The 115,343-nt window shown below is 46.8% G+C and carries 96 protein-coding genes and 5 tRNA genes (2 of these 101 cut by a window edge); 72 read left to right on the plus strand and 29 right to left on the minus strand.

Features of this window, described 5'->3' with window-relative positions; genetic code table 11:
* The 16 genes from SDE_RS04450 to SDE_RS04525 all read left to right on the plus strand — a co-directional run.
* Positions 1-656: the 3' end of a UDP-N-acetylmuramoyl-L-alanyl-D-glutamate--2,6-diaminopimelate ligase gene (locus SDE_RS04450; protein WP_011467326.1), read on the plus strand. 901 nt of this gene lie to the left of the window's left edge; the window shows 656 of its 1,557 coding nt (coding positions 902-1,557); its start codon lies beyond the left edge, outside the window; it ends in the stop codon at positions 654-656.
* Positions 656-2,032, plus strand: a complete 1,377-nt coding sequence (locus SDE_RS04455; protein ID WP_011467327.1) for a UDP-N-acetylmuramoyl-tripeptide--D-alanyl-D-alanine ligase — start codon at positions 656-658, stop codon at positions 2,030-2,032. Before SDE_RS04450 ends, SDE_RS04455 begins: the two co-directional genes overlap by 1 nt.
* Positions 2,032-3,114, plus strand: a complete 1,083-nt coding sequence (gene mraY, locus SDE_RS04460; RefSeq protein WP_011467328.1) for a phospho-N-acetylmuramoyl-pentapeptide-transferase — start codon at positions 2,032-2,034, stop codon at positions 3,112-3,114. Before SDE_RS04455 ends, mraY begins: the two co-directional genes overlap by 1 nt.
* Positions 3,115-3,155: 41 nt before the next feature.
* Positions 3,156-4,526 (plus strand): UDP-N-acetylmuramoyl-L-alanine--D-glutamate ligase, encoded by a 1,371-nt coding sequence (gene murD, locus SDE_RS04465; protein WP_011467329.1) that lies wholly within the window; start codon positions 3,156-3,158, stop codon positions 4,524-4,526.
* A complete protein-coding gene (gene ftsW, locus SDE_RS04470; RefSeq protein ID WP_011467330.1) occupies positions 4,523-5,686 on the plus strand; it encodes a putative lipid II flippase FtsW in 1,164 nt (387 codons plus the stop codon). The genes murD and ftsW overlap by 4 nt, the downstream gene beginning before the upstream one ends.
* 31 nt (positions 5,687-5,717) lie before the next feature.
* Positions 5,718-6,887 carry an undecaprenyldiphospho-muramoylpentapeptide beta-N-acetylglucosaminyltransferase gene (murG, locus tag SDE_RS04475; RefSeq protein WP_011467331.1) on the plus strand — a complete coding sequence of 390 codons (1,170 nt, stop codon included), beginning with the start codon at positions 5,718-5,720 and terminating at the stop codon, positions 6,885-6,887.
* On the plus strand, positions 6,880-8,304 hold the full coding sequence (gene murC, locus SDE_RS04480; protein WP_011467332.1) for a UDP-N-acetylmuramate--L-alanine ligase: 1,425 nt from the start codon (positions 6,880-6,882) through the stop codon (positions 8,302-8,304). Before murG ends, murC begins: the two co-directional genes overlap by 8 nt.
* Before the next feature lie 19 nt (positions 8,305-8,323).
* Complete coding sequence (locus tag SDE_RS04485; RefSeq protein ID WP_011467333.1) at positions 8,324-9,268, plus strand: D-alanine--D-alanine ligase; 945 nt, start codon at positions 8,324-8,326, stop codon at positions 9,266-9,268.
* 8 nt (positions 9,269-9,276) lie between these two features.
* On the plus strand, positions 9,277-10,134 hold the full coding sequence (locus SDE_RS04490) for a cell division protein FtsQ/DivIB (RefSeq protein WP_011467334.1): 858 nt from the start codon (positions 9,277-9,279) through the stop codon (positions 10,132-10,134).
* Positions 10,135-10,165: 31 nt separating this feature from the next.
* On the plus strand, positions 10,166-11,395 hold the full coding sequence (ftsA, locus tag SDE_RS04495; RefSeq protein WP_011467335.1) for a cell division protein FtsA: 1,230 nt from the start codon (positions 10,166-10,168) through the stop codon (positions 11,393-11,395).
* Positions 11,396-11,485: 90 nt separating this feature from the next.
* Positions 11,486-12,658 (plus strand): cell division protein FtsZ, encoded by a 1,173-nt coding sequence (ftsZ, locus tag SDE_RS04500; RefSeq protein WP_011467336.1) that lies wholly within the window; start codon positions 11,486-11,488, stop codon positions 12,656-12,658.
* A gap of 365 nt (positions 12,659-13,023) precedes the next feature.
* Positions 13,024-13,935: a UDP-3-O-acyl-N-acetylglucosamine deacetylase gene (gene lpxC, locus SDE_RS04505; RefSeq protein WP_011467337.1), complete on the plus strand. Its 912-nt coding sequence runs from the start codon at positions 13,024-13,026 to the stop codon at positions 13,933-13,935.
* Positions 13,936-14,292: 357 nt separating this feature from the next.
* Positions 14,293-15,225: a M23 family metallopeptidase gene (locus SDE_RS04510; RefSeq protein WP_011467338.1), complete on the plus strand. Its 933-nt coding sequence runs from the start codon at positions 14,293-14,295 to the stop codon at positions 15,223-15,225.
* A gap of 112 nt (positions 15,226-15,337) precedes the next feature.
* Positions 15,338-18,091, plus strand: coding sequence for a preprotein translocase subunit SecA (gene secA / locus SDE_RS04515; RefSeq protein ID WP_011467339.1), 2,754 nt, complete (start codon positions 15,338-15,340; stop codon positions 18,089-18,091).
* Positions 18,092-18,118: 27 nt separating this feature from the next.
* Entirely contained in the window at positions 18,119-19,339 is a 1,221-nt protein-coding gene (gene argJ / locus SDE_RS04520; protein ID WP_011467340.1) for a bifunctional glutamate N-acetyltransferase/amino-acid acetyltransferase ArgJ, read from the plus strand.
* On the plus strand, positions 19,320-20,309 hold the full coding sequence (locus SDE_RS04525) for a Nudix family hydrolase (RefSeq protein WP_041324216.1): 990 nt from the start codon (positions 19,320-19,322) through the stop codon (positions 20,307-20,309). The genes argJ and SDE_RS04525 overlap by 20 nt, the downstream gene beginning before the upstream one ends.
* Here the strand turns inward: SDE_RS04525 and SDE_RS04530 are convergent.
* From SDE_RS04530 to pilB, 5 genes are read right to left on the minus strand one after another with little or no spacing between them, the layout of a single operon-like run.
* Positions 20,306-20,518, minus strand: coding sequence for a DNA gyrase inhibitor YacG (locus SDE_RS04530; RefSeq protein WP_011467342.1), 213 nt, complete (start codon positions 20,516-20,518; stop codon positions 20,306-20,308). The two genes, SDE_RS04525 and SDE_RS04530, sit on opposite strands and share 4 nt — an antisense overlap.
* Before the next feature lie 4 nt (positions 20,519-20,522).
* Entirely contained in the window at positions 20,523-21,134 is a 612-nt protein-coding gene (gene coaE, locus SDE_RS04535) for a dephospho-CoA kinase (protein ID WP_011467343.1), read from the minus strand.
* Positions 21,134-22,030, minus strand: a complete 897-nt coding sequence (locus SDE_RS04540; protein ID WP_011467344.1) for a prepilin peptidase — start codon at positions 22,028-22,030, stop codon at positions 21,134-21,136. Before SDE_RS04540 ends, coaE begins: the two co-directional genes overlap by 1 nt.
* Positions 22,031-22,032: 2 nt before the next feature.
* Positions 22,033-23,250 carry a type II secretion system F family protein gene (locus tag SDE_RS04545; RefSeq protein ID WP_011467345.1) on the minus strand — a complete coding sequence of 406 codons (1,218 nt, stop codon included), beginning with the start codon at positions 23,248-23,250 and terminating at the stop codon, positions 22,033-22,035.
* Between the two features lie 3 nt (positions 23,251-23,253).
* Complete coding sequence (gene pilB / locus SDE_RS04550; protein ID WP_011467346.1) at positions 23,254-24,975, minus strand: type IV-A pilus assembly ATPase PilB; 1,722 nt, start codon at positions 24,973-24,975, stop codon at positions 23,254-23,256.
* A 358-nt stretch (positions 24,976-25,333) separates the two neighbouring features.
* Between pilB and SDE_RS04555 the strand changes: the two genes are divergently transcribed.
* Both SDE_RS04555 and SDE_RS04560 read left to right on the plus strand, forming a co-directional pair.
* Complete coding sequence (locus SDE_RS04555; protein ID WP_011467347.1) at positions 25,334-25,753, plus strand: pilin; 420 nt, start codon at positions 25,334-25,336, stop codon at positions 25,751-25,753.
* 70 nt (positions 25,754-25,823) lie between these two features.
* Positions 25,824-27,749 carry a hypothetical protein gene (locus SDE_RS04560; RefSeq protein ID WP_041324223.1) on the plus strand — a complete coding sequence of 642 codons (1,926 nt, stop codon included), beginning with the start codon at positions 25,824-25,826 and terminating at the stop codon, positions 27,747-27,749.
* Here the strand turns inward: SDE_RS04560 and SDE_RS04565 are convergent.
* The 9 genes from SDE_RS04565 to nadC all read right to left on the minus strand — a co-directional run bounded on the left by SDE_RS04565 (position 27,726) and on the right by nadC (position 36,340).
* Complete coding sequence (locus SDE_RS04565) at positions 27,726-28,670, minus strand: lysylphosphatidylglycerol synthase domain-containing protein (protein ID WP_158303854.1); 945 nt, start codon at positions 28,668-28,670, stop codon at positions 27,726-27,728. The two genes, SDE_RS04560 and SDE_RS04565, sit on opposite strands and share 24 nt — an antisense overlap.
* A complete protein-coding gene (locus SDE_RS04570; protein WP_011467350.1) occupies positions 28,576-29,115 on the minus strand; it encodes an acyltransferase in 540 nt (179 codons plus the stop codon). The genes SDE_RS04565 and SDE_RS04570 overlap by 95 nt, the downstream gene beginning before the upstream one ends.
* Positions 29,116-29,153: 38 nt before the next feature.
* Positions 29,154-30,110 carry a glycosyltransferase family 2 protein gene (locus SDE_RS04575; RefSeq protein ID WP_011467351.1) on the minus strand — a complete coding sequence of 319 codons (957 nt, stop codon included), beginning with the start codon at positions 30,108-30,110 and terminating at the stop codon, positions 29,154-29,156.
* A 16-nt stretch (positions 30,111-30,126) separates the two neighbouring features.
* Positions 30,127-31,248 carry a DegT/DnrJ/EryC1/StrS family aminotransferase gene (locus tag SDE_RS04580; RefSeq protein ID WP_011467352.1) on the minus strand — a complete coding sequence of 374 codons (1,122 nt, stop codon included), beginning with the start codon at positions 31,246-31,248 and terminating at the stop codon, positions 30,127-30,129.
* Positions 31,249-31,260: 12 nt separating this feature from the next.
* Positions 31,261-31,959 carry a hypothetical protein gene (locus tag SDE_RS04585; RefSeq protein ID WP_011467353.1) on the minus strand — a complete coding sequence of 233 codons (699 nt, stop codon included), beginning with the start codon at positions 31,957-31,959 and terminating at the stop codon, positions 31,261-31,263.
* A 95-nt stretch (positions 31,960-32,054) separates the two neighbouring features.
* Positions 32,055-32,624: an acyltransferase gene (locus SDE_RS04590; RefSeq protein WP_011467354.1), complete on the minus strand. Its 570-nt coding sequence runs from the start codon at positions 32,622-32,624 to the stop codon at positions 32,055-32,057.
* Positions 32,621-33,577 carry a Gfo/Idh/MocA family oxidoreductase gene (locus SDE_RS04595; RefSeq protein WP_011467355.1) on the minus strand — a complete coding sequence of 319 codons (957 nt, stop codon included), beginning with the start codon at positions 33,575-33,577 and terminating at the stop codon, positions 32,621-32,623. Before SDE_RS04595 ends, SDE_RS04590 begins: the two co-directional genes overlap by 4 nt.
* A 120-nt stretch (positions 33,578-33,697) precedes the next feature.
* Positions 33,698-35,440, minus strand: coding sequence for a hypothetical protein (locus tag SDE_RS04600; protein WP_011467356.1), 1,743 nt, complete (start codon positions 35,438-35,440; stop codon positions 33,698-33,700).
* A gap of 54 nt (positions 35,441-35,494) precedes the next feature.
* Positions 35,495-36,340, minus strand: a complete 846-nt coding sequence (nadC, locus tag SDE_RS04605) for a carboxylating nicotinate-nucleotide diphosphorylase (protein WP_041325263.1) — start codon at positions 36,338-36,340, stop codon at positions 35,495-35,497.
* Positions 36,341-36,668: 328 nt separating this feature from the next.
* Here nadC and SDE_RS04610 point away from each other — a divergent pair, with 328 nt between their 5' ends.
* The 4 genes from SDE_RS04610 (at position 36,669) to SDE_RS04625 (ending at position 41,980) form a co-directional block, all read left to right on the plus strand.
* The gene (locus SDE_RS04610) at positions 36,669-39,056 is read left to right on the plus strand and encodes a DUF1631 domain-containing protein (protein ID WP_143710847.1); all 2,388 of its coding nucleotides are present in this window, start codon (positions 36,669-36,671) and stop codon (positions 39,054-39,056) included.
* Positions 39,057-39,411: 355 nt separating this feature from the next.
* Positions 39,412-40,011 (plus strand): 1,6-anhydro-N-acetylmuramyl-L-alanine amidase AmpD, encoded by a 600-nt coding sequence (gene ampD, locus SDE_RS04615; protein ID WP_011467359.1) that lies wholly within the window; start codon positions 39,412-39,414, stop codon positions 40,009-40,011.
* A gap of 2 nt (positions 40,012-40,013) precedes the next feature.
* On the plus strand, positions 40,014-40,859 hold the full coding sequence (locus SDE_RS04620; protein WP_011467360.1) for a histidine kinase: 846 nt from the start codon (positions 40,014-40,016) through the stop codon (positions 40,857-40,859).
* Between the two features lie 371 nt (positions 40,860-41,230).
* Entirely contained in the window at positions 41,231-41,980 is a 750-nt protein-coding gene (locus SDE_RS04625; RefSeq protein ID WP_011467361.1) for a ParA family protein, read from the plus strand.
* Between the two features lie 28 nt (positions 41,981-42,008).
* On the opposite strand, the gene SDE_RS04630 is transcribed toward SDE_RS04625, so the two are convergent.
* Together SDE_RS04630 and SDE_RS04635 are read right to left on the minus strand one after the other, a co-directional pair.
* Positions 42,009-43,595 carry an AmpG family muropeptide MFS transporter gene (locus SDE_RS04630; RefSeq protein ID WP_011467362.1) on the minus strand — a complete coding sequence of 529 codons (1,587 nt, stop codon included), beginning with the start codon at positions 43,593-43,595 and terminating at the stop codon, positions 42,009-42,011.
* Positions 43,596-43,625: 30 nt separating this feature from the next.
* Positions 43,626-43,919 (minus strand): MGMT family protein, encoded by a 294-nt coding sequence (locus tag SDE_RS04635; protein WP_011467363.1) that lies wholly within the window; start codon positions 43,917-43,919, stop codon positions 43,626-43,628.
* A gap of 184 nt (positions 43,920-44,103) precedes the next feature.
* On the opposite strand from SDE_RS04635, the gene SDE_RS04640 reads away from it, so the two are divergent.
* From SDE_RS04640 to SDE_RS21160, 12 genes are all read left to right on the plus strand, one after another.
* On the plus strand, positions 44,104-45,078 hold the full coding sequence (locus SDE_RS04640) for a DUF481 domain-containing protein (protein WP_158303855.1): 975 nt from the start codon (positions 44,104-44,106) through the stop codon (positions 45,076-45,078).
* A 111-nt stretch (positions 45,079-45,189) separates the two neighbouring features.
* Entirely contained in the window at positions 45,190-45,666 is a 477-nt protein-coding gene (locus tag SDE_RS04645) for an FxsA family protein (protein WP_011467365.1), read from the plus strand.
* Between the two features lie 174 nt (positions 45,667-45,840).
* On the plus strand, positions 45,841-46,131 hold the full coding sequence (locus SDE_RS04650) for a co-chaperone GroES (protein WP_011467366.1): 291 nt from the start codon (positions 45,841-45,843) through the stop codon (positions 46,129-46,131).
* A gap of 53 nt (positions 46,132-46,184) precedes the next feature.
* Positions 46,185-47,831, plus strand: coding sequence for a chaperonin GroEL (gene groL / locus SDE_RS04655; RefSeq protein WP_041324233.1), 1,647 nt, complete (start codon positions 46,185-46,187; stop codon positions 47,829-47,831).
* Between the two features lie 201 nt (positions 47,832-48,032).
* A complete protein-coding gene (sodB, locus tag SDE_RS04660; protein ID WP_011467368.1) occupies positions 48,033-48,614 on the plus strand; it encodes a superoxide dismutase [Fe] in 582 nt (193 codons plus the stop codon).
* Positions 48,615-48,796: 182 nt separating this feature from the next.
* A complete protein-coding gene (locus SDE_RS04665; RefSeq protein WP_041324236.1) occupies positions 48,797-49,444 on the plus strand; it encodes a urate hydroxylase PuuD in 648 nt (215 codons plus the stop codon).
* A 14-nt stretch (positions 49,445-49,458) separates the two neighbouring features.
* Entirely contained in the window at positions 49,459-50,205 is a 747-nt protein-coding gene (locus SDE_RS04670; RefSeq protein WP_011467370.1) for a hypothetical protein, read from the plus strand.
* A gap of 152 nt (positions 50,206-50,357) precedes the next feature.
* Positions 50,358-51,878, plus strand: a complete 1,521-nt coding sequence (locus tag SDE_RS04675; protein ID WP_011467371.1) for a fumarate hydratase — start codon at positions 50,358-50,360, stop codon at positions 51,876-51,878.
* 380 nt (positions 51,879-52,258) lie between these two features.
* A complete protein-coding gene (locus tag SDE_RS04680; protein WP_011467372.1) occupies positions 52,259-55,237 on the plus strand; it encodes a TonB-dependent receptor in 2,979 nt (992 codons plus the stop codon).
* Between the two features lie 76 nt (positions 55,238-55,313).
* Positions 55,314-57,488: a hypothetical protein gene (locus SDE_RS04685; RefSeq protein ID WP_011467373.1), complete on the plus strand. Its 2,175-nt coding sequence runs from the start codon at positions 55,314-55,316 to the stop codon at positions 57,486-57,488.
* 187 nt (positions 57,489-57,675) lie between these two features.
* Positions 57,676-58,017: a 4a-hydroxytetrahydrobiopterin dehydratase gene (locus tag SDE_RS04690; protein ID WP_011467374.1), complete on the plus strand. Its 342-nt coding sequence runs from the start codon at positions 57,676-57,678 to the stop codon at positions 58,015-58,017.
* A 210-nt stretch (positions 58,018-58,227) separates the two neighbouring features.
* Positions 58,228-60,309: a putative bifunctional diguanylate cyclase/phosphodiesterase gene (locus SDE_RS21160; RefSeq protein WP_011467375.1), complete on the plus strand. Its 2,082-nt coding sequence runs from the start codon at positions 58,228-58,230 to the stop codon at positions 60,307-60,309.
* Positions 60,310-60,365: 56 nt separating this feature from the next.
* Here SDE_RS21160 and purN read toward each other — a convergent pair whose 3' ends face one another.
* Both purN and purM read right to left on the minus strand, forming a co-directional pair.
* Positions 60,366-61,025, minus strand: coding sequence for a phosphoribosylglycinamide formyltransferase (purN, locus tag SDE_RS04700; protein WP_011467376.1), 660 nt, complete (start codon positions 61,023-61,025; stop codon positions 60,366-60,368).
* A gap of 36 nt (positions 61,026-61,061) precedes the next feature.
* The gene (purM, locus tag SDE_RS04705; protein ID WP_041324241.1) at positions 61,062-62,120 is read right to left on the minus strand and encodes a phosphoribosylformylglycinamidine cyclo-ligase; all 1,059 of its coding nucleotides are present in this window, start codon (positions 62,118-62,120) and stop codon (positions 61,062-61,064) included.
* 266 nt (positions 62,121-62,386) lie between these two features.
* Here purM and SDE_RS04710 point away from each other — a divergent pair, with 266 nt between their 5' ends.
* Entirely contained in the window at positions 62,387-63,508 is a 1,122-nt protein-coding gene (locus SDE_RS04710; RefSeq protein WP_158303856.1) for a DUF2066 domain-containing protein, read from the plus strand.
* 28 nt (positions 63,509-63,536) lie between these two features.
* A complete protein-coding gene (hda, locus tag SDE_RS04715; RefSeq protein ID WP_011467379.1) occupies positions 63,537-64,256 on the plus strand; it encodes a DnaA regulatory inactivator Hda in 720 nt (239 codons plus the stop codon).
* Between the two features lie 62 nt (positions 64,257-64,318).
* Here hda and sppA read toward each other — a convergent pair whose 3' ends face one another.
* From sppA to arsC, 4 genes are read right to left on the minus strand one after another with little or no spacing between them, the layout of a single operon-like run.
* Positions 64,319-66,151 carry a signal peptide peptidase SppA gene (gene sppA, locus SDE_RS04720; RefSeq protein ID WP_011467380.1) on the minus strand — a complete coding sequence of 611 codons (1,833 nt, stop codon included), beginning with the start codon at positions 66,149-66,151 and terminating at the stop codon, positions 64,319-64,321.
* Positions 66,152-66,200: 49 nt separating this feature from the next.
* Positions 66,201-66,575, minus strand: a complete 375-nt coding sequence (locus SDE_RS04725) for a DUF2069 domain-containing protein (RefSeq protein WP_011467381.1) — start codon at positions 66,573-66,575, stop codon at positions 66,201-66,203.
* Positions 66,568-67,167 carry an NAD(P)H:quinone oxidoreductase gene (gene wrbA, locus SDE_RS04730; RefSeq protein ID WP_011467382.1) on the minus strand — a complete coding sequence of 200 codons (600 nt, stop codon included), beginning with the start codon at positions 67,165-67,167 and terminating at the stop codon, positions 66,568-66,570. Before wrbA ends, SDE_RS04725 begins: the two co-directional genes overlap by 8 nt.
* Before the next feature lie 16 nt (positions 67,168-67,183).
* Entirely contained in the window at positions 67,184-67,537 is a 354-nt protein-coding gene (arsC, locus tag SDE_RS04735) for an arsenate reductase (glutaredoxin) (RefSeq protein ID WP_011467383.1), read from the minus strand.
* A gap of 187 nt (positions 67,538-67,724) precedes the next feature.
* Between arsC and SDE_RS04740 the strand changes: the two genes are divergently transcribed.
* The 3 genes from SDE_RS04740 to SDE_RS04750 all read left to right on the plus strand — a co-directional run bounded on the left by SDE_RS04740 (position 67,725) and on the right by SDE_RS04750 (position 71,017).
* On the plus strand, positions 67,725-69,026 hold the full coding sequence (locus SDE_RS04740; RefSeq protein WP_011467384.1) for a YihY family inner membrane protein: 1,302 nt from the start codon (positions 67,725-67,727) through the stop codon (positions 69,024-69,026).
* 273 nt (positions 69,027-69,299) lie between these two features.
* On the plus strand, positions 69,300-69,665 hold the full coding sequence (locus SDE_RS04745) for a response regulator (protein WP_011467385.1): 366 nt from the start codon (positions 69,300-69,302) through the stop codon (positions 69,663-69,665).
* 86 nt (positions 69,666-69,751) lie between these two features.
* Positions 69,752-71,017, plus strand: coding sequence for a valine--pyruvate transaminase (locus SDE_RS04750; protein WP_011467386.1), 1,266 nt, complete (start codon positions 69,752-69,754; stop codon positions 71,015-71,017).
* Between the two features lie 54 nt (positions 71,018-71,071).
* Here the strand turns inward: SDE_RS04750 and SDE_RS04755 are convergent, their stop codons facing one another.
* Complete coding sequence (locus tag SDE_RS04755; protein ID WP_011467387.1) at positions 71,072-71,626, minus strand: gluconokinase; 555 nt, start codon at positions 71,624-71,626, stop codon at positions 71,072-71,074.
* Between the two features lie 146 nt (positions 71,627-71,772).
* Between SDE_RS04755 and SDE_RS04760 the strand changes: the two genes are divergently transcribed.
* A complete protein-coding gene (locus SDE_RS04760) occupies positions 71,773-72,807 on the plus strand; it encodes a LacI family DNA-binding transcriptional regulator (RefSeq protein ID WP_041324249.1) in 1,035 nt (344 codons plus the stop codon).
* Positions 72,808-72,915: 108 nt separating this feature from the next.
* Here SDE_RS04760 and SDE_RS04765 read toward each other — a convergent pair whose 3' ends face one another.
* The 4 genes from SDE_RS04765 to SDE_RS04780 all read right to left on the minus strand — a co-directional run bounded on the left by SDE_RS04765 (position 72,916) and on the right by SDE_RS04780 (position 79,724).
* Entirely contained in the window at positions 72,916-75,282 is a 2,367-nt protein-coding gene (locus SDE_RS04765; protein ID WP_011467389.1) for a GH36-type glycosyl hydrolase domain-containing protein, read from the minus strand.
* 110 nt (positions 75,283-75,392) lie between these two features.
* Positions 75,393-77,009, minus strand: a complete 1,617-nt coding sequence (locus tag SDE_RS04770; protein ID WP_011467390.1) for an MFS transporter — start codon at positions 77,007-77,009, stop codon at positions 75,393-75,395.
* A gap of 407 nt (positions 77,010-77,416) precedes the next feature.
* Complete coding sequence (locus SDE_RS04775; protein ID WP_011467391.1) at positions 77,417-77,944, minus strand: lytic transglycosylase domain-containing protein; 528 nt, start codon at positions 77,942-77,944, stop codon at positions 77,417-77,419.
* 52 nt (positions 77,945-77,996) lie between these two features.
* Entirely contained in the window at positions 77,997-79,724 is a 1,728-nt protein-coding gene (locus SDE_RS04780) for a proline--tRNA ligase (RefSeq protein WP_011467392.1), read from the minus strand.
* Between the two features lie 147 nt (positions 79,725-79,871).
* Here SDE_RS04780 and SDE_RS04785 point away from each other — a divergent pair, with 147 nt between their 5' ends.
* Entirely contained in the window at positions 79,872-80,339 is a 468-nt protein-coding gene (locus SDE_RS04785; RefSeq protein ID WP_011467393.1) for an HIT domain-containing protein, read from the plus strand.
* A 71-nt stretch (positions 80,340-80,410) separates the two neighbouring features.
* Here SDE_RS04785 and SDE_RS04790 read toward each other — a convergent pair whose 3' ends face one another.
* On the minus strand, positions 80,411-80,818 hold the full coding sequence (locus tag SDE_RS04790) for an HU family DNA-binding protein (RefSeq protein WP_011467394.1): 408 nt from the start codon (positions 80,816-80,818) through the stop codon (positions 80,411-80,413).
* A gap of 524 nt (positions 80,819-81,342) precedes the next feature.
* Between SDE_RS04790 and SDE_RS04795 the strand changes: the two genes are divergently transcribed.
* The 23 genes from SDE_RS04795 (at position 81,343) to tuf (SDE_RS04905) (ending at position 105,057) form a co-directional block, all read left to right on the plus strand.
* Positions 81,343-81,579: an FmdB family zinc ribbon protein gene (locus SDE_RS04795; protein WP_011467395.1), complete on the plus strand. Its 237-nt coding sequence runs from the start codon at positions 81,343-81,345 to the stop codon at positions 81,577-81,579.
* Between the two features lie 74 nt (positions 81,580-81,653).
* Positions 81,654-83,438: an aspartate--tRNA ligase gene (aspS, locus tag SDE_RS04800; protein WP_011467396.1), complete on the plus strand. Its 1,785-nt coding sequence runs from the start codon at positions 81,654-81,656 to the stop codon at positions 83,436-83,438.
* 148 nt (positions 83,439-83,586) lie between these two features.
* Complete coding sequence (gene alr, locus SDE_RS04805) at positions 83,587-84,816, plus strand: alanine racemase (protein ID WP_011467397.1); 1,230 nt, start codon at positions 83,587-83,589, stop codon at positions 84,814-84,816.
* On the plus strand, positions 84,809-85,807 hold the full coding sequence (birA, locus tag SDE_RS04810; protein WP_011467398.1) for a bifunctional biotin--[acetyl-CoA-carboxylase] ligase/biotin operon repressor BirA: 999 nt from the start codon (positions 84,809-84,811) through the stop codon (positions 85,805-85,807). The genes alr and birA overlap by 8 nt, the downstream gene beginning before the upstream one ends.
* Positions 85,804-86,586 carry a type III pantothenate kinase gene (locus tag SDE_RS04815; protein ID WP_011467399.1) on the plus strand — a complete coding sequence of 261 codons (783 nt, stop codon included), beginning with the start codon at positions 85,804-85,806 and terminating at the stop codon, positions 86,584-86,586. The genes birA and SDE_RS04815 overlap by 4 nt, the downstream gene beginning before the upstream one ends.
* Before the next feature lie 91 nt (positions 86,587-86,677).
* Complete coding sequence (locus SDE_RS04820; RefSeq protein WP_041324254.1) at positions 86,678-87,406, plus strand: SPOR domain-containing protein; 729 nt, start codon at positions 86,678-86,680, stop codon at positions 87,404-87,406.
* A gap of 82 nt (positions 87,407-87,488) precedes the next feature.
* Positions 87,489-87,564 (plus strand) — tRNA-Thr (locus SDE_RS04825).
* A 39-nt stretch (positions 87,565-87,603) separates the two neighbouring features.
* Positions 87,604-87,687 (plus strand) — tRNA-Tyr (locus SDE_RS04830).
* A gap of 168 nt (positions 87,688-87,855) precedes the next feature.
* A tRNA-Gly gene (locus SDE_RS04835) sits at positions 87,856-87,929 on the plus strand.
* 27 nt (positions 87,930-87,956) lie between these two features.
* Positions 87,957-88,032 (plus strand) — tRNA-Thr (locus tag SDE_RS04840).
* Between the two features lie 86 nt (positions 88,033-88,118).
* Positions 88,119-88,194, plus strand: a tRNA-Trp gene (locus SDE_RS04845).
* A gap of 53 nt (positions 88,195-88,247) precedes the next feature.
* On the plus strand, positions 88,248-88,613 hold the full coding sequence (secE, locus tag SDE_RS04850; RefSeq protein ID WP_011467401.1) for a preprotein translocase subunit SecE: 366 nt from the start codon (positions 88,248-88,250) through the stop codon (positions 88,611-88,613).
* Between the two features lie 10 nt (positions 88,614-88,623).
* On the plus strand, positions 88,624-89,157 hold the full coding sequence (nusG, locus tag SDE_RS04855) for a transcription termination/antitermination protein NusG (protein WP_011467402.1): 534 nt from the start codon (positions 88,624-88,626) through the stop codon (positions 89,155-89,157).
* A gap of 161 nt (positions 89,158-89,318) precedes the next feature.
* A complete protein-coding gene (gene rplK, locus SDE_RS04860; RefSeq protein WP_011467403.1) occupies positions 89,319-89,750 on the plus strand; it encodes a 50S ribosomal protein L11 in 432 nt (143 codons plus the stop codon).
* Between the two features lies 1 nt (position 89,751).
* Complete coding sequence (gene rplA, locus SDE_RS04865; protein WP_011467404.1) at positions 89,752-90,447, plus strand: 50S ribosomal protein L1; 696 nt, start codon at positions 89,752-89,754, stop codon at positions 90,445-90,447.
* Between the two features lie 283 nt (positions 90,448-90,730).
* A complete protein-coding gene (gene rplJ, locus SDE_RS04870; protein ID WP_011467405.1) occupies positions 90,731-91,261 on the plus strand; it encodes a 50S ribosomal protein L10 in 531 nt (176 codons plus the stop codon).
* 60 nt (positions 91,262-91,321) lie between these two features.
* A complete protein-coding gene (gene rplL / locus SDE_RS04875; protein WP_011467406.1) occupies positions 91,322-91,702 on the plus strand; it encodes a 50S ribosomal protein L7/L12 in 381 nt (126 codons plus the stop codon).
* A gap of 222 nt (positions 91,703-91,924) precedes the next feature.
* Positions 91,925-96,010: a DNA-directed RNA polymerase subunit beta gene (gene rpoB / locus SDE_RS04880; RefSeq protein ID WP_011467407.1), complete on the plus strand. Its 4,086-nt coding sequence runs from the start codon at positions 91,925-91,927 to the stop codon at positions 96,008-96,010.
* 93 nt (positions 96,011-96,103) lie between these two features.
* A complete protein-coding gene (rpoC, locus tag SDE_RS04885) occupies positions 96,104-100,336 on the plus strand; it encodes a DNA-directed RNA polymerase subunit beta' (protein WP_011467408.1) in 4,233 nt (1,410 codons plus the stop codon).
* A gap of 191 nt (positions 100,337-100,527) precedes the next feature.
* Positions 100,528-100,899: a 30S ribosomal protein S12 gene (gene rpsL / locus SDE_RS04890; protein ID WP_011467409.1), complete on the plus strand. Its 372-nt coding sequence runs from the start codon at positions 100,528-100,530 to the stop codon at positions 100,897-100,899.
* 112 nt (positions 100,900-101,011) lie between these two features.
* Positions 101,012-101,482 carry a 30S ribosomal protein S7 gene (rpsG, locus tag SDE_RS04895; RefSeq protein WP_011467410.1) on the plus strand — a complete coding sequence of 157 codons (471 nt, stop codon included), beginning with the start codon at positions 101,012-101,014 and terminating at the stop codon, positions 101,480-101,482.
* 161 nt (positions 101,483-101,643) lie between these two features.
* Positions 101,644-103,749, plus strand: coding sequence for an elongation factor G (gene fusA, locus SDE_RS04900; protein WP_011467411.1), 2,106 nt, complete (start codon positions 101,644-101,646; stop codon positions 103,747-103,749).
* 84 nt (positions 103,750-103,833) lie between these two features.
* On the plus strand, positions 103,834-105,057 hold the full coding sequence (gene tuf, locus SDE_RS04905; protein ID WP_011467412.1) for an elongation factor Tu: 1,224 nt from the start codon (positions 103,834-103,836) through the stop codon (positions 105,055-105,057).
* Positions 105,058-105,235: 178 nt separating this feature from the next.
* Here tuf (SDE_RS04905) and fusA (SDE_RS04910) read toward each other — a convergent pair whose 3' ends face one another.
* A complete protein-coding gene (fusA, locus tag SDE_RS04910; RefSeq protein ID WP_011467413.1) occupies positions 105,236-107,329 on the minus strand; it encodes an elongation factor G in 2,094 nt (697 codons plus the stop codon).
* 389 nt (positions 107,330-107,718) lie between these two features.
* Between fusA (SDE_RS04910) and tuf (SDE_RS04920) the strand changes: the two genes are divergently transcribed.
* The 8 genes from tuf (SDE_RS04920) to SDE_RS04950 form a co-directional block, all read left to right on the plus strand.
* Positions 107,719-108,942: an elongation factor Tu gene (tuf, locus tag SDE_RS04920; RefSeq protein ID WP_011467412.1), complete on the plus strand. Its 1,224-nt coding sequence runs from the start codon at positions 107,719-107,721 to the stop codon at positions 108,940-108,942.
* A gap of 58 nt (positions 108,943-109,000) precedes the next feature.
* Positions 109,001-109,153, plus strand: coding sequence for a hypothetical protein (locus tag SDE_RS22835; RefSeq protein WP_158303857.1), 153 nt, complete (start codon positions 109,001-109,003; stop codon positions 109,151-109,153).
* Between the two features lie 224 nt (positions 109,154-109,377).
* A complete protein-coding gene (locus SDE_RS04925; protein WP_011467414.1) occupies positions 109,378-110,373 on the plus strand; it encodes a TRAP transporter substrate-binding protein in 996 nt (331 codons plus the stop codon).
* A 9-nt stretch (positions 110,374-110,382) separates the two neighbouring features.
* Positions 110,383-110,877: a TRAP transporter small permease gene (locus SDE_RS04930; RefSeq protein WP_011467415.1), complete on the plus strand. Its 495-nt coding sequence runs from the start codon at positions 110,383-110,385 to the stop codon at positions 110,875-110,877.
* 48 nt (positions 110,878-110,925) lie between these two features.
* Positions 110,926-112,233, plus strand: a complete 1,308-nt coding sequence (locus SDE_RS04935) for a TRAP transporter large permease (RefSeq protein WP_011467416.1) — start codon at positions 110,926-110,928, stop codon at positions 112,231-112,233.
* Positions 112,234-112,333: 100 nt separating this feature from the next.
* Positions 112,334-113,623, plus strand: a complete 1,290-nt coding sequence (locus SDE_RS04940; protein WP_011467417.1) for a 6-phosphofructokinase — start codon at positions 112,334-112,336, stop codon at positions 113,621-113,623.
* A gap of 89 nt (positions 113,624-113,712) precedes the next feature.
* Positions 113,713-114,096, plus strand: a complete 384-nt coding sequence (locus SDE_RS04945) for a VOC family protein (protein ID WP_011467418.1) — start codon at positions 113,713-113,715, stop codon at positions 114,094-114,096.
* Between the two features lie 60 nt (positions 114,097-114,156).
* Positions 114,157-115,343: the 5' portion of a 50S ribosomal protein L24 gene (locus SDE_RS04950; RefSeq protein ID WP_011467419.1), read on the plus strand. It continues 97 nt past the right edge of the window; only the first 1,187 of its 1,284 coding nucleotides appear in the window; it begins with the start codon at positions 114,157-114,159; its stop codon lies off the right edge, out of view.

Genomic DNA, 115,343 nt, shown 5'->3' on the forward strand with positions numbered 1-115,343 from the left:
TCGCGCAGTTGCATACACCTTGGGGTGCAGCTGAATTAGCAACAGGGCTAGTTGGCCGATATAACTTAAGCAACGTGTTGGCTGTACTTACAACAGCTTGTGCATTGGGTTATCCATTGGTGGACGTGGTCGCACAGGTGAAGACTCTGCAAGCCGCGCCGGGTCGACTGCAGCGTGTAAATAGCAGTGAGCAGCCATTGGCGGTATTTGTAGATTACGCGCACACGCCCGACGCACTTGAAAAAGTACTTAGCGAAGTGGCCGCATATACGCAAGGTAAGTTGTGGGTAGTGATAGGTTGTGGTGGTAATCGCGATGTAGGTAAACGTCCATTAATGGCAGAAGTGGCAGAGCGTTTAGCTAATTGCGTGGTATTAACATCTGATAACCCGCGCGATGAGAACCCAGAGCTTATTTTAAAAGATATGCTTGCTGGCCTTAAAAACAAAGATGCGGCGATGGTTATTGCTGATCGAAAAAACGCAATCGAATACGCCGTCGCAAATGCAGCCGAAAACGATGCGATTGTTATTGCGGGTAAAGGCCACGAAAATTACCAGCTTGTCAAAGGAGAAAAACTACCGTTTGACGATGCATTAATAGCTAAAGAATTTTTAGCAGCCAAATGCTTTTCGCATGCGCGAGGTCAAGCGTAATGGAATTATCTTTACAGGCATTGGCAGAAAGATTTGGCGGCGAAATTGTATACCCTGGAGAGGCATACAATATTACATTCTCGTCCATCAATACTGACACCCGAGCGATAAATCACGGCGACGTGTTTATTGCGTTGAAGGGACCGAATTTTGATGGGCACAATTATTTGGATGTAGCCACCCGAAAGGGGGCCGCAGCAGCCATAGTAGAAACGCCGAACACCAATTTAGATTTACCGCAATGGTGTGTGGGTGATAGCTACAAAGCGCTTGGCGAACTAGGCCTAGCGAGTAGAGAAAAATTTAATGGCAAGGTGATTGGTGTAACCGGCAGCTGCGGTAAAACCACTGTGAAGGGCATGCTGGCAGCGATTTGTTCCTTGGCTGGTTCAACCGTGGCCACCAGAGGAAATTTGAACAACCACATTGGCGTGCCGCTATCGTTGATGCGCCTGGCCAATGAGCACCAGTTCGCAGTCATTGAGGCGGGCACAAGCGGGCCAAATGAAATTAAGTATTTGGCCGAACTTATTCAGCCTCATGTGGCCATTGTAAATAACATCATGCCTGTGCATGTAGAGGGCTTTGGCTCGGTTGAAGCAATAGCTATAGATAAAGCACACCTCTATCGCGGCCTAGTTGAAGGTGGTGTAGGTGTGCTTAACGTTGCTAGTGCTCAGCAGCCTACTTTATTAGATGCTTTGCAGGGCAAAAAAATAACTCGATTTAATCCCGAGTTAACAGATGAAGCCGCCGAAGTGCGTGTCCAGAACATTGAGCAAGACACTTTTGGCCGCGCAGAGTTTAGCGCGATTATTGAAGGTGAAGAGGTTGAGTTAAAGCTTGGCGTGCTCGGTGCCCACAACGTAGCTAACGCTTTGGCTGCAGCAAGTGCGGCGCGCGCGGTTGGCATAAGCGTTGAGCTAATTAAGCGTGGGCTAGAAAAATACACCGGCGATAAGGGTCGTATGCAGCTTGCGCGTGTAAATGAAAAGCTAACGGTAATAGACGATACCTATAACGCCAGCCCGGGCTCAGTAAAAGCGGCCATAGACTACGCTGCGCAATTTGAGCGCAGTGCCATCGTCTTAGGCGATATGGGAGAGCTGGGTGAAATGCGCAATTCGGCGCATGAAGAAATTGGGCGTTACGCCCAACAAAAACAAATTAAACAATTGTGGTGTACCGGCGAAGCGAGTCGGTTTACAGCACAAGGTTACGGTCCGCACGCTAAATGGTTTGAAGATAAAGAGCAGCTAAAGCAAGCGCTGCCAATGCTCTGTTCGTCCGAAGTGGTGGTTTTAGTAAAAGGTTCGCGCAGTACGCGAATGGAACAGATAGTTAATGCTCTATTAGCGAGCGGAGAACAAAAATAATGTTGCTATGGCTTGCAGAATATTTACAGCAATACATAAGCGCTTTTGCGGTTGTGAAGTACTTAACCTTTCGCGCTATTTTGGGGGTAATGACTGCCCTAGGTTTATCGTTACTACTTGGCCCTTGGGTTATTAACAAGCTCAACAAGTTACAAATAGGTCAGTCAATTCGCGACGACGGGCCAGAGAGTCACTTGGTGAAAAGCGGTACCCCTACAATGGGCGGCACGCTTATTTTATTTGCCATAGTGTTCGCCACGCTTTTGTGGTCTGACTTAACTAACCGCTATGTGCTTGCGGTGTTGTTTGTCACTTTGTCGTTTGGGCTTGTAGGTTGGGTAGATGATTACCGTAAGGTAGTACAAAAAAATTCAAAGGGCTTGCCTGCTAAATGGAAGTACTTTTGGCAATCGCTAGCGGGTTTTACCGTCGCATATGGCTTATATGTCACGGCGCAAATACCGGAAGAAACAACGTTATACATTCCGTTTTTTAAAGGTGTAGCGTTAGAGCTGGGTGTGTTTTACATCATTCTTACTTATTTTATGGTGGTTGGTTTTAGCAACGCAGTAAATTTAACCGATGGCCTCGATGGGTTGGCCATTATGCCAACTGTAATGGTTGGCTCTGCATTGGGCATAATCGCGTACCTTGTAGGTAACGCAAATTTCTCTGCCTATTTGCAAATACCTTATGTGCCAGGTGCCGGCGAACTAGTTGTTTATTGTGCGGCGTTGGCTGGGGCAGGGTTAGGCTTTTTGTGGTTTAACACTTACCCCGCACAAGTATTTATGGGCGACGTGGGTGCATTAGCACTGGGTGCTGCACTTGGCATTATTGCTGTAATTGTTCGCCATGAAATTGTATTCATTATTATGTCGGGCATTTTCGTTATGGAAACTGTGTCGGTCATATTGCAGGTTGCCTCGTTTAAATTAACGGGCCGCCGAATTTTTAGAATGGCGCCTTTACACCATCATTTTGAGTTAAAAGGGTGGCCCGAGCCGCGTGTAATAGTGCGTTTTTGGATTATTACCGTCATGTTGGTTCTATTTGGCTTGGCAACACTCAAGCTGCGATAGCCAAACACTAGTTAACTGTTAATAAAAGGTAAAGCGTTTTAATGGCAAATTTAATAGCAACAGACAACCCGATAGTAGTGGTAGGCATGGGCCTTACCGGGCTATCGGTTGCGCGCTATTTGGCCAACAAAGGCGCTAACTTCTTTTTATTAGACACGCGCAAAGATCTACCCAAGTCAACTTGGCAGCAAGTTGCAGAGCTACAAGCCAAATGCCCTTCAATGAAGGTAGATAACGGTAGCTTAGATGTGGAGTTGTTAACCAGCGCCAAGCAAATTGTGTTATCGCCAGGTGTGCCTTTGGCAACCCCAGAGATACAGCAGGCCAAAGCGGCAGGCGTAGAAATTATTGGTGATATCGATCTGTTTTTGGCTGAGCGCAAAGCGCCGGTTGTTGGTATTACTGGCTCCAACGGTAAAAGCACCGTAACCACATTGGTTGGCTTGGCTGCAGAAAATGCAGGTATGAATGTAGCCGTAGGTGGCAACATCGGCGTACCGGTTTTAGATTTGTTAGCTGATGCCGACGTTGAGCTGTATGTGCTTGAGCTTTCTAGCTTTCAGTTAGAGTCGGTTAAGCGCGCGCAGTTAGATGTGGCATGTGTGCTAAATGTATCGCCCGATCATATGGATCGCTACCCGTCGCTTGCGCACTACTGCCAAGCGAAGCAGCGTATTTATTTTGGTGCGAAGAAAATTGTATATAACTTGGAAGATACATTAACAATTCCGCCAGTAATGGCTGGTGTTGAGCGTTACGGCTTCTCTAGTAAGAAAGCCGTTGAAGAAAACGAAAAGCATGTACTGCTCAATAACGACACCAACGCATTGAGCCTAAATGGGCAGGATGTTTTTTCTGTTGCTGATATTAAAATAGCTGGCGCGCACAATTTAAAAAATGCACTTGCTGCTTTGGCCATTTGCGACGCAGCAAACATCCCGTTCGCCGGCTTGAAGCAAGCACTACAGGAATTTGAGGGGTTGCCTCACCGCTGTCAGTGGGTGGCCAACAAAAATGGCGTTACTTATATAAACGATTCCAAGGCGACCAACATCGGTTCTGCCCAAGCGGCTATAGAAGGGCTGGCGGGTCAGTTTAAAAATATCGTACTTATCGCCGGTGGCGATGGCAAGGGCGCAGATTTTTCTAGCCTAGGTAAAGTAATAAACCAATATGTTTCGGCGGTTGTGTTAATTGGTGTAGATGCCCCCAAAATACAAGCAGTGGTAGACCCGCAAGTTATGTGTGTAAAAGCACAAACTTTAAATGCAGCGGTTAAACAGGCGGCACTATTGGCTAAATCTGGTGACTTAGTGTTGTTGTCGCCAGCGTGTGCAAGCTTAGATATGTTTGCTAACTACGAAGCGCGCGGCCATGAGTTTGCGTTAACAGTTGCGGAGGTGAGTGCGTGATAGTCAATATTGCTTCGCCACTCTACGGCTCTGTGCAAGGTTTTCGCCGTTTGGATTTTAGTTTGTATGCAACCGTGGCAATACTTATTAGCGTTGGCATTGTTATGGTGGCGAGCAGCTCGTTAGATTTTGCTGCCGAGCGCTACCACGACACTTGGTTTTTTGTGCGTAAGCAAATTACGTTTCTTGCCATGGGGTTGGTTGGTGGTCTTGTTATTCTTGCCGTACCCATGTCGGTTTGGAATAAGTACTCTGGGTTGCTGTTAATTCTGGCCTTCTTTTTGTTAATGGCCGTTTTAATACCCGGCATTGGTAAGGTTGTAAATGGTAGTCGCCGCTGGTTATCGTTGGGGCCTTTCTCAATGCAGGCATCGGAAATCGCCAAATTTTGTTTAATTGTGTACTTCGCCAGCTACTTGGCTAGAAGAAACGAAGAGCTGCGCACTCAGTGGTCTGGGTTTTTGAAGTTAACGGCAGTGCTGTTAATTATTGTGCTGTTGCTATTGCTAGAGCCGGATTTCGGCAGTTCTGTAGTTATTAGCGCAACCTTAGGCTGCATGATGTTCGTTGCTGGCGTGCCATTAGCTCGCTTTCTATTGTTGGCAGTAAGCGGCGTGGCCGGTTTGGCGCTAATGGCTGTGGCATCGCCATATCGCTGGGAGCGATTGGTTGCATTTATGGACCCGTGGGCAACACAGTTTGATAGTGGCTATCAACTTGTGCAGTCGTTAATTGCGTTTGGCCGCGGTGGTTGGTTTGGTGTGGGTTTAGGCAACAGTTTGCAAAAATTGTTCTTTCTACCCGAAGCGCACACAGATTTTATTTTTGCCATATTCACCGAAGAGTTCGGGTTTATTGGGGCAATAGCATTAATAGGTGTGTTTGGCTTTTTCTTGTACCGGCTGGTTATTTTATTTAGACGAGCAAGTGAACAAGAGCAGTTTTTTAGCAGCTATGTGGTGTTTGGTATTGGAGTGATGTTAGCCATGCAAGCCTTTATTAATATGGGGGTTGCTTCTGGCTTTTTACCGACTAAAGGTTTAACGCTGCCATTTATTAGCTATGGCGGTAGTAGCTTGCTTATTACCTGCGGGCTAATGGCTTTAGTGTTTCGCGTTAACTTGGAATTAAATAGAGAAAACCAAGAGGGTAAACCTTGAGGATTTCGCCGTGAATGAGACTGCGTTAAACATGAGTCGCTCACAAGCAGACAGTACTAGCGCGAGCGAAAAACGCACGGTGCGAAAAGTTGTAGCGCGAAAGTTTATCGAGCGCCCCAAAACAGTGGTGATTATGGCCGGTGGTACAGGCGGGCATGTATACCCAGGCCTTGCGGTTGCCGAAGCAATGCACCAACGGGGGTTTAACATTGCGTGGTTGGGCTCGCGCGGTGGAATGGAAAAAGAGCTAGTCGCTAAAGCCAGCGAGCAAATGGGTTTTGATATAGCTTTTTCCGAAATTGAAATTTCGGGAGTTCGCGGCAAAGGCCGCATGGCTTTATTGGCCGCGCCGTTTCGCGTTTTAAAGGCTATAGAGCAAGCCAAGCAAATATTGCAAAAGCTTAGGCCTGCTTTAGTGATTGGTATGGGTGGTTTTGTTGCTGGACCCGGTGGCATGGCCGCCAGAAAACTGAAAATACCACTGGTGATTCACGAACAGAATGCCGCAGCAGGAACCACCAATAAAATTTTGCGCAGGTTCGCAAATCTTACGCTGGTGGCGTTTCCGGGTAGTTTAAAAAATGGGGTGTTTGTTGGAAACCCCGTTAGAAAAGATATAGAAACGGTGGCGCCTCCGCAGCAGCGTTTTGCGCAGAAAGAAGGGCCCATAAAAGTATTGGTTTTAGGTGGAAGCCGTGGAGCGTTAGCCATTAACGAAATGGTGCCCGCGGCGTTTGGTAAGGTGAATAAGGCCTTACCTTTTCAGATAGTGCACCAAACAGGTAAAGATAAGTTAGAAGCAACAAAAGAAAGTTATGCGCTGGCAGGTGTAAAAGCCAATGTAGTGCCATACATAGAATTGATGTCTGAAGCGTTAGAGTGGGCCGATTTTGCAATCTGTCGTTCGGGCGCTTTAACAGTATCGGAATTGGCGGCAGTTGGACTGGGGGCAGTGTTTATACCTTTCCCTTATGCAATAGACGATCACCAAACTAAAAATGCCGATTTTTTAGTGCAGTGTGGCGCCGCAGTAGTGAAGCAACAAAAGGAACTTAGCCCAGAAATTTTGGCAGTTCTATTAAACGAGTTATTAGCCGGCCGAGAGCGTTTGCAGCAAATGGCGGTTAAAGCAAAGCAGCAATCTAAGCCGCATGCGGCAGAAAAATTCGCAGACTTCTGCGAGGAATTGATACATGACTGAAGTTACCATCCATCAAGTGCCAGAAATGCGCCGTATTCGTCGAATCCATTTTGTCGGAATTGGCGGTGCAGGTATGAGCGGCATAGCAGAAGTGTTGCTTAACCAAGGCTATGAAATTTCTGGTTCCGATCTTCGCGAGTCAGACGTAACCCGTCGCTTAGCGGGAATGGGTGTGCATGTTTTTATCGGTCACCACGCAACCAATGTAGATGGTGCCAGCGTTGTTGTTAATTCCAGTGCGGTTGAATCGGGTAACCCCGAGTTAATGGAAGCGCGCGAAAAACGTATTCCTATTGTGCGCCGTGCAGAAATGCTGGGCGAGCTAATGCGTTATCGCCACGGTATTGCTGTAGCGGGTACGCATGGTAAAACAACCACAACCAGTTTAATTTCGTCAATTTTGGCTGCTGGTAAAAAAGATCCAACCTTTATTATTGGTGGTCTTTTAAATAGTGCCGGTAGTAATGCTGGCTTAGGCGAAAGCCGTTATTTGGTGGCGGAAGCCGACGAGAGTGACGCGTCGTTCTTGCATCTGCAGCCGATGGTATCCGTAGTTACCAATATTGATGCCGATCATATGGATACTTACGAAGGTGACTTTTCAAAACTAAAGCAAACCTTTATCGACTTTTTACACAACTTGCCATTTTATGGTTTGGCTGTTGTGTGTGGCGACGACCCCATAGTGACAGAGCTAATACCTGCTATCTCTCGCTCGGTGGTTACCTATGGTTTTAACGAAGATAGCGATTATCGCGCGTTTGATGTGCGCCAAGATGGCTCCAAATTACGCTTCAAAGTTGCGCGCCCAGAAGGCCTTGCAACCTTAGAGCTATTTTTGAATATGCCTGGTAAGCACAACGTTTTAAATGCGACCGCAGCTGTGGCGGTTGCCAGTGAAGAAAAAGTAGACGACGACGCGATTCAAAACGGGTTAGCCAATTTTATGGGTGTGGGTCGTCGTTTTGAAATTTACGGCGAATTTGAAGTGGGTGCAGGGCCAACGGCCATGCTTGTGGATGATTACGGTCATCACCCGCGAGAAGTCGCTGCAACGATTGCAGCAGTGCGCGATGGCTGGCCCGATCGCCGGTTAGTCATGGTGTATCAACCGCACAGATATTCGCGCACACGCGATTTGTACGAAGATTTTGTCGAAGTGTTGTCTACCGTCGATCAACTTGTTTTGCTCGAGGTTTACTCGGCAGGTGAAGACCCAATTCCAGGCGCAGACAGCCGGCATTTAAGCCGCACAATTCGTACGCGCGGAGTGGTAGACCCAATATTTGTAGAAGGCGTTGAAGGTGTGCCGGCGGTGATAAAAGATATTGTGCAACCCGGCGACATTATCATCACGCAAGGCGCAGGTAACGTTGGCACCTTGGCGAAAGAATTAGCTAAACGAAATTTAGGTTAACAGCGAAATTACAGTAACGATGACAACGACTTATGTAAAAAAGTTTGATGGCAATACGGCTGCATTGGGTCGTACTTTGGTGCTGTTTGGTGGCACGTCATCTGAACGAGAGGTATCTCTGCGCAGCGGTGCTGCGGTGCTACAAGCGCTGCAAGCGGGCGGCGTGGACGCGCACGGTTTAGATGTGCAAGCCGATGCGATAGCGAAAATTGAAGCGTTTGCTCCTGACCGTGTATTTATTGCTTTGCATGGGCCCGGTGGTGAAGACGGAAAAATGCAAGCAGTCTTAGACTGGTTGGCTATTCCTTACACCGGTAGCGATCACGCCGCTTCCGCTTTGGCGATGGACAAATTAAAAACCAAACAGGTTTGGCAAAGTGTCGGTTTGGTAACGCCTGAATACGCGTCGCTTGTAGAAAATAGTGATTGGCAAGCGGTATTAGATTCTCTGGGAGGGCAAGGTTTTGTAAAGCCTGCACACGAGGGGTCGAGCATTGGCATGAGTGTGGTGAGCACAGCGCAGGAGCTAAAAGCCGCCTACGAAAAAGCTGCTCACTACGACGCAAAGGTATTAGTTGAGCGTCGAATTGTTGGGCGAGAGTTTACCGTTGCGGTATTAAACGGTGTTGCATTGCCGGCAATAGGATTAAAAACTGATCACGTTTTTTACGATTACGACGCAAAGTATGTGTCCAATACCACTCAGTATCTTTGCCCTTGTGGTCTTACACAAGAGAAAGAAGCGGAGCTTCAATCTATCGCTCAGCAAGCTTTCGCTGCCGTGGGATGTAAAGGTTGGGGGCGCGTTGATTTTATGCAGGATGAAGCAGGTAATTTTTATTTGTTGGAAGTAAATACCGTACCCGGTATGACCGATCACAGTTTGGTTCCAATGGCAGCTCGGCAGTCGGGTATAGAATTTAATGAATTGGTTTTAGAAATTCTTGCGCAGACATTGGTATAAACGTGGCAATGACCGGTAGTCGCATAACAAAAAAACTGCCACCTAAACCGTCGAAAAAAACGCGTGGGGCAGTTTCTACAACCAAACGCAAGCCCGTAGCTGGCGAGCCCGGCAGGGTGAGGCGGTGGCTTGCAAATACAGCCAAGTGGTTAGTGTTGCCTTGCGCATGTATATGGTTGGTTGCGCAAGTTGATTGGTTGGCGTTGCGCGCCGAAGTGCAAGGTGTAGCAAACAAACCTTTAGCAAATATTAGTATTAAAGGTGAGTTTGAGTTTTTGGCAAAAGAGCGTATTCAGAGCATTGTTTCTGAATCGTTAAATGGCAACTTTGTTGATTTGAACCTGGTTGAAATCAAACAAAAAGTTGAAGCCGACCCATGGGTGTACGACGTGCGGCTGCAACGGGTGTGGCCAGATGGTTTAGTTATAACTGTTATAGAGCAAAAACCTATTGCGAGATGGGGTAACAGTGGTTTTATTAATCAATACGGTGCGTTAATCCATGTTGATAATAACGAGTCGTTAGAAAATTTGCCGTTATTGTTTGGCGATGAACATTTAAGTAACGAAATTGCGAAAACTTATTTGGAAATGGCAAGGCTTCTTGCTAGTCGTGGCCTAAACTTAAAAGGGGTGCAAGTAGATAGTAAACGCTCGTGGGAGTTGGTGTTAGATAACAGTATGTTGTTAGTGCTGGGCCAGGATGAAGTAACAGTAAAATTACAAAACTTTTTGCTTGTGTACGAAAAACATTTGGCAGGAGTGAAGCACAAAATTAAACGAGTGGATTTGCGTTACGAAAGTGGGCTGGCTGTTGAGTGGTACGAAGATACCGAGTCAACCAAAATAGTGAGCGCAACACATTAAAGATTTAAGTAAACGGGTAGGGTTTTAAAAAATGGCAAATGCAAACGGGGGCAAAATGATTGTCGGCCTAGATATCGGAACGTCTAAGGTTGTTGCGATTGTCGGGGAGATATCAGCCGAAGGCGAACTATCGATAGTTGGTATTGGCTCGCATAAATCGGTAGGCCTGAAAAAAGGCGTGGTGGTGAATATTGAATCCACGGTGCAAAGCATTCAGCGCGCTATTGAAGAGGCTGAATTGATGGCTGGCTGCTCTATCCACTCGGTATACGCCGGTATTGCTGGTAATCATATTCGCAGCTTGAATTCGCACGGTATTGTTGCAATTAAAGATCGCGAAGTATTCGCGCAGGATTTAGATCGCGTTATTGACGCTGCACAGGCCGTGGCTATTCCTGCCGATCAGCGCATATTACATATTCTGCCGCAAGAATATTTAATTGATGAACAAGAAGGCGTTAAAGAGCCGCTAGGCATGTCTGGTGTACGTTTAGAAGCCAAAGTGCATTTGGTAACTTGCGCCGTAAATGCATCGCAAAACATTGAGAAGTGTATTCGTCGCTGCGGCCTTGAAGTAGAAGATATTATTTTGGAGCAGCTGGCTTCAAGTTATGCAGTGCTTACCGACGACGAAAAAGAGCTCGGTGTATGTATGGTCGATATAGGTGGCGGTACAACCGATATCGCTATCTTTACCGAGGGTGCGATTCGCCATACGGGCGTTATCCCCATTGCAGGGGACCAAGTGACGAACGATATTGCAATGGCGTTGCGCACGCCTACGCAATATGCCGAGGAAATAAAAATTAAATACGCGTGTGCGCTGGCAAAATTAACCGGCGCCGAAGAAACAATAAAAGTGCCGAGTGTTGGCGATAGACCCGCGAGGGACTTATCTCGCCAAGCTTTGGCTGAAGTTGTGGAGCCGCGTTATGACGAATTGTTTACGCTTGTACAAGCAGAGCTTCGTCGCAGTGGGTTTGAAGATATGGTTGCAGCCGGCATTGTGTTAACTGGCGGCACCTCCAAAATGGAGGGCGTGGTTGATTTGGCTGAAGAGATTTTCCATATGCCTGTGCGCTTGGGCGCGCCTCAAGGTGTGAAAGGCTTAAAAGATATTGTAACTAACCCAATATATTCAACCGGCGTTGGCTTGTTGCTATACGGGGCGGAACAACAAAAAGGTGAAAGAGCTCACTCTACTCCGTCAGGAGAAAGTGCAGTTAGTCGTTTGAAATCTTGGTTTCAGCGCAATTTTTAAAACAAATTTAATAGATATCATGCGGCAGGGTAGACCCACCCTGCTGTTGATTTAACACTCGCAAGAGTAAGGAAAAAGGGGAACACAATTATGTTTGAACTAGTAGATAACATTCCACAAAACGCTGTTATTAAGGTGGTTGGCGTTGGCGGCGGCGGCGGTAACGCTGTTAAGCACATGATCGACAACTCTGTGGAAGGTGTAGAATTTATTTGCGCAAATACTGACGCCCAAGCGTTGAAAGATGTAGATGCGCGCACTGTATTACAGTTGGGTAATGCCATTACTAAAGGTTTGGGCGCTGGCGCAAATCCAGAAATTGGTCGCCAAGCTGCAATGGAAGATCGCGAGCGCATCGCCGAAGTATTAAGCGGTGCAGATATGGTATTCATTACCGCAGGTATGGGCGGTGGTACTGGTACAGGTGGTGCACCAGTTGTTGCAGAAGTCGCGCGCGAGTTAGGTATTTTAACCGTTGCTATCGTCACTAAGCCTTTCCCATTTGAAGGTAAAAAACGATTGGCTATCGCAGAAGAAGGTATTAAGCAATTACAGGATCGCGTGGATTCTTTAATCACTATTCCTAACGAAAAGCTACTTTCTGTGTTAGGTAAAGCAACCAGTTTGTTAGATGCATTTAAAGCTGCAAACAATGTATTGCTTGGCGCGGTGCAAGGTATTGCAGATTTAATTATTCGCCCTGGTATGATCAACGTCGATTTTGCAGATGTACGTACAGTTATGTCTGAAATGGGAATGGCGATGATGGGTAGCGGCTACGCAAAAGGTGAAAACCGCGCGCGTGAAGCAGCAGAAGCGGCTATTCGCAGCCCGTTACTTGAAGACGTTAACTTGCACGGTGCCAAAGGTATTTTGGTTAACATTACCGCCGGTATGGACTTGTCTTTGGGTGAATTCACCGAAGTGGGTGATACCATTGAAGAGTTCGCATCTGGTGATGCAACTGTAGTAGTGGGTACTGTTATCGACCCTGAAATGTCTGAAGAAATTCGCGTTACCGTTGTAGCAACGGGTTTAGGTGCTGTGGGTGCTAAGTTAGAAACCAAGCCTGCAGAAACTAAAGTAGTTATCGACAACACTCGCGGTGCCGACGGCAAACCAAACTATGCAGCCTTGGATAAGCCAACTGTTATGCGTTCTAACCCAACGCGCCAGGCAACTGCGGCGGCAGCATTGGACGCCCAAGACAAAGACATGGAATACCTAGATATTCCAGCATTTTTGCGTAAGCAAGCAGACTAATAAGGCGGCTAACACTTAGCGTATAAATGGTTTAGTCGTTGCTGTTTGGTGTTATAAAAAGCTTAGGTTCGGAGTTCCCCACTCCCTAAGCTTGGTTGCGCCTATATAAAACCATTTTGTGAATTGCTCTTGATAATTGGCAATTCGACGGAATTAATTAAGTATTGCCCGAACTCATACTGGCACCTTGGGTCTAAGGTTTGCAGGCGTAGTAAGGGCAGTTTTAATAAACGGAATGGTGGCAGCGGTAAGCAAAGATAGGGATATTTGCTGCTGATTAAAACTTAACCAAAGCGCTGGAGGTGCATCATTCTTTCTGGTATGATGCGCGCCGCTTTTCCAGCTCCACACATAGAGTCATATAGATGATCAAGCAAAGAACCTTAAAAAACGAAATTCGCGCTACTGGAGTTGGGTTACACACAGGTCAAAAAGTGTATTTGACCCTGTTACCAGCACCTGTTGATGCCGGAATAGTTTTTCGCCGGGTAGATTTGAATCCTGTGGTGGAAATTCCTGCGAAAGCGGCCAATGTTGGCGATACCACTCTGTCTACAACCCTTATTCAAGATGGTGTGCGGGTGTCTACCGTAGAGCATCTGCTATCTGCAATGGCGGGGTTGGGCATCGATAATGCCATTATTGAAGTAAGTGCCGACGAAGTGCCAATTATGGACGGCAGTGCCGGCCCATTTGTGTTTCTAATTCAGTCTGCTGGCATCGTTGAGCAAAATGCGGCCAAAAAGTTTATTCGTATTAAAAAGCCTATCACCGTTCAAGATGGCGATAAAAGCGCAAGTTTTCTGCCTTTTGAAGGTTTTAAGGTTTCTTTTACCATTGATTTCGACCACCCCGTATTTCGCGGGCGCAAATTAGATGCCACGGTCGATTTTTCAAGCACTTCGTTTGTAAAAGAGGTGTCTCGTGCGCGCACTTTCGGGTTTATGCACGAAATTGAATATTTGCGCTCCAAAGGCTTGGCCAAAGGCGGCAGCGTAGATAACGCCATTGTGGTTGATAAGTTTCGAATTTTGAACGAAGACGGTCTGCGCTACGAAGATGAGTTTGTAAAACACAAAATTCTAGATGCAATTGGCGATTTGTACTTATTGGGTACAAGCCTTATTGGTGAATATAAGGCGTACAAGTCTGGTCACGGCTTGAACAATAAATCGCTTTTGGAGTTAATCAAGCAGGAAGATGCTTGGGAAATGGTAACTTTCGAAGATGACGAAGTTGCGCCAATCTCTTACATTAAGCCGTTACTAGCTGTGTAGCTGTAATTAGGCTTGTTGAAAAAGGCGCCATTTGGCGCTTTTTTACGTTTTATAAGCTCAAAATTTGGTCTGGCCTGGAGTTGAAAAACGTAAAGCTGGCACACATTTACGGCCATAACCTCAACGAAAGTTGAAATGCTGTGGTTAAATGTGCCATAGTCTTGACCCGTGTGATTTAAGTCTCATATAAATCTTGCAGCTAGTGCGAGATTGAACAATTATTATACTAACGGTTTGTTGTGAGCGGCCCTGTTTTATTCGGTTTTGTAACTATTTTCATGGTTTGAGCAAGAATAATAATGCGCTGAGCGTCAATAGGCTCCCTTTTACTCACTAAGTGCACATGCGATTCGATCAATGAAAATTATCGTCGTAAGTAAACGTCACGGAAACACTCGCAGCTTTACGCTGGGAGCGTGGAAGCGTGCGCTTATCTCAGCCTGTATATTGGGGCTGCCGGTGGGTATAACGCTAGGCGCCTTGAAGTACTTTGACACCGAGTCCGACTCCGAATTTCTCAACCCAGGATCTCGTCAAGCATGGGTAGCCGCGCTAAACGAGCAAGCTCAGCAAGTAGAGCAAGCGCGACTGCAAACAGAGCAAAAACTCGCGGCATTAACCATGCGAGTGGCCGAACTGCAGGCTAGGCTGGTTAGGATTGATGCACTGGGTGAGCGACTAACCGGTATGGCTCACCTCGATAACGGTGAGTTCGATTTTAGTCAGATGCCAGCTCTAGGTGGCCCCGAGCAGGCAATAGAAGAAGAACACGTTACCGCCCCCGATTTTCAAGCTACCCTCGATCAGCTTGCCTCTCAAATAGAAGACCGCCAACAGCAGCTTAATACCCTCGAAGCACTGCTTGCCAACCGCAAGTTACAAGATGAAGTGTTTTTGGCTGGGCGCCCTATTAATAAAGGGTGGATGTCCTCCCGTTTTGGCCGCCGCACAGACCCGTTTACAGGGCGTGTAGCATGGCATGAAGGTGTCGATTTTGCGGGTAAAGAAGGCAGCGATATTGTCGCGGTGGCTTCTGGGGTAGTTACTTGGTCTAGCGAGCGCAGCGGTTACGGTAACTTGGTAGAAATTAACCATGGTAACGGCTATAAAACCCGTTACGGCCACTGCAAAGAAAATCTTGTTAAAGTGGGCGATGTTGTTAAGAAAGGCCAAGTTATAGCTTTAATGGGTTCAAGTGGCCGTTCAACAGGCCCCCATGTACATTTCGAAGTCTACAAGCACGGTCGCGCAGTCGACCCATCTACTTATATTCATCGGGCAAGTCGTTAACTACGCCGCCATTTCACACCTTTTTCACACTTTCCTCATCAAATTGCTATAAAATCTCGCGTTTTTGGGAGTGCTTTCTGGCGCGGGGCCCTCATTTTGGATTGGTATAACTATGTTTGGCAAAATATTACGCAGCATCTTTGGCTCTAAAAACGATCGTGAATTAAAGCGAATGGGCAAGCAGGTAAAACTCATTAATGAGTTAGAGTCTACTTTCGTGAAGCTAACGGATGAAGAGCTAAAAGCTAAAACGGCTGAGTTTAAAAAACGACATCAAGATGGCGAAAGCTTAAATGCGCTGCTGCCCGAAGCTTTTGCCGCTGCTAGAGAAGCGAGTAAGCGCGTTATGGGTATGCGCCATTTTGATGTACAGCTTATTGGTGGTATGACGCTGCACGAGGGCTGCATAGCTGAGATGCGCACTGGTGAGGGTAAAACCCTTATGGCGACACTCGCAGCCTACTTAAACGCAATTTCGGGCAAGGGTGTGCATATTGTTACTGTGAACGACTACCTTGCTCGCCGCGACGCTAATTGGATGACACCACTATACGCCGCGCTAGGGCTGACTACTGGGTCTGTGTATTCAATGCAGCCACAGCAGGAGAAGCGTGAAGCATACGCAGCCGACATTACTTACGGCACTAACAACGAGTTCGGTTTTGATTATTTGCGCGACAATATGGCGTTGCGTAAAGAAGATCGCATGCAGCGCCCATTAAACTTTGCCATTGTGGATGAGGTGGATTCGATCCTTATCGATGAGGCTCGTACTCCATTGATTATTTCTGGGGCAGCAGAAGATAGCTCTGAGCTGTACCGCGCCATAAATAAGTTTATCCCTTCGCTGAAGCGCCAAGAAATTGTTGAAAAAGGCGAAGAGCCCAGTGAATTAGGCCATTACACCCTAGACGAGAAAACGCGTCAGGTAGAGCTTACCGAAATGGGCCATGAGGTTATCGAGGATACACTTACTAAAGCGGGCCTGCTGAAAGAAGATGATAGCTTGTACGCCGCTGGCAATTTAGGTTTATTGCATCACGTGTACGCCGCACTAAAAGCGCATGTGCTTTTCCATCGCAATGTTGAATATATTATTCAAAACGATCAGGTCGTGCTTATCGATGAGCATACGGGTCGTACTATGGCGGGGCGGAGGTTGTCTGAAGGTTTGCACCAAGCTTTGGAAGCCAAAGAAGGCCTGCAAATTCAGGCAGAGAGCCAAACGCTTGCTTCTACAACTTTCCAGAACTATTTTCGTATTTATCCCAAGCTCTCTGGTATGACCGGTACAGCGGATACTGAAGCGTTTGAGTTCCGTCATATTTACGGTTTAAATGTTGTGGTAATCCCAACCAATAAACCTATTCAGCGTACAGACTTGAACGACCTTGTATTCTTGTCGGTGGAAGAAAAGTACGAAGCGATTGTGCGCGATGTTAATGAGTACCGCGCTAAAGGTGTACCGGTATTGGTGGGTACGGCGTCGGTTGAAACATCCGAGGCGATGTCTGAGCGTTTAAAAAAGGCGGATATCCCCCACGAAGTACTTAACGCAAAACAGCATGAGCGCGAAGCTGAAATTATTGCCAATGCGGGCCGTCCAGGTAATGTGACCATCGCAACCAACATGGCTGGCCGTGGCACCGATATTGTATTGGGTGGTAACCTTGAGGCTGAACTGGCTAAATTGGAAAACCCAACAGAAGAGCAAATTGCCAAGGTGAAGAGCGAGTGGCAAACCCGTCACGACCAAGTCGTTGCCGCGGGTGGTTTGCATATTATTGGAACCGAACGCCACGAATCTCGCCGCATTGATAACCAGTTACGCGGTCGTGCAGGGCGTCAGGGCGACCCTGGTTTGTCTCGCTTCTACCTATCTTTAGAAGACAACTTGATGCGTATATTCGCGTCGGATCGCATGCGCAGCTTTATGCAATCTATCGGTATGGAGAAAGGCGAAGCGATTGAGCACCGCATGGTGACTAACGCCATCGAAAAAGCTCAGCGCAAAGTGGAAGGGCGGAACTTCGACTACCGTAAGCAAATATTGGAATACGATGATGTTGCTAACGATCAGCGCCGTGTAATTTACTCGCAGCGTAATGAATTGTTAGATGCCGACGAAATCCACGACGCTATTGATGGTATTCGTCAAGATGTTATAGCTGATGTGATTGCAGGCTTCATTCCACCACAAAGTGTAGAAGAGCAATGGGATGTGGCGGGGCTGGAGCAAAGCTTAGCCAACGAATACGGAGTGCAACTGCCTATTCAAAAATGGTTGGATGATGACGATAAGCTAAATGAAGAGAGCTTGCGCGATAAGATTACCCAAGCAATGGATGATGCTTACAATGTTAAGCGCGAGCAGTTGGGCAACTCCGTTGTCATGCTAGAAAAACAATTGATGCTGCATGTATTGGATCAGTTGTGGAAAGAGCACCTACAAAACATGGATCACTTGCGTCAAGGTATTGGGTTACGTGCGTACGCACAGAAAAACCCCAAGCAAGAATACAAGCGCGAATCGTTTGAAATGTTCCAGACCTTGCTAGAGAGCTTAAAGCACGACGTTATTCGCCTGTTGTTCCGCGTGCAGCCCATGACCGAAGAACAAATGAATGAAATGGAAAAGCGCAGGCAAGAAGAGGCCGAGCGTCAGCGTCAAAGAATGCAGCTTCGTCACGCAGAAGCGCCTTCGCAGTTAGCGGCGCCAGCCACCCCAGCCACACCAGAAGAGCTAAGCGAACTCAAGCCAGAGCGCCCCTATGTGCGCGGCGGCTCTAAAGTTGGCCGTAACGACCCGTGCCCATGTGGTTCGGGCCAAAAATATAAATCTTGCCACGGCAAGTTGACGGGCTAAGCGCCCACTTTGTAGCGGAGTAGTTAAATGGCTGTTGGTCCAGATATTTGGCCGGAAATGCACATTATTGATGGTGTGCGTATTGGCGTTGCCCAAGGCGGTATTAAGCGTGCTGGTCGCGATGATGTTACTTTGTTTGAAATTTGCGAAGGCGCGCGCGTAGCTGGGGTTTTTACGCAAAATGCGTTTTGTGCCGAGCCGGTAAAAATTGCCAAGCAGCATTTGGCAAAACAAAATGTACGCTACTTATTAATTAATTCCGGTAATGCCAATGCCTGTACGGGCAAACTAGGTAATGCTGCTGCAATGAAAACTTGCAACGCCCTAGCGGGGCTTACCCAGGTAGATGCCAGTTCTGTTATTCCTTTTTCTACAGGTGTAATTGGCGAGCTATTGCCAGCAGATAAAATTATTAACGTGTTGCCGCAAGCCATAGAGTCTTTAGATGCCGACAACTGGACGCGTGCCGGTCGCTCTATAATGACAACCGATACTCGCCCTAAAGGCGCTTCGTGTGAAGTTAACCTTGGCGATAAGGTCGTTAAAATTACCGGTATTTCCAAGGGTGCCGGTATGATCAACCCCAATATGGCGACCATGCTGGCTTATATTGCAACAGATGCTGATGTAGATCAGGCATTGTTAAACAAGCTTGCAAAGCGCGCGGCTAATTTATCTTTTAATCGCATAACCATTGATGGCGACACCTCCACTAACGACGCATGTATGGTGATAGCAACGGGCAAAGCAGGTAATGCAACGCTTGTGGATGAGGCTTCACCAGAGGCAGAAACGTTTGCTTTTGCTCTTATCGATGTATATCAGCAGTTAGCCCAGCAAATTGTTCGCGATGGCGAGGGGGCGACTAAGTTTATTTCTGTGCATGTGCGCGGCGGTGCTACACATCAAGAGTGTGTAGATGTTGCTTATGCAATTGCTCATTCACCACTCATTAAAACGGCTATGTTTGCTTCCGACCCAAACTGGGGGCGCATTATTTGTGCAATAGGTTACGCCGGTGTGCCTAACCTCGACGTAGATGGTGTAAAAGTTTGGTTAGACGAAACGCTTATTGTGGAAGATGGTGGTCGTGCGGCTTCTTATACTGAAGAGCAAGGCCAAGCCGTAGTCAGCAAGGCTGAGTTTGCTATTAATGTGGATTTAGGGCGTGGCGATTTTGAAGACGTTATTTGGACATCTGACTTATCTCATGAATATATCCGAATAAATGCCGAATACCGAAGCTAACCTCGTTCATGTTGCCGTGGGTGTCATAAAAGATGCTAGCGACAACATTTTGATTGCCAAGCGCCCCGAGCATGTTCATATGGGCGGACGTTGGGAATTCCCTGGCGGCAAAGTAGAGCGTAATGAATCTGTAGCTGCCGCGCTTGCTCGCGAGCTACATGAAGAGCTGGGTATTGATATAACCGGCGACTCGCGTATTACCCCTCTTATCACTATTCGTCACCAATATGCTGATAAAACCGTATTACTCGATGTACGCATAGTAGAGCAATTTGGTGGTGAGCCAACAGGTAAAGAGGGGCAGCCATTGCGCTGGGTTCCTGTTGCTAGCTTGCAAGACTATACCTTCCCTGATGCTAATTACCCCATTATTAGCGCGCTCCAGTTGCCTCGTATACTCCCCATTTCGCCAGCCTTTTTAAGCCTTGCCGATTGCGACGCTCTGAGTGAGTTTTATGTGCAACAGCGATATACGCTCTGGCATATGCGTTCGCCCAATTGTGAGCGTGAAGTTTTTATCAAAGCGATAAATCGCGCAGTTGAAAGTGTCGGCGTTGAAGTAGGTATTACGGTTAATGCCTCTGTGGCAGAGTACGAGCGAGTTAACGCCTTGCATTTACATTTAAACTCGGCGCAGCTTTTGTCATTAAAGGCGAGGCCGCAGCTTCGTTCGGGTGGCTTACTTAGCGCTTCGTGCCATAACCTTGAAGAATTGAACGCCGCTCACAAGCTTGGAGTGGAATACGTGCTCTTTTCGCCCGTGAATGCTACAGCTTCGCATCCTAGTGCAAATGCTGCAGGGTGGAGTGCTCTGCAAGCGTTTTGCGCTGCTGCGCGCGTACCGGTTTATGCGTTGGGTGGAGTGGGGGAGTGTGATGTAGGTAAGGCGATCGCTTGTGGCGCTCAGGGCGTCGCGGGTATATCCGCTTTTAGCCCTTTAGCAAATATTGGTATTGGGCAGGGAGTCTAATCTCGCTCAAACTCCGACGACCAACAATCGTCGATATCTTCGTCTTCTGTAAGCTCTTGCCCTTTAATGGCGTGCCTTTCTTCTGCCCAATCACCAAAATCTATCATTTGGCAGCGCTTGCTGCAGAACGGTCGGTTGGGAAAGTCGGTGGTCATAAGCACCTGTTTTTTACAGGTTGGGCAGGCTACTGCTAGTGTTTTTACATTCATTTTTCTACTTCTGCTCGATTGCTGTGGCCAACATTGTAAATGTTTGATGAAGGGCCTGCACCTGTGAGTGGGTGTGTTCCAAAGTATGGCTGTTATCAATTACATAATCGGCCTTGGCGAGCCGAGCTTGGCGAGTAATTTGTTTTTGCATAATGGCTTGAATTTGCTCTACGCTTTGCCCGTCTCGTGCGCTCGCACGTTCAACTTGCTGCGCTTCGTCAACGTCCACTGCAACTATCTTGTCGGTGAGTGTGTACTGGTCGGTTTCGAGCAGTAACGGCGACGAGAGTATGACGTAAGGGGATTTGGCCGCACGTAAGCGCTGCACGGTAAGTTGCCTAATGGCTGGGTGGGTAACGGATTCAAGCCAGAGCCTTTCGCTATTGTCGGCAAAAACAATATCGCGCAGCTTCTTGCGGTTAAGGTTGCCGTCGGCAAGCAATATTTGAGGGCCGTAGCGTTGAGTTATGGCCTCAAGACAAGGTTGCTGTGGTTGCACCACTTCGCGGGCAATAAGGTCGGTGTCTACCACCTCAATACCAAGTGGCTCGAACATATTAGTGACAGTGGTTTTGCCGGACCCAATGCCACCGGTAACGCCAATAACTAACGCCATTATTGGCCGGTGGCGTAGGAAAGGTAAGCGCCGGTAATGGCGTCGCCCCAGAAGAAGGCTATCCAACCCGCTATGGCTAAATATGGGCCGAAAGGAATAGGCTTGTTTTTATCTTTGCCGAAAATAAGTATGCCGCCAATACCAATAATAGCGCCCACCGCAGACGACAAAATAATGATTACCGGCAGAGCTTGCCAGCCCATCCAAGCGCCAAGTGCCGCCAGTAACTTGAAATCCCCAAAGCCCATGCCCTCTTTGCCGGTTACAAGCTTAAACAACCAGAACACGCTCCAAAGCACTAGGTAGCCTGCAACAGCACCAATGACTGCACTTTGCAGGTCGGTAAAATGCCCTTGAGTATTCGCAAGTAGCCCCAGCCACAAAAGCGGTAGGGTAATGTTGTCTGGCAGTAGTTGGTGGTCTACATCAATTAACGTTAAAACCAGCAGGCTCCATGTTAATAGCAGTACCAAGCCTGCTTCTACCGTTAGCCCCAAGCTGTAAACAACCCAAATACTTAATACCGAAGTAACGAATTCAACTATAGGGTAGCGCAGCGATATTTTTACATTACACGCAGCGCACTTACCTTTTAGCAGTAAGTAACTAATAATGGGAATGTTTTGCCAGGCCTTAACAGGAGCCTTGCAGTTAGGGCAGTGTGACGCAGGAAAGGCAATATTGAAGGGTTCTGACTCTTGCTCGTTTTGTGCTGGAGTCTCGGCTTCGCCTTTAGAAGCCAGAAACTCTTTGCACTCCTGCTCCCAGCCTTTCATTAACGAGAGCGGGAGCCGGTAGATAACAACGTTTAAAAAGCTACCAATTGTGGCGCCGATAATGGCGACGACGAAATAGATGTAGGCAATTTGTAAGTTTGAAAAATGAGTGAAATCCACGCTTAAATTGCCTGCCCCATCATGAAGATAGGCAGGTACATCGCGATCATCATGCCGCCAACAAGTATTCCTAATACAGACATAATTAAAGGCTCTAATAACGCTGTAAGGTTATCGACAGAGTTGTCTACCGCTTCTTCATAGTAGCTGGCGACCTTGTCTAGCATTGTATCGAGCGCGCCCGACTCTTCGCCGATAGCCGTCATTTGTATGAGTAGTGCCGGAAACTTACCTGTGTTTGTTAGGGCAACATTTAGTGGTGTACCAGTGGATACTTCGTCCCTCACTTTTTCTACAGCGACAGTGTAGACCGAATTCCCTGTTGCGCCTGCTACAGATTGAAGTGCATCGATTAGGGGGACGCCGGCGGCAAATGTGGTTGAGAGTGTTCGGCCAAACCTAGCCATAACGGATTGGTTGATAATGATGCCTACTATGGGGGCTTTAAGCATCACTCTGTCGACTCCATCAGAGAAGGCTTTGCTTTTCTCTCGGGCTTTTTTAAAGCAAACTACGGCTGCGACCACGATGACAATTATTTGTAGCCAGTATTCCTGGGCAGCGTCAGACATGCCAAGAACCATCATTGTAAAGGCTGGTAATTCCGCACCGAATGAGCTGAAGCTCGCAGCGAACTGCGGCACCACTTTGATCAAAAGAATCATGGAGACAATGCCGGCAACCACAAGTACTGCGATAGGATAAGTAAGAGCCTTTTTAATTTTGGCTTTTAGCTGCTCTGTTTTTTCTTTGTAGGTGGCAATCCTGTCTAGCATGGTTTCTAGAGCGCCGGATTGCTCGCCAGATTCTACTAAATTACAAAAAAGCTCGTCGAAATATTTTGGGTGTTTTCTAAGCGATGGGGCGAAGCCAGAGCCCGATGCGACGTCGTCTTTAATTTGACGAATAAGCTCGGCTAGCGATTTATTCTCCGAGCCATTTGATACTATTTCAAAGCTCTGTACTAATGGCACACCAGCTTTCATCATTGTAGCCATTTGCCGAGTAAATAGGGCAATATCCATTGGTTTAATGGGTTTGTTGCCACCACCAAACATAGGTTTAGGCTTTTTACGGATGCTCTTTGCTCTCACTCCTTGTTTTATAAGCTGGGCTTTAGCCATTGCTGAGCTAATGCTGGTTACAGACCCTTCTACCTTTTGGCCTTTTTTGTCGACACCCTTGTAAACAAAAACTTCGGTTGTTGTTGCCTTTGCCATGAATTAGTCCTTGGTTACTCGGTTTGCTTCTTCTAAGCTGGTTAGGCCTGTTGCCGCTTTGCGCAGTGCCGCAACCCGTAAGTTAAAAAAGCCGGCTTCTTTTGCTGCGTCGGCTATGTCGATTGCGCTGCCACCGCTCATTATAATGCGAGATATCTGTGGGGTAATGCGAACAACTTCATAAATACCTACGCGGCCTTTATAGCCGTTATTACATTTGTCGCACCCTTTGGGGTGAAAAAGTTGAAAATCTTTTCTATCTATACCTATATCGTCGAAGCCTTCTTCTGTTAATACCTCGTTAGTTATATCGTCGGCGGGTATCTTACATTCAGAGCATAATCGCCGAGCAAGACGCTGGGCAATAATCAGGCTTACGGTTGTTGCCACGTTAAACGTAGGAACCCCCATGTTCATTAGGCGCGTTAAAGTTTCAGCGGCACTGTTGGTGTGAAGCGTGGATAGCACTAAGTGACCTGTTTGCGCTGCTTTAATGCCAATTTCCGCTGTTTCTAGGTCGCGTATCTCGCCCACCATCACAATATCAGGGTCTTGACGAAGAAAGGAGCGTAAAGCTTCGGCAAATGTTAGCCCAACTTTATTACTAACGTTTACTTGGTTAATACCCTCAAGGTTGATTTCTACTGGGTCTTCCGCGGTAGAAATGTTTCGTTCCGGGGTGTTTAGTATATTCAGTCCCGTATAAAGAGATACTGTTTTACCTGAACCGGTTGGGCCAGTAACAAGAATCATGCCCTGTGGTTGATGGAGGGCATCCATAAATAGCTTTTTCTGAAAATCTTCGTAGCCTAAAGCGTCAATACCGAGCTTTGCACTGGATGGGTCTAAGATCCGCAACACCACTTTCTCGCCAAAAAGCGTTGGGAGAGTGTTTACACGAAAATCGATGGCGCGCGTTTTAGAGAGCTTCATTTTAATGCGGCCATCTTGGGGTACCCGCCGTTCAGATATGTCCATTTGCGACATAACTTTAAGTCGTGCAGATATTCTTGGTGCTAGGTTTGTTGGGGGTCTGGCTACTTCTTTGAGAATGCCGTCTGTTCTATATCGAACCCGATAGGTTTTCTCGTAAGGCTCAAAGTGAATATCTGAAGCACCTATTTTAATGGCATCTAGTAGCACTTTGTTTACAAACCGAACAATAGGGGTTTCATCTATTTCAGAGGTGTCTTCGCCTGGTGTTCTTCCTTCCTCGTCGACGGCCTCAATGTCCAAGCCGTCACCGTCTAAGCCTCCTAATGAATCGCTAAGGCTTTCTTCCTCTGCATTTAAATATGCTTCAATATAGGTGTTTAAGATATCTGCTTCGGCAAGTACTGCTTCTGTAGTTAATCCTGTATTGAATTTAATCTCATCGATAGCATGTAGATTGGTTGGATCTGTTAGGGCTACAAATAGCCGGTTCCCACGTTTAAAAAGGGGAAGGGCGTGATGTTTACTTATTAGCTTTTTGTCGACGAGGCCAACCGGTATGGAGTCTTTCCTAACTGCTCGTAAATCGCATAGGGGGGTGCCGAACTCTTCCGAGGCTGCTGTGGCTATAGTGAGGGCGCTAATGCCACTTTTTTGAGAAAGGTAAATAGGGAGTGGTAACTTGGCTTTTGTTGCTTCTTCAAGGGCTAGCCTCGCTTCTTCTTCGTTTAAAACGCTGTCTCTTACCAATCGCCTTGCTAGACCGCTAAGTACTATTGCTTGGCTACCCATGCTTGTTCACCCTAAGTTTACCTTTTTCTGTAATAAGCTTAGCTGACTATAGCTATATCTCAGTATTTTCAATCTATAAACTTTACCATTATTTTGAAGAAACGCTACTAACATACTGTATTTTTTACATTTTTTGGGGGGTAAGCGTGTTTATTGTAGTTCGTTGTCAAAAAAGGTTAGCTCAGTGACAAGAAATGTCACTTCCATTATGGGTTTATGTGGGGAGAGTTTCCCTTTGAGAGAACTATCTAGGCGTTGAGGTCTGTGTTTTCTGGATTGGGAGGTGGCTTGTTGGAACTGGCACACTTTATGTATGTTGATATCGTGCAAGTTACAACACCCCTATGAGGAATTCAAAATGAAGAAAGTTCAACAAGGTTTTACTCTAATCGAATTAATGATCGTGGTAGCGATTATCGGTATTTTGGCTGCAATCGCGTTACCTGCGTATAACGATTACACCACTCGTGCAAAAGTTTCTGAAGGTATTGGTTTGGCTGCTGCAGCTAAGTCTGCGGTGAGTGAGTATCGTATTTCTTTGGCTGCATACCCCACAAACAACACTCTTGCTGGTCTTCCTACTCAGATTGCTAGTAAATATGTATCGAGTGTGAATGTTGGAGCTGGAGGTATAATTACTGTGGGTTATAAGGCTGCTGCAGGTGTTACAGCTGCTTCAACTATTATATTTCGACCTACTTTTGCTACTGGAACTGTAGATTGGACATGTACTGGTGGTACTGTTCAGGATAGCTATCGCCCTTCCAACTGCCGTTAGTCTTTCTTTGGTGTCATAAGGGGGTATATGGCTTAAGCTATATACCCCCTTTCTATTTGTGGTCCATTCAATGCAAATTAACACCCAGCAATTTATAGCTACTGCGCTGTTTGCGCTTTCCTTATGTGCTAGTTATGTCGTTTTATCCCCTGGTTTGTCTGGTCCCTTTTTGCTAGATGATTTTGTGCACTTACCGAACATGGCGGTAAATGGGGGGGTGGATACCTGGTTGGATCTTAAGCGTTTTGTCTTTTCTATAGATACTTCAACGGGTAGGCCGTTGAGTTTGCTTACGTTTTTGATTAATGATTACACTTGGCCCTCCGATCCATACTCGTTTAAATACACTAACTTATTGATTCATTTGTTGAACGGTGTTTTGGTGTTTGTTTTTTGTAGGCAGCTTTTGTTTGCCCTTAATAGTGGCAACTCTGGAGTTAATCGGTTGCCTCTATTTCTGCCACTGCTTGTAATGTTTTTGTGGTTGATACACCCACTGCAAATTTCTTCTGTTTTTATGGTGATTCAGAGGATGACCCTGCTGATGGGCACTGTATCGTTGCTGTGTCTGATAGTGTTTATGAGCTGCAGGTCTCGAGTTTTTAATGTTAAAGATGCTTGGATCTGGGGGTTAACTTTATTGTTTGGTTTTTTATTGGCTTTAGGAATGCTGATAAAAGAAACCGTTTTAATGGTCTTGGTGTATGTGTTTGTTATTGAGTACACCCTTTTTTCTAATGGGAGGCAAGGGTGGCCTAAGTGGGCCCATAAACTAATTTGTTTCGTGGGAGTGTTGGGTTTGGCCTTACCTGTGTTCTATTATTTTGCCAGACTAGACTATATGAATGAGCTCTGGAGTCGTCGAGATTTCAGTGCTACTGAGCGAATGCTCAGTGAGTCGAGAGTTTTATTGGAGTATTTAAAAGGTACTTTGATTCCTTCGATGACTGCTAGCCCTTATCATGATGATTTTGAACCGTCCAGCGGGCTGTTTCAGCCATTTTCTACCTTTTTATGTGTAGTTGTAATTTCTTTTCTTTTAGGTGCGGCATTATATTTTAGGAGAGTGTTTTTAGTTTCATTCCCTATTTTTTGGTTTTTTGGGGGGCATTATTTGGAGTCAACCTTTTTACCAATTGAGCTTTATTTTGAACACAGGAATTATTTGCCAATACTAGGGGTTTTTATTGCGTTGGCGTTTGGTGTGGCTCGCTGTGAGGGGCGGCTTAAGCTGTTGCTTAGAGCTGCTGTAGGCGTTTACGTGGCCCTTTGTCTTGGTTTGGCTTTACTAGCATCCGCCCTTTGGGGGGACTCCGTTGCGCAAGCAAAGGTCTGGGCTGCAGAGCATCCTAATTCTAAGCGGGCGCAAGATCAGTTATTAAATCATTACATTAATATTGGTGACGCAGACGGTATAGATGGTGTTGTAAAGAATGTTATCTCAGTTCATGGTGATGAGTTACCTTCATTGCTTGTGGCATATTGGGTCCAGCAGTGTGTAAGGAAGGGTGAGATCACCTATGTGACTCGGGATAGAATTTTTTCCTTGGCTGAAAAGCAAATAATTAATGTTGGGGCGGCGCAGATGTTAAAAACATTTGATGCTGAGATAGGTCGAGAGCAATGTGTAGGGGTTGGCCCTAGCTTTTTGGTGGAGCTGGTCGGTACTATGCGAGAGGCTGGGAAGCTTGAGGGGGAGGTGATCCCTATAATTATTGCAATGCAAACTTTAGCTCGTGCTCATATACGGTTGCAGGAGGTAGAGGTTGGGGTAAAAATTCTTGGTGATGCTTATGAGGTAATGCCAAGGTATGACCTGCGTTTGCTGCAAGCTTATTATTCTGCGCAAATAGGAGATTTTGAGTTAGCTAAGCATTATGTAGAAGAGGCTAGATTGGCCCCAAAACATAATAGATATTCTCATCTATACAAAGAGGAGGATATCAAGGTAACGGAGGAGAGAATTAGACGCTTAGCCGAGGGGCGGACGTTTTAAGTATTGTATTGTGAGTGCAGAGATAAACAGGCTAAGCTCTGAAGTGAAAAACCAAATTCTGGCCAATATCGCGATCGCGATCGCGTCTTGATTCGAATAGCCTAGTATCAGAAGCAGGCTAACCATCGCGCCTTCTCGTGCTCCTAACCCGCCGGGAGCAATGAGAGTTAATATGCCTATTATAGCGCTTGCTCCAAACACTGCCGCTAGAATGGCGGGAGGGGGAGAACTCGTCGTCGCCCCCACTAAGCAGAAATATCCTGCGCCCCATAAAATCCAAGTTGCTGATCCGGCGCATAGTAGAGACGAGGATCTAGTTAGGCGGTAGGCTAGGGTGGTGCATAAAATTATTACTATGAGGCAGCCTATTGTAAGAATGAGGTTAGGTGGTGAGTGAGAGGATTTGTTAAATAAAAATATGGCGAAGAGAAAAAGGCTGACGGTTGCGCCTGCTAAAAGTGTAGCTACCTGATATTTAACTAGTGACTTTCCAATGGTGTTAATGTCTAAATTGTACTCTTTATGAATTATTGCCCCCCTTCCAATTAGCATCCAGATCTTTCCCGGAATATATTTGCCTAAAATACTTAGGTTTGCTGAAGTGTAGGCGTCAACATATTTAATGTTATTGGATGGGATTGAAGATTTCCATGCTTGGGCATCAGCTAGGTGTCCGGCCATCAATAGAGTGAAGCTGACACCTAGTAAGGTGTAAGATTTAATTTCGGGAATTGCTGTGAGATTAATTTGGTGTAAAAAATAGAGAACCCCAACTAGACTGGCTAAATAGAATAGTTTTAAGGTCCAGCTCAGCTTGGGCGAGAGGTTAATATTGTTTTCCTTTGTAGGGGGCTTTATCTTTAATTTTGACGCAGGGGGCGCCAACTGCAATTGAATTGGAGGGGATGTTTTTGCTAACAACAGAGTTGGCTCCTATTGCAACATTGTCTCCAATTTTGACTCCCGGCAGCACAACGCTATTCATGCCTATCCAAACGTTGTTGCCTATTTCTATTGGGTTGGCGCCAACCCATTTACTGTAGTCATTAATATCGTGATTTGAGCTAATCAGGCCTACGCCAGGACCAATCAAAACGTTGTTTCCTAGTTTTATACCAGATCTTCCTTGGATGTAGCAGTTGGGGCTAAGCCCTGGCGCTGAGTTAAGCCCAATTGTGATGTTTTTGGGGTAGAGGCACCTAGATGTGAAGTGAACTGGCCAAGGTGTTAGGAAGTTTATCCCGAGTAATTTTTGGAATATAAAATAATAGGCCAGAACATAGGTGGGGTATATTTCTGCTTTGGGGTAGACCCACCTCAGCCAGAAAAGCAGCGGTTCAGATATTCTTGCAGCCAATTTAAGCATGTGGTTTTTGCCTAGCCTATGATAGTCATTCCATGGTTTTACTTTAAGTTTTTATTGCTTTCCATGTCAAACCACATGGCAAATAGTAAAAATTGCACACCCATAATACTAAGAAACGCAGCGAACAGTGCACTAGTATCTGCAACTGCATAGCCAAGCATTCGGGTTATAACTAAATCTAGGCCTAATAGTGCGCCGGGTATAAATAAGATGAAACCAAATAGGTAGAAAAATAGTAGGGGGTGAAAATCTCGAATTATGTATTTCTCTTTCATTCGGTATACGAATAATCTCAATAACAAAAAGGCTAAGCGAGGAATCATTCGAATGGGTTTTACTCCAGACTGTTCGCCAACATTATAAACAGGAGCTACTGGTACATCTTTAACTTTAAAGTTGTAAATATTTAGTTTGACAAGTAGGTCATTCGGTTGGCCGTAGCGCTTGTACATCTCATCCCATTGAATGGTCTTGAGGGCCTTTTTGTTTATTGCTGTGTACCCCGATTGAGAGTCTGCTATGTGCCAATAGCCTGAGGCGATCTTCGTAAGAAGTGATAGTATGGAGTTTCCAATATAGCGAACCCGCGGAATCATATTCCAAGCGTCACCAGTAAAGAGACGGTTGCCTTTGGAGTAGTCGTAACCTTCATCTACTACTGGGGCAAGTATGTCGGGAAGATCTTCAGGTGCCATTTGCGCATCGCCGGCCATAACTACGGCTACGTCAACCTCCTCTGCAGCGGCTTGTTTATAACCGCTTGCTATCGCTGCGCCAACGCCAGAATTGATTTCGTGCTCTATAAGTAAATATTTTTCAGGGGTGGCACTGGTGGAGATCCAGTTTTGAGTTACCTCTACAGTTTTGTCGAGGCTTTTGTCGTCAATAATATAAACTCTATCAACATATTCTGGCAGTGTGCTTAACACTTTAACTATTTGGCTTTCTTCATTGTAGCAGGGCACAACGATTGCTAGAGTTTGATTCTTATACATTGCTTTTCCACTTTTGCTATATGCGTTGAATTGACTTAAGCGCTTTGGCTAACGTTTCTACTTCGTAATCACTTAAGTAGGGGTGTACGGGGATACTAAATATGTTCTCGCATAGATTATAGGTGATTGGGGTGGTTTTGTGTTCTTGAGTGTTCCATATATCAAAAGACGAAAGTGGCGAGGGGTAATAAATTTGTGTTGGAATGCCTTGCTTGTTGAGGTGAGTTATGATTTCGCTTCTTTGGTTTGCTGGGGCTTTGATTGAGAATTGGGCGTAGGCGCTAGTAGCGAAACTTGGCACACTTTGCGGGGTTAGGCTAGTGCTTGAACATGCTGCAAGCAAATGATCCGCTATTTGGTTGCGGCGTTCTATTTCTCGGTCTAAATTTTGTAATTTTACAGATAAGATTGCTGCTTGCAGGCTGTCTAGACGGCTGTTGAGGCCCACGCGTACATGATTGTATTTGTGGCTTCCTTTTCCGTGTGCAGCAATAGAGCGCATTGTTGCAGCAAGCGGGGCGTCTGAGCAAAAAATGGCTCCCCCATCTCCGTAACAGCCTAAAGGTTTGGCAGGGAAAAAACTCGTAGTTGTAATTTCACACACTCCACCTATTTTTCTATTTTTATATTCTGCCCCAAGGCTTTGTGCAGCGTCAGATATAAGGGTGAGGCCGTAGCGATGCGCTACCTCTTGCAGTGGCTCATAATCTGCTGGGCTGCCAAAAATATCAACAGCTATTATGGCTCTTATATTTAAAGCGGTGGTTTCGCGGATATTAATTATTGTTTGCTCTAAATCTGCAATAGAAATATTAAATGTTTTGGGGTCTATGTCGCAAAAAACAGGCGTGGCGCCTAGTAATGCTATTGGTTCGGCTGTACCAATAAATGAAAAGTTCGTTGTGAGCACGGCGTCTCCTGCACCAATGCCAAGTGCCATTAGAGCAATTTGGATGGCGTCGGTACCATTGGCGCAGGTTATGGTGTGTTTGGCTCCACTGTACTCGCATAATTCTTCTTCAAGTTTATGCACTTGTTCACCTTGAATGAATGTTGCTGATTCAAGTGTCTGTCTAATAGCATTGTCAATACTAGTTTTTAAAAATATATATTGTGCTTGGAGGTCGACAAACTGCATTGTTTGGTTGCCTTATAGAGCTGTTTTTAATTTGCGGATTGGCATGCCGTTACTTTTATTTACTAATACGTAATCTTGATAGTATCTTCCTTCAAAGGGTAGTACCCAAAAATCACTTAATATTTTCTCAGGTAGGCCAAAGGATTTTATTTTGGCCTCTGGGAGCATAGCGTTTTTAATGTGATGCCAGTTATCTTGATAGGGTAGATATCGGTCCACCTTTAGATAAATGGGACCTTCTGTAAGTTGGTTGAAAGTTTCTTTTGCTGCCTCATCTTCGTCTTGTAGTGGTGGAATAATATAGTACGTAGGCCGAAAATAATGAGTGTCTAGTACAGTATAGTCGAGTCCATGTAAATCAAAAGATGCCTTGGACATGGTGTGATATTTTCCGTCAGAGAAAATAACTGCGATTGGACGTGCGTTGTATACGAGATGCATGCCTATAATTAAAAGAGCAGTCTGGAGGAAGCAAATGACGAAAAGGTCTTGCTTCAGCTTATCTTTTTTAGGGTTAAATATAATAAGGGTGAGCAGGGGGCCGATTACTAGGTCTACGCCAGCTATTATTTTTATCCCCTGTGATCCTCCGTCAGTAGTGAACAAAACTCCTGGGTACAAATAGAAATAAATAATGCCCGATAGTATTACAAATATCCCAGCGCTAATTGCAAGGTGAATGAAAAAGGCCGATAGTCTGGACGCTGTCATTCTTGTCTCCAACAAATAGATACTTATGTTTCGTGTTGAGTTGGTTTTCTGTTCCGCTCTTTGTGGGGGAGCGTTGAAGAGTTGTATTTTATAGACTAATAAGCTGGTGTTAGAATTCCTTCGTTTAGTATATAGCGTTCCCCTGTTTCTGGGCATAGTGCTCTATTGTTTTTAATTGCTAGTTTCAGGCCAGCTTTGCTTACCCATCCCTGCTGTCTCGCAGGGGTTCCTTGCACAAGGGCGTGGGCTGGAATGCATTTGGTTACAACCGCTCCAGCGCCGATTAAGCTGTATGCTCCAATTGTATTGCCACAGATTATTGTGGCATTGGCGCCGATGGAAGCTCCTTCTTCTATAGTGGTTGTTTTAAATTCATGTTTTCTTTCTATATTAGCTCGTGGGTTAATAACGTTTGTAAATACTGCGCTAGGGCCAATGAAGACGTTGTCGTGTATGTTTATACCTGAGTATATCGACACGTTGTTCTGTATCTTCACATGATTACCAATATGAACATTGGGCGCGATATATACATTTTGACCTAAAGTGCAGAATTCCCCTATCGAGGCTCCAGAGGATATGTGTGTCCAGTGCCAAATCTTGGTTCCTTGACCAATTTTAACGTTGTTATCTACGATTGCCGAGGGGTGTATGCTAATACTCATTGGGAGCCTTTTAGATAGGGGTGGTAGTCTCCGGAAAGTGCGGATATTTTGGCTTCTCTAATACCGTAGACTATCTCGATACACTGTCTTGCGTCTTCAAGCCCGAAGCCGTTGCCAGCCAAAATCTCTTTATAGCTGGTGGTATGTAAGTCTGTAAATCCGCCTGAGAACTCTAGTTCTTGATTATCTATTTTAATACTTCTGAAAGTTCGTTGTTCTTTATCTAGAGCTACTTTGGGGAGATCATTTGAGTCAATACTTAAGAACCACCTCACAGTTCCTTTGGCAAATTGGGTTGTTCCTGAAACTTTTGTTGGTGTTTTTAAGTATACGGCTGTTGATATGTGCTTCCCGAGGATCCAGCCTAGCATGTCAAAAAAGTGTACCCCTATGTTAGTTGCTATTCCCCCAGACTTGGAGTCGTCGCCTTTCCAAGAATGAAGATACCAATTGCCGCGAGAGGTAATATATGTAAGGTCAATGTTTAAATGTTTCTCGCTGTTGGCGTGCTTTTGGTGCAACTCCATTATTGTTGGGTGATGCCGAAGCTGCAATATATTGTATGCTTTGCGTCCAGTAGCTTGCTCAATGTCTTGTAGTCCATCTAGGTTCCATGGGTTTAAAACGAGCGGCTTTTCACAGATGGCTGCCGCTCCAGAGCGGAACGCAAAGCGAATATGGGCGTCATGAAGGTAGTTGGGGGAGCATATGCTAACGTAATCGATACTATTGCTTTTATCTTTACGTCGCATTTTTTCTATGTGTCTATCGAAGCGTTCAAATTCAGTGAAAAAGTGCGCGTCAGGGAAATAGCTATCGATAATGCCTACCGAATCGCTCGGGTCGAGGGCCGCGATAAGCTTGTTTCCTGTAGCTCTGATAGCCTCCATGTGTCTAGGGGCAATGTAGCCGGCCGCGCCCAGGAGCGCAAAGTTTAAAGGTGGAGTTTTCATAGTGGTTACTTTTGTTGGACGCTTTCGTTTAGTTTAGCAAATTTCAGTCGGGTTCTCGTTATTACCTTTGTGGTTAACGGGCTAAAACTGTATGGGAGTTACGCTTCGTTTATATGCGAGTTATTGGTTCTGTTGTTGATCACTTGCAAGCTCTTCTGCATATAAAAGTGCTTTATCGTTCCCCGAAAGACCTAGTTGATAAAGATAATCTATTGCTTTTCTAGTGGATTGGAGAGAGTAGATCTTTGCAATATAGTAGTCAATATACCAGCTTGATGAAGCCGGCAAGCGAGTCCTCTCGGAGTGCTTTAGCAGACTGTCGCTTAGTTTGTTTAGGTCGATGCTTGTACAGTTTGTTTTTTCTATTGCATGAATCACGTTATTGATAGCGTGTGAAGCTTCAATTTTAGAGTAAACGGATACAGCGTTAGTAAGCTGATTGTAGATTTGCTCTTGTGGAGGGATACCCGTTAAGCAGCTTATATACATGCTTTGTAGTAGTGCAGAAAACCTGCGTTCAGGAACAGATTCGATCAGATAGTTGAGCGTTTTCCGTGCTCGCGATACGTCTCCTTTGTTTAAGTGTAGTTGCACGAGATTGCTCAAAGCTCGACCAGATGGAGGCTCTCTGTAAGCAGAAAGTTCCAGTGCTCGTTGCGGTGAGTTCCAGTTGCTGACTCTAAGTATATCTATTGTTATAAATGCTGCGATATACACTGATAGGATGAGCGCTGGAATCTTTATACCGTATTTAAGGCCGCAGCCTAGTGTTAATAGACTTAAAGTTAAGTACACCCCAATGCTAGGGGCATAGTTTCTATGCTCAAAATACAGCTCTATTGGTAGAATTGTGCTTTCTAGTAAGTGACCTGCAAAAAAGAACAGCACCCCAAATACGGGTAGAGATGTGGACTTGAAGCGAGAAAAAAATAAGCAGGCTGTAGTTATTAATGCTATGGCGATGGTGCAAAGCAGGGTGCTTATTGGATCTGTGAGTGATTTAGATATTGTGTGATTGTCTTGGTAGATACCAATCTCTATTGAGGTGGGAAGTATTAGGTTTTGCACGTACTCAGATACAATTACAGTTTGGGTGAGTAGGCGTTCTGCTAAAGTAAATGGCTTTTCAGAGTAGTCCGGTAGTTGAGCGAATTGTAGCAAAGCTCCTGCAGCGATAATGCAAGCTGCCAAGCCTAGGAAAATGAATTTTGAACTAGGTCTAACTCTGAAAATGAGCAGTTCAATGAGAATTAGATACGTTATAGTTAATACCCCTATTTCTTTACTTTGGATTGCTAATAGGAATGCCGCAATTGATAGTAAAGCGCACATGATTCCTTTATGTGATGCTGCTTTCGATTGGAAGTACTTTCTGCTTTGAAGGTATAAGATTAGCGAGGCAAGCGAGAACAATGTGGCGAGTTGGGTCATCCTTTGAACGGCATATAAAACACTGCTTATATTCATGGGGGCTAGCAGCCACAGGCTTGATGTAATTGCCGCTATTGTGTACTTGTGCGGAGAGTAATTAGTTGCTCCTGAGATGTTCAACGAAAAGAGGAATATTAGCACCCCGCAAGCCAAGTGAATGGCTAAATTGGTTCTCTTTATATTAGCGGAATCTAATTTGGAGCTTGCGTGGATGTTTAGGTAAAAGCTTGCTTGTGAGACATATCTTCCTAGGTTATTCCCAAATTTGATATCCTGCAGTGAAATGTCTAGGCCGCTTTTGTTGTATATGCGTTCTAATTGGTACAGCTTTAGGGAGTCAAGTTGCAGTGGGCTGGATGTCCCTGGTATGTAAATTATAGCTGTTACTAAAATCGTAACAATCAAGGTTGTGATGGAGGCAATCTTTTGCATGCTTAGGATTCCGTTGTAGACCCCAGTTTACTTGCACCGCAGTTGCTCTGTTGCTTAACTATGAACCCGCAAAGATAAATCCACCGCGCTAACATGTTTGGTTAGCGCGCCAAATGAGCAAAAGTCGATATTAAGACTGGCAATTGTTTTTAAATTCTCTAAGTCCAAATTACCGGAAAGCTCGTACTGAGTGTTATGTTTGTCTAGGTTCATTGCATATTGCAGTGAATCGGCATCAAAGTTATCCAACATAACCACATCCGCCCTCGCCGCAATGGCTTCTAGCAGCTCTTCCCTTGTTTCTACCTCCACTTCCACGCGTTTGTCTGGCGCAATCTCCCGTGCCTTCTCTACTGCCGCAGTAATGCCGCCGCAAGCGGCTATATGGTTCTCTTTAATTAGGAACATATCGTAAAGGCCTATGCGGTGGTTGTGGCAGCCGCCGCAGGTTATGGCGTATTTTTGTGCGGTGCGCAGGCCGGGAATGGTTTTGCGGGTGTCTAGTATTTTAATGTTGCTGTTCGGTAGTAATTGCGCGAACTGGTGCGCTTTGGTGGCGGTGCCAGAAAGCAGCTGAATAAAGTTTAAGGCAGTGCGCTCACCGGTAAGCAGGCGGCGGGCATTGCCCCTTAGGGTGACAAGCTTGCTGCCAGCGGTTACTTGGTCGCCATCCTGTGCGTGCCACTCAATGCTGTCTAAGCCGCCAAGTTGGGCAAAAGTTTCTTCAAGCCATGCTTGGCCACATAAAGTGCAATCTTCGCGGGTGATAATCTCGGCGGTGTTGATTTGATCGCCGGGGATTAGCATGGCTGTAATGTCGCCGTCGCCTATATCTTCGGCTAGGGCTTCGCGAACGGCGCGGGTGATGTCTGCACGTATAGAGTCTAATTGTATGTTCATGGGCTTGCTTATAACTAAGATGAATTTGGCTGAAGGCCGCATAGTATAACGCACTGCCGCCTGCGGGGTACTAATTAAGGGGCAAGCGTTTTTGGCGTGAAAATCAAAATAATGCGATTTAATCACGCTTTAGTACTAGGTCTGTGATGCAATTCTCGCTGTCAGCAATATCCACTAGGAGAAAAGTATGGTTGGATTATACTCCAAGGTACAGGGTGCCAATGCGCCCACCAACTTTCGCTATTCTATGAGGAGGCGGTTCGTGCCCGAGAATACCAAGCACAAGATCTCCCCTAAAGTGGTACATTTGGAGTCTGAGAGTCACAGAATGACCAGAGCCCGCTTGGCACGCTTGCCAGCGCCAGTGCACGCTGTACACGAAAAAAGTCAGTTGCTGTTAGCTCAAAAGCTAAAGGTCTTTTTTGATCGCGCTGACGATTCTTTATTCGAAATGGCCGATAAGGCTCACTCAAACCAAGAGCAAAACCTCTTTTTTGACTCTATGCGCGAAGTGCGCGTGCAGCGTCGCGGTATTGAAAAACGTTTTACCGAAGCCTTAGAAGACGCATTTGCTGCGCTTATTGTCAGCCCTAGCGAATCCGCAGCGAGTGCCTCCGCTGATGATTTTACGGTAGACGGTTTGTCGCTAGTTGAAAACGACGACTTAGAAGAAATGGTCGCGTTAGATAACTCAATTAACCGAGCAAATGCAGAGTTTGGCGAGGCTGTACAACAAATTAGCCTTCGTTTAGATAGTTTGGTTCCGGTTAAGGTATATCAAAAGAACAACCCTGTAGGGCCAGATTTACTGTGTCAAACAATTATGACGCAGGTGAAGAAGCTGGACGTTGGCATTAAAGCCAAATTAATCCTCTTTAAGCTATTCGACAAAGTTGTTATTGCTGGGTTGGGCGAAGTATATGGTGCCATCAACCAGTTGTTGGTCGATCACAATGTTTTACCCTCTCTAAGTTCAGCTACTCGTTCAGGCCAGCGCCACGGTCGCAGGGCTTCCGATCGCGCCGGCGACGCAGGTCAGGTTCCTCAAAACGCCGCTGCCCCTTCATCAGATCAGCAAGCGCCTGCACAAGAACAGCGTCAGGCGGGAACGCCAGATCGTCGCGCTAATCCGTCTGGTCAGTTGCAGTCTCAGGTAGCCGAGTCTGCAACTCAGTCTCACCTCAGCCCAGAGGTGATTGCCGCGCTGCAAGGTTTGTTCGGCAACAATACTCAGTCCAATAGTAGCGCGGGTTTGCTCAATGTATTGTCGCTGGCGCAGCGTTTGCCTATGCCTGCTACTACGTCTGCTTCTGGTATTAATGTACGCGCGTTAATTTCTGATATACAGCAGCGTCAAGGTGGCACAGATACCCAAATAGCACGGATGGATGAGGAAGTAATCAACCTCGTTAACATGCTGTTTGAATTTATTTTAGACGATCGCAATCTCGCCAAGCCCATGAAGGCGTTAATTAGCCGTATGCAAATACCGGTTATAAAAGTTGCGCTGCTTGATAAATCCTTCTTTACCAAAGGCGGGCACGCTGCTCGTCGCCTACTCAGCGAGATGTCTAAAGCGGCATTGGGCTGGCAGGGAGATAGCGAAACCGGTAAGCGCGACCCGCTTTACCGTAAAATGGATGAAATCGTTCGCAAGTTATTAAACGAGTTTGACACTGATGTGTCACTCTTTTCAGATTTGCTTGCTGACTTCAGTTCATTTATCGAAAAAGAGAAACGACGTTCGGCTGTGTTAGAGCGCCGCACCCTTGATGCGGAAGATGGCAAAGCTAAAGCTGAAGTGGCACGCGCCACGGTAGCGCTAGAAATTGAACTGCGTACAGTTAATGAAGCCTTGCCAGAAGTTGTTTACCAGCTTATCGATAGTGTGTGGAGCAATGTACTTTTTGTTACTTCGCTAAAGCACGGTTATAAATCTGAAGCTTGGTTGGGAAGCTTAAAAACCTTGGAAGACTTGGTTTGGAGTGTGAAGATTCCAGCTACCGATGAAGAGCGTAAGCAGTTGATTCGCTTGGTGCCAGATTTATTGAAACGCTTGCGTGCAGGGTTCGATAGCATCTCGTTTAACCCGTATGAAATGTCCACTTTATTTAAATCTTTAGAGGATGTGCATTTAGCATGTATTCGTGGCGTAGAAGTTAAGCGCCGCGCACCTGCGGGTAAAGTGCAAAAAACTACTGCGGCCAAGCCTCAGGTTGCTGCACCTCAGCCAGCGCAAAACGAAGAGCCTCCAGCTAAGCCAGCACCTGTGGCCAAAACTGCTGCACCTGCACCGGTTGCTCCAAAAGTTGAAGCTCCTCAGCCGGCTGCCAAGCAAGCTGCTGCGCCAACTCAGCCCGCGGCCCCTGTAAGTGTTGCAAGCCCAGCGCCAGCGGCACCTATCGCGCCGGTAGCGCCAAATGATTTGCCTGATACCGATACCGATATGCGCCAGGTTGCCGGCTTTGTGCAAGGTGCTTGGTTCGAAATGGTGGATGACAAAAATAGTGTGGTGCGTTGTCGATTAGCAGCATTTATTAAGCCAACAGGTAAATATATATTTGTTAACCGCAATGGCATGAAAGTGGCCGAAAAAACGCAACAAGAGTTGGCGTTGGCGCTTAAGAAAAACCGCTTGCGAGCGTTGGATAACAGCGTGCTATTCGATAGAGCGCTAGAAACGGTTGTAAGTGGTATGCGTAAACCTCGTAATTAAAGCTACTAGCTTTAGTGCTATTCCGCTAATTGTCTTAGTTAAGGGGCCTTTAAATAGGCCCCTCAGTTTATTGATAAACCCCTCTATTATTTTTGCGAAGAGTTTAATCCTTCTAAATCCGCAAATTCTTAGGGTGAAAGCTCAAAAAACGTATGAATATGTCCCTATAACTTGCTCAATTCGTCCATGAATTGAGCATTTTTGATCTTTCACCCTAAGAATTTACTCGCTGAGTTACCTGAGTCTGGTTTGTCATCAGCCTGAGGGGCCTTTAAATAGGCCCCTTTAATTTCAGATTGTTCTCCCTCCAAGGTTGCCGTTATTATGGTCTGCTATTCAAAATAGAGGGCAGGTCGTGACATCCAGCATAGAGTCCCAACGCTTTAGTGTGAATGCCATTGAAGAAGGCTGGTGGCAAAAAGCACTTAAACTCCCTTCCCCAAACTTTAATGCCCGCCCGCCCGGTAGCGAAGTAAGCTTGTTGGTTATTCACAATATTAGCCTTCCGCCCGGCGGGTTTGGTGGTGGCTACGTAGAAGCGTTCTTTCTTAACAAGCTTAACCCCAGTGACCACCCTTATTTTGAAACCATTGCTGAAGTAGAAGTTTCTGCCCACTGCTTTATTGACCGCCATGGTCATGTCACTCAGTTTGTATCTTTTGACGACAGGGCTTGGCATGCAGGACGATCGGCATTTAATGGCGAGCAGGAATGTAACGACTTTGGAATAGGCATAGAGCTGGAGGGGACTGATAGCCTCGAGTACACTGTAGAGCAATACACAAGCTTGGTGGAGTTGAGTGCTGTTTTGCTCGATAAATACCCAAAACTTACTCTGGATAGAATCGTGGGTCATTGCGACATAGCGCCAGAGCGCAAAACCGACCCAGGTGAAGCATTTGACTGGCAAAACTATAAAAGCGAATTAGCTAAACGCCTGCAGGAAAGAGATTAATCATGGATTTACTCACACTTATCATAGCGATTGCCTTTGTACAGGTATGGGGTGCAGAAAACCCCTTGCATAAAGATGGCTGGTTTGTGCAATGGTGCGATGGCTTGCAGGCCCGCTTAAAAGCCAGTGCAATTCGGGAATACACTTGGTTGGTGGCAGTACTTGTGCCGGTTTTATGTGTCTGGCTACTCGCCGAAGCGGTGGGCGCCGTGTCTGCTTGGTTGTTGCTACCAATAAGTGTGGTGGTAATGCTTTACAGCTTGGGGCGGGGTGAATTTACCAATATTGTGTCTGAATACACCAAGGCCTGTTACGTTGAAGATTGGCCTTCGGCGATGGAAAGGGCGCAAAGGTTAGGGGTGCATACCGACGGAGTAGACGAAGGCGATTGGTCCGCATTGCACGAACAGGTGTTAACCGAGGCCGGTTACCGCGGTTTTGAACGCAGCTTTGTAATAATTTTTTGGTTTTTAATTACCGGCCCTGTGGTGGCTTTGCTCTACCGCTTATTATTTATTTATTGCCAGCAGCGCCCTAGCGAAGACCTACCCGCAAAGTGTTTGTGGGCAATGGAATGGCCAGTTACCCGCTTATTGGGGTTAAGTTTTGCATTTACGGGCAACTTTGTAGGGTGTTACAACCGATTAAAAGAGTGTTTGATTTGCTTCAAGCGGTCATCGCAGGAGGTTTTAACCCAGTCAATTCTTGGGGCTTTGTCAGTAGATGAAAACCTTACACAATCCTGCGAGGTTACCCGAAAAGAATTGGATTTACTGTCTAAGTTGTATAAACGTACACTGTGGTTCTGGTTGGCGAGTGCAGCATTAATCATTATTGTGGTGCACTAGCTTGTGAGTGCTTGCTTACACTGTAAGGGCTGCAGCTACACGTTATAGGTATTTTTAATTATTGGGGCGTAGGTTTTTCTTGACCCCCCTAATCAAGCGGCCTATGATGGAATTACTTATCGGCCGGCTGTATAAATATACAGCTCTCCTTGTTGTGCATGGATGCAGAACTTAGCACCTAACCCCCGAGCTGAATTCCCCTTAAGGCCGGCCGGTAAGCCCAATTTTTATTCCTTCTGCTTATAAACTTTCTACCTTGCCACCCTCTTGCTATTATCAAGTGTATAAACATTGCACAGTCATTGGTGCGTAATGGCTACTTGCTAGCTTTTGTTTGGCGCGCCTTAGCTTGGTTTTAGCTTGGTAGGCATATGATTTCTATAGCGATTTATAACTTGAAGGGTGGGGTAGGCAAAACAACGTCTGCTGTAAACCTCGCGTATTTAGCTGCAGAGGCCGGTAAAAACACCGTACTTTGGGATTGGGACCCACAGGGTGCTGCAAGTTGGTACCTTGGTGGGGATCAGTCTCGCAAAAAGGCTATCCGCATGGTGAGCAAGGGCGAAACCGTGGGGTCTATGGAGGTGATTACTCCCTATCCGAACCTATCCTTAGTGCCCGCCGATTTAAGTTTACGCAAGGCCGATACCGAGCTAGCCGGTCAAGCAGGCGCCAAGCGCTTGCTGAAAAAAATGGTAGAGCCTGTTACCAAAGAGGCTTCGGTGCTTATATTCGATTGCCCGCCAAGCTTGTCGCCAAGTGTCGAATATTTGCTAAGTGGTGTGGATTTAGTCTTGGTGCCCATGATTCCCAGCCCCCTGTCTATACGCGCTATGGAGCAGTTAATGGCGTTTTACCAAGGGGTGAAGGGTGGGCCAGCCGATATTCGCGGCTTCTTTACCATGGTGGATATGCGCAGGCGCATCCATATTCAAACACTCGGGCAGGCAAAAAAACTGCCTATTCCAATGTTAAAAAACTGGATACCGGTGGATAGCGGTGCAGAGCAAATGGGTGAGCGCCGCGCGCCCCTAACAAGTTATGATCGCAGTGGCAGGGCGGCAGTGGCCTATCAAAAAATGTGGAAGGAAATTGCTAGGCTGTGCAAAGGGCAAATCTAGCGGTCTCCGTCATTATATTGCCTTAAAGTTATGTCCCTTTGTTGCTTGCGCGGCTGCCATGCTGGCCAACATCTGGCAGGTTGCGACTTAACCAGCGCAGAATAAGCAAGCTTGGAATTACCATTAGCGTAGTTAGCACAAAAAATAGCGGCCAGTTGCCGTTTAACCAATCTACAGCTTGCCCACTAAAAGATGACAGTGTGGTGCGTCCTAAATTACCTATCGATACCAAAAGTGCATACTGAGTTGCTGAGAAGTTGTGGTTACACAGCAGGGCTATAAAACTGGCAAAGGCGACGGTAGACCAGGCCTGTGCAAACCCATCTAAGATAATCGTGGCTACATACAGCGGAATCTCCGGGCCTGCGAGTGCTATCCAAGCAAACATAAGGTTGGTAAGCGCCATTGCGCAGCCGCTTACCACCAGCCCCCGAATAAGCCCGAAGTGAGCATTCACTATACCGCCAGCTAGTGAGCATACTATTGTGACAATCCACGTTAGCATCTTCGAGTAGTTGGCTATATCGGTGTTACTAAAGCCGACCTCTTTATAAAACACAATCGACATGCGCCCTAGAAACGCCTCACCAACCTTAAACAGCAGAATAAAACTAAAAATAGCGCAGGCTACTTGCAGCCCGTTGCGCATCACGAAGTCTCGCAGAGGTGCAGCTAAAGAGAGCAATAGCCAGGCTAAGGGCTTGTCTAGCGCACTAGGTTGAAGTTGCTGGGTTGCCCCCTTATCCAGCGCCGCCACTTTAATGCCTGCAGTAGTAATTAGGGTGACAATTACGCATACGGATAGCCAAATGTAACGGGGGGAGTCCGTAATAGAGGCTGGCAGGCCTGGGCTACCAGCCACTGTCCAAGCTATGGCAAGGAAGGGCAGTAGTAAATAGGCGGTTAGTTGCAGCTTATTGCTCTGGTTACAGTGGCTCACTTTTTTTAAGTAGCCGCTATAGAGTTCCTGCTGATTGGCGTTGCCAGAGTATTGGGGCTTGGGGCCGAACATGGCAATTGCGCATACCGCCGCACACATTGCCGCCAGCAGTAAAAATAGCTCAGGCCAGCTCCAGTTTAAATCCGACAGCATAAGCGGGATATAGCCCAACCCCGCGTAGCCTGTCCACCAGCCTGCGGTGGCGGCGCCGGCTGCAGCAGATATGTATTCACGTTCTTGTGGCGCAAAGCTATCTACGCGGTAGGCGTCTATGGCTATATCTTGTGTCGCGGAAGCCATAGCGACCATCAAACCAAACAATACCAGTTGTTTGGCATTGCTGGCGGGGTCGCATAGGCTCATTAAAACACAGCTGCCAACAAGCACTAACTGGCAGGCGAGTAACCAGCTTTTGCGCTGCCCAAGCTTTTGTAGCGCGGGTATTTTTAATTGATCAACAAGCGGTGACCATAAAAAGTTTGCCGCATAGGCGGTAAAAATAAGCCCTGCAAAGCCTATTTCAGACCGGCTGATGCCCGCTTCTTTTAGCCACAGGGTGAGTGACGAGCCAATGATTACCCAGGGTAATCCACTGGCTATACCTAGTACAAAAATACTGGCCACACGCCGGTTTGCGTAAAGTAGTAGGGTGTCTGAGAAGGTGCGATTATGCATAAGTGGCGAGGGCTCGTGAGTGGCTGCGCACTAATTAATAAAGTTAGATTTGTCGATGCGACCGTTAATAAATACTATGCCTTCGGCTTCAAGACGCCGCCTTTGCCGCACATGGCATTCAGACCCTTCTGGGAACGAAAGCTCACGCTTGCTGTTGACCACTCTATGCCAAGGTAATTGCGTATTAGGGGGCAGCTGCTTTAAAGTGGTGCCCACATAACGGCCCGCGTTCGCTAGTCCTGCGCGGCGGCCAAGTTCGCCATAGCTTACTACTTTACCCTGTGGGATTTGAGCGAGTGCAATGTAAATTGCGTCTTTTGACATTCGTATTTCTGGGTAAGGTTTATACTGTTTTAGCTAAGTAGCTACATATTGGCTACTATATTTGTATTCAATCAAGGTACTGTTTTTAATGGGTTTCACCATACCACGTTACACTTCTAATTATAAAACTGCTTCCCCTTTGAAAAAATTATTTATTCGAATAGGTGTTTTAGGCACATTGCTTATGGCAGCCAATACTTGGGCTGGCCAGTTAACCCTAGTGAATGGCGACACCATTAAAGGCGAAATCTCGTCGATCAACGAAACACAGGTTATTTGGCAGTCTGACTTGCTGGGTGAGCTTCGCATAGCCAAAACCAACGTGAAGAATATGAAAAGCTCTATGGCGTTAAAGTTACGCGGCGAGCGAGAGCCGTGCTATTGGGCTGACTTAGAGGATGACCTCGCGCAATTTGCCTGCGATGACGGCTCGTTAACCGACATTCCATTTTTGGCCATCGAAGAAATTGTGCGCTTCGAAGGCTACCGCGATACCTTACACCAATATGCGGGTAAGTTGACGATCGTGGGCTCGCAGGCCACTGGTAACAAGCAGCAGCAAGATTGGGTGATCGACACAGATGTAACCATGCGGCACGCTGACTTTCGCCATGAAGTGGGTTTGAAGTACGAGCAAGAGTCGGTGAGCCTTGGGCCGCTACTGCACGAAGCTGAAGCGCAATACTCGCTAGATTGGTTTTTCAAGCCACAATGGTTCTGGTTTGCAGATTTAAGCGCGCTAATGGACGAGACCAAAAATATCGAGCAAAAAGCCACGTTAGGCTCTGGGGTGGGTTACCAGTTTTGGGAGCGCCAGCGCAGCGCGCTATCTATCGAGCTGGGTGCTCAGTATGCCGACGAAAAGTTTGATGCCAGTATTGTTGAGCAAGACACTCGGCAAACGGGTTCTTGGCGAATTTCAACCAATTACCGCTATCAGTTCCCTCTCTCCATTGCGCTTTACCATAAGAATAAATTCCTGCAATCGTTGGATAATGGCCAGCAGTGGGAAATAGATTCAGAAACGGGCTTGCGCATGCCCATTGGTAAAAGTGTTTCTGCCGACATTAAATACGAATACGACTACGATAACCTGCCGCCAGAGGGCACAGTAAAGGAAGATTCCATGCTGCGTTTTGGTTTGGGCTACGCCTGGTAGCGCGCAGCAGTTGCAGGGGCATTGCAAACAGCAATATCGCCCCCATCTAACACCTACAGTTAATTAATTCATACCATTTGGCCTAGGGGTTGCCTAGGCTAGGAAGACATTTTGCGTATTTTGTTTTTGCTTTTTATCGTGGTGCCCATTATCGAAATAATGGTGCTTATTCAGGCCAGTAAAATCATTGGTGGCTGGGGTACCGTTGGGCTTATTTTACTCACCGCGATGGTAGGTATGGCGTTGCTGCGCCGCCAAGGTGTTGCCACATTGATGCGAGCTCGTCAGCGGATGAATGAGGGCGCAATACCCGCCACAGAGATGGTTGAGGGGATATTTTTAGCTGTGGGGGGCGCCTTGTTGCTCACCCCTGGCTTTGTGACCGACGCGATTGGCTTTTGTTGTCTTATTCCTGGTGTTCGCAAAGCGTTGATCGGTGGCGTGTTGGCGCGGGCGGTGAATATTCAAACGTTTAGTCGCGCTCAGCACACAAGTAAGCAATCAGATACGTTCAACGGTCCGCAGGGTAACCCTCGTGGCTCGCAATCTGACGTGATTGACGGTGAGTTTCGTCGAGAAGACGATTAAATTCCTATAAAAATTATTCATCTAGGTGTTGAAATCCAAATTTCCATACCCATCTTGGTGAGCACAAGCTTTTAATGTGGTTGCCCCGCTTGTCGGGTTGGCCGCAAACATAAACCAGTTTCCCGGTATTCGGGATCATTCAGTGTGATAAACGCTAATTGGAGAAGAAAGTCGATGAAAATTCGTCCTTTACATGATCGTGTTGTGGTTCGCCGCAAAGAAGAAGAGGCTACTACTGCATCTGGTATTGTTTTACCTGGTTCTGCTAAAGAAAAGCCAAACCAAGGTGAAGTAATTGCCATCGGTTCTGGCCGAGTGTTGGATAGTGGTGATGTGCGTCCATTGGACGTAAAAGTGGGTGACGTTGTGGTATTCGGCAAGTACGCCGGTAGCGACACTATCGAAGTAGATGGTGAAGAGCTGGTAATTCTTAGCGAATCCGACATTAAAGCGATTGTGGAATAAGCCGCATTTCCGCCCCTAAACATCATTTGTTAAACGTCTTTTAAGGAGCCTTAATCATGGCGAAAATTGTAAAGTTTGGTGACGAAGCCCGTCAAAAAATGTTGGCTGGTGTAAATGTCTTGGCCGACGCTGTAAAAACTACCTTAGGCCCTAAAGGTCGCAACGTAGTATTAGATAAGTCTTTTGGTGCACCGACTGTAACTAAAGATGGTGTATCTGTTGCGAAAGAAATCGAATTAGAAGATAAATTCGAAAATATGGGCGCACAAATGGTTAAAGAAGTAGCCTCTAAAGCGTCTGACGATGCTGGTGACGGTACTACTACTGCAACCGTATTGGCTCAAGCCATTGTTAACGAAGGCCTAAAGTCCGTTGCTGCTGGCATGAACCCAATGGATTTAAAGCGCGGTATCGACAAAGCTGTTAACGCTGCTGTTGCTCACATCAAATCTATCGCGCAACCATGTGAAGATGGCAAGTCAATCGCTCAGGTTGGTACTATCTCTGCAAACAGCGATTCTCACGTTGGCGACATCATTGCAGAAGCAATGGCCAAAGTGGGTAAAGAAGGCGTTATTACTGTAGAAGAAGGTAGCGGCTTAGAGAACGAATTGGACGTAGTAGAAGGTATGCAGTTTGACCGCGGTTACCTTTCTCCTTACTTCATCAACAACCAAGAAAGCATGAGCGTTGAAATTGAACAGCCATACATTCTGCTTGTTGATAAAAAAATCTCTAACATTCGCGAATTGTTACCAGTATTAGAAGCTGTTGCTAAGTCTGGCAAGCCATTGGTTATTGTTGCTGAAGACGTAGAAGGCGAAGCATTAGCTACTTTGGTTGTAAACAACATGCGCGGTATTGTTAAAGTGACTGCGTGTAAAGCACCTGGTTTTGGCGACCGTCGCAAAGCGATGTTGCAAGATATTGCAATCTTAACTGGTGGTACCGTAATTTCTGAAGAAGTGGGCTTAGATCTAGAAAGCGCTACTTTGGAGCACTTAGGTTCTGCTAAGCGTGTAACCATGACCAAAGAAAACAGCACTATCGTTGATGGCGCAGGCGTTGCTGCAGATATCGAATCTCGTGTTGCTCAAATTCGCGCGCAAATCGAAGAAACTTCTTCTGATTACGATCGTGAAAAACTTCAAGAGCGTGTTGCTAAGCTTGCTGGCGGTGTTGCCGTTATTAAAGTTGGCGCCATGACCGAAGTTGAAATGAAAGAGAAAAAAGCACGCGTAGAAGATGCGTTACACGCAACACGCGCTGCGGTTGAAGAGGGTGTTGTACCTGGAGGCGGTACTGCGCTTATCCGTGCAGCAGCGGCAATTGCCGACCTTAAAGGCGACAACGAAGACCAGAACGCTGGTATTGGTATTGCTATCCGTGCTCTTGAAGCGCCATTGCGTCAAATCGTTTCTAACGCTGGCGGCGAAGCGTCTGTTGTTGCAGATAAAGTTAAAAACGGCGAAGGCAACTTCGGCTTTAACGCGGCATCTGGCGAATACGGCGATATGCTTGAGTTTGGTATTCTTGACCCAGCTAAAGTTTCGCGCACTGCCATTCAAGCTGCAGGCTCAATTGCCGGCTTGATGATCACCACCGAAGCAATGATTGCTGACAAGCCTTCTGAAGGCGGCGCTGCTGCACCAGACATGGGTGGCATGGGTGGAATGGGCGGCATGGGCGGCATGATGTAAGCCAGCCTTTCCGCTGTTTGTGCTAACGTTTAGTTAGTTAAAAAGAGCGGCTATTAGCCGCTCTTTTTTTTGTGTTTTAATCGAATGCGCGCATTTAATTTGTTATTTTTAAAATCAGCATTCGAATAATAGGTCTATACCGGTGTATTATTTACGGCTTGTACACCTCTTTGTCACTCATTAATGTAAAAGGAAACCGACATGGCTTTTGAACTTCCTGCATTGCCTTATGCAAAAGACGCTCTAGCTCCACACATTTCCGAAGAAACTTTAGAGTTTCACTACGGCAAACATCATCAAACCTACGTAGATAAGCTAAACGGTTTGGTGCCAGGCTCAGAATTTGAAGGCAAAACCTTAGAAGAAATTATCAAAACTTCTTCTGGTGGTGTATTTAATAACGCTGCACAAATTTGGAACCACACCTTTTACTGGAACTGCTTAAGCCCTAACGGCGGCGGCGAAGCGACTGGCGCAGTTGGTGAAGCAATTGTTGCTGCTTTTGGTTCTTTCGAAAAGTTTAAAGAAGAGTTCACTAACTCTGCAATTAACAACTTTGGTTCTGCATGGACGTGGTTGGTGAAAAAAGCAGATGGCACTGTTGCTATTGTAAACACCTCTAACGCCGCTACGCCATTAACTGATAGCAGTGTTACGCCACTGTTGACTGTTGATGTTTGGGAGCACGCTTACTACATCGATTACCGCAACAGCCGTCCTAACTACTTAGGTGCGTTCTGGAAATTGGTTAACTGGGACTTTGCTAACCAAAACTTCGCATAAGTCGATATCGCTATTAAAGCAATCAACGGCACAAAAACCCGCCTTTGCCCTGTGCATGGCGGGTTTTTTTATGGCTATTGCTTTAAAAGCGCGGGCTGTGCTGGTATAAACGTTGGGCAATAACTGGCGCCAAAAGACACTGAGTCCAATTTGTGCGTACATAAAAATATAAGGGGTGAAAAATGGAAACTATGGCGATTGTCGATTTCCTATTTAGATGGGCACACGTACTTTTCGGTGTAACTTGGATAGGTATGCTGTACTACTTTAACTTTGTGCAGGCTGAGTATTTTAAACAAGCGGAACCTGCAGCGCTGGCTGATGCCAAAGCAAAACTGGCCCCGCGCGCATTGTGGTGGTTTCGCTGGGGGGCAATGTTCACTTTTATTACGGGTGTATTGCTGTATGGCGGTGTACATCACAATAGCGCTCTGAATGATTACATCATTTTGGGTGCAACTATGGGCACCCTTATGTTTCTGAATGTATGGCTTATTATCTGGCCTGCTCAGAAGGTTGTTTTAGGTTTAGCCGAAGGTGATGCAAGTGTGGCTGCGCCAAAAGCAGCGTTAGCTTCTCGCACCAACACGCTCTTTTCTGCCCCCATGTTGTTTTGTATGTTGGGCTCGCCACACCTTGGTTACAGTGCAGATCATCTTGTAGCCGTAAATGGCGGTGGGTTAGGTTTGTGGTTGGCTATTGGTTTGATTGGCTTACTGCAGCTTAACGGTATGTTTGGTAAAGCTGGGCCTATCGCTACCATTCGTGGTGTTATTCACATGAGTTTAGCGCTAGCTGCAGTATGCTTCTGTCTTATTCTATTTCTTTAACAGCGTAGGTAAGTATGACTAACGATAGAAAAGAACCCACTATGTCTGCCATTCGACCAGAGCAGGATGAAATTTCTGCGCGGCAGCGCCAGCAGCCAACCGCAGGCAGAAAGCCAGCCGTTGGTACGCCTGTCTCGTCGCGTCCGGTAGTGGTTAAATCTAAACTGGCACCGTTTGCTTTACTGCTAGCAATAACCGCATTGGGGCTAGCTGGGTTTGTCTATTGGCAGTTTATGCTTACCCAGCAAAGCCTAAAATTGGCCGAAGAGCGCATAGTCGACTTAGAAGGCCAGTTGGCTCTCACTGGTGATGAATCCAATGCGTCCATGGCCGCTATGCAAGCTAAGCTTAAGTGGGCGGATTCAGAAATTAGAAAGCTTTGGGGCGTATCTTACGATACTAACCGCAAAAAAATTGAAGCCAGCGAAAGCGCTATTGAAGCCCTAGAAAAGAAAACCGGCGGCATACAGGGTAAAGTGGATAAGGCTTTAAAGGCATCCTCAACAGAGCTAAAAGTATTAAGCGATGTAGTGGATGCTCAGCAGGCCGCGTTTGCCAGCGTAGATAAGCAACAAGGTAACCTGCAAACGCAAATGCAGGCACTTATTGATCGGTTGAATTTGATGGAATCTGAGCAAAAGCAAACTGCCAAGCGCACCAAGTCGAACGAGCAAGCTATAGAAGCGATTGACGCCTTTCGTGTAAGTGTTAACCGCGATTTGCTGCAATTAAAAAGTGGTGGCACATCAACAACGCCGTAACCGCCCGTTAGTTCTACCCCGCCCTATAATAGGGCGGGTATCCTTCGAACACCCCTTTCCCACAAAGTTTTACCTATAAAACCTCGCAAAGCCTGCAGAAAGTGATTTGTGCGTGTAAAATATTGGCACGCCGAAATTAATTGGATGAGAAAATGACTACAGTAATTCGCCAAGAAGACATCATCGCCAGTGTCGAAGATGCGCTTCAATTTATATCCTACTATCACCCCAAAGATTTTATTGATGCGGTTTACGAAGCGTATCAAAAAGAAGAAAGCCCAGCCGCAAAAGATGCGATGGCTCAAATTCTTATCAACTCCCGCATGTGTGCCGAAGGCCACCGCCCAATTTGCCAAGATACCGGTATCGTAACTGCATTTGTTAACGTGGGTATGGATGTACGCGTAGAAGGCGATATGAGCTTTGACGATATTATTAATGAAGGTGTGCGCCGCGGTTACGGTTTAGCATCAAACGTTTTACGTGCGTCTATTTTGGATGATCCAGACGGTGCGCGTAAAAACACCGGCGACAACACGCCTGCGGTAATCCACTACAAAATGGTGCCAGGCAACACTATTGATATTCACGTCGCTGCTAAAGGTGGTGGCTCTGAGGCTAAGTCTAAATTTGCCATGCTCAACCCATCCGACTCCGTTGTAGATTGGGTGTTAAAAATGGTGCCTACAATGGGCGCTGGCTGGTGCCCGCCGGGTATGTTGGGTATAGGTATTGGCGGTACTGCCGAAAAAGCCATGCTGTTGGCGAAAGAGTCTTTGCTAGACCCCATCGATATTCAAGATTTACGCGAGCGTGGCGCATCTAACCGTGCTGAAGAGTTGCGTTTAGAGCTTGTGGACAAAGTTAACGCGTTGGGCATTGGCGCTCAAGGCTTGGGTGGTTTAACAACGGTATTAGATATTAAAGTTAAAGACTACCCGTCACACGCGGCAAACAAAGCTGTAGCCATCATTCCAAACTGCGCAGCAACGCGCCATGCGCACTTTGTGCTAGATGGTTCTGGCCCTGCTTTGCAAACGCCCCCAAGCTTAGACGATTGGCCGGAAGTAACATGGGAGGTGGGCGACAGCGTGCGCCGTGTAAACCTCGACGAAGTTAAAAAAGACGACCTACTCGATTGGAAGCCCGGCGAAACAGTCTTACTTTCCGGTAAGTTGCTTACAGGCCGCGATGCCGCCCATAAGCGCTTGGTGGATATGATCAACAAAGGCGAACCCATGCCGGTTGATTTTACTAACCGCTTTATCTACTACGTTGGCCCTGTAGACCCTGTTGGCGATGAGGTTGTTGGCCCTGCTGGCCCAACAACAGCTACACGCATGGATAAGTTTACGGCAACCGTGTTGGAAAAAACCGGTCTTATCGGCATGGTGGGTAAAGCCGAGCGCGGCCCAGCAGGTATAGAGGCTATTCGCAATAACAAAGCGGTATACCTTATGGCCGTAGGTGGCGCTGCTTACCTTGTATCTAAGGCGATTGTAGCTTCTAAGGTATTGGCGTTCGAAGATTTGGGAATGGAAGCCATTTACGAGTTCGAAGTAAAAGATATGCCTGTAACTGTGGCCGTCGATACCAATGGTGAAGCTGTGCACGAGACTGGCCCTAAAATTTGGAAGGCTAAAATTGAAGAGCAAGCTTTAAGTATCAAATAGTTTTCTAATTCCACGAATGCGGCTTGATTGGTCAGGCCGCTTTTCCCTCTCTGGCTGTAAGCAGCTCTATCTCCTGTTATATCCCTTTAAATACCCCCATTTTAAAACACTCGTTTAGGGGTAGTGGCTTGTCGCTTAGACTAGTTTTTTGACCGAAAACCCCTTAAAGCCCCACTTTTGAGCAATTATTTAGCGCACTCTCGTCTGTTTTGGCGTCTTCCTACTATAACTTTTCAATAATAAACCAGTGTTTTAATCACAAATTGTCATATCGCTAATTGGTATTCCATAATGTGTTGATTGGTCTGCCACTATGTGAGAGTATTGGTCAGAACAATTACAAAGCTTTGCACTAATAATATCCAAGTGGGGTAATAATAATGAATAACCTAAAGGTTAAGCCGCTGGCTCTTGCCATTGCTCTGGGCTTGTCTCCTTCGGCACTAGTTTATGCGCAGTCCGATAGCTCGGCAGACGCGCAGCTAGAAGAAGTGATTGTGACCGGTGTTAAAGCCGCGGATCTAAACGCCCGAGAAGCAGAGCGCAGTAAAGACGCGTTCAGCTCGATTATCTCTCAAGATGACGCCGGCAACTTCGCCGACCAAAACGTTGCAGAATCGCTACAGCGTTTGCCCGGTATTACCTTGCAAAAAAGTGAAGGTGAAGGGCGCTACGTAAACGTACGTGGTTTGGGGGCAGATTTCGTATCGGTCACCATGAACGGTTCTGAATTGGCATCAGGTGGTGGCGACGGTCGCGCCTTTGCTCTGGATGCAATTCCAGCTGATATGCTTGGCTCTATAGAGGTGTATAAGTCTCTCACTCCAGATCAAGATTTGAACTCTATTGGCGGTACGGTAAACGTTAAAACAGTTTCAGCCTTCGATAAAAAACGTGACACTCTTAAATTAAAAGCTCAAGTTAATAACCAGGTGTACAAAGATCAGTTATCGCCTAAGATTTCTTTGTCTGGTACTAATTTATTGTTTGATGATCGCATAGGTATTGGCTATTCCGTGTCTACCGAGCAGCGGAACTCTGTGAACTATGAAGTTCGTCATCATTCGACTACAGATGCACGTTATATCACAAATGGTAATACCACAGCTTTGGTTCCTTATCAGTTTGAGGCGAAGCAAGAGGAAGGGGAGCGTACTCGTAATGCGGCCTCTTTAGATATTGGTTTCCGCCCCACAAATAACAGCGAATACTATTTACGTTTAAGCCACACCTCATATCAAGATTTGGACGTGGCACTACGAGAGTACAGCCGTTTTGATACATCCAGTGCAAGTGAATTTGTATTGCTGGATGTAGAAAATAAGATCATGGGTGCTGCTGGCACCGAACTACAGCATCAGTTCTTTATACAGGATGGCGTAGCTACTACAGACTCCGTAGCTATTGGTGGTAAAAACAATTTTGATAATGGCTGGGAAATAGAATACGACCTGTCTGTATCCAAAGGAGAGTGGGATAAGCCCGGTGCTTCTCGTGTTCAATTTCGAGCGCGTGATATGCCTATGATTGGTGGCTGGGGGCCAAATTATCTTTGGAGTATGCCAATTGAACGTGACCACTTAGAGTATCTTGCTGGGGTGGATCAGGTGCTGAGTAACGCACCTTATAACTATGGTTCTCGTCAGCAACCTGACATGGGTTTTGATAACCTTTTTATCGAAGATAGTTTCCGTACTGATGATGTTAGTCAGCTTAAAATTGACATCAAAAAAGAATTTGAAACCGGCAAGATTAATTACATTAAATTTGGTGGCACGGTTAAAAATCGAGAGCGCGATCGAAACAAAGATCGCTGGAGTGTAATTCCTTCGGATAAGGCTTCTATCGGTTGTCCCGCGGCTGAAGATCCAGAGTTGTGTTTTGATTTGGCGTCGTCTGAATTAGGTGATTTCGAAACATTTGAGCCGGCCCATGCGGACATCCGTCATAACTTCATAACTTACGATGATGCTCGGTACCTTATCGACGCTACTAAAACGGCGGCAACAGAGTTCGATAAGAACAATAACGATCAAGATAGCGTTAAAGACGATTATGTTCTTACTGAAGACGTACAAAATATTTATTTAATGGCGGAATTTGCCACTTCAGATAACTCTACGTTAATCGTTGGTGGTAAATACGAAACAACTACGTTCGACTCTACCGGAAACTTTTCTATACGTTGGGATAGAAACGAAGATAGTTCGTCGGCGACTTCCGACGATATTGTTGTGCCGTTGACAAATACCCAGACGACATACAGTGACTTTCTGCCAAGTATTCACTGGAAGTATGAGCCTCGCGACGACTTGCTCGTGCGTGCTGCCCTTTGGACTAGTTTCACCCGTCCAAATTTCTCAGATTCACGTGCGTCAGTTGAATTTAGTGGTCGGGTAATACTGTGCGATGCTAATGCTGTCGAAGAAACTTCTTTGACTTGTGATGATCGCCCTACTGACTTAAATAGTGCTTGGAGCTCGGATGAGGCCGTTAAGGCAAACACTGTTATAGGTAAGGCGAATACCTTAAAAATAGGTAACCCGTCTTTGAAGGCTCAATACGCCACAAACTTGGATACCTCTTTAACTTGGTATGCGAGTGATGACCTGTACTTCCAGGCTGCATTATTTGCCAAGCAAATTGATGGTTTTATTGCAGAGGTTCGCGGGCAGGAAATGAGCTTGGAAGATCTGCCGTTTTATGTTCCGGTTGAGACGATTAATGAAAGCTCTCCTGCGTTGAACTTAATACCAGGAAAGGTTTATGACGATGTAAACATGAGCATTAACGGCGAAGTGGCCCACGTTTATGGTCTTGAATTGACCTACTCTCAATACTTCAATAGCGGTTTGTTTATACAGAGTAACGCTACTTTTATCGGTAGTAGTGCTGATGTAGGTAGTACCGTTCGCGAAGATAAAATTGCCTTGCCATTCCAAGCGGATGAGACCCTTAACCTAACGGTAGGTTGGGAGAACGACGACGTTTCTGTACGTTTGATTGGCAACTATCGCAGTGCCGTACTTGAGCAAATAGGTAGTTGTACCGCTGCCAATAAAGCTCAAGATATCGCTGATGCTGCTGCACGAGCTGAGGCTGGTGGTAATGGTGCAATCATTCCTGAAAGTTGTAAAAAGTGGGCCGACGTTTACGAAGACAACACCTTTGGTTTGGACTTTAAGGCAACGTGGAAAGTCACCGATATGATTGGCGTCTATTTTGATGCGCTAAACCTAACTGGTGATCGTTCAGTTCGCTACTACACGGGAAATGAATACAGCAATGGGAAAATGATGTACAGCGGTGAAGATTTTGGTACCTCATTCCAGTTGGGCGTTAACGTGAAAATTATGTAATTAAAACCAGTTGGGGTTACGGTTAACACTGGCCCCAACCAAAAGAATGCACATTAAAATAATGAAGGTGAATATTATGAAAAAGACAACATGGCTTGGCTGTATTGTTGCTAGCACGGCGTTAGTCGGCTGCGGTGGGGAAAGCACTTCCAGTGCACCCGATATTACAATTAACATCATTGAAGAAAATGTTACAGTAGTCGACGGCGGTGATGGTGGCGGCGACGGTGGTGATTCTTCAGTCATCGTAAATACCGCGCTTCCAATCGTAGAAAATTTTGATGCGGCTGGCGAAACCATTAACTTTTTCAGTGCAGCCTATAAGGCGTTGGCTACTGAAAATGCTGATGATGCCAATGACAACTTTTACTTTTCAGCTGCTGGTGTATACAACCCTGACGGCACTTTGTCTGATCCAATGAATACGTGGATTACACTAGATTCTGATCCAAAAATTCGTTTTGGTAATTCACGTTGGACTATTGGTCAAACTGTAAGTGATTTGGCCGAGTTTGTTGAAGGTGATGGTAACGAGCGCAATAAGTCCACACCTGGTGGCGGTGTAGATAACAGCGAATCTTGGGGTGAGCTAGATTTATCTTCGCCTTATAGCATTTCGTTTTGTGTTGTAGATGCTAGTACTGGTGGCCAGTTCCAAATATATGTAGATAACAATAGTTCATCATCTGGTTCATCTATTCATGCAAGTCAAAGTCGTATTCATAATGTCGCGGTTTCTACTCTGCCTGTCGGTGAGCGTGTAACCGTTGACTCTGAAATCGGTACTGCTAATTCCTTTATCCAATTCCGTGTAGATAGCGGAGGTTGGGTCGTTATAGATGATTTGGTTATTGAAAATGCTGCTAACCCTGCTGGCGATCAGCCTTCGTGTACAGGCAAGACTACAGCATTCGGTGAAAGCCAATCTAGTGGTGGCGAAGAAGAGCCCGAAGCAGTTGCGGGCACGGCGTTTACCGGTGTTCCATTAACAGGTTCTTTCTCATTAAGCTTTGATAACTTGTTCGGCACGGACGATACCGCTACTTTCACATCAATGTCTGACGATACTGCTGTGCCATTCAATACTGTGACAGGTGGTGGTTCTAGAATTACTGTTGCCGATGGCAAGTTAAGTATGAATGATGCTCGCTTCACAATGGGCGATAAAGGTGGCGCGGCGACAGCGGACGCGGTTGCTCCTGTTGGCGATATCGATCTATCTAAACCATACACAATTGAGATTGTAATTTCTGATTTCACTATGGAAGCTGCTGAAGCGGGTAGTTTTATTGTTTACGTTGATAACAATACCTCTTCATCTGGTAATTCACTGCATGGTGAAGCTAGCAAATTAGCAACGTTAAAAACAGATGATGCGGAAGTGTCCACATTGCCTTACACCTTTACTATCGATTCTGATGTGGGAACAGCAAACTCGTTCATTCAGCTTCGCGCAGATAGTAAAGTAGGCAACATCACTATCGACAGTGTTAGCATTAAATATCAGCCAGTAGATAATTCCGATACGGTTGTTACTTGGAACTCCTACTCTGGCGATAAAAAGCCAGTAGAGGCAGATAGCTTAACCTTAGCGGATGATTCATTAGCGACCATGGTTGATGGTGGTACAGATCTAACCGACGCATACTGGTCTGTTGCTGGTGGTATCGCATCGTTTAATACTACTGCTGGTGGTGTTAAGCCCTACGCTACATTCGGCCCCATAATGCCAGAGCCTGTAGCTTACCCGCAGACTTATACCATGATTGCTCGTCTTGCTAACCCAAATACGATAGATAAATCGTTTGAAATCGAGTCTTCTTTTGGCGGTACTGATGGCGATGCTACATCCCCTAAAGCGGGTCGCATTAAATTGATGCTGCGTGATGATCGCGTTCAAATTGAAAACTTCGACGGTGATGCTGATCCGGAATGGCAATGGGATGCTTCGTCTTTTGACGTAACAGAGTTCCATACTTACCAATTAACTGTAACGTTAACCAGCGCTCGTTCTGCAACTGCAACAGTTTATGTTGATGGTGTAGAGAGAATTGCCGCTGTTCAAACGGATACGCTGCGAGATACAAGCGTAGATACCAACCGTATTTCTATTGGCGAAAACGGTAGCTCAGATTATGAAGCTGATGTTGACTGGATTATTTGGACCAACGATGGCGCGTTCACTGCTGAAGAGCTCATTGGCAAACTACCAGGCACAATTGGCGATGTTTCAACCTACACCGCCGACTAGTTCGATCGGGCTATAGTTTACCCATCTATAGCTTGGTCAATATCAGAAAGCCCCGAGGACACAATCCTCGGGGCTTTTTTTTGTTCCGTATTTATGGCGTACTATATTAGGTTAGTACTATCTTTTGGCGTAACCTATTGTTGGCTAGTAATAACCTCTTGTTTGAAAAAATAAAAAGGACACAGCAATGACAGATTTATATCAACAAACCTGTGAAGTATGCAGGGCTGATGCGCCGCGCGTACCGGTAGACGAAGCAGAAGTGATGTTAGAAGAAATCCCTTTGTGGCGCATACAGCAACAAGAGGGCGTAAAACAACTTGCTCGCAATTTTAAATTTAAAAACTTTATAGAGGCTTTGGCGTTTACCAATACCGTGGCGAATTTGGCCGAGGAAGAGGGGCATCACCCCAAGCTAGTGTTGGAATGGGGAAGCGTAGAGGTGGTGTGGTGGACGCACAAAATTAAAGGGCTGCATAAAAATGACTTCGTTATGGCGGCTAAGACGGATAAGTTATATGAAGGCTAGTCTGTTAGGTTGACCAGTTAAGCTCGCCTTTAACTTGCAAGCTATGGTGCCAATAGGTTGTAAAAACGTGCGTTTATTATTAAAAAAGAAACGTTGTGTCGCCTAAAGCATTGACTAATACTGGAAAGCTGCAATTGGTCTAAGCAAATCCCAAAAGCTAGTTATACTGAATGTTGCTCCTCATCTTAAATAAGTGTGTAGGCGATAACAATGCAAAAACAAGGCTTAAGCGCGAGTGCAAAAATAACCCTAATACTGCTGTTATTGGCAGCGGTTGTATGCGCGGTGGCACTAGTAATTACTTTGCGATCAGTTGACGCAGTTAAACAGCAGCACCAACAGCAGGTTGAAAGATCGTTATCCGCAATTACTCAGTCCCTTAGCCAGCGCTTGGCCGGTGGTGCAGAGCTGCACTCGTGGCTAAACCGAGCCGCAACGCACAATAACGTTGTGGCTGCGGTTGTAGTGAATAGGCAAAGTAAAGTGCTGGCGCAGGCCAATATGCCAGAGCTTATGCAAGCAGCGCCGATGACCATGAAAGCGTTCGAAGCCGTAATTGCTGATCGCAATTATTCCTTTTCTCCTCAAATTGTATCTTCGCCTATTATCATGCTCGATGAGGGGGTAGCGATGGATGCGGGCAATAAGCTTATCACTGTATTCGACAGCCGCGGCTTGGAGGCTGTGCAGTCAGCACTTTGGAATACTTTTATCGTAGTGGCTGTTGCAATATTTGCAGTGGTTGCTTGCGCGGGGTTGCTTATACACCGTTGGGTGGCGGCTCCGCTTAAACGAATAGATAAAGCGCTAACTGTAGCTGGGCAAACAGGTAATTTTGCCTGTTTTATAGAAGAGGATACCAACGCCAATATACGTAAGTTATCACTTGGTTTAAACGCGTTCTTAAGCAAAGTGCGCACGCGAGAAATGCATTTGGAAAAACGTGTGCGCCAGCGCAGCGATGATTTAAAACGTTTGTCTGACGATTTAAAGTACCGCGCATTACACGACACCTTAACGGGCCTGCCAAACCGCTCTTTATTAGAAGATGAGATTATCCGCGCGGCTGCGGCTGCAGATAGAAAGGGACACTACTTTGCCGTTTTTATGATGGACCTAGACGACTTTAAAGTGGTGAACGACAGTTTTGGGCACGACTTTGGCGACCAGCTACTTAAACAAATAGCGGCTAGGTTGCAAAATAATTTGCGCGGCGAAGATAGGGTTTACCGCTATGGTGGCGACGAATTTGTCGCTGTGGTTGAAGGGCTAAACTCCATGATAGATGTGGAGACAATTGCGAAGGGCATTCTTAAAGAGCTTAATAACGATTTAGAGCTAATGGGCCGCGAGTTAACGGTAAGTGTGAGTGTAGGGGCGAGTGTATACCCTAAGCACGGTAGAACCTTATCCGAGCTGGTGCACAATGCCGATGTTGCCATGTATGCTGCTAAAGACAAAGGCAAAAACAGCTTTGTTATTTACCACGACGACATTGAAGAAAATGAATCCCATACCGATTGGATTATAAAAGAGTTGCCAAAAGCCATGAGCAACAACGAGCTTTTGGTTTACTACCAACCCAATGTGAAAGTCGAGAAGGGGATGTATCAGTTGGTGGGAGCCGAGGCCCTAGTGCGTTGGCGACACCCCGAAAAAGGCGTACTTATGCCGCAAGAATTCGTGGCCCATGCAGAAGAGTACAGCTTAATTACCCAGTTGGATTTTTACGTGTTGCACAGCGCCTGTGTGCAGGCGCGAGTATGGTGCGATAAGGGAATTCCTATTCCCGTGGCTGTGAATATGTGCGCCGAGCACTTTAAGTCTTATAGGGTGGTGGAGCGCATTAAAAGTATATTGGACGAAGTCGGCTTGCCGCCCCATTTACTCTGCTTAGAGTTGCGAGACTCTAGCGATATGCGCGATTGTTTTGAGGCCAATAAAATAATGGCAAGCTTGCACGACTTAGGTGTAAAAATTGCCCTAGATAATTACGGTATAGGTTCAACCTCTATTAATTATCTGCGGACAATACCGTTGGATTATTTAAAGTTAGATAAATCGATAGTGCGCGATGTGAACCTTAGCGAAAAAGACAAAAATTTAATTAAGGGTATGGTCGACTTGGCTAGAGATTTAAATATTGGTTTGGTTGCCGAAGGTGTAGAAGACGAAGATCAAGTAACAAGTTTGGCCGGAATAGGGTGCGATACTATGCAGGGGTTTTACTTTTGCGAGCCGCGGGATTTGGCTGGGTTTGTACAATGGGTGCAAGAGAGCACCCATCACTAGGTATATCACTAAGAGTATCGCTAAGAGTATCGCTAAGAATAGGATAGAAAACTACGTTAGCTTTCTACTGCAAGCAAATGACCGCATGGCGGTAGCGCTTTACCGTCTAGCCAGGCTTGGTTTGCCTGCATATGTAAGCGCCCCTCAGCAAACCACTTTACCGCTAAAGGGTAAATGATGTGCTCTTGCACCTGCACCTTTGCGGCAAGGGTGTCGGCTGTGTCGTTACTGTCTATTTTTACCTGCGCCTGAATAGCCGCTGGCCCTCCATCTAGCTCTGCCGTTACAAAATGTACCGTTACACCGTGAATGCTGTCTCCGGCGTCTATGGCGCGCTGGTGCGTGTGTAGGCCTTGGTATTTAGGTAACAGCGATGGATGGATATTTAACATTTTACCCGCGTAGTGGGCTGTGAATGCAGGGGTGAGAATACGCATGAAGCCTGCCAGCACAACTAATTGCGGCTGGTGCTTATCTATTTCTAGCTGCAGGGCGGCATCAAAGCTTTCGCGGCTTTCAAACTGTTTGTGATCGACTACAGCGGTAGCAATATTGGCAGTTTCGGCGCGTTGCAGGCCTTTTACATCGGGCTTATTCGAAATAACGGCAGCTATTTTAATCGGCAGGCTGCCATCTTGTTGGCCGTCAATAATGGCCTGTAAGTTGGTGCCGCTACCGCTAATAAGTACAACGACACGCATTGGGGAATTGCTCATGTATCTAACCTTTAAAAGGTGTGTAGCGTAAAAGTTTTAAAGGTTGAGTAGGTCAACTTCGGGTGCGCCTTCGGCAGCAACAATTTTGCCTATTTCAAACGCGTCTTCACCGCTTTGTTTTAATTGGGCAATGGCGTTGGCGGCCTCTGCTGCGGGTACGCATACAATCATGCCTACACCGCAGTTAAAGGTGCGGTACATTTCTACTGCATTAATGTTGCCTTGCTCTTGCAGCCATTTGAATACAGGGGGGAGTTCCCAGCTGGCGCAGTCGATTTGTGCACGCGTATTTTCTGGTAGTACGCGAGGAATATTCTCCAGTAAGCCGCCACCGGTAATGTGGGAAAGGGCATTTACCTGCACGTTTTTAAATAGCTCTAACAATGGCTTTACATAGATGCGCGTTGGTTCTAGTAACGCTTGGCCTAGAGTGGTATCGCCCACTTTATCGTCTAAAGATGCACCGCTTACTTCTAGCACCTTGCGAATAAGCGAGTAGCCGTTGGAGTGCGGGCCGCTAGAAGGAATACCCAATAGCACGTCGCCGGCTGCAACTTTGCTGCCGTCTAGAATTTTACTTTTCTCAACAATACCAACGCAGAAGCCGGCTAGGTCGTAATCTTCGCCTTCATACATGCCTGGCATTTCGGCGGTTTCGCCACCTACTAGCGAGCAGCCCGAAAGCTCACAACCCGCGCCAATGCCTTCAACAACGCTTGCGGCTACATCCACGGAAAGCTTGCCAGTGGCGTAGTAATCTAAGAAAAACAGTGGTTCTGCGCCGCCAACAATAAGGTCGTTTACGCACATGGCAACCAAGTCGATACCAATGGTGTCGTGCTTGTTTAGCTGCATGGCCAATTTAAGCTTGGTGCCCACACCGTCGGTACCGGCCACTAATACGGGCTCTTGATAGCCTTTTGGCAGCTCAAACAGTGCGCCAAACCCGCCTAGGCCAGCCATAACTTCTGGGCGACGAGTGCGCTTAGCGACAGATTTAATACGCTCTACAAGCGCGTTGCCTGCGTCTATATCTACACCGGCGTCTTTGTAGCTAAGGGAGGGGGAGTTGCTGTTTGATTTGGAATCAGTCATTGGCGGCACACTGCTTGGTATGAATTTGGAATCTAAAGCGTAGCTGAACATTTGGGTTCAAACGCAGTCTAGATTCGAGTTGAATTTGATTGGGGCGGCATTTTATCAGTTTCGCGGCCGTTGGGTTAGTCTTTCTCGGCCATTTACCTGTGGTTAGGTTTACATTTAACCGTTTTTTGATGTGTAAATGGCCACAAATGCTGCATTACGTTGTGTTGCTGTGCTGCGAAGTTGCTACAATGGCCGCTCTAAAAACAGGGGGTTATGTGAATCGTTATTGGTTTGGTATTGTTTCACTCTTGGTTGTTCTGTCGAATTCGGTCTTTGCCCAAAATGCAAAGCTCGATTTATATCGCAGTGTGGTACCCGTGCGCTCTCAAGATGCGAGCGAGCGTCAGTTTGCTGCGCAAAAAGGGTTGCAAGAGGTGTTGGTGCGCATGTCGGGCTCGGCATCTGTGCTCGAAAGCCCTTCAGTTCAAGAGGCAATAGGCAAGGCTCAGCGTTATTTGGAGCAGTTTCAGTATGCGCGTTTAGATAACAGCGAGCTTAAGCAAAAGGGGTTTGAAGAAAACCTGTCTCTCGTGTTTTCTGCGCGGGTTGTAAAAGAAATATTGCGCGAAGCGAAACAGCCCTTTTGGCCCGAGACGCGTCCTAAAACTTTGGTGTGGTTGGTAGAAAACCATATTGATGACGGCAAGCGTTTCTTAGGCGCCGATTCTAGCCACCCTCTTATTCAAAGCTTAAACGCCAGCGCAAAGCTGCGCGGCGCGCCGCTTATCTACCCGCTACTAGATTTAGATGACCAAATAGCCCTTTCGCCAGAGCAGGTTTGGAATTTAAATGAGGCCGCTATTTACGAGGCTTCTGCGCGTTATCATGCCGATGTAATATTGCTGGGCCGTTTCTCGGAAACCTCGCAAGGGGTAATGCTCGCTACATGGCAAATAGCCCACCGCGGCGAGTCGCGCGTTTTCGATAGCCGCAGTGATGACATAGCCGCGCTAGGCTTAGATGTGGTTGCCCCGCTAACAGAGTGGATGTCGAGCATTTACGGCATAGTGCCGCAGGCGCAGGGTGAGCAAAAAATGTATTTGAATGTGGCGGGTATTCAAAGCTTTGGCCAGTACATGGCGGCTTTTAATTACTTACAAGGCTTGGCCATGGCGAAGGATGTGCAGCTAGTGGCTGCGCGGCAAGATACCCTACTATTAGCGTTGGCGGCCGACACAGACATTGAAAAATTAGTTTCTACCCTTAAATTAGACGGTCGGCTGCGCGAAAATGTGCGCAATAACGGTACGCTGGCACCAGTAGAGCTACCTTGGGGCCAAGGCCCACAGCGTGGCAGTGCCGAGCTTCCATTAGAATATCGCTGGTTTGGCTCATAGCCAAAACCAGTTAAGTGTAAAACTAACTATGAACGAAAAAACTTCCACGCCGGTACAGCTTAGTCTTGGTGTTTCGTTGCGCGAAGAAACAACCTTCGCCAATTTTTTGGGCGCCGTTGGCAGCAACGCGCAGCCGGTTGCTGCGCTTCAGCAATTTGCTGCTAACGAGGGCGAGCAAAATGTATTGGTGTGGGGCGCCCCCGGCTCGGGTTTAACGCACCTGTTACAGGCTGTGTGCCACCGTGCGTACGAACACGGCTTGGCCGTACAGTATTTACCTTTGCAAGATATGGTTGGCTACGATGCGCAATCTATTTGCGACGGCTTAGAGCAAATGCAGGTGGTATGCTTAGATGGCATAGACCATATTTGTGGTATTAAAAGTTGGGAGCAAGGCGTATTTCACTTGTACAACAACTTGCGCGATGCGGGTCACCGTTTGCTTATCGCATCGCACACAAGCCCGCCGGCGTTGCCATTAACACTGCCAGATTTAAAATCGCGCGTATTAGGCAGCGTGCGTTACCACGTAGAAAGTTTAAACGACCTGCAAAAGCAAGATGCTCTAATAGCACGCGCGGTCGCACGCGGCATGGATATGCCCGTCGAAGTAGCACGCTTTATTCTCAACCGCGCTTCGCGCGATACCAACGAGTTGTTCTACCTGCTAGACCAGCTAGATGACGCCTCCTTACAAAAACAACGCAAGCTTACTGTGCCATTTGCCAAAGAGGTGTTGAATCTATAACAGTAGCAAGTAACTAATCGCTAATTACTAGTGATTAAAAACTAGTAATTAGCGGCTCTGTTTTAAGGCGTGATGCACGCTACGCATTGGGCTAAAACATTGAGTTCTTGTTTGTTGCCTTGTATTGCGAGTGGTTCGAAGAGGGATTGTTGGTTTAAGTCTTTAAACAATTTTATTGCAGGCGCATTATCGAGCAGGGTGTTTTCTATGTTGCTGGTTAATGCTTTTGCGTTTTGCGTAAGTGCGCGTAAAAACTGCTCTTTGGCAGAAAGAGGCTGTGCAATTAGCTTCACTCTATAGTCAGAAAGTTGTTGGCGTTCTGCTGCGGCTTTTATCACATCGTTCAAGCCGCCTAGCTCATCAACTAACCCCAATTCTTTTGCCGTGGTGCCAGACCACACTCGCCCCTGCGCAATCTCGTTTACTTGCTCTACGCTTATGCCGCGAGCGTCGGCAACAATCGAAAGAAAGCGGCTGTAAATATTATCTACTCCACTTTGCAGTACTTTTTCTGCGGCGTTAGACAGTGGGCGGTCGGTACGGAACACATCGGCCAGTTCGGTTGTGCCGATACCGTCTGTGTGTATACCCAGCGCATCGAGGGAGTCGGTAAGGTTGGGGTACAGCCCCCACACACCAATAGAGCCGGTAAGCGTAGCTGGCGTTGCCCATATTTCATCGGCGGCGGTCGCAATCCAGTAGCCACCCGAGGCGGCTAGGCTGCCCATAGAAATATAAATGGGAATGCCCTTGGCTTTTAGGTTGCTAATTTCTTGGCGAATAACTTCAGAGGCAAATGCGCTGCCGCCGCCGCTATCCACTCGAATAACCAGCGCTTTAAGGCTGTTATCTTTTTGCGCTTCACGCAGTAAGTCTGCCATGCTATCGCCGCCAATAGTGCCTTCGGGGTGGCGGCCGTCGTAAATGGTACCGCTCGCGACTATTAGGCCAATATTGTCATGCATGTTTAAATTTGGCGTAAAGGTATCCGCTAAGTAGTGCTCCATGGTGACACCATTGGGTTGGCCCTTCTCCTTGCCTTCGCCGTATTTGGCGATGAATATCTCGCGTAATTTCACGCGGGACACAACGTCGTCTACTAAGCCTGCATCGCGGGCAAACTCCGCAGCGGTGCCACTGTAATTTGGTAGGGCTTTGGGAAGTGAAGTGATGTATTCATTTACCGCACCAACAGGTAATTCGCGCTGGGCTTCCACTTGGCTGGTGTATAACCCCCACAATTCATTTAGCCAGCGGCCGTTGTGCTCGCGGGATGCGTCCGACATAGAGTTGCGTACAAACGGCTCTATGGCATCTTTATAATCACCTACGCGAAATACATGAAATTTTAATTTAAGTTTGTCGGCGGCTTCGGCCCAATAATTTCGGTATATACCGTAGCCCGTTACGAATACTGCGCCTAAGTCATTTAAATAAATATGGTCAGCGTAGGTAGCCAAATAGTATTGTTGTTGGCTTAGGTTATCGCCAAATGCAACTACCTCTTTACCGCCTTCTTTAAAACGCAAAATGGCATCGCCCACTTCTGTAAGCTTGCTTACACCACCGCCGGTTAAATGGTTTAAGTTAAGTACTAATGCGCTAATGCGCGAGTCTGTTTTGGCGCGATCAATAGCGGTAATGAGGTCGCTTACTAATGTTTCGTTAGGGCGGTTAGAGCTATCTAATAATGCTAAAGGTGAAGGGTCGTAGGTAAGTTGATCGACTAAATCCCCCGATGGTGCCAGCCACAGCGCAGTGCCGTTTTCTATTTTTGCGAATGGTGAGCTAAACATGGCTACCAATATGCTAATAAAAATTATTAGAAATAGAATATTAAAAATGAAATTCCGCAGCGCACTAATGCCGCGCCAAAGGCCTCTAATAAACTTCATTGTTGTTTTCCTTACCTTTTTAAAGCTGCGTTTAATTAAAAATAATTACTTAATCTTGGTAGAGCATGCGCTGTGCCCAGCGAGAAGCCATCATTGCGCAAACAAATAAATACACGGTTAAACCAATAAAAATACCATCGGTAAAGTTGGCGGTAGAGGCGAACGCACCTTCTACGGCTTTTACAAAATAAAATAAAATAATAAAACACACCCAACTATAGGTGCGGTAGTGGTTTTGTAATATGCCGGGCAAAAATGCCAATAGCGGTACGCACTGAATAAGCAAAATAGTAATGTTAAAGCCCGAAGGGCGAGAAATATTCCAAAATATAAAAAGTGCTAAAAGCGCTGCGTAACCCATTAGGAACACAGTTTTAATGCGCATATATTTTTGGCGCATGGTAGGAGCTGTTGCATCAGTCATAGAGTTTTTTCGCTAGGGTGGCTAGGCGTTTGCCAAAGGCTACGCACAGGGCTTTTTCTTCTTGGCTTAGTTGTGTGGTGCCATCGCTGCCAGCAAGGTGCGATGGCCCGTAAGGTGTGCCGCCAGTTGCGGTGGTATGTAATGCTTGCTCGGCGTAGGGAATACCGCATAACACCATGCCGTGATGCAGTAGGGGCACCATCATCGATAACAGCGTAGATTCTTGACCGCCATGCATCGACGACGTAGAAGTAAAAACACCCGCTGGTTTGCCGATTAATTGGCCGTTTACCCATTGGGTGGCTGTGCCGTCTAAAAAGTATTTTAACGGTGCCGCCATATTGCCAAAGCGGGTAGGGCTGCCTAGGGCAAGGCCTGCGCAGTTGATGAGGTCGTCTTCAGTGCAATACAGGTCGCCGTCGTCGGGTATGGCAGGTTCTGCAACTTGCGTTACAGGGGCAACTTTTGGCACTGTGCGCAAACGCGCTTCTATGTTTCCAGCCTGCTCAACCCCTCTAGCAATTGCCGAGGCAAGTTGTTTAGTTGAACCTTTGTGGCTGTAATACAGTATAAGTACGTAGGGCGTGGGCACGGGTTTATCTCGCTTTTTAAAGCAACGTGTTAACGTTTTCGGGTGGGCGACCAAGTACAGCTTTATCTGCGCACACTACAATAGGGCGCTCGATTAGCTTGGGATGAGCAACCATAGCATCAATAAGCGCCGAATCTGAAAGGGTAGTATCTTTAAGGTTAAGCTCTTTGTAGGCCTCTTCGCCTTTGCGCAGCAATTCGCGCGCGCTTATGCCCAGTTGCTTAAGCAGTGTTTTAAGCTCGGCTTTGGTCGGCGGCGTTTCTAAGTAAAGGCGCACAGTAGGAGTAATTCCCGCGTCTTCAATAAGTTGTAATGTTTGCCTAGACTTGGAACAGCGAGGGTTGTGGTAAATAGTAAAAGCTTTACTCATAGTTAAATCGGCTGGTTATGTTGGTTGGTTACAATTTGCAGCCATTGTAAACGCCAGCCGTACGACTACAAGCCCATATTATTACTTTTAACCACCAGTAAGAGCACATGTGTGCGCTAGAGACGGTATGTAGAATAGTTTATTCTGGTTGCAACAAGGTTTATGGATCAAGGTTTACGGATAAGTTATGTGGGATATTGCCAAAGTTAAAGCATCAATTAAGCCGTTTGTATTCGCATTAGGGCGTTTTTTCGGCAACTTATACAAGGAGTTTGTCGAGAAGGGCTGCCAAAAGAGTGCGGCTGCGCTCACTTATATGTCGCTGTTCGCCATGGTGCCATTAATGGCGGTGTTTTATTCCATGTTCTCTATGTTTCCCGCGTTCGACGGGGTAGCACAGCAGCTGCAAGATATGATTTTTTCTCACTTTGTGCCCGAAACTGGCAGTGAGGTGCAGCAGTACTTGGCCAATTTCTCTCAGCAAGCACGCAATTTGAGTGCCGCTGGTGCCGGCCTATTGGTGGTAACGGCCTATTTGATGCTCACCAACATAGAAAAAACGTTTAATGCTATTTGGGGGGTTAAAGCGGCGCGCAGAGGCATTACCAGCTTTCTTTTGTACTGGGCTGTGTTGACTATTGGCCCTCTCTTGCTAGGCGCCGGCTTGGCAATGAGCACCTATTTACTATCACTTAAAATAATTGTGAATGAGTACGATGCAATAGGCGTAACCAATTTATTTTTTAGCTATTTGCCGCTTTTTACCACCAGCGCCGCTTTTACACTGCTTTTCGCCGCCGTACCCAACTGTAGAGTACCTATTAAATTTGCGCTTATTGGTGGTATTCTTACGGCTGTTTGCTTCGAACTGCTAAAAATTGGTTTCGGTTGGGTTGTGGCAAATTCCAGTTTTAGCCAAATATACGGTGCATTCGCGGTAGTGCCCTTATTCTTACTGTGGGTAAACCTGTTGTGGATGATTATTTTGGGGGGCGCGGTATTTGTGCGCACATTGGCAGAGCGCGGCTATGCCCATTCATCTTCTCGCTATACCGACCTTATGGCCGTGTTACAGATACTGGCCATATTCAAAGAAAAGTCGCGTACTGGCGAAAGCGTGACGGATGGTGATTGTGTGCGTGCTGGTGTAGGTCTTGTTCACTGGCAGCAGCTGCGTTCTAAGCTTACCGAAAAAAACTGGATAGCCGTTACCGATAGCGGCTTTTACGTGCTGTGTCGCGATTTAAGCGACGTAACCGTATGGGATGCAGCTTGTTTGGTGGGGGCAACCCTTGCCGAGCTAGAAAAGACGCCCAGAAAGCGCTCGCGCGATGGCGAGTGGCGAGAGGAGTTTAGCAAGCGCAAAGATTTATTAGCCGACGATGCGAAAGCCCATTACGGGATTAGCCTACAGGCCTTATTTAGCCCACAGCAAGTCGAAGAGCTGCTTGAAGAACTACCTGATGAGCAATCCGAAAAGTCAAAGTAGTGTGGGTGCAATTTTATGTACCTAGCTACAGAGGCTTTACCTCGGGTAGGTATGGGGGGATTTGTTGTATGTGGTGCGCCTTCGGCCGGCAATGTTTATAAATAAACATTCTTTAAAAACTACCGTGTTTAGAAATCTCTGCTAAGCTTTTTGTAATAGTAAACCATGCGCTGGGGGTCGAGATGCCATTATTGGCTAACTGGTCGCCAGTAAGTGTAAAGTTTGAACACTTGGTTTGTTTTTGCTTAATAACAGAAGGCGATTCGCTGTTTCATGGCCACACCTCTATTAATATGTGATGACTCCAATATGGCGCGCAAGCAGGTTGCGCGTGCGCTACCCGACGGTTGGGATGTGGATATTACCTTTGCCACTAACGGTAGCGAAGCCCTTGACGTTATACGTGCAGGCAAGGGGGAAATGGTATTTTTAGATCTCACTATGCCGGTGCTGGATGGCTTTGGCGTGTTAGAAGCTGTAAAAAACGAAGGTCTTAAGGCTGTAATTATTGTTATTTCTGGCGATATTCAGCCTGCTGCCCACGAGCGTGTAATGGCGCTAGGGGCCTTGGAGTTTATAAAAAAACCCGTTAGTAAAGAAAAGCTCGGCGAAGTGCTGGAGCGTTTTGGTCTGTTGTAGCTGCCCTAGTTGGCGCTAAACAAGCAGCCTCACCACTCTTTCCGCGTGTATAATCGGCTGTTCACCCATTATTTGTAAATCCAACTATGCCCTCCTTTCCTCTTTCGCCCTTTGGTGAGCGTTTATCTGCACCTGCCGGTATTGTTTCTTTAATGGATGACCTAGGCGAGGCCCTAAACGTAAACCCTGATATTTTGTTTTTGGGCGGGGGGAACCCTGCACGTATCCCCGAGATGGAGCAGGCTTTCGCTCAAGCGTTGCAAGCCATAAGCGCTAACCCAGAGCAATTACATAAGATGCTGGGGGTGTACCAGTCGCCACGAGGGCACGAGGGCTTTATTGAGCGGTTAGTGCCTTTTTTGAATGAACGCTGCGGTTGGAGCATCACCAGCAAAAATATAGCCCTAGCTAATGGCAGTCAGTCGGCGTTTTTTATCTTGCTGAATATGTTGGCAGTGCCCGCTACCGCTAATACGCCCGCACAGAAAATTCACCTGCCCATGGCCCCCGAGTACCTCGGTTATAGCGGGCAAACCGTCGCGCCAGATATGTTTTGTGCTCATAAACCCCTTATTGAGCTGGTTGAGGGCAATCAATTTCGCTACCGAGTCGATTTAGCGACTCTCGCCAACACCCAAAATGTGGCTGCCTACTGCGTATCTATGCCTACCAACCCCACGGGTAACGTGCTGGCGCGTAGTGAAGTAGAGGCATTGCAGGTGCTTGCGGCGGAACAGCAAGTACCGCTTATATTAGATTGCGCTTATGGTGCGCCGCTTCCTGGAATTGTGTATCAAGAGGTTGCCTTGCCGTGGTCAGACAATAGCGTGTACATGTTTAGCTTATCCAAGCTTGGGTTACCTGGCGCGCGAACAGGCATCATTGTGGGGCCGGAAGAGCTGGTAGAGCAGTTTGTGAATGCCAATACCGTAGCTAGTCTTGCCAATGGCAATGCAGGCCCAGCCCTAGCTGAGGCCCTAATGGCGCAGGGGCAATTAGAGCCATTAATTCAGCATACCGTAACCCCTTTTTACCTTGCCAAGCGCAACCACATGCTAGGTGCGTTAGAGCAGGCCCTAGCAGGGCTGCCCTGCAGAGTGCATTGTGCCGACGGTGCCTTTTTTGTGTGGCTCTGGTTGCAAGATTTGCCTATAAGCGCCCATGCGCTCTACCTGCAAATGAAAGCCGAGGGGGTATTAATTATGCCTGGTGAGCCTTTCTTTTTTGGCTTGGATGCACCGTGGGACCATGCAGAGCAGTGTATTCGCTTGTCTTACTGCCAAAGTGATGAGGTGATTGTAAAAGCGGTAACCATTTTAGGGCGGGTATTGCGCAAAGCTTATGGGGCTTGATGCGATTATTCGTCTATTCTGCAGCTATCCTTGCTGCTGCCGTTGCTGTGCAAGTTAAGTGGTTAGTAGTTTTTTAGAGATACTTTTCAATGAGCTTGTCACTACATCACCTACGGGTACATCAATAGGAACAGCTATTACGTCGTCCTCATTCACTGGGCGCTCAAGCGTGTCGAACTGGCTATCCAATAGCTTGGTGGGCATAAAGTGGTTGGCGCGCGTGTCCATCCTGCGTTTAATTGTATTTTTGTCGCCGTTTAAAAACACAAAAATAGTGTTGTAGCCCGCTTCACGTATTTGATCTCTGTGTTCCTTTCTCAAGCCCGAAAACGCCAAGGTGCAATCTATATGCAGCCGCGCAAGTTGGCGCAAGTGCCCGCAAATGGATCTTACCCACGGTTTGCGCATTTCATTGGTTAGCGGTATGCCTGATGCCATGCGCGATTTAGCTTCTTCGCTGTGGTAATCGTCGGCTTCCAAATAGCGGTAGCTCAGTGTATCTGCAATTTTTTGGGCAATGGTCGATTTACCACAACCGGATACCCCCATTACTACAACGAGATTCGGCCGCTTCACTTCTGGCTTTAGTTTGGGTTCTGGAGAGAGCATGAGCGTAAATCTTAAAAGTGAATGATTGCGTTATCATAGCACTTCAAAATATGGTAGCGCAATCATGTTGGCGTGTGATATTCTATGCCACGTATATCAAACAACTCATTTTGTAACATTTCAGATGTATAAGTTAGGTTATTAATATGATTAATAAGGTGGCAAACAAGCGGATGACCTTGGCGGATGTGGCCGAAACTGCTGGTGTTAGCGCAATCACAGTTTCGCGTGTAATTAATCAGCCAGATAAGGTTTCCGCTAGCATGCGTGATAAGGTCCAAAAGGCCATCGATAAGTTGGGCTATATTCCCAACCGTTCCGCAAGCGCGTTAGCCTCCGCTCGCTCTGGGGTGTTGGGGGTGGTTATTCCCTCGTTGTCCAATGCTGTTTTTAACGATGTGTTGCGCGGTATCTACGATGTAGCGGGCCCCGCTGGCTATCAAGTGCTGTTGGTAGATACCCATTATTCGCCAATGGAAGAAGAGCGCATGGTGCGCACCCTGTTAAGTCAGGCGCCAGAGGCCATGATTATTACCGGTGGGGATCAGACTCAGCACACCCGCAAAATGCTTGTTAAATCTGGCGTGCCCATTGTGCAGGTTATGGAAACCGTAGAGAGCCCTATCGATATGAACGTAGGTTTTTCTCATCGCCAAGCAGGTTACGATTTAGTGACGCGCTTATTGGCTAACGGCTTTGACCGCATTGGCTTTTTGGGCGCTAGAATGGACCCGCGTGCGCAACAGCGTATGTTGGGGTACAAGCAGGCTATGGATACCGCTGGTAGAAATTACGATGGCCTTATTGTAACCACGCCTAAGCCTTCTTCTATTGCGATGGGGGGCGAGTTACTGCGCAGTGTTATGTCTAGCAGCAACGGTGTGTGTGATGCGCTATTTGCCTGTAACGACGACTTGGCGTTGGGGGCTTTGTTTGAGTGCCAGCGTATGAATATAAGCGTACCGGGTGATATGGCTATTTGCGGCTTTAACGATATTGAAACCGCGGCATTAGTCAATCCATCTTTATCGAGCGTGCATGTGCCGCGCTACGAAATGGGCGTAACCGCAACCGAAATGGTGCTAAAGGTGTTGGCGGGTAACGAAGTTGAAAACAAAAAAATCGACATTGGCTACACCATTCAAATGCGCCAATCCACCAGCACCGATATTCATTGGTAGGTTAGTAGCTGGTTGTTAGTGGAAAGCTGGTAAGCGCTAATAGCTTATTTGTAAAGCCCCTCCTAAATAGGCGGGGCTTTTTGTTGTGGGGTGTAACAAGCTGGCCTGTTAGTGTGTGGCAGGTAATAGAACGGTTAATTGATAGGTCGCGCCGGCGGTGATGTCGGAGATGGTGTTGCCACTTATTACCGATTCATTTAGCTGTATTTCCATTTCTTTTATATCGCTGCTTTTGCGGTAGCTCACGTTAAACGTTGCGCCTCTAAATTCCCTAACGGCTTCTGCTGTTTGCCAGGCGACAGGCAGTTGCGGTTGTACAACTAAGCCTTGTGGCGAGCCTTTCAAGCCGAATACCCCTTCAATTAAGCAGCGGTAAACCCACGAGACTGTACCCGTATTAAAGAGCTGGCTAGAGCGACCGGCGGTGCGGGGGTGCTGGTAGTATGCGCCGCGATAATAGTTAGGTATGAATACTGGCAGTTGGCCGCGCTGTAAAAGATCGGCTTCATCTGGCCCAGGCAGCATTTGGCGTAGCAGTTTATATGCGCGTTCGCTCTCGCCAATGGATAACAAGCTAAATATATAAAACACCGCCGCGTGATTATAAACAGAGCCGTTTTCTGCAGAGCCTGGGAATTTTTGGGTAACTCGGCCTACGTCATCGCGCATGGCGGTAAACGCGGGGGCCAGCATCATTACGCCGTAAGGGGTTTCCAGTTGTTGCTCTACTGCGTCTAGCAGGCATGGGATTTTTTGTTCGTCGGCGGCGCCGCCAAGTATTGCCCAGCTTTGTGGGTTTAGAAAAATTCTGCCTTCTTTATCTTTGCTGGTGCCAAACAGTACGCCGTCATCTGTAATGCCGCGGCCAAACCATTCGCCATCCCAAATATGCTTGTTTACCGCCGCGTTTATATCTTTAGCGCCCTGTCTAAATTCGTTGGCGCAACTGTTTTGCTGCCGTTGTTCGCAAACATCTGCCCACAGGTTTAATGCATAAGCGGTAGCGACTGAAAGCCAGCCGGATACCCCTTTGCCCTTGTAGCCCACCATGTTCATGGGGTCGCACCAGTCGCCCTGTGCGATAAAGCTTAGGCCGCGTTCGTCGCGTGCTTGCAAAAGCCAGCGCATAGCGTGATGCATATGTTGCTCAACAGTTTCGCGCTTCTCGCCACTCGCATAGGGTACTATTTCGTCTAATAGGGCGTAGTCATTGGTTTCATCCAAATAGGCTTGCATACACACCGGCAGCCAAACGCAGTGATCGGTATGGGGTATTTGGTTTATGTATTTAAGCTCGGCGCCTTCAAGCAATAAAATGCCGTCGGGCATTGCACCGCTTTCTTCCTGCTGGCTTAAGGCATGTAAAAACGCCTGCCGCGTAATGTTGGGCTTAATGTAGCTCATGCCCATATTGTCTTGAATATAATTGCGCGTTTGCGGGTCGGTGGTTAACCGGTTTACATCGCCGTGATAAAACACTTGGCGCGGTAGCCAGTGGTTTACAAAGTTGTTTAGTTCTGGGTCTGGGGTGTTAATTTGCAAGCAGCCTTTGCCGCTCGTTATATAGGTTTGGTATTCGCTTTTTGCTTTGGCAAAACCTTCGGCAGATAAATACTTATTGCGCAGTGCAATGGCTTCGCTCTCGTCAAATGCTGGGCCAAAAATAAAGCGAAAGGTTTGCTGCTCTTGCGCTGCAAGTTCGCGGCGGTATTGCAATACCGCTGTGGGCGTTTCGTACAATGCGTTGCCGCAGCCCAGCGTTTCTTGTTGTATGGCGTTGGGGTTGTGCAACCCGCCTTCGCCTTCGAAGTTTTTCTGGTTTACTTCCCATGCTGCTGGGGCGGTTTCGTGAAGAAAGAACGTTTTATCTTTAAAGTCTTTATTCTTAAAGTAGTCGGCGACTTTTTGATAAGGCGTTACGCAGCTGGCAATAATGCCGCCGGCGGTTTGGCTGTAGTCACCAGATTGATTCATCCACGACATGTAACCCACAGGAAAGTACGGGTAAATACTGAGTTTACGAGGTTGCGCGCCGCCGTTTTTTATTTTTAGTTCCCACAATTCTACTACATCGTCCACCGGCAGGCTAAGACATAGCTCTACTTCAATGCCTAAAGCGGCAATATGCCAGCTTATATCGCTCTTGCCTGCGTTAAAGCTAAAGTTGTTCAGCTGGCTGCGCACAGGCTCGTAGGGTGCCGAAAAAATCTCGCCTGTCTCTTCATCTTTTATATAGAAAAAGCGCCCGGGGTGATGCGCGTAATAGGGTTGCTCTGGTTGCATAAATGTTTTTGCTTCCAGATTGGGTGCGTAAGCGTATTTGGCTGGTTCTGGCTGCATAAATTGCGCAACGGCGTAGCCGCGGCAATTTACTTGTATCATCATTTTTTTATTCCATAAAAACGATGCGCTTTGCGGCATAGCGGTAGGGCTAGTGAGTTGATAGCGTTCGCCGTTGTTAATGGCTTTTAACATGGTGGTACCCCAATACTGCGGTGAAGAAATTAGATGTATCTACTTGATTGAATACGAAGCATCGGCCACCAAGGGCGGCCGATGTGTATGTTTAGCGCGTAATTTTTTGTTTATCTTTCGGCGAGCTCTTTTTGTATTTGCTCAATTTTGTTGCCAGTTAAGTTGTAAAAACGCAGTGCGAAAATGGCCACAAAAGCAAACACACCAGGGGCGGCGGTTTGTAAAATAACAATACCGGTTTGCGAGCCGTCGGATTGCGCTTCGTTGGCGGTGTAACCAATCGAGGCGAGCACTGCGCCGATTGCTACGCTGCCTACCATGCCGCCCATTTTTTGCGAAAAGCTTGCGGCAGAGAAAGTCATGCCCGTGGCGCGGCGTCCAGTTTTCCACTCGTTGTAATCTGCGGCATCGGCCAGCATAGACCAAGTAAGCGGCGATTTAGGGCCGAGCGCCAAGCTAATTAAAATGTTCAAAATAAACATAATATAAATTTCGATTGGCATGCTGGCGCTATCTATAACGGTTACAGCGCCATTCGCATCCTTACTTGTTTTTATAACGCTTATGGCTTCGCTCTTAGCGGTTTCTAAGCTAAGTGTTGGGCCTGTTTCTGGGTAGGCAACGCGGTTTTTAATAATCCAAAATACTTTTTCGTTGTATGTCCACTGGTAGCTGTCGCCATCTTTATGTGCTTCGCCCAGTAATTCTGCAGCGTCTAAGGTAATTGCCTCGTCTTGGGTGATTGTAACTACGCCGTTAGAGGTGGGCTTTGGAATAAAGGCAAAAACAATACAAAGCACACCAACCGTGGCCATCAAAATGGTTAGCAGTTTTGCTTTGTCGCCTATGCGACGCAATAGAAATGGGTAGGACAAGGCGCCCACAGCGTAGGCTGCCATTTGTAAACCAATAAAGCTGCCCATAAGGTCTGGGCGCTCTACAAAGTATTTGAAGTAATAAGGTGCAGAGCTGCCGCGCAATACAATGGTAACCATTATGATTAGCGCGAGTGCGAATAGTACTACCCATGCGCGGTTTTTAAGCAGGTCTTTTATATCGTCGATGGGGTTGGTTTTTTGTCCAACAGGTGGGCTCACGCGCTCTTTGGTTGAGGCAAAGGTTATCCAAAACAGAATTGTTGCAACGCAGGCGTAAAGCATCATGGTCATTTGCCAGCCTTTGGCGTCGTCGCCTTGGCCAAAATACGCGGCGAGATCTGGGGTGGCGGCACCAACGATAATACTGGTGAAATAGGCGCAAAAGAAGCGAATGCTAAATAATGAGTTTCGCTCTGCTGTGTTTGCGGTTATCACCCCTGCTAACGATGAGTATGGCAAGTTCAAAATGGTGTAGGTAAGCATCATTAGGGTGTAGGTAATATAGGCCCATACTAATTTACCTGTATCGCCTAAATCTGGTGTGCTCATGGTGAGCACTGCAGCACCGGCCATGGGTAGGGCGCCAAACAATAAGTAAGGCCGGAACTTGCCCCAGCGGGTGTTCGTTCTATCTGCTATTGCCCCTATGGCTGGGTCTGTACAGGCATCTATAAGCTTGGTAACGACCATCATGATGGCGACGGATTTGGCCGAAATACCAAAAATATCGGTGTAAAAGAACACCAAGTAAGAGCCGATAATAGCCCAATAAAAATTAGATGCGGCATCGCCAAAGCCGTAGCCAATTTTCTCTTTTAAGCTAATTGTCCCCGTTCTATCTTGCGCCATTAGTGCGTACCTCTGGTTATTATTCTGTGTGCATTTTTATGGTAGCGCTATCATATCGTTGCGGGCGTTTAAAATCCAGTTGGTCTACGCGGGTGTCGTGTTGTAAGGCTTATTGCGTGCGGGGCCAGTGCTGGCTTGGTGTGGCGCTGTATTGAGCTTTTTGTGCGGTTTTTGTAGGTGAGTGTAGGGTGAAGGCGCTTACAATAGTTATAGATATATACTTGTGCACAAGGTGGTGCTCAGGTAGTCTTTATACGTGCCTATTGTTGTATTTGGTGGGTTTTAGGTGAGGTAAATAGTACAGAGTTCGTAGTGGTGAGCCGGCATTAGCCCGTCGGCTACTCTTTTCGGGGGAGCATTCGCTCCCTATTTTTTATGTGGTGTCGCGTAGGGCTCAAGGCTCAAGGTTAACGCCAGTTTTTTTGCCAGGCTACCATAACCTTTTCTGCATACCATATTTTGCCATAGCTGCCGTTGTAGCGCGCCAACGCTTCGGCCCAGTTGCCGTTTGCGCGTTCTAAGTAGTGTTTAAGTATGGTACAGCCATAGCGCAGGTTGGTTTCTATGTGCATTAGGTTGTCGGTTTCTCTACCAATTTCGTTTTTCCAAAAGGGCATTATTTGCATTAAGCCGCGCGCGCCTACGCGCGAAAGTGCAAATTGGTCAAAATGGCTTTCTACTTGAATAACCGCTAATACAAACTCGGGCGGTAGGTCGGCTCGCTTTGCTTCGCGGTGAATGTGGCGTAGCAGGAATAATCGGTCATCGGGGTCTTTTACAAAGCGCTCCAATACCGCTGATTTTTGCATTAGCCAAACTTGCGCATCAAACTCATCCACAAAGCTATCTGCTTCGGCAACCGCTTGCATGAGTTTGGCTTTAAGCTCGGGGTCAATTTCTTCCGCCAGACAGGAGTGGCAAAAGGGAAGGAGCATTGCGAGCAAAGGCCCCAGCCAAAGGCGGGGCCAGCGTGCTCGGCGAAGGGGGTTATTTGCCGGTTTTAACAGCATTGTTAATAAATTCAATAATGTCATCTACGGCAATGTCTTGGCTGTCGCTGTCGCGGCGACATTTGTATTCAAGCTGGCCTTTTTCTAGGCCTCTGTCGCCCACAACAATTCGGTGTGGAATACCCATTAGCTCTGTGTCGGCAAGCATGCCGCCTAAGCGCGCTTTGGGTTCATCCATTAGCAGCACATCATAACCAAGTTGATTTAGTTGTGCGTAAAGCTCTTCACACTTTTGCGCTACGGCTTCAGACTTTTGCATGTTGATAGGCACAATTGCCACGTGGAAGGGGGCAATGGCATCTGGCCAAATAATACCGTTGTCATCGTAGTTCTGCTCAATGGCAGAGGCAACAATACGAGAAACACCAATACCGTAACAGCCCATAATCATGGTTTTGTCTTTGCCGTTTTCATCCAGCACGCTGGCTTTCATGGCTTCGGAGTATTTGGTGCCCAACTGGAATATGTGGCCCACTTCGATACCGCGTTTGATATCAATAGTGCCCTTGCCGCAGGGGCTTGGGTCGCCAATAACCACATTGCGTATATCGACAACTTTATGTTCGGCGGCATCGCTCCAGTTGGCGTTGGTGTAATGGTAGCCATCCTTATTGGCGCCGCACACAAAGTTAACCAATGCTGCTGCGGCTCGGTCTACATATACTGGCATGGATAGGCCAATGGGGCCTAGCGAACCTACTTCTGCGCCAACGGCGGCTTTAATGCCGCTTTCGTCTGCAAATTCTAGTGGGTTGGCAACGTGCGCTAACTTAATTGCTTTAATGTCATTAAGTGCGTGGTCGCCGCGCAATACCAAGGCAACCAGAGTGTGTTTGCCGTCTTCGTTTTCTACCCCTTTTACGATTAGTGTTTTAACGGTTTGGGTAGTGGGTACATCTAATAGTTTGGCAACATCTTCAATCGTTTTTACGTTGGGTGTTGCAACTTCTTCGCGCGGTAAAGGCTCTGCAGTTTGCTTGGCCGGTGCTAGGGCTTCGGCAAGCTCTACGTTGGCTGCAAAGTTACTTTCGGTGCTGAAGGCGATATCGTCTTCGCCGCTGTCTGCCAATACGTGAAATTCGTGTGAGCCAGTACCGCCAATAGAGCCTGTATCTGCAAGCACGGGGCGGTAATCTAAGCCAATGCGATCGAATATTTTGCAGTAGGCTGCGTGCATAATGTCGTAGGTTTCTTGCAGGCACTCTTGCGATGCGTGGAACGAGTATGCATCTTTCATTAGAAATTCACGTGCGCGCATTACCCCAAAGCGTGGGCGAACTTCATCGCGAAACTTGGTTTGAATTTGGTAAAAGTTGGCGGGCAGCTGTTTGTAGCTCTTTAATTCGTTGCGAATTAAGTCGGTGATGACTTCTTCGTGGGTTGGGCCAAGGCAAAACGCGCGGTCGTGGCGGTCGTTAATGCGCAGTAGCTCTGGCCCGTATTGTTGCCAGCGACCAGACTCTTCCCACAGCTCTGCAGGTTGCACTACAGGCATTAATACCTCTTGGGCGCCGGCGCGGTCCATTTCTTCGCGCACGATGGTTTCTACTTTGCGCAACACGCGTAAGCCTGCGGGCAGCCAGTTATATAGGCCCGATGCGAGTTTGCGAATTAGGCCTGCGCGAAGCATTAGCTGGTGGCTTATTACTTCTGCGTCTGCTGGGGTTTCTTTGTAGGTGGCAATTAGGTACTTACTGGCTCTCATGGTGGTCCTTGGTTGCTAGCGGGGAAACAGTCCCCGAGTAGGTTTATACTGTATTAGTATGCTCTTGCCGCATTTATTTGCAGGCGGGTTTCATTATTGCGCTATAGCGGCGTATTCTAAGGCGGTGAACTCATTTGAGGAATAGTTATGTTCGAATTGCATCCACAACTTAAGCAAGACACCGTGATTGTAGGCCAGTTTAACCTGTCCTTAGTGCTGTTACATAAAGATGCGAACTACCCTTGGTGTATATTGGTGCCGAAACGCTCAAATATGAACGAAATACATCATTTGTCCGAGGTAGACCAAATTCAGCTTATTAAAGAGTCGTCCCACCTAAGCGAGGTGATGACCAGCATTTTTGCCCCCGATACTATGAATATTGCTGAGCTAGGTAACTTGGTGCCGCAATTACACTTGCATCATGTGGCAAGGTACAAAACCGATGCCTGCTGGCCTGCTGCTGTTTGGGGGGCGAAACCGCCGGCGGTTTATACCGAGGGCGTAATGGAAGAGCGTTTGCAGCGGTTGCAGTCTTCACTAGTTGGTGAAGGTTTTGAGGCTGCGGGTGCAATGAGCCCAGATAGTAATGTAAACCCCGGTTATACGCCTTAGTAAGAGCGTATTTAGATATAAAAAAACCCCGCAAAAGCGGGGTTTTAGGTAAATATCTTAAAGGAGTGAGATTACTCAGCCATTTCCTTTAATTTTTTCAGTGGGCGAATTTTAACTTGGATGCTAGCAGGTTTAGCAGCAAAAGTAGTCTCTTCGCCAGTAAATGGGTTAATACCTTTGCGGGCTTTGCGAGCAGGCTTTTTAACTGTAAGAATTTTGAACAAGCCTGGCATAACAAACTCGCCACAAGCGCGCTTCTTAACGTGACCTTCAATAATGTCGGTCAACTCGTCTAATACAGACTGCACTTGCTTTTTGGTTAGCTCGGTATTCTCAGCTATTTGCGTCAACATTTGAGTTTTAGAGTAGCGCTCTTTAACCGCAGTGATTTTTTTCTCTGGAGCTGCTTTAGCAACAGCTTTTTTGGCTGGAGCCTTTTTCGCAGGAGCTTTTGTAGCTGGGGTTTTACGTGCAGCCATGGATATTGACCTCTAATTAAGATGAATTCTTTATTGATATAGATAGATGCCCCGAGGGGGTCTATACCTGCATTACCTTTACAGTAACGCCGGTGCCCAAACGCGAAGCAATTTTTATATTATTTCGCTTGCCCGTATATATAGTGGATTCGGGTGCGTGCGGCAACCCAAAAACGCGAAAAAAGCTATAAAAACAGTGCTTTTTTGAGTTTTTTGCTTTGCGTTGTTGGTTTTTTGTTCCTTTTTAATGGTTGTGAGTGAGTTGTTAATTTACGGCTGGTATTGAAATGTGAGCGGTTGGGGCCATATAGCGGCTAAATCGGCGGTTAATTAGTGTGCGGACGATTGCTTCATGTGGCGCCATAGCTGGGGTATAATGCCCGCCATTTTTCTTTGGGCACAGTGCTCAGGGGTGGATGGCGTTACGTGAAGAGGTGTTTTGCACCTGTTTTAAGTGCCGTTTTCTTTGGCAGCTTGTTAATAAGCTATAGGTTTAGTGGTTTAAGTAGAGAGATTGTTATCTTATGCCTATTTATGAATACAAGTGCGATGCGTGCGAGCACGAAATGGAAGCGCTACAAAAAATGAGCGATGAGCCTCTAGTGGTTTGTCCGCAGTGCAACAAAAACGCGTTGGTTAAAAAAATATCAGCGGCTGGCTTTCGCTTGAAAGGTGGCGGTTGGTATGAAACAGACTTTAAGTCTGGCAAAAAGAAAAACATCGCTGGCGATGGTGGTGGCTCAAGCAAGTCATTCGACTAGAATCGGCAGCTATATTTTCCTCTGGCCCATTCGGTGCCGTTGGAGTACATACAATTTACAAGTAGGAAATGGCAATGCGCAGTGTTTACTGTGGCGTAGTGAATACGTCAAATATTGATCAAGAAATTACCCTATGTGGTTGGGTGGACCGTCGTCGCGATCACGGTGGTGTGATTTTTATCGACCTGCGCGATAGGGAAGGTATTGTGCAAGTGGTTTTCGACCCCGATGCCGCAGATAAATTTGCCTTGGCCGATAAGGTCCGCCCAGAATATGTGCTGCGCGTAACCGGTAAGGTTCGCGCTCGCAGCGAGGCCACTGTTAACGCCAATATGGCCACTGGTCAAATTGAAGTATACGGCACCGATTTAGAGATTTTGAACTCAGCTGAAACGCCGCCGTTTCAGTTGGATGAGCACACCAATGTTGGTGAAGATGTACGCTTAAAGTACCGCTATTTGGATTTGCGTCGCGATGCTATGCAGCAGCGTTTAAAATTCCGCTCTAAAGTAACCAACGCTATTCGTAACTATTTAGACGATAACGACTTTTTAGATATCGAAACACCTATTCTTACGCGCGCAACACCAGAAGGTGCGCGCGATTATTTGGTGCCTTCGCGCACCCACGATGGCAAGTTCTTTGCGCTTCCTCAGTCGCCACAATTATTTAAGCAGTTGTTAATGGTGTCTGGTTTTGACCGTTACTACCAAATCGCCAAGTGTTTCCGCGATGAAGATTTGCGTGCAGATCGTCAGCCAGAATTTACTCAAATCGATATTGAAACTTCATTTATGGATGAAGAGCAAATTATGTCGGTTACCGAGGGGATGATCAGCAAGTTATTCCGCGAGCTAAAAGGTGTCGAGTTGGGTGAGTTTCCGCGCATGCCTTACGCAGAAGCAATGGAAAAATACGGCTCAGATAAGCCTGATATGCGTATACCACTAGAAATGGTGGAAATTAAAGATTTAATGGCATCGGTAGATTTCAAAGTATTCTCTGGCCCAGCCAGCGACCCGAAAGGGCGTGTTACTGCAATGAAAGTACCTGGTGGCGGTGAGATTCCTCGCAAGAAAATAGATGCTTACACCAAGTTTGTTAGTATCTACGGTGCAAAAGGTTTGGCTTACATTAAAGTTAACGACAAGACCGACCTTGAAGGTGGTTTGCAGTCGCCAATTGTTAAGTTCTTACCGCAAGATGTATTGCAAGCATTGCTTGACCGTTTAGAAGTAGAAAATGGCGATCTAATTTTCTTTGGCGCCGACTCCGCTAAAGTGGTTACCGAGGCTTTAGGTGCGTTGCGCTGTGAATTGGGTAAAGATTTGAACCTTTACACCTGTGAGTGGGCACCGCTTTGGGTTGTGGATTTTCCAATGTTTGAAGAGTTGGAAGATGGTTCGTTAACCGCGTTGCACCATCCTTTTACAGCGCCTTCTTGTTCTCCTGAAGAGCTTTCTGCTAACCCTGCAACAGCGCTTTCTCGCGCATACGACATGGTACTGAATGGTACCGAGTTGGGCGGTGGTTCTATTCGTATTCACGATCAATCCATGCAGCAGGAAGTATTCCGTGTGTTGGGTATAGGTGAAGAAGAGCAGCGCGAAAAGTTTGGCTTCCTGTTGGATGCATTGAAGTACGGTGCGCCTCCCCATGGCGGTTTGGCGTTTGGTTTGGATCGCTTAATCATGTTGATGACCGGTGCGTCTTCTATACGTGATGTTATTGCCTTCCCTAAAACACAGTCGGCGGCATGTGTAATGACTGACGCACCTGGTGCGGTAGATAAAAAACAGTTGGAAGAATTGCATATCCGTTTGCGTCCTGTTGTAGCGCAGCCTAAAGAGCAAGGCTAAGGTTAGCTTCCAGCAGCGCAACTAAAATGCACAAGTAAACGTGCTCACAAATAGAAGTGTGTACTAGTAAAGGGAAGCCGTGTAAAAGCGGCTTCCCTTTTTTGTTTCTATCATTATTTATAGTTTTATTTGCGCAGCAGTAATCGCAATGACGGTGTGCCTTTTATTGTTTGCGCTAAAGCGTCGGTGGCGTTGGTTTGGCTTTAGGCTGTATGCTAACGCCCTTGTTTTATTTTTAATAACTCCAGTAGATATTGCAGCCCCTATGACCGCGTTTTCCGGTAAGTTAACAATTAACCTCGATGCTATCGCCGCGAACTGGCGACTTATTCAAAGCCGCCTTGCCGCTGGTGCACGCGCGGGGGCGGTAGTAAAGGCCGATGCATACGGCTTGGGGGTGCAAGAGGTTGCCCCTGCTCTTTATCGCGCGGGTTGCCGAGATTTTTTTGTGGCTAACCTTGCGGAGGCATTACTGGTTCGCTCGCTGCTGGCGGGTGATGCTCAGGTTATAGTTTTGTCTGGCTGTGCGCCGCGCGAAGAGAGTGAGTTTGTGCGCAATGGCATAGTGCCTGTAATTACCTCCGCGACTATGGCCGAGCGATGGCTAGGGGTGAAAGGTGCATCCAAGTGTGGCGCAGTGCTAAAAGTTAACTCTGGTATGGGGCGCTTGGGGTTAGAGCCAAACGAGTTTGAATCCCTGCTGATGCACCCTAATTTCGCCAATGCTGGGTTCTTTATGCTTATGAGCCATCTCGCGTGCGCAGATCAATTTGATCACCCATTAAATGCAGCGCAATTACAGCGGTTTGAGCGCATGAGGCAGGCCTTTTTGAAAAAAGTGCCTGCCGCCACGGCCAGCCTTGCGAACTCATCTGGCATATTTATTTCTCCTTCCTTTCATTACGATGTGGCGCGGCCAGGGGTTGCGCTCTACGGCGGCAACCCGCTGCAGAGGCGGCAAAACCCTATGCGAAAAGTGGTAGATTTGCGGCTGCCGGTATTACAGGTGCGTCATCTCGCATCAGGTGAGGCTGTTGGTTATGGCGCGAGTTTTATCACGCAGCGCCCCAGCGTGTTACTTACGCTTGCTGGCGGCTATGCCGATGGTCTGTTTCGTTCTGCGGCGGCGGGTGGCGTGGTTTACTTGGGAGAAAAGCCTTTGCCCATTGTGGGCCGTGTATCGATGGATTCAATTGTGGTGGATGCAACGGATGTACCTCAAGCCGCGATGCCTGCAGAAGGGAATATGTTGGAGCTTCTAGGCGATAACGTCGGCGTGGATGACCTTGCGGCGGCTGCAGGCACTATCGGTTACGAAATACTTACCTCGTTGGGTGGCCGCTACAGGCGCGAATATATCGGAGGCGCCAATGACTGAGTCTTGGGGGCGGCTGTTAACTATTCTTGCAAATGGGGAGTGTCATTCTGGTGAGGCGCTTGGGGTTGAGCTAGGTGTTAGTCGCGCGGCTATTTGGAAGCAAATTCAGGCGATGGCACAAGTGGGGATTCATGTCGAAAGCGTGCGCGGTGCTGGTTACTGCTTGCCCGGCGGAATGAGCCTGCTAAGTGAAGGCGAAATATTGAAGGCGCTTGAAGGTATGCCTGCAGGAGCTCAGGGGCAGCTGCAGTGTGTGGTGTACTCGCAGCTTGATTCTACCAATGAGCGAGTATTACAGCGCATTCGAGCTGGCGAGTCTGGGCATGGCTACGCCTGTTTGGCCGAGCTGCAATCTGCTGGTCGGGGCCGTCGGGGACGGCAGTGGCAAAGCCCCTACGGTCGCAATGTATACCTCTCGCTCGGCTGGCGCTTCGAGCGCGGGGTGGCGGCTATGGAGGGCTTGAGTTTAGCCATTGGGGTAGCCGTGTGCAGGGCGCTTGATAAAAATTTTTCGCTAAAAGCCGAATTGAAGTGGCCCAACGATGTATTGCTCGCGGGGCGCAAGTTAGGGGGGATTTTGCTGGAGGTAGCAGGCGATTTAAGCGGTGAATGTTATGTTGTGGCGGGGGTTGGGCTAAATGTATCTATGCCTAGCGCAGCTGCGCAAGCCATTGATCAACCGTGGATTGACGTGGCCTCGTGTATCGAAAGTATAGGGCTGATAGATCGCAACCAGCTGGCTGCCGCGCTTTTATTTGAATTAAGTTGTGTATTAAGTGATTACGAGCAGCGTGGTTTTGCTGCGTATAAAAATGAGTGGAAAATGCGTTGCCCGCATATTGGGGCTAGTGTGCAACTTAGCTCTCATTCTAATACCTTGGTGGGCGAAATGGTTGGTGTGGATGATACGGGTGCGCTGTTGTTGTTGGTTGATGGCGAATTAAAGCCCTACAGTGGTGGCGAGCTAAGTTTAAGGCTGGCTAGCTCATGAAACTCTATGTAGATGCTGGTAATACTCGTACCAAATGGCGACTAGCCGATGGTCGGGAAGGGGTTGTAGCGTCTGATGATATTTCGGGTATGGAGCGGTCGTTTGCTTTGCTCGCAGGTGTTGTAACCGGTGTTTTCGTTTGCTCTGTATTGGGGGAGGCTTTTAATCGACGATTGGAGGCCTTATGTGGGCAATTGTTTGGTGTGCCTCCGCATTTTGCGCGTGTAAAGCAAGGGGTGTTGGATATTGTGCCTGCCTACGAGCGGCTGGATACCCTTGGGGTGGATCGTTGGCTGGGGTTGGTGTTTGCTCGTTCTCATGCCAAATCGCAATGTAGCGTCGTTGTGGGGGCGGGAAGCGCGTTAACGGTCGATTTACTCGATGCGCAAGCCTGTCATCTGGGTGGGTGGATCGCGCCTGGTTGCGCTTCAGTTGAGGCTGCATTGGGTGGAAAAGTCCAGTTTGCACGCTCAGAGGCTTATTTAAAAGCCCTGCAAAGTGATGGTGCGTTAACCCCGCCTCAGACCTCGGCGTTTGGATCGAGTACAGTGGCGTGTGTTCAGGCCGGTGTGGATGCAATGATCCGCGGCTTCCTGCAGCAGGTAATTGCTTGTGCCGGCACTGAATTTGGTGGGCGCGAAGCGGTATATTTTCTCGCTGGAGGAGATTCGCCGCGAGTTGAGGCTATGCTTAGAGAGCTTGATCCCAATTTAGAGTTGGTTCTGTCGCCTGCAATTGTGCTGGATGCCTTGGTTTTGTGGTCTGAGTGGTGCGCTTAATGGCCTCTGCAGTTTTGTAGGTTGTTTGTTTGTACATAAGCTTATCGATGGCTCGAACTAGCGGGCGATAAAAAAGGAAATACACTTAGGTATGCGCTGGATATTCTTTTCACTTTTAATAGCCAATTTTATTGCCGGGGTTTGGGGTATGTTGCTGCCAAACGGCGGTGTTGCGGGCGCGGCGAGTCACGCGGAGGCGGAGTTTGAGCTAAAGGGGGTGCCACCTTTGCTGCTGCTCACCGAGGTCGATATCGAGCAGCGCACGGCGCCTGCTGAGCGGCTAATTAGTGAAATCCCGGTTTTACCTTCTTCAGAGGGTGAGCGGCGGAGCGAAGAAAAAGAAAAGAAGTTGTGTGAAATATTGGGGCCATTTGATGGTGAGCCGAGTGCGCAGGAAATGGTGGAGCGCTTGCGAGCGCTGGATGTGCACAGTGAAGTACGTACTTTGCAGTTACCTGCAGGTCCAGGTTACTGGGTTTATTTGGAACCAGAGCCCAATCGTAAGGCTGCCTTGCGAAAATTAGCTGAATTGCAGTCTCGGGGGGTGGATAGCTATGTGATACCCAAGGGAGAGATCGAAAATGGCATTTCATTGGGAATGTTTAGTAAAAAGTCGCTAGCGGATAGTCGAATGGCTGAAGCTGAGCGCATGGGATTGAGTCCGCGCATGCAAACCATCGAGCGAACCTATCGCGAGGTGTGGGTGATGTTAAATCACCAAGAAGATGAAAAAATGAGCGAAATTAGCTGGTCAAGAGTACTAGAAGATAAAAAAATGCTCCAGAGACGAGAAAATTTCTGTTTAGATGTTGCGTCCTAGCAAATCTTTCACTAGAATCCCGCCTCCACATTGAGAGAGGGACTTAAACAAGTTTTAATTCTTCTTGAGTGGGAAATGTAGAGCTGATGTAGCTCAGTTGGTAGAGCAGCTGACTTGTAATCAGCCGGTCGGGGGTTCGACTCCTCTCATCAGCTCCATTTTTTTAAGGCCAAGAATAACTGGTTATCAGTTTTTCTGCAGGGGTTCCCGAGTGGCCAAAGGGATCAGACTGTAAATCTGACGCGCAAGCTTCGGTGGTTCGAATCCACCCCCCTGCACCATATTTTACGCTTAGGCGGTTGCATATACATGTATCCTTCTGAGTGTGGCGCTAAGCGCTATCCTATGAGGCAACCTTGAGTTGCAAAGCTGGCCCGAATCGTTGGCGTAACGCTTAAATGGTTCGGGCTTTGTTTTAGGGTGGTTGTTCGCGTGATAGTCCGGGTACTGCGGGCGTAGTTTAGTGGTAGAACCTCAGCCTTCCAAGCTGATGATGCGGGTTCGATTCCCGCCGCCCGCTCCAGTTTGTCTGCGATGTTTGCAGGTTTACGCTCATATAGCTCAGTTGGTAGAGCACACCCTTGGTAAGGGTGAGGTCACCAGTTCAACTCTGGTTATGAGCTCCATATTATTGGGGTTACTGTCTGTTGGGTAGCTCTAGCAAAAGGTCAGCGTGCATAGCTCTGACCTTTTTGCGATTGTAAAAAAGTTTAGGCCAGTAGTTCAATTGGTAGAGCGTCGGTCTCCAAAACCGAAAGTTGGGGGTTCGAGTCCCTCCTGGCCTGCCATCTAGTTAGATAGTCGCTTGTGTGCGGCTCCAAAAATTAAGTTGGGTGCAAATATGAACGCAAATGTCGAAAAAGAATTTCGTCTCGATCCGCTGAAGTGGGTTGTGGTTGTTGCGTTGGTAGTTGGTGCTGCAATCGCAAATTCTTACTATTCCGATATTCTTGTTCTATACCGTGTGTTAGCACTTGTTGGTGTTGCCGTTGTGTGTGCTGCTATTGCGGTTAACACAGAGAAAGGCAATAACTTCTGGGAATTGCTAAAAGGCGCGCAAATAGAGCTTCGCAAAGTTGTTTGGCCTACAGGCCCAGAAATAACTCAAACCACTCTTATTGTGGTTGCGGTTGTTATTGTTACCGGGTTTATCTTGTGGGGTCTAGACTCCTTGTTGGGTTACCTTTTCTCGCTGATTATTGCATAAGGTTTATTCCATGGCTAAGCGCTGGTACGTAGTACACGCCTATTCAGGCTACGAGAAAAAAGTGGCGGCAGCCATCAAAGAGCGTATTGAGCTTAATAATATGCAAGATAGCTTTGGTGATGTGTTAGTGCCCACTGAAGAAGTTATAGAGATTCGCGCAGGTCAAAAGCGTAAATCTGAAAGAAAGTTTTTCCCTGGTTATGTGTTAGTTCAAATGGAGCTAACCGACGATGCATGGCACCTTGTTAAAGAGACGCCGCGCGTAATGGGGTTCATTGGTGGCAAGGCGGATCGCCCTGCTCCAATTACAGAAAAAGAGGCGCAGTTAATTCTGCAGCGCGTTGATGACTCTGCTGATAAGCCTAAGCCTAAAACATTGTTTGAGCCAGGTGAGATGGTGCGAGTTACCGATGGTCCATTTAACGACTTTAACGGTGTTGTTGAAGAAGTTAACTACGAGAAGAGCAAGCTGCAAGTGGCTGTTCTTATCTTTGGACGGTCAACGCCGGTTGAGTTAGAGTTCGGGCAGGTAGAGAAAGTCTAAGTCTAGCTTAAGGTATTAAAGTTTTGCCTTCTTCTGATTGTGTCGGGAGAGGGCTTTTGGCGTCTTTGCTATGGTGTTTTTCTAGCAAGGGCAGGGGAGCCTGAGAAAAGTTGTTTGCCGCAACTTGGAGGCGCTAACACCCATTACGGGAGTAAATTAATATGGCTAAAAAAGTAGAAGCTTATATCAAGCTGCAAGTTGCAGCAGGTAAAGCAAACCCAAGTCCCCCTGTTGGTCCAGCTTTGGGTCAAAAGGGCGTAAACATCATGGAGTTCTGTAAGGCGTTTAACGCACAGACTCAAGGTATGGAGCCAGGTTCACCAGTACCAGTAGTTATATCTGTGTACAGTGACCGCAGCTTTACCTTCACCATGAAAACCCCTCCTGCCTCTTTCTTACTTAAGAAAGCAGCTGGCCTTAAAAGTGGTAGTGCCCGTCCAAATACTCAAAAAGTGGGTAAGGTTACGCGCGCGCAATTGGAAGAAATTGCAACCATTAAAATGGCAGACTTAACTGCAGGTGATATGGACGCAGCTGTTCGCACTATTGCTGGTTCTGCTCGTGCAATGGGCTTAGAGACTGAGGGCGTATAAGATGGCTAAATTAAGCAAACGTCAAAAACTTATTAACGAAAAAGTAGACTCAACTAAAGCATACAGCATCGAAGAAGCTGTAGCCTTGTTGCAAGAGCTATCTAAAGTTAAATTTTCTGAAACTGTTGATGCAGCGATTAACTTGGGTATTGACCCACGTAAATCTGATCAAGCAGTTCGCGGCGCAACTAGCCTACCTCACGGTACTGGTAAAGATGTTCGCGTTGCAGTATTCACACAAGGTGCTAACGCTGAAGCAGCTAAAGAAGCTGGTGCAGAATTTGTTGGTATGGAAGACCTTGCCGAGCAAATTAAAGGCGGCATGATGGATTTCGACGTTGTGATTGCAGATCCAGCGGCCATGCGTGTAGTAGGTATGTTAGGTCAAGTGTTGGGTCCACGCGGCTTAATGCCAAACCCAAAAACTGGCACCGTAACTCCTGATGTTGTGGGTGCAGTTAAAAATGCTAAAGCTGGTCAGGTTCGTTACCGTGCAGACAAAGGCGGTATCATCCACGGCGGTATTGGCAAAATTTCTTTTGATGCAAATGCAATCAAAGAAAACTTAGAAGCATTAATTTCAGACTTGAAAAAGGCTAAACCTGCTTCGGCTAAAGGTATTTACGTGAAACGAGTTTCACTAAGCACCACTATGGGCCCAGGTTTGACCATCGATCAGTCATCTTTAACTGCTTAATTGCAGTTAAAGCGAAGAACTTTGGGGTCTGCAAAAATTAGGTGTTAGTTGTAGGTAAGAGCAAGCTTTGTTTGTTTTGCTTTAATGCTTAATTGGCGCAGGCCGTTAAAGACCGTAGGTGTGCTGAGAATTTTATTCAAAGCGCTTAATAGACTGTAACAAGAAAGCCTACGCAAACGGTGTGACCCGATTCAGATTTTATTTGGATTTGATCACCGAGAACGGGTTTAGTGAGCTTTGCTCGTATTTCTAAACCTATATTCAGATCCAGGAGATAGTTAACGTGGCTATTAGACTCGAAGACAAAAAAGCGATTGTCGCTGAAGTTAACGAGACTGCAGCAAATGCGTTGTCACTGGTGGTAGCCGATGCCCGTGGGGTAACAGTCGGCGCTATGGATACCTTGCGTAAGCAAGCTCGCGAAAGTGGTGTACGTCTCCAAGTCGTACGTAACACTTTGGCTAAGCGTGCAATCGAAGGTACCGATTTTGAGTGCGTTAAAGACGCGCTTGTTGGTCCAAGCATTTTTGGGTTTTCTATGGAAGATCCAGGTGCAGCTGCTCGTCTATTCAAAGATTTTGCTAAAGAGCAATCTAAGTTTGAAATTAAGGCGTTGTCTGTAGGTGGAAAGTTATTGGAAGCGGGTCAAATCGACGCGTTGGCAAAACTACCTACCTTGGAGCAGGCTTTGGGTCAATTGGCAAGCGTAATGATTGCACCTGTCACCAAATTGGTTCGTACTTTCAACGAAGTTCCTACCAAAGTTACACGTGTTGTTGCGGCTGTTCGCGACCAAAAACAAGACGCAGCTTAATTCCAATAATTGGAATCAACCTGCTTTTAGTAAACAAATTTAATGTTGGGAGATTGAGTAATGGCTCTTTCTAAAGAAGATATCTTAAATGCAATTGCCGAAATGTCTGTTATGGACGTTGTTGAGTTAGTTGCTGCAATGGAAGAAAAATTCGGCGTATCTGCTGCTGCTGCTGTAGCTGTAGCTGCTCCTGCTGCTGGCGGCGACGCTGGTGGTGCTGCTGCTGAGCAAACTGAATTCGACGTTATCCTAGCTTCTGCTGGTGAGAAGAAAGTTAACGTTATCAAGGCTGTTCGTGGTATCACTGGTCTTGGTCTTAAAGAAGCTAAAGAATTGGTTGACGGCGCTCCTAGCCCAATCAAAGAAGGCGTTTCTAAAGACGACGCAGAAGAAGCTAAGAAATTACTTGAAGAAGCTGGCGCATCTGTCGAGCTTAAGTAAGTTGTTTCAAAGCGAGGGCTTTGCCCTCGTTTGAGGATGGGTCAGTCGGCTTTAGTCGTCTGGCCTTTTCCCGTTTGCGGTCTACGCAAAACGTTTGTGGGACATACCATTAAAAGTATAGGGACACCCCATAAAACTTCCAACACGATTGTAAGCGCTTGCCAGGCGGTGAAATCGTCGTCCCACATTGATATTGATCCGTGAACCAGCTGAGGAACACTGATGGCTTACTCATATACTGAGAAAAAACGTATCCGAAAGGATTTTGGCAAGTTGCCAGACGTCATGGAAGTGCCATACCTTCTGGCGATTCAACTAGATTCCTACAGAAAATTTACGCAGGCTGATACCCCTTTCGATCAAAGAAAGGATATGGGCTTGCACGCTGCATTTAAATCTATATTTCCAATAGTGAGCTATTCAGGTAATGCAGCACTTGAGTATGTCAGTTATGCCCTAGGTAAGCCCGTTTTTGACGTAAAAGAATGTGTTTTGCGTGGCGCGACCTATGCAGTGCCTTTACGCGTTAAAGTTCGTTTGATTATCTACGATAAAGATTCGTCCAGTAAGGCGATCAAGGATATCAAAGAGCAAGAAGTCTACATGGGCGAAATTCCGCTTATGACAGACAATGGTACATTCGTAGTGAATGGTACCGAGCGAGTAATTGTATCTCAGTTACACAGATCTCCTGGTGTGTTTTTCGAGCACGACAAAGGTAAGACCCACTCTTCGGGCAAGTTGCTCTACTCTGCACGCGTTATCCCTTACCGTGGCTCATGGTTAGACTTCGAGTTCGACCCTAAAGATCTAGTTTTCGTACGTATTGACCGTCGTCGTAAGTTGCCTGCGTCTATTTTGTTGCGCGCATTGGGCTATACCACCGAGCAAATGCTCGATATGTTCTACGAAACAAGCAAGTTCGGTCTTACCGAAACTGGTGAGTGCGTACTTGAATTGGTTCCATCGCGTTTGCGCGGTGATGTAACAACGTTTGAAATTAAAGATAAAGACGGCAATTTAATTGTTGAAGATGGCCGTCGTATTACTGCTCGTCATATTCGTCAGTTGGAAAAAGCTGGTGTAACCGAGCTAAGTGTTCCGCACGAATATATGGTTGGTCGCGCATTAGCGAAAGATATTATTAATGCGGAATCCGGCGAAGTTCTATTTGAATGTAACACCGAAATCACAGACGAAGTTCTTGCGGAGCTTGTTAAGTCTGGCGTTAAAGAATTTGAAACGTTGTACACCAACGAATTAGATTGCGGTCCGTTTATTTCTGACACTTTGCGCAGCGACCCTGCTCGCACTCAGCTTGAAGCGTTGGTAGAAATCTACCGCATGATGCGCCCGGGTGAGCCGCCAACAAAAGAGTCTGCAGAAACACTGTTCCAAAACTTGTTCTTCAGCTCTGAGCGCTATGACCTTTCTGCTGTTGGTCGAATGAAGTTCAACCGCCGTTTGGGTCGTGATTCAGAAGTTGGTTCTGGAACGCTATCTAATGAAGATATAGTTGATGTATTAAAAACGCTTATCGACATTCGCAACGGTAAAGGCGTGGTGGATGATATCGATCACCTCGGTAACCGTCGTGTACGTTCTGTTGGCGAAATGGCCGAGAACCAATTCCGTGTTGGTTTAGTTCGTGTAGAGCGCGCTGTTAAAGAGCGTCTATCTATGGCTGAAAGCGAAGGCTTAATGCCCCAAGATCTTATTAACGCTAAGCCTGTGGCTGCTGCTGTTAAAGAGTTCTTTGGCTCGAGTCAGCTATCTCAGTTCATGGATCAAAACAACCCACTGTCAGAAGTTACGCACAAACGTCGTGTTTCCGCATTAGGCCCTGGTGGTTTGACGCGTGAGCGTGCAGGCTTTGAGGTGCGAGACGTACACCCGACTCACTACGGTCGTGTATGTCCTATTGAAACACCTGAAGGTCCAAACATTGGTTTGATTAACTCGTTGGCTACCTATGCGCGTACCAACAGTTACGGTTTCTTAGAAAGTCCTCACCGCAAGGTAGTTGACGGTAAAGTTACCGATGAAATCGAATACCTATCAGCTATTAACGAAGCTAAATTCGTAATTGCACAGGCATCTGCTGCGCAAAACGAAAATGGCGAATTAACAGAAGAGTTGGTATCGGTACGATTCCAAAATGAATTTACCTTAAAAGGGCCAAGCGAAGTTCAGTACATGGACGTGTCTCCACGTCAGGTTGTATCTGTTGCTGCGTCTCTTATCCCGTTCCTAGAGCACGATGATGCTAACCGTGCATTGATGGGATCAAACATGCAGCGTCAAGCTGTACCAACACTAAAGGCGCAAAAGCCGTTAGTGGGTACAGGTATGGAGCGCAATGTTGCTGCCGACTCTGGTGTATGTGTTGTTGCTAAACGCGGCGGTGTTATCGAGCGTGTTGATGCTGCTCGCATTGTTGTGCGTGTAGCCGACGACGAAGTTGAAGCGGGTGAAGCAGGTGTAGATATTTACAACCTTACCAAATACACCCGTTCAAACCAGAATACGTGTATTAATCAGCGTTCAATTGTACGCACTGGTGAGAAAGTATCTCGCGGTGACATTCTTGCAGACGGCCCATCCGTAGATTTGGGTGAGTTGGCACTTGGGCAAAATATGCGTATCGCATTTATGCCTTGGAATGGTTACAACTTTGAGGATTCGATCCTCGTTTCTGAGCGTGTAGTTCAGGAGGATCGTTTTACTACTATTCACATTCAGGAATTAACCTGTATTGCTCGTGACACCAAATTGGGTAGCGAAGAAATTACAGCGGATATTCCAAACGTAGGTGAAGGTGCTCTATCCAAGTTGGATGAGTCCGGTATTGTTTACGTGGGTGCGGAAGTAGCTTCTGGCGATATTCTTGTTGGTAAAGTTACGCCTAAAGGTGAAACGCAGCTAACACCAGAAGAAAAGCTCTTACGTGCAATTTTCGGTGAGAAAGCGTCCGACGTAAAAGATACTTCATTGCGCGTGCCTTCAAGTGTTAAGGGTACGGTTATAGATGTGCAGGTATTTACGCGCGATGGTTTAGAAAAAGACCAGCGTTCACGTGATATCGAAAAAGCACAGCTAGATCAAATTCGTAAGGACTTAAACGAAGAGTACCGTATTGTTCAAGGCGCTACTTTTGAGCGTTTACGCGCTGCACTTGTGGGTAATACCGCAATGACAGGCAAGGGCGTTGTTAAAGGGCAGCCGGTAACGGATGAGATGCTAGACGAGCTTAGCCATGATGATTGGTTCAAGATTCGTATGAATGACGATGTGCTCAATGAGCAAATCGATGCCGCTGAAGTTGCTTTGGCAGAGCGTCGTAAAGAGCTCGATGATCGCTTCGAAGATAAAAAAGGCAAGTTGGAAACCGGTGATGATCTGGCTCCAGGTGTGTTGAAAATTGTTAAGGTTTACTTGGCAATTAAACGACGCATTCAGCCTGGTGATAAGATGGCCGGTCGTCACGGTAACAAGGGTGTTATCTCTGTGATCATGCCTGTTGAAGATATGCCATACGACGAAAATGGTAACCCCATTGATATCGTATTGAACCCGCTTGGTGTTCCTTCTCGAATGAACGTTGGTCAGGTTTTAGAGATGCACTTAGGTCTTGCAGCTAAGTCGCTAGGTGAAAAGATTGATGAAATGTTGAAGCAGCAAAAAGCTGTTGCAGAAATTCGCCAGTTCTTGGATCAAATCTATAACCAAATAGGCGAGTCGTATAAAGCTGAAGAGCTCGATACGTTTAGCGACGACGAAATTATCGAGTTAGCTAACAACTTGCGTGACGGCGTGCCTATGGCTACCCGTGCGTTCGATGGTGCTAAAGAGAAAGAAATTAAGCAATTGTTAACCTTGGGTGGTATGCCGGATTCAGGTCAGATGACTTTGTTTGATGGTCGTACTGGTGATCCGTTCCAGCGTCCAACAACTGTGGGCTATATGTATATGCTCAAGTTGAACCACTTGGTTGACGATAAAATGCACGCCCGTTCGACTGGTTCCTACAGCCTTGTTACTCAGCAGCCGCTGGGTGGTAAAGCGCAGTTTGGTGGTCAGCGATTTGGTGAGATGGAGGTGTGGGCCCTCGAAGCATATGGTGCAGCGTATACGTTGCAAGAAATGCTAACCGTTAAATCGGATGACGTGGCCGGTCGTACTAAGATGTATAAAAACATCGTAGACGGTGACCACCGCATGGAGCCTGGCATGCCTGAGTCCTTTAACGTATTGGTTAAAGAGATTCGCTCACTCGGTATTAATATCGAGCTAGAGCAGGACAACTAATCGCTTAATTTATTTGGCATACACACGGTGGTGGACGGTACACCTAAAAGATTTACCGTCCACTGTGCATAAGCACCCACTGGAGGAATAGCGTTGAAAGACTTACTCAATCTTTTGAAAAACCAAGGCCCATCTGATGAATTTGATGGTATCCGTATCGGTTTAGCATCACCCGATATGATTCGCTCTTGGTCTTATGGCGAAGTTAAAAAGCCAGAAACCATTAACTACAGAACCTTCAAGCCTGAGCGTGAAGGTCTGTTCTGTGCCAAAGTATTTGGTCCAGTAAAAGATTACGAATGCTTGTGTGGTAAATACAAGCGTATGAAGCACCGCGGAATTATCTGTGAGAAGTGCGGCGTAGAAGTTACATTGGCTAAAGTTCGTCGTGACCGCATGGCTCACATCGAATTGGCTAGTCCTGTTGCCCATATTTGGTTCTTGAAGTCGCTACCTAGCCGTATCGGTTTGTTGCTAGATATGACTTTGCGCAGCATTGAGCGCGTATTGTATTTCGAAAGCTACGTGGTTACTGATCCAGGTATGACTACCCTAGAGAAAGGGCAGTTGTTAACCGATGAGCAGTACTTCGAGGCAATGGAAGAGTTCGGTGACGAGTTCGAAGCAAAAATGGGTGCCGAAGCTATTCAGCAGTTGATGAAAGACATCGAGCTGGAGCGTGAAGCACAAGAAATTCGCGAGCAAATTCCTAACACTAACTCTGAAACAAAAATCAAAAAGCTATCTAAGCGTTTGAAATTGTTAGAGGCCTTTATTCAATCTGGTAACAAGCCAGAGTGGATGGTGTTGGAAGCGCTACCGGTTCTACCACCTGATTTGCGTCCGTTGGTTCCGCTAGACGGTGGCCGTTTTGCAACGTCCGATCTTAACGATTTGTACCGTCGCGTAATTAACCGTAACAACCGCTTGAAGCGCTTGTTGGATTTGAATGCTCCAGACATCATCGTGCGCAACGAAAAGCGTATGCTTCAAGAGTCTGTGGATGCGTTGCTTGATAACGGTCGTCGCGGTCGTGCCATTACCGGTTCTAACAAGCGCCCATTAAAATCTTTGGCAGATATGATCAAAGGTAAGCAGGGCCGTTTCCGTCAGAACTTGCTTGGTAAGCGTGTAGATTACTCCGGTCGTTCTGTAATTGTGACCGGTCCTACCTTGCGTTTGCATCAGTGTGGTCTTCCTAAGAAGATGGCGCTTGAGCTGTTTAAGCCTTTCATTTTTAGTAAGTTGGAGTTGCGTGGGCTAGCGACAACCATTAAAGCTGCTAAGAAAATGGTAGAGCGCGAAGAGCCTGTTGTATGGGATATTCTCGACGAAGTTATTCGTGAGCACCCTGTATTACTTAACCGTGCACCAACACTTCACCGTTTGGGCATTCAGGCGTTTGAGCCAGTGTTAATTGAAGGTAAAGCTATTCAATTGCACCCACTCGTTTGTGCTGCGTACAACGCTGACTTCGATGGCGACCAAATGGCTGTGCACGTTCCGTTAACGCTAGAAGCTCAGTTAGAAGCTCGAGCGTTAATGATGTCTACCAACAACATTTTATCGCCAGCATCGGGCGAGCCAATTATTGTTCCATCTCAGGACGTTGTATTGGGCTTGTACTGGATGACTCGCGAGCGCGTAAATGATAAAGGCGAAGGCATGATCTTCTCCGATATCAAAGAAGTATCTCGTGCTTTCTATTCTAAGCAAGTTGGCTTGCAAGCGCGTATCAAAGTGCGTATTGATGAAACCATTATGGAAGAAAGTGGCGAGAGCGAATCTAGCTACCGTATGGTTGATACCACTGTTGGACGTATGTTGCTTTGGGAAATCGTTCCAAAAGGTATTCCTTTTGAAATGATCAACAAGCCAATGGTTAAAAAGGCGATTTCTGCGGTAATTAACTTCTGTTACCGAATTGTTGGCTTAAAAGCCACCGTGATTTTTGCTGACCAATTAATGTATATGGGTTATGACTTCAGTACTAAGTCTGGCTCTTCTATTGGTGTAAACGACTTTGAAATTCCTGAAGCTAAAGCGGGCATGATTGAGCGCGCCGATGCAGAGGTAAAAGAAATCGAGGCGCAGTACGCTTCCGGTTTGGTTGCTCAGGGTGAGAAATACAACAAAGTTATCGATATTTGGTCGCGCGCAAACGACCTTGTAGCTAAATCGATGATGGAAGGTATTTCTAAAGAAACAGTTAAAAACAAACAAGGCGAAGACGAAGAGCAAGCATCATTTAACTCCGTGTTTATGTATGCCGACTCAGGTGCACGTGGTAGCCCCGCGCAGATTCGTCAGCTAGCTGGTATGCGTGGTTTGATGGCGCGTCCAGACGGCTCCATTATTGAAACGCCTATTACTGCAAACTTCCGTGAAGGTTTGAACGTACTTCAGTACTTCATCTCTACTCACGGTGCTCGTAAAGGTTTGGCGGATACCGCACTTAAAACAGCAAACTCGGGTTACTTGACTCGTCGTTTGGTGGATGTTGCGCAAGACGTTGTAATTACAGAGCAAGATTGCGGCACCGACGAAGGTTTGAGCATGACCCCTGTTATTGAGGGTGGTGATGTTATCGAATCTCTAGGCGACCGTATCTTGGGTCGTGTTGTTGCACGTGACGTGATTCGCCCGAATAGCGACGAAATTTTGGTTCCTGCTGGCACCATGATCGACGAGAAGTGGGTTGAGCGCATTGAGAGCATGGGTATCGATGAGGTAACTGTACGCTCTGCAATTAGCTGTGACGCTGTATTTGGTATTTGTGCCCAATGTTACGGTCGCGACTTGGCCCGTGGTCATCGCGCAAACGTTGGTGAAGCTATTGGTGTTATCGCTGCTCAGTCTATTGGTGAGCCAGGTACACAGCTTACAATGCGTACGTTCCACATTGGTGGTGCGGCAAGCCGAGCGTCCGCTGCAGATAGTGTAGAAGTTAAACAAGAAGGTACCGTTCGTTTGCACAACATTAAAGTTGTTGCGCGTGAATCCGGTGAGCTTATCGCTGTTTCTCGTTCTGGTGAATTGGCGCTTGCCGATGCTGCAGGTCGTGAGCGCGAGCGTTATAAGATTCCTTACGGTGCTGTTATTACCGTTAAAGAAGGTGAGCAAGTTAAAGGCGGTAGCATAATCGCTAAGTGGGATCCGCACACTCACCCAATCGTAACTGAGGTTGCTGGTCGTGTTGTGTTGGCTGGGATGGAAGACGGTCTTTCTATTCGCAAGCAAACAGACGAATTAACTGGTTTGACCACCATTGAAATTCTTGATCCAAGTGAGCGTCCTTCAGCCGGTAAAGACTTGAAGCCAGCTGTAACGCTAGTGGATGAGAATGGTAACGAATTGAAACTTGCCAACTCTGAGCAGCCAGCACATTACATGCTGCCAGGTAAGTCTATCTTCAGTTTGAAGAACGGAGATACTGTTGGTGTTGGTGACATTATTGCGCGTATTCCTCAAGAGGGATCCAAAACACGCGATATTACGGGTGGTCTACCACGCGTTGCCGACCTTTTCGAAGCGCGTAAACCAAAAGAGCCGTCAATTCTTGCGGAAATTTCTGGTACCGTTTCGTTCGGTAAAGAAACAAAAGGTAAGCGTCGTTTAGTTATTACCCCTCCAAATGGTGCGGTATTAGAAGACGGCTCCACTCATTACGAAGTGCTTATTCCTAAGCATCGTCACCTAACTGTGTTCGAAGGTGAAACAGTTGCTAAGGGTGAAGTGGTTTCGGATGGCCCAAGCAATCCGCACGATATCTTGCGCTTGAAGGGTGTAGAAGCTTTGGCTAACTACATCACCAACGAGATTCAAGATGTTTACCGCTTGCAGGGTGTAAAAATTAACGATAAGCACGTTGAAGTAATCGTTCGTCAAATGTTGCGTAAAGTTGAAATTACCGGCATGGGTGATTCTAGCTTCGTTAAAGGCGAGCAAGTTGAGTATATTGCCGTTCTGCAGGAAAACGAGAAGTTGCGTGCCGAAGGCCGTCAACCTGCTCGTTTCGAGCGACAATTGCTGGGTATTACCAAGGCATCGTTGGCTACAGAGTCATTTATCTCTGCGGCATCGTTCCAGGAAACTACTCGCGTACTTACAGAAGCGTCTGTTACTGGCAAAATCGATAACTTGCGCGGCTTGAAAGAGAACGTGGTTGTTGGTCGCTTGATTCCTGCGGGTACCGGTTTGGCTTACCACGCTGAGCGCCGTCGCAAGCGTGAAGATCAAGCTGGCTCTAAAGCTGGAAGCGATACAGTGAGTGCAGCGGAGATCGAAGCGGCATTAACTGAAGCGTTAAAATCTAGCGCATCATAAAAATGAGGCGGCCTGCATAAGGTCGCCGCTGCCACATCTGTAATATAGCTACTGTATGTGGTTTACGTATTGACGAGAGTGGGTGGTGTCATTACAATGCGCCACCCACTTTTGTTAGTGGTGGGCAACTATTGCCCTTTTATTTGTAACGTGCCCATTTAGGGCAGTTTTTGAATTTGGAGTTATATTTCATGGCAACGATCAACCAGTTGGTTCGTAAGCCGAGAAAACGCAAGGTTCAAAAGAGTGACGTTCCTGCTTTGCAGGCCTGTCCTCAGCGCCGTGGTGTGTGTACTCGTGTTTATACGACTACACCTAAAAAGCCAAACTCAGCACTTCGTAAAGTATGTCGTGTTCGTTTGACTAACGGTTTTGAGGTTACCTCCTATATTGGTGGTGAAGGTCATAACCTGCAAGAGCATAGCGTGGTACTAATTCGTGGCGGTCGTGTAAAAGACTTGCCAGGTGTTCGTTATCACACTGTTCGTGGTTCTTTGGATACCTCCGGTGTTAGCGATCGTAAGCAAGGTCGTTCTAAGTACGGTACTAAGCGTCCTAAGTAATTGGGATTCGCTTAACTGCGTAATCGGTAGAACCAGTAAGGCCGAGCGCTCTTTAAGAGTTGGTCTCGGATAACCCTGAACACTATGTGCGAAAGCACGTTGAGATATTAAAATGCCTAGAAGAAGAGTTGTCGCCAAGCGCGAAGTTCTGCCGGATCCTAAATTCGGTAGTTCAACTTTGGCGAAATTTATGAACCACGTAATGATTAGTGGTAAAAAATCTACAGCCGAAAAAATTGTTTACGGTGCATTAGACATCGTATCCGAAAAGCTGAACAAAGATCCGCTAGAAACATTTAGCGAAGCACTAGAAAATATTTCTCCATTGGTTGAGGTTAAATCTCGCCGTGTTGGTGGTGCAACGTATCAAGTTCCGGTTGAAGTTCGTCCTGCACGTCGTACTGCTTTGGCAATGCGTTGGTTGGTAGAGTACTCACGCAATCGCGGTGAGAAGTCTATGGCCCAACGTCTAGCTGGCGAGTTGATCGATGCAGCACAAAGTAAAGGTGGTGCGGTTAAGAAGCGTGAAGACGTTCACCGTATGGCTGAAGCGAACAAGGCGTTCTCGCACTTCCGCTTCTAATCCTTTATTGGCACTGTTTGTTAGTGCAGTAAAAGGCAGCAATTACAGCTGCCTTTTAGCGTTTATACGCTCTATAAAAGTCAGAACCCCAGCATACGAGTTACCCTCTATGCTGGGTGTGTCTAGAATTTTGCAAGTAACAGCTATTCTGGGAAATTGCCGTGGCTCGTAAAACACCCATCGTACGCTATCGAAATATCGGTATCTGTGCGCATGTCGATGCAGGAAAAACCACCACCACCGAACGAGTGCTTTTTTACACTGGTCTGTCACATAAGATTGGTGAAGTACACGATGGCGCAGCCACGATGGACTGGATGGAGCAAGAGCAGGAAAGGGGGATAACGATTACCTCCGCCGCTACGACATGTTTTTGGTCGGGTATGCAGCAGCAGTTTCCTCAACACCGTATCAATATAATTGATACCCCTGGGCACGTGGACTTTACCATCGAGGTAGAGCGTTCTCTTAGGGTTTTGGATGGGGCCGTAGTTGTATTGTGTGGCTCATCGGGTGTTCAGCCGCAAACAGAAACTGTTTGGCGACAAGCGAATAAATACGAAGTGCCGCGATTGGTTTTCGTAAATAAAATGGACCGCGCGGGAGCAAACTTTCGCAGCGTGGTGCAGCAGTTGCGCGACCGTTTGGGGGCCAACGCAGTACCGTTGCATATGACGATTGGCGCTGAAGATGGTTTTGAAGGCGTTATCGATCTAATTAAGATGAAGTCTATCCACTGGAACGAAGCCGATATGGGCATGACGTTCGAGTATGGAGAGGTGCCAGAAGATCTGCTGGAAGAATGCGAAGAGATGCGTGAATACGCAGTCGAAGCCGCGGCAGAGGCAAATGATGATCTCATGGAGAAGTACCTAGAGACTGGTGAGTTAAGCGAAGATGAGATTAAGGCGGGCCTGCGTGCGCGCACTCTAGCTAATGAGATCGTTCCAGTTTTAGGTGGTTCTGCATTTAAAAATAAAGGTGTACAGGCAGTGCTCGACGCTGTTGTGGAATACTTGCCTGCGCCCACAGAAGTAAAAGCGATTGAGGGTACTTTAATTGATGGTGAGACCGTCGATACCCGAGTTGCTGACGACGATGCGCCGTTTGCAGCGCTAGCATTTAAAATTGCTACTGATCCATTCGTTGGTACGCTTACGTTCTTCCGTGTGTATTCTGGGCGACTGGAGAGTGGTACAGCGGTATACAACTCGGTTAAGCAAAAGCGCGAGCGCGTAGGCCGTATGGTGCAGATGCACTCTAACAATCGCGAAGAAATTAAAGAAGTGCTGGCTGGCGATATAGCTGCAGCCATCGGCTTAAAAGATGTAACCACAGGGGATACCCTGTGTGCAGAAAGTAATAAAATTGTACTCGAGCGTATGGAGTTTCCAGAGCCGGTAATCTCTGTTGCTGTTGAGCCGCGCACGGTTCCAGATCAAGAGAAAATGGCGGTCGCGCTGGCTAAGTTAGCGCAAGAAGATCCGTCTTTTCGCGTTGCTACCGACGAAGAGACTGGGCAGACCATTATCTCCGGTATGGGCGAGTTGCACTTAGATATTATTGTAGATCGCATGCGCCGTGAGTTTGGTGTTGACGCTAATATAGGTAAGCCGCAAGTGGCCTACCGCGAGCGTATTACGCGCACGTGTGAGGTTGAAGGTAAGTTCGTTCGCCAATCTGGCGGGCGCGGTCAGTATGGTCACGTATGGATTCGTTTTGAGCCTGCTGACGATAACAACGCCGAAGGCCTAGTTTTTGAAAACGAGGTTGTCGGGGGTGCTGTACCAAAAGAGTATATTCCGGCGGTGGAAAAAGGTATTTCCGAGCAAATGCGCAATGGCGTATTGGCGGGTTACCCATTGCTGGGCTTAAAAGCCACTATATACGACGGCTCCTTTCATGATGTTGACTCTAACGAGATGGCATTTAAAATTGCCGCGTCTATTGCAACAAAAAATTTAGCTGCAGAAGGCGGCGCGGTTTTATTAGAGCCGGTAATGAAAGTGGAAGTGGTTACTCCTGAAGAAAATATGGGTGACGTTGTGGGAGACCTCAATCGTCGTCGCGGTTTGATTCAGGGTATGGAAGAGTGTATATCCGGCAAAGTAGTTCGGGCAGAGGTTCCTCTGGCTGAGATGTTCGGTTATGCAACGGACCTGCGTTCCGCGACGCAAGGTAGGGCAACTTTTACCATGGAGTTCCAGCAATACTCGGAAGCTCCTAAAAATGTTGCCGATGAGATTATGGCTAGAAACGGGCGTTAGTGTCCGCTCTGCATAAATTTGTAGTTTACTTTAGTTGAAACCCTATACCCTGTTTTACGGGGTTTGTTACAGAGGAATCTGACAGTGGCAAAAGAAAAATTTGAACGTAATAAGCCCCACGTAAACGTGGGCACAATTGGTCACGTTGACCACGGTAAAACTACTTTGACTGCAGCGTTAACGCGCGTGTGTTCAGAAGTTTGGGGTGGTGCTGCGGTAGCGTTTGACGGTATCGATAATGCTCCAGAAGAGCGTGAGCGTGGTATTACTATCGCTACCTCTCACGTAGAGTACGATTCACCGATTCGTCACTACGCCCACGTTGACTGCCCAGGTCACGCCGACTACGTGAAAAACATGATTACTGGTGCCGCTCAGATGGATGGCGCTATCTTGGTATGTGGTTCTACTGACGGCCCAATGCCTCAGACTCGTGAGCACATCCTTTTGTCTCGTCAGGTTGGTGTACCTTACATCGTAGTATTCTTGAACAAAGCAGACTTGCTAGCAGAAGACTGTGGCGGTGTTGACTCTGAAGAATACGCAGAGATGATGGAATTGGTTGAAATGGAATTGCGTGAGTTGTTAGACACTTACGAATTCCCAGGCGACGACACTCCAATCATTGCTGGTTCTGCTTTGATGGCATTGAACGGCGAAGACGAGAACGAGCTAGGTACTACCGCTGTTAAGAAATTGGTAGAAGCTTTGGATTCATACATTCCAGAGCCAGAGCGTGCAATTGATCAGCCGTTCTTGATGCCAGTAGAAGACGTATTCTCAATCTCTGGTCGCGGTACTGTTGTGACTGGTCGTGTTGAGCGCGGTATTGTTAAAGTTGGTGAAGAATTGGAAATCGTTGGTATTCGCGATACCACCAAAACTACCTGTACTGGTGTTGAAATGTTCCGTAAGTTGCTTGACGAAGGTCGTGCAGGTGAGAACGTTGGTGTATTGTTGCGTGGTACTAAGCGTGATGATGTTGAGCGTGGTCAAGTATTGTCTAAGCCAGGTTCTGTTACTCCGCACACTACTTTCCAATCAGAAATCTACGTATTGTCTAAAGATGAAGGTGGTCGTCACACTCCATTCTTCAAAGGCTACCGTCCACAGTTCTACTTCCGTACAACTGACGTAACTGGTGCTTGTGAGCTTCCAGAAGGCGTAGAAATGGTAATGCCAGGTGATAACGTACAAATGACTGTTACTTTGATCGCTCCAATCGCGATGGAAGAAGGTTTGCGCTTCGCTATCCGCGAAGGTGGCCGTACAGTTGGTGCTGGTGTTGTTGCTAAAATCATCGCTTAATTCGATGCTTTAAGCACAAGCTTGCCGAAAAAGGCTCCTCTTTGAGGGGCCTTTTTTTTGCCTTAAATTTGCTTTGCTATGGGTGGTTGGCTAAACAATCTGTCCTCTTACTCTAGGCAATAAAAAACCCCGCAAGCTTTCGCCGGCGGGGTTTTCGCTAGAAGCTTGGTTGTTAAACTTACTTCTTGGCTTTTTCTTCTTTGCGCTTCTTGGCTTCTGCAATTACTTCTTCTGCCACGGCGTTCGGGCAAGGTAAGTAGTGCGAGAATTCCATAGAGAACTGACCGCGACCAGAGGTCATGGTGCGCAAGTGGCCGATGTAGCCAAACATCTCAGAAAGCGGTACGTCGGCTTTAATGCGAACACCTGTAACACCTGGCTCCTGGTCTTTGATCATGCCGCGACGACGGTTTAAATCGCCGATAACGTCGCCTACGTGGTCCTCTGGGGTGAAAACATCAACCTTCATGATAGGTTCGATGATTTGAGGGCCAGCTTTAGGCATAGATTGACGGAATGCGCCTTTTGCTGCGATTTCGAACGCTACAGCCGAGGAGTCAACTGCGTGGTAAGAACCGTCGTAAAGCTCGATTTCAACGTCAAGCACAGGGTAGCCAGCTAGAGGGCCTTCGGCCATCATGGTGGAGAAGCCCTTCTCGATTGCTGGGAAGAATTCCTTAGGAACGTTACCACCTACCACAACAGAGCTAAACTTGAAGCCGGTGCCTGGCTCGCCAGGGCGGATGCGGTAGTCGATCTTACCGAACTGACCAGAACCACCGGATTGCTTCTTGTGGGTGTAGCTGTCTTCGATAGCTTGAGTAATGGTTTCGCGGTATGCAACCTGAGGCTTACCAACGTTGAGTTCAACGCCGTAGGTACGCTTCAAAATGTCTACTTTAATGTCTAGGTGAAGTTCACCCATACCTTTAAGAATGGTCTCGCCGCTGTCTTCGTCTGTCTCAACGCGGAAAGAGGGGTCTTCTGCAACCATCTTACCAATAGCAACGCCCATCTTCTCAGAACCAGTTTTGTCTTTAGGTGCTACAGCAATAGAGATTACTGGCTCTGGGAATACCATGGCTTCAAGCGTACAGGGGTGTTTAGGGTCACAAAGAGTATGACCTGTTTGTACGTTCTTCATGCCTACAACGGCAAGAATGTCACCGGCTTGGGCCGAGGTGATTTCGTTGCGATCGTTGGCCTGCATTTCAACCATGCGGCCGATACGCTCGGTTTTACCTGTGAACGAGTTAAGAACGGTCATGCCTTTTTCCATTCTACCGGAGTAGATGCGGATAAAGGTCAAGGCGCCAAAACGGTCGTCCATGATTTTGAACGCTAGAGCGCGTAGTGGCTCATCAGCGGAAACCAATGCGTGTTCGCCAGTCTCGTTACCTTCTTCGTCTGTCAAAGGCTGTGGGTCTACCTCGGTTGGGCTTGGTAGGTAATCTACAACGGCGTCAAGTACTAGCTGAACACCTTTGTTTTTAAATGCAGATCCACAGAAAGTTGGGAAGAAGGTTAAGTCGCGAGTACCCTTGCGGATACATTTTTTAAGCTGCTCAACGGTTGGTACTTCGCCTTCCATGTAAGCCATCATCAAGTCGTCGTCTTGCTCTACAGCAGTTTCAACTAATTGCTCGTGGTACATGTCAACTTCGTCAACCATGTCGGCTGGTACGTCGGTAACTTCGTAGTTTTCTGGTAGGCCTGAGTCATCCCAGATATAAGCTTTTTTAGTTAATACGTCTACCACGCCGGTGAAGGTGTCTTCACGGCCGATTGGAAGAGTCATAACCAGCGGGTTGGCGCCAAGTACTTTCTTAACTTGCTCAACAACGCGTAGGAAGTCTGCACCAACACGGTCTAGCTTGTTAACGAAGATAACGCGAGCTACTTCGGAATCGTTTGCGTAACGCCAGTTGGTTTCTGATTGTGGTTCAACACCGCCAGAGCCGCAGAATACGCCTATGCCGCCATCCAATACTTTTAGTGAGCGGTATACTTCAACGGTGAAGTCAACGTGCCCAGGGGTATCGATAACGTTTAAGCGATGGCCTTTCCATTCACAAGTTACAGCTGCAGACTGAATGGTAATACCGCGCTCAGCCTCCTGCTCCATGAAGTCGGTGGTAGATTCACCCTCGTGAACTTCACCCAGCTTATGGATTTTACCGGTTAGTTTAAGGATACGTTCTGTGGTGGTAGTTTTACCCGCGTCAACGTGGGCGAAAATACCAATATTTCTGTACAAAGATAGATCTGTCATTGGGTCACTCGATTATGCCAGCACGAAAAAAATTTGGGCGGCAGTATACTGAGTTTTGCATCAATACTGAACAAAAATAACCAAGTTTCTTTGAAGTCTGCGAATATAAGGTGTTTTTTGATGCCTATTTTACTTGGGCGGGTAATCCCAGAGCTTCGGTGAGCGGCTGCAGTAAGGTGGTCGCTAGTCAAAAAAACACCAAATTGGCGTGTTTTAAACAAATATCACTAAATTTGTGTGTTTTTTAGGTAATTTGCCGTTGACTATAGCGCACGGGGGGTTAAGATTGCGCCCCTAACCGAGTTCTCGTCTCAGGCAATCATTTTAATGACGCTGATGGATTTGGGCTCATTCATTCTGTTGCTGATTGTTTATTGAGGAATCTAGCGGTGGCAAAAGAAAAATTTGAACGTAATAAGCCTCACGTAAACGTGGGCACAATTGGTCACGTTGACCACGGTAAAACTACTTTGACTGCAGCGTTAACGCGCGTGTGTTCAGAAGTTTGGGGTGGTGCTGCGGTAGCGTTTGACGGTATCGATAATGCTCCAGAAGAGCGTGAGCGTGGTATTACTATCGCTACCTCTCACGTAGAGTACGATTCACCGATTCGTCACTACGCCCACGTTGACTGCCCAGGTCACGCCGACTACGTGAAAAACATGATTACTGGTGCCGCTCAGATGGATGGCGCTATCTTGGTATGTGGTTCTACTGACGGTCCAATGCCTCAGACTCGTGAGCACATCCTTTTGTCTCGTCAGGTTGGTGTACCTTACATCGTAGTATTCTTGAACAAGGCAGACTTGCTAGCAGAAGACTGTGGCGGTGTTGACTCTGAAGAATACGCAGAGATGATGGAATTGGTTGAAATGGAATTGCGTGAGTTGTTAGACACTTACGAATTCCCAGGCGACGACACTCCAATCATTGCTGGTTCTGCTTTGATGGCATTGAACGGCGAAGACGAGAACGAGCTAGGTACTACCGCTGTTAAGAAATTGGTAGAAGCTTTGGATTCATACATTCCAGAGCCAGAGCGTGCAATTGATCAGCCGTTCTTGATGCCAGTAGAAGACGTATTCTCAATCTCTGGTCGCGGTACTGTTGTGACTGGTCGTGTTGAGCGCGGTATTGTTAAAGTTGGTGAAGAATTGGAAATCGTTGGTATTCGCGATACCACCAAAACTACCTGTACTGGTGTTGAAATGTTCCGTAAGTTGCTTGACGAAGGTCGTGCAGGTGAGAACGTTGGTGTGTTGTTGCGTGGTACTAAGCGTGATGATGTTGAGCGTGGTCAAGTATTGTCTAAGCCAGGTTCAGTTACTCCGCACACTACTTTCCAATCAGAAATCTACGTATTGTCTAAAGATGAAGGTGGTCGTCACACTCCATTCTTCAAAGGCTATCGTCCACAGTTCTACTTCCGTACAACTGACGTAACTGGTGCTTGTGAGCTTCCAGAAGGCGTAGAAATGGTAATGCCAGGTGATAACGTACAAATGACTGTTACTTTGATCGCTCCAATCGCGATGGAAGAAGGTTTGCGCTTCGCTATCCGCGAAGGTGGCCGTACAGTTGGTGCTGGTGTTGTTGCTAAAATCATCGCTTAATTCGATGCTTTTAGCGCAAGCTTGCCGAAAAAGGCTCCTCTTTGAGGGGCCTTTTTTTATGGGCGAAAGAAAGGTGCAGGTAGGCTTTATGCGCCATTTTCCGGAGCTTAGGGGGCAGTTTGGCATTATTGGTCAGGCCGAAAATAAGAAAAATACGTTTAAATGGTTGATGTTGAAGGTGAATTGTGAAACCATACGCAAAGATTGGTAATACCAAACAGGCTTTGTTGGTTACCAGTTTAGTGCTCTGGTCAATACGACAGACACGGTTGATCCTTAAAGTGAGGTTACATGGGTTGATTGTAATTTACTTTCCTCTTAGTACACTTAGGTTGCGCGGGCTTTAATAGCCCGCATTTTTTTAACGTGTAGAATGTAAGTGCGCTAGTGCCAGTAAAACATCCATTCATAAAACCAATAACAATAGAAAAATTTATGGCGATCTTTAGTAGTAATACCTCTCGAATTCTAAATGCACTTCTTGTTCTCTGTTTTGTATGGCTGCTTAGCGCATGTACGGCGAAGAGTGAAGTTGAAGTGCTCAAAATGGCGCACAGCTTGCCAACCGATCATCCCGTGCATGAAGCTATTATGTATATGGGGGAGCGCTTGCGAGTGCTATCCGACGGCAAGATGGATTTACAGGTCTACCCTGGTGGTCAGTTGGGCGGCGAGCGCGAGCTAATTGAGTTATTGCAAATAGGTAGCTTAGCAATGACTAAGGTGTCTTCCAGCCCTATGGAAGGTTTTGTTCCCGAAATGAAAGTATTCAGTATGCCTTATGTGTTTCGCGATAGTGAGCATTACTGGCGTGTGCTCGATAGCGAGCTAGGTAAAGAGCTGTTGCTATCTGGGGAAAAAGTAAGGCTGCGCGGTTTGGGTTACTACGATGCTGGTAGCCGCAGCTTTTACACTGTGAAAAAGCCAATTTACAAGCCCGAAGATTTAAAGGGCTTAAAAATACGTGTGCAAAAAAGTCAAACGTCTCTACAGATGGTGCGCGCTTTAGGCGGTGCTGGCACGCCAATTTCTTGGGGTGAGCTATACACTGCGCTAGATCAAGGTGTTGTAGATGGCGCCGAAAATAACCCTCCTAGTTTTTATACTTCTGGTCATTACGAGGTTGCCAAGTACTACACTTTAAATGAGCACACCTTTGTACCAGATATTGTGCTGATTAGTACCTACGTGTGGAACAATCTTACGCCACAGCAGCAGGAGTGGGTGCAGCAGGCTATGGACGAGTCGGTAGTGTTTGAACGCAAAGCTTGGGCAGACGCTACAGCGCACGCGTTGGCAGAAGTGGAAAAAGCAGGCGTGAAAATTATTCGGCCAGATAATTCGCTCTTTGCAGAAAAAGTAAAAGCAATGCATGAGGCAGCGAAAGGCACGCCTGCTCACGATCTTATGCAAGCCTTTGGCAAACTATAGGGTACTGTTATGAGAGACGTAATGAACGTAATAGAAAAATGGTTAGCCTGGATATGTGCCACTCTTATGGCTTTGATGGTGGTGGATGTTACTTGGCAGGTTGTGTCGCGCTTCATTCTATCTAATCCAAGTTCATTTTCCGAAGAGTTAGCGCGTTTTCTACTTATTTGGATTGGCTTTCTAGGTGCTGCTTACGCATATCGTCGCCATGCGCATTTGGGCTTAGATATTCTTACTGCAAATTTAACCGGCGTAAAAAAAATATTGGCTGAGAAATTTGCCGACACGGTTAGTTTGTGTTTTGCCGCAGTAATTATGGTTTTCGCCGGAACAAAAATCATGTTGTTAACTCTCGAGCTAAACCAAATTTCTGCGGCTTTGCAAATAAAAATAGGCTACGTATATAGCGTAATTCCTATTAGCGGTTTGTTGATTTGTGTATTTGCGCTCGAGCGTTTATGGATTGGTCGGCCGGTTGAAGAATCTGGCCCCGGTTTAGATTAATTATTCGAAAATAACAAAAAATACTGAATTACGTAGAGGCGCTGCCCGATGGAATTATCCGTCCTAATATTAGTTTTAACATTTGTTGTATTGCTGTTTCTAAACGTTCCCATTGCAATAAGCATTGGAGTCGCGAGTTTTGCAGCAATGCTTGCTACCATCGATTTTATTCCTGCAGCTATGACGATGGCCCAGCGCATGGGGGGCGGCATAAATAGCTTCTCTTTGTTGGCCATACCGTTTTTTATTCTTTCCGGCCTGCTTATGGGGCGCGGCGGTATTGCGCATCGTTTAATTGAGTTCGCCAAAGTGGTTATTGGTATGTTGCCTGGCGGCTTAGCGTTTGTGAATATTATTAGCTGTACGCTGTTTGGTGCTATTTCGGGTTCTGCTGTTGCAGCAACGTCAGCGATAGGTGGGTTTATGATTCCCACCATGAATAAGGAAGGCTACGACAAAAACTTTAATGCTGCGGTTACTGTGGCGTCGTCAACAACTGGCCTACTTATTCCGCCAAGTAATATTTTAATTGTTTATTCTCTTGCTAGTGGCGGTGTTTCTATTGCTGCATTATTCGTGGCGGGTTATTTGCCAGGTTTATTGGTGGCGTTATCTTTAATGGTTGTGTGTGCCATATACGCAAAAATTCACAATTACCCTGTTGGAAAAATTCCAACCGCGCGTGAATTCGCAAGAAAGTCTATTGATGCTGTACCAAGCTTGATGCTTATTGTGTTGGTTATTGGCGGTATTATTGGTGGCTTTTTCACTGCTACCGAGGCCAGTGTGGTCGCTGTGCTGTATGCGCTTTCGTTGTCGGTATTTGTGTATAAAGAAGTGCGAGTGTCTGATCTGCCCGACATTTTAGTGAAGTCGGTGGAGACAACGGCAATCGTTATGCTGCTAATTGGTACTTCTACGGCAATGTCGTGGATGTTGAGCTATGAGAACATACCGCAAAGCATCAGTGCTGCGTTAATGGGGTTAAGCGATAACCCGTTTATTATTCTACTTACCATTAACCTTATTCTGTTGTGTGTAGGTGTGTTTATGGATATGACGCCTGCGGTACTTATATTTACCCCTATCTTTTTGCCGGTTGCTGTAGAGTTGGGCATGTCGCCTCTGCACTTCGGTATTATGATGGTGTTAAACCTCTGTATCGGGCTGTGTACACCACCGGTGGGAGCGGTGCTGTTTGTGGGTTGCGGTATTGCCAAAACCACTATAGGTCAGCTTATTAAACCGCTTATGCCTATGTACGCGGCCATGGTGGTGGCCCTGTTACTGGTAGCGTATGTGCCCGCAATTAGTGAGTTTTTACCCATATTCTTCGATCTATACGATAAGCCCTAAAGTTAAAGCGCCGAATGGGTTTCCCCATTCGGCGCTTTGCCGCTATTATTGCTGATTAACAACTTCTGCATCCACGTCCTTATTTCGGAGCGGCGAATCTATGTCTTTCCCTCTTTCTAGCAGTTCTTTCTCAGATAAAAAAAATGCATTTTATGCGCAATCCGGCGGTGCTGCTGCTGTACTCAATGCTTCTGCTGCAGGTGTTGTTGCTGGGGTAATGGCCCATAAAGATAAAATCGAAAATCTGTATATTGGTCGCAACGGTATTTTGGGGGCATTGCACGAAGATATGGTGGTGGTGAATACTCACGATGATAATTTAATAGACGATTTACTCCACGCCCCTGCGGGAGCATTTGGCTCCTGTCGTTACAAATTAAAAAGTATTGAAGAAAGCGAACGTGAGTACGCGCGTATTCTCGAGGTATTTAAAGCACACAATATTGGCTATTTCTTTTATAACGGCGGCGGTAATTCCCAAGACACCTCTTGCAAGTTAGCCAAGTATGCGGCTAAAAAAAATTATCCTCTACAGTGTATTGGTATTCCCAAAACCATTGACAATGATTTATCCGGCACCGATTGTAGCCCTGGCTACGGCTCAGTAGCTAAATACGTTGCCGTTTCAATATTAGAAGCGTCGATGGATTTAGCATCTATGCATCAAACTTCGACTAAAGTATTTGTTATGGAAGTGATGGGGCGAGATTCTGGCTGGATTGCCGCAGCAGCGGGTTTAGCGGCAGATGAGCGAAACTTAGGGCCAGATTTAATTATATTCCCCGAGGTGCCCTACGAAGAATATAAATTCTATGCCGAATTAAATCGCATTGTTGCACGCAAAGGTTTTTGCGTGGTGGTGGTGGCAGAAGGCGTGCGAGGCCCAGATGGCAACCATCTTACATCGACCGCCAATAAAGATGCATTTGGGCACACTCAATTAGGCGGTGCTGCATCTATTATTGCCGGTCGTATACGCGAAGTAACAGGCCATAAAACACATTTTGCTGTGTGCGATTACCTACAGCGTGCTGCGCGACACATCGCCTCTAAAACCGATGTGGATCAATCCTTTTTGGTTGGCAAAAAGGCCGTAGAGTTTGCCGCAAATGGTTATTCCAATGTGATGATGGCAATAGTGCGAGAATCAGAGCAGCCTTATAGGTGGTCTGTTGGCACTGTGCCGCTGGTTGAGGCGGCTAATTCTCGCAATGCGTTACCCGCAGGATTCATTTCTAAATGTGGCTTTCACATTACAGATGCGTGTCGTCGGTATTTGGCCCCTTTAATTGCCGGTGAAAGTTATCCTAGTTACCAGAATGGGTTGCCCGCTTATCGAGTATTTAACTCTGTGGCAGTGCCTAAAAAATTAGAAGAGTTTACGCTTTAATATTTTTTGCTTTAAAACGGTACTATTAACGCGTGCAAAATTAACTTTTACAAAGACGCTAAATAGAAAAGGCAATATTGAGGAATCTAATGAAAATAGAACATTTTGCTTACAACGTATCAGACCCAGTAGCGATTGCTGATTGGTACTGTAAATATTTGGGTTTTAGTGTAGCGAGAAAAATGGATGGTGCCCCATACACTCATTTTCTAAAAGATTCTAGCGGCGCGGTGATGATAGAAATTTACTGCAACCCACCCAGTGAAGTACCCGATTACCCATCGATGAACCCCTTGCAGTTGCATTTAGCATTTGTGTCGGAAAACCCCAACGAAGATGCCGAGAGGTTAGTGGCTGCCGGTGCAAAGGTGGTGGATGATTTGCATTTAAAGGACGGTTCACACTTAATGATGTTAAAAGACCCTTGGGGCTTTGCTGTTCAATTGTGTAAGCGCGGTACCCCAATGTTATAGATTAAAAGGCGCTTATAAAGGCGCCTTTTTTTGTATTTAATAGATTTAAAGGCTAGGTAAATGAATAAAAATAATGTAATTGCTTATCTGCTAATTTCAACTTTTCTATTATTTTCTGCGACTGTGTTCGCGGTTAAACCCAGCAACGCTGAAACCCGATATTCCGCAATGGGTGCAGATACCCCAGCAGGTTTGGGAGGCACTTTGCCAGATGGTCAGTCTCGTATCGTTAGGGTGACTAATTTAAATGCAAGTGGGGAGGGCTCGCTCGCATGGGCGCTGGGTTTAGCTCGACCACGCGTAGTGGTGTTCGAAGTTGGCGGTGTTATAGATCTTGCTGGGCAAAGTATTACCGTCACGCAGCCATTCCTTACTGTTGCCGGTCAGTCGGCGCCAGCACCGGGTATTACATTAATTCGCGGCGGTTTAAATATACGAACCCACGATGTAAGAGTGCAGCATATTCGCGTGCGGCCGGGAGATAACTTACAACCAAAGCGCTCCGGCTGGGAAAGTGACGGTATATCTGTGGCCGGTGAAAATGCCAAAGATGTACATATAGATCATGTATCGGTAAGTTGGGCGGTAGATGAAAACCTCTCCGCTTCGGGGAATCGTTACAAAGGTTACGGTCAAACCGCTGAGCGGGTAACGTTTAGTAATAATCTCATTGCCGAAGCGTTAGATTATGCCAGCCATAAAAAAGGCAAACACTCTAAGGGATTATTGGTACACGATTATGTGCGAGATGTTGCCGTAGTTAGAAATTTGTTTGTGTCTAATGATCGTCGCAACCCGTACTTTAAAGCGCACACCATAGGTTTTGTAGCAAATAATATTATTTACAATGCGGGTAATGCCGCTATACAGGTTAACTATATTGAGCGTGAGTGGGAGGGCCAGAGTACAGGCCCAGCTAATGCTAGAGTAGCGGTGGTAAATAACCAGTTAGTTTACGGCCGCGATACATACTCAGACTTGGCGCTAGTGTCTGTGCGTGGGGATGCTTATTTGACGGGTAATAGCGTTACAAATTTAATGGGCGAGCCCATGCCTATTACGGAAGGGGCGGTTAATTCTTTAGCCTCTGCACCTTCATGGTTAACAGGTTATGAGTTGTGGGATGCTGACGAGATGCGTGAGCTGCTAGTAGCCAGTGTTGGTGCAACACCCTGGGCCAGGGATGCGATAGATACCCGAATAATTAATGGGGTGGCAACGGGGAAGGCGCGAATAATAGATAGCCA

It is taken from the genome of Saccharophagus degradans 2-40, assembly GCF_000013665.1.
Lineage (GTDB): Bacteria > Pseudomonadota > Gammaproteobacteria > Pseudomonadales > Cellvibrionaceae > Saccharophagus > Saccharophagus degradans.

Coding starts and splice junctions, on each gene's coding strand:
- SDE_RS04455 (WP_011467327.1), top strand. CDS start 656: ATGGAATTATCTTTACAGGCATTGGCAGAAAGATTTGGCGGCGAAATT.
- mraY (WP_011467328.1), top strand. CDS start 2,032: ATGTTGCTATGGCTTGCAGAATATTTACAGCAATACATAAGCGCTTTT.
- murD (WP_011467329.1), top strand. CDS start 3,156: ATGGCAAATTTAATAGCAACAGACAACCCGATAGTAGTGGTAGGCATG.
- murG (WP_011467331.1), top strand. CDS start 5,718: ATGAGTCGCTCACAAGCAGACAGTACTAGCGCGAGCGAAAAACGCACG.
- murC (WP_011467332.1), top strand. CDS start 6,880: ATGACTGAAGTTACCATCCATCAAGTGCCAGAAATGCGCCGTATTCGT.
- SDE_RS04485 (WP_011467333.1), top strand. CDS start 8,324: ATGACAACGACTTATGTAAAAAAGTTTGATGGCAATACGGCTGCATTG.
- SDE_RS04490 (WP_011467334.1), top strand. CDS start 9,277: ATGACCGGTAGTCGCATAACAAAAAAACTGCCACCTAAACCGTCGAAA.
- ftsA (WP_011467335.1), top strand. CDS start 10,166: ATGGCAAATGCAAACGGGGGCAAAATGATTGTCGGCCTAGATATCGGA.
- ftsZ (WP_011467336.1), top strand. CDS start 11,486: ATGTTTGAACTAGTAGATAACATTCCACAAAACGCTGTTATTAAGGTG.
- lpxC (WP_011467337.1), top strand. CDS start 13,024: ATGATCAAGCAAAGAACCTTAAAAAACGAAATTCGCGCTACTGGAGTT.
- SDE_RS04510 (WP_011467338.1), top strand. CDS start 14,293: ATGAAAATTATCGTCGTAAGTAAACGTCACGGAAACACTCGCAGCTTT.
- secA (WP_011467339.1), top strand. CDS start 15,338: ATGTTTGGCAAAATATTACGCAGCATCTTTGGCTCTAAAAACGATCGT.
- argJ (WP_011467340.1), top strand. CDS start 18,119: ATGGCTGTTGGTCCAGATATTTGGCCGGAAATGCACATTATTGATGGT.
- SDE_RS04525 (WP_041324216.1), top strand. CDS start 19,320: ATGCCGAATACCGAAGCTAACCTCGTTCATGTTGCCGTGGGTGTCATA.
- SDE_RS04530 (WP_011467342.1), bottom strand. CDS start 20,518: ATGAATGTAAAAACACTAGCAGTAGCCTGCCCAACCTGTAAAAAACAG.
- coaE (WP_011467343.1), bottom strand. CDS start 21,134: ATGGCGTTAGTTATTGGCGTTACCGGTGGCATTGGGTCCGGCAAAACC.
- SDE_RS04545 (WP_011467345.1), bottom strand. CDS start 23,250: ATGGCAAAGGCAACAACAACCGAAGTTTTTGTTTACAAGGGTGTCGAC.
- pilB (WP_011467346.1), bottom strand. CDS start 24,975: ATGGGTAGCCAAGCAATAGTACTTAGCGGTCTAGCAAGGCGATTGGTA.
- SDE_RS04555 (WP_011467347.1), top strand. CDS start 25,334: ATGAAGAAAGTTCAACAAGGTTTTACTCTAATCGAATTAATGATCGTG.
- SDE_RS04560 (WP_041324223.1), top strand. CDS start 25,824: ATGCAAATTAACACCCAGCAATTTATAGCTACTGCGCTGTTTGCGCTT.
- SDE_RS04570 (WP_011467350.1), bottom strand. CDS start 29,115: ATGCTTAAATTGGCTGCAAGAATATCTGAACCGCTGCTTTTCTGGCTG.
- SDE_RS04575 (WP_011467351.1), bottom strand. CDS start 30,110: ATGTATAAGAATCAAACTCTAGCAATCGTTGTGCCCTGCTACAATGAA.
- SDE_RS04580 (WP_011467352.1), bottom strand. CDS start 31,248: ATGCAGTTTGTCGACCTCCAAGCACAATATATATTTTTAAAAACTAGT.
- SDE_RS04585 (WP_011467353.1), bottom strand. CDS start 31,959: ATGACAGCGTCCAGACTATCGGCCTTTTTCATTCACCTTGCAATTAGC.
- SDE_RS04590 (WP_011467354.1), bottom strand. CDS start 32,624: ATGAGTATTAGCATACACCCCTCGGCAATCGTAGATAACAACGTTAAA.
- SDE_RS04595 (WP_011467355.1), bottom strand. CDS start 33,577: ATGAAAACTCCACCTTTAAACTTTGCGCTCCTGGGCGCGGCCGGCTAC.
- SDE_RS04600 (WP_011467356.1), bottom strand. CDS start 35,440: ATGCAAAAGATTGCCTCCATCACAACCTTGATTGTTACGATTTTAGTA.
- nadC (WP_041325263.1), bottom strand. CDS start 36,340: ATGAACATACAATTAGACTCTATACGTGCAGACATCACCCGCGCCGTT.
- SDE_RS04610 (WP_143710847.1), top strand. CDS start 36,669: ATGACCAGAGCCCGCTTGGCACGCTTGCCAGCGCCAGTGCACGCTGTA.
- SDE_RS04620 (WP_011467360.1), top strand. CDS start 40,014: ATGGATTTACTCACACTTATCATAGCGATTGCCTTTGTACAGGTATGG.
- SDE_RS04625 (WP_011467361.1), top strand. CDS start 41,231: ATGATTTCTATAGCGATTTATAACTTGAAGGGTGGGGTAGGCAAAACA.
- SDE_RS04630 (WP_011467362.1), bottom strand. CDS start 43,595: ATGCATAATCGCACCTTCTCAGACACCCTACTACTTTACGCAAACCGG.
- SDE_RS04635 (WP_011467363.1), bottom strand. CDS start 43,919: ATGTCAAAAGACGCAATTTACATTGCACTCGCTCAAATCCCACAGGGT.
- SDE_RS04640 (WP_158303855.1), top strand. CDS start 44,104: ATGGCAGCCAATACTTGGGCTGGCCAGTTAACCCTAGTGAATGGCGAC.
- SDE_RS04650 (WP_011467366.1), top strand. CDS start 45,841: ATGAAAATTCGTCCTTTACATGATCGTGTTGTGGTTCGCCGCAAAGAA.
- sodB (WP_011467368.1), top strand. CDS start 48,033: ATGGCTTTTGAACTTCCTGCATTGCCTTATGCAAAAGACGCTCTAGCT.
- SDE_RS04665 (WP_041324236.1), top strand. CDS start 48,797: ATGGAAACTATGGCGATTGTCGATTTCCTATTTAGATGGGCACACGTA.
- SDE_RS04670 (WP_011467370.1), top strand. CDS start 49,459: ATGACTAACGATAGAAAAGAACCCACTATGTCTGCCATTCGACCAGAG.
- SDE_RS04675 (WP_011467371.1), top strand. CDS start 50,358: ATGACTACAGTAATTCGCCAAGAAGACATCATCGCCAGTGTCGAAGAT.
- SDE_RS04680 (WP_011467372.1), top strand. CDS start 52,259: ATGAATAACCTAAAGGTTAAGCCGCTGGCTCTTGCCATTGCTCTGGGC.
- SDE_RS04685 (WP_011467373.1), top strand. CDS start 55,314: ATGAAAAAGACAACATGGCTTGGCTGTATTGTTGCTAGCACGGCGTTA.
- SDE_RS04690 (WP_011467374.1), top strand. CDS start 57,676: ATGACAGATTTATATCAACAAACCTGTGAAGTATGCAGGGCTGATGCG.
- SDE_RS21160 (WP_011467375.1), top strand. CDS start 58,228: ATGCAAAAACAAGGCTTAAGCGCGAGTGCAAAAATAACCCTAATACTG.
- purN (WP_011467376.1), bottom strand. CDS start 61,025: ATGAGCAATTCCCCAATGCGTGTCGTTGTACTTATTAGCGGTAGCGGC.
- purM (WP_041324241.1), bottom strand. CDS start 62,120: ATGACTGATTCCAAATCAAACAGCAACTCCCCCTCCCTTAGCTACAAA.
- hda (WP_011467379.1), top strand. CDS start 63,537: ATGAACGAAAAAACTTCCACGCCGGTACAGCTTAGTCTTGGTGTTTCG.
- sppA (WP_011467380.1), bottom strand. CDS start 66,151: ATGAAGTTTATTAGAGGCCTTTGGCGCGGCATTAGTGCGCTGCGGAAT.
- SDE_RS04725 (WP_011467381.1), bottom strand. CDS start 66,575: ATGACTGATGCAACAGCTCCTACCATGCGCCAAAAATATATGCGCATT.
- arsC (WP_011467383.1), bottom strand. CDS start 67,537: ATGAGTAAAGCTTTTACTATTTACCACAACCCTCGCTGTTCCAAGTCT.
- SDE_RS04740 (WP_011467384.1), top strand. CDS start 67,725: ATGTGGGATATTGCCAAAGTTAAAGCATCAATTAAGCCGTTTGTATTC.
- SDE_RS04745 (WP_011467385.1), top strand. CDS start 69,300: ATGGCCACACCTCTATTAATATGTGATGACTCCAATATGGCGCGCAAG.
- SDE_RS04750 (WP_011467386.1), top strand. CDS start 69,752: ATGCCCTCCTTTCCTCTTTCGCCCTTTGGTGAGCGTTTATCTGCACCT.
- SDE_RS04755 (WP_011467387.1), bottom strand. CDS start 71,626: ATGCTCTCTCCAGAACCCAAACTAAAGCCAGAAGTGAAGCGGCCGAAT.
- SDE_RS04760 (WP_041324249.1), top strand. CDS start 71,773: ATGATTAATAAGGTGGCAAACAAGCGGATGACCTTGGCGGATGTGGCC.
- SDE_RS04765 (WP_011467389.1), bottom strand. CDS start 75,282: ATGTTAAAAGCCATTAACAACGGCGAACGCTATCAACTCACTAGCCCT.
- SDE_RS04770 (WP_011467390.1), bottom strand. CDS start 77,009: ATGGCGCAAGATAGAACGGGGACAATTAGCTTAAAAGAGAAAATTGGC.
- SDE_RS04775 (WP_011467391.1), bottom strand. CDS start 77,944: ATGCTCCTTCCCTTTTGCCACTCCTGTCTGGCGGAAGAAATTGACCCC.
- SDE_RS04780 (WP_011467392.1), bottom strand. CDS start 79,724: ATGAGAGCCAGTAAGTACCTAATTGCCACCTACAAAGAAACCCCAGCA.
- SDE_RS04785 (WP_011467393.1), top strand. CDS start 79,872: ATGTTCGAATTGCATCCACAACTTAAGCAAGACACCGTGATTGTAGGC.
- SDE_RS04790 (WP_011467394.1), bottom strand. CDS start 80,818: ATGGCTGCACGTAAAACCCCAGCTACAAAAGCTCCTGCGAAAAAGGCT.
- SDE_RS04795 (WP_011467395.1), top strand. CDS start 81,343: ATGCCTATTTATGAATACAAGTGCGATGCGTGCGAGCACGAAATGGAA.
- aspS (WP_011467396.1), top strand. CDS start 81,654: ATGCGCAGTGTTTACTGTGGCGTAGTGAATACGTCAAATATTGATCAA.
- alr (WP_011467397.1), top strand. CDS start 83,587: ATGACGGTGTGCCTTTTATTGTTTGCGCTAAAGCGTCGGTGGCGTTGG.
- birA (WP_011467398.1), top strand. CDS start 84,809: ATGACTGAGTCTTGGGGGCGGCTGTTAACTATTCTTGCAAATGGGGAG.
- SDE_RS04815 (WP_011467399.1), top strand. CDS start 85,804: ATGAAACTCTATGTAGATGCTGGTAATACTCGTACCAAATGGCGACTA.
- SDE_RS04820 (WP_041324254.1), top strand. CDS start 86,678: ATGCGCTGGATATTCTTTTCACTTTTAATAGCCAATTTTATTGCCGGG.
- secE (WP_011467401.1), top strand. CDS start 88,248: ATGAACGCAAATGTCGAAAAAGAATTTCGTCTCGATCCGCTGAAGTGG.
- nusG (WP_011467402.1), top strand. CDS start 88,624: ATGGCTAAGCGCTGGTACGTAGTACACGCCTATTCAGGCTACGAGAAA.
- rplK (WP_011467403.1), top strand. CDS start 89,319: ATGGCTAAAAAAGTAGAAGCTTATATCAAGCTGCAAGTTGCAGCAGGT.
- rplA (WP_011467404.1), top strand. CDS start 89,752: ATGGCTAAATTAAGCAAACGTCAAAAACTTATTAACGAAAAAGTAGAC.
- rplL (WP_011467406.1), top strand. CDS start 91,322: ATGGCTCTTTCTAAAGAAGATATCTTAAATGCAATTGCCGAAATGTCT.
- rpoB (WP_011467407.1), top strand. CDS start 91,925: ATGGCTTACTCATATACTGAGAAAAAACGTATCCGAAAGGATTTTGGC.
- rpsL (WP_011467409.1), top strand. CDS start 100,528: ATGGCAACGATCAACCAGTTGGTTCGTAAGCCGAGAAAACGCAAGGTT.
- rpsG (WP_011467410.1), top strand. CDS start 101,012: ATGCCTAGAAGAAGAGTTGTCGCCAAGCGCGAAGTTCTGCCGGATCCT.
- fusA (WP_011467413.1), bottom strand. CDS start 107,329: ATGACAGATCTATCTTTGTACAGAAATATTGGTATTTTCGCCCACGTT.
- SDE_RS22835 (WP_158303857.1), top strand. CDS start 109,001: ATGGGCGAAAGAAAGGTGCAGGTAGGCTTTATGCGCCATTTTCCGGAG.
- SDE_RS04925 (WP_011467414.1), top strand. CDS start 109,378: ATGGCGATCTTTAGTAGTAATACCTCTCGAATTCTAAATGCACTTCTT.
- SDE_RS04930 (WP_011467415.1), top strand. CDS start 110,383: ATGAGAGACGTAATGAACGTAATAGAAAAATGGTTAGCCTGGATATGT.
- SDE_RS04935 (WP_011467416.1), top strand. CDS start 110,926: ATGGAATTATCCGTCCTAATATTAGTTTTAACATTTGTTGTATTGCTG.
- SDE_RS04940 (WP_011467417.1), top strand. CDS start 112,334: ATGTCTTTCCCTCTTTCTAGCAGTTCTTTCTCAGATAAAAAAAATGCA.
- SDE_RS04945 (WP_011467418.1), top strand. CDS start 113,713: ATGAAAATAGAACATTTTGCTTACAACGTATCAGACCCAGTAGCGATT.